The organism is Psychrobacter sp. 1U1 (assembly GCF_051847535.1).
GTDB lineage: Bacteria > Pseudomonadota > Gammaproteobacteria > Pseudomonadales > Moraxellaceae > Psychrobacter > Psychrobacter saeujeotis.
In genome coordinates this window covers 230,687-346,029 of the sequence record NZ_JBPYDD010000003.1, presented here as the reverse complement: position 1 = coordinate 346,029, position 115,343 = coordinate 230,687, and the positions used below count along the sequence as shown (strand labels likewise).

The following is a 115,343-nucleotide window of genomic DNA, read 5'->3' as shown; positions in this document are numbered from 1 at the left end:
ACTAATGTCTCGATAAGAACGGCAGTCTGAATCGTCATGTGGATACAGCCAGCGATTTTGGCGCCTTTAAGCGGTTGCTCATCTTGGTAGCGACGACGCAGACCCATAAGGGCAGGCATTTCGGCTTCGGCTAGCGTGATTTCACGGCGACCATAATCAGCAAGGCTGATGTCAGCAACTTTATAGTCGGTGAAAGAGGGGTTGATCGTATGGGCAGATGGTATGTTAGACACTGCGTCCATAATATGCTCCTATCAGTTAATAGATAAAAAGAATAAAAACGCAGGTGCCGTTATTTGCGCTGTTCATAACCAAAAATGGTAATGAACAGTTAACCGAGCCTAACATAACAAATGATTTGCAAAGCAATTTAGCTCAAATGCAGTAATCGATAATTATGGCGCAACACCTCTCGGAGGTCGTTATTGTAATTGATGAATCCGTGATTGTCACCTATTGGATAACATAAATATTAGACAGTAAAGGTATGAGTAATCTTGTTTTTTTGATCAGCACAAAAAAAGACCATCATTGGATGGCCTCTCTTATTCTTAATAAATGCTTTTTAATTTGCCAGCAGTTTAGTACCAATCATAAGTTAAAGAGCCGAAATAGCTGGTGCCTTCTGTGGCATATTCATTACCGAATTGGCTGGCAAGGGTATAGTCCTCGTCAGTAATATTATCCACACGCAAGTTAGCGCGAAGATTAGGATTGATATAAACAGCGCCGCTCAAATTAAGCAACGTGTAACTATCAAGCTTATTGTTTTCGGCCGTGACTCTATTATCAGTATGTTTGGCTTCAAGGCGAACATCGAACGTAGGTTGCTGATAACCCACATAAACCATACCGCTGTTTTTAGGACGATAGGCAAGCTGTTGATTATAGCTGGCGCTATTTGCCGTTTTGTCCTTTGCGTCTAAGTAGTCATAACCGAGACCAAATATGAAGGCATTCATATTCCAGTCTGAGGTCAAGCTCAATCCTTTGATTTTCGCTTCACTGATATTTGTCGCATTAGAAATCAGGTCTTCTGCATCGGTATAATAGCCTGTCAGTCGTGACGTTTGAGCTTCATTAGCGTATTCAACGAATACCTCTGTGTTCTCCGTTTTTTCGGGCTTTAGATTGGGGTTGCTAAAACCAGGCCAGTATAAGTCATTAAACGTTGGTGCACGAAATCCAGTGGCATAGTTGGCACCAATTCGCATGCCAGCCAACGGGCGTATAGCTGCGCCTAAATTGTAGGTGCTCTCATTACCATACTGTGAGTTGTCATCTAAGCGATAGTTGGCTTGCAGGTCATAATAATACTCTGACAATTGATAACCAACAAAAGCACTTTTGACCGTTCTATCGTCAGGGTTGTAAGTGGTTTGCACGGCAGGATCAGGGAAGCCTGAAAAATCCAAAACATCTGATGCGTCTAGTTTCTGTGACAACCATTCTGCGCCAACAATCACAGTACCAGGTCGCGCGTTAATACTGGTCTCTAAGCGTGCTTGCTCTTGCGTGGTATCGTACTGACTGCCTTCTTGATAATTAATAGAGTTGGCATCATGAGAAGTGGACTTGTCAATACTTTGACCATAGCTAAGCTTACTGACCGTCAAAGGCGTTTTGTATTGAAGATAAGCATTTGCACTGCCGTTTTTTTGATCTGAATAGGCATTTGGAAACGCGTTTCCTGCTGAGTCAATATCAGTGGTAGAGTCGGTATACAAGGCACTTATTCCCGCGCTTAGCGAGTCTGATAGCTTATGCTGCAATGCCAAACTGGCATTGGTAGATTTAAAGCCATCATCGTCTGCGTTGAAATCATAGGAGTCAGAGTTGGCAATAGCGTTAAACCCATCTGTTTCATTGCGACTGACACCCAAGCTTAATGAGGAAGTGTCATTTTTAAGCTGACCTGTTATACCGACTTGGTAATGATTGTTACTACCATAACCAACAGTCGTAGAAACATTGGATTGTTCTACATTATTGCCCTTGGTGAAAATTTGAATAACACCGCCCATGGCGTCAGAACCGTAAATACTAGAACCAGAGGCACCGTATAAAATTTCGATGCGATCAATTTGGTCTGCGGATAACAAGTTCAGAGAAGGGCTGCCTAAGGAGATAGAGCCATATCGTATACCATCGATAATCACCAATACTTGCTTACTATCAAAGCCACGCATATAAAAATTACTGGCTGTACCCATGCCGCCACTTTGGGTAATATTGATACCAGGCTGATTTTTTAGTACATCAGTGACAGTTTGACCTCGATAACGCTGCAACTCTTCGCTATTAATCACCCGAGTCTGAGCAATAACGTTACTGGTTTTAGTAGGCGTACGCGTGGCGGTGACGACGATTTTATCAAGCTCAACTTGTGGCAGCTCATTATTATCAGTGACAGTATCTAGTTCAGGGCTGACAGGTGTGACAGCCATTGCTGTATTTATAGAAAGTAAGCCCAATACGCTTAAAATACTACAACGTAGATAAGTAGATGAAGAAGAGCGTGATAATAACATAATGATTTCCAAGGTTACGAAAGCAAAGATTGAGAAAGAAGTGTTACAAAAAGTAGTGGACAGCTTATACAACGCTTATTATCTATAAAAACGATTACTTTATAAACCATTTAAACCTAATGTTTCCTCATGGTAAGTTGAATGTTTTTCACCATACACTGCGAGAAGTTCATGCAAATACTTCGGCAATATTTTTATAACTCTTTAATAGATGAGGATGACATAGTATAAATAAGAATTAAAAATATAAATTACTATGAAAACGTGCAATCAAAGCCACTAATTTTATGAATAATTGTTATGATAGCGGCAGATATTATCCATTATCACCAGTTGTGCTACTACTAAAGTTAAGAGGTTGGTTTTGTTCATTAAGCGTGATCTGAGTTTTAACACTATATTACCCCTATTGATGTCATCAATTAAAATGCCATTGGCAATGATTGTACTTTTGGCCTTGATGATATTGAGCGCGATAATGCCTCATAGCGTCATGGCTGCTGAACCTGGTGCGCTTGGTGTAAGTACTGGTAGTGAAGAGAGCGTACGCCAGACATTGCCTGACTCGTTTGGACGCGATACTCCGCGCCATACAGTACAAGGGTTTATCAGTGCGCTGGGCGAAAATGATTACCTACTGGCGAGTAATTACCTGAATCTAACCAAATCTGATAATCCGACGACGGCGGTACGCGAGTTTAAGCAAGCGCTTGATGCTGGTGGACGCTTTCAGCCTGACTTGCAAATCAATAATACCCCTGAAGGTAACCTAACCGATCAGCTACCACCAAGCCAAGAAAACGTAGGTAATATCAGTATTGGCGAAAAAAGTGTGCCGTTATTACTTGAAAGAGTCGTGTCCAGGCAAGGCGAGCAGTACTGGCAGTTTTCTACTGAGACGCTAAGCTCTATACCAGAAGTATTAGAAAACACCAAGCCCACTTTGGTGTCTCGTTATACATTTGAGTCACTAGAAGATAAAAAGCTCTTTGGCTATCAATTGGCTGATCTGGTCGCTGCGCTTGCTATGGTTGTTAGTAGCTTTGTACTGACTTATATCATGGTCTGGCTACTGTATCATTTACTAAAAATTGTTTACCCGCGAGTACGCAACACCCCGTTACCTGTACCGGACAAAGTTATCTTGCCACTGGCTGTTGTTATCATGGCATTGATCTTGTCAGAGGTGATGGTCTATGCAGGCGTGTCAGTAACGCTACGGGAACCCGTTAACCGTTTTACTGAAATCGCTTCTTGGCTTGCAATAACATGGTTGCTGCTACGAGTCATCGATGCGATCTTTACTCGTGCGGTTAACCTAAGCTATAAGAAAAACTATACTGAACGCGTCTCTATCTTAGGTCTATTGCGAAAAGTCGTCAAAGCCTTGCTGCTTATCTTTGCTGTCATTGTTATCTTTGGCAATCTAGGGTTTGATTTGACCACCGGTATTGCCGCATTGGGGGTTGGTGGTTTAGCATTAGCACTTGGTGCGCAAAAGACCATCGAAAATCTGGTTGGTAGTGTGGTCGTAGTGGCAGATTCGCCAGTGCGGATAGGTGACTATTGTAAGTTTGGCACGTATGAAGGCACAGTGGTTGATATCGGTATTCGCTCATCACGCGTACGTACACTATCACGAACCATTGTGACCGTGCCTAATGGCGATTTTTCGTCTATGCAAATTGAGAACTTTACCTCTCGTGATATGTTCCGCTTTTACCATCAGTTATATCTTAAGCGTACTGCTGATATCGAAGTGGTCTTTAAAATGGTCAAAGACTTAGACGAGTTTTTAAATGAGCATTATTTGACCAACCAAGAATGGAATCAGGTCAATATTTTAGAGCTGCGTCAAGACTGTTACGTTATTCAATTACAAGCCTATATCAATGCTAACGATGTGATGGAATTTTACGACAAACAAAACGTTGTGTTCGTCGATGTGCTTAACCAAGTCGCAAAATACAAAGTCGAGCATGCACTACCAACGCAGCAGCTGATTGTCAATCAAGCTGAGCTTGAACATCATCGAGAAAACAACCATGACACTGATGGTCAAGAAAATGATAGTGAGCGTCGTGCAAACAACTCTGAAGAAGATACGACAAAGGATAACACCAGTGAAGTTGATACCAGTGCTGATAATGACAAGCAAGAAGAGGGCATTGATTTAGACAAAAGTGTCAACCGTACTAAAAGTGCCGAAGCAGCGGCAAAACAAAAAAGAAAAGCTAAAAAGGCTGAGGCCAAAAAAGCGCATAAAAGCAGGAACTATGCTTTAGCAAAGCGTAAATTTAAGCGTGCTAAAAAGAACTTTAGTCTTTCTATATGGAATCAGCCCTAAAGTAGAGGTTTATGCTACTACTTATAGTGCTATAAACATTTGTTACTATTAATGCTATGAAGACAAGGCGTCAGTTTTATAAAGGGATAGCGGTTTTGTTACGCAGCGAGCCATAGTACGACCAAAGCAGGAGACTGGCAGCGCTACGATGCGGTGACCAGTCTTGCGTCAGATTGTTTAATTGTTTTGGCGTGGGGCGCTCAGGTAAATCCAGTAGTGTCATCGCGGCAACTTTAATCGCCAAATCATCGATAGCAAGCACATCAGCGCGTTTTAAAGAAAACAATAAATACATCTCGGCTGTCCAACGTCCGATGCCAGTAACAACGGTTAAGGTTTTTATTACTGTCTCATTTGACATGGTTTCTAGTACTGCAAAGTCTATATCGTGCTCTACTAAGGATCGGACATAGCGGGTCTTTTGTTTAGATAAACCTTGCTCTCGTAACGCCTCGTCTGTTGCTTTAGTAATCTTTTGCGGAGTTGTCAAATTGGCATCAACCAATCGTTGCCAAATACTGGCTGCGGCAGTGACTGACAACTGTTGCCCAACCATCGCTCTCATTAATTGCTTAAACCCACCTGCATTGTGCCTAAGGTTTGGCACGCCAACTTGCTCATAGGCGGCCGCGAACCTTGGTTCGATAACTATCAAAGCGCTAATGTGGTTTTTTAGCTCCTCAGAATTTTCAATGGTTTGTATATTCATAATTGATTTACTTTATTTATTACTGTACTGAAATTACTGTACTAAAATTCAGCAGATATGCAACACAAGAAATACTCATTTGTATAAAAAAAGACTGCTTATTGGCAGTCTTTTTTTACTTTACCCTAAGGTTTATTCACCATCGACTTTAGGCTTTTTGAGCAATACTAGCACTGCGCCATTGCCGCCATCTTTGGGCGGGGCAGAGCAAAAGGCCAATACTTCTGGTAGCTGTCGTAGCCAGCCATTTACGCAAGTTTTTAGAATGGCCTCAGAACCTTTGCCATGGACGATTTTTACCATGGTTTCATTTTTTTGCTTGGCTTGGCTAAGTAGCTGAGTCATCGCCTCACGTGCTTCTTCTATAGTGCAGCCATGAATATCTACTGCATCATACCAACGTAATTTGCCTTTTTTAAGCTGATCAAATATCTTATTTTGTAGAGTCGGCTGTTTGTAAGATAAATAAGCTTCGCTAGCGACAGGATTGAGTAGTGCTTGCATATCTGATAAGCCTGCACCTAAATCACTGGCTTCGCCACCTTGAGCAGCCGCACGTTTTGACAGAGTGGCTGCATCAGGTTTGCGCGCCTTTGCTGTACTGGCAGGAGAACGGACGTTTTTGTCTTCAAGCTGGCTTACACCGTGCATCGCTTGCATAAACAGAACTTTATCATCATCGACATGTTCACTGTCTAACTGTTTAACTGTTTTTTTGACTTGCTTTTGCGTTGGCAGTGACACAGGTTCTGTCGGTTTTTGGTTTTCACCTTCAGGCGAGTTGGTATCGCGTCCTTTACTCAATTGGCCTTTTAGCTCTTTGAGTTGATCCTGCATTTCTTTTGAAAATAGAGAGTTTGACATAAAAGTTAGTGTACGTTGGTTGATGGAGAAATGATTAGATAATTTATATGAGGGTCATTTTTAGTTACTTTACTCGTCTGTAGCGACGCCTGCAAGTAAGGATTGTAACGCTTGTCCAGGATGATAGGTTTTCATAAACTGCTCACCGATTAAAAAGTGCTGGATATTGTTATCTAACATCAAGCGAATATCAGTGCTGCTATGAATGCCGCTTTCAGTGACGATAAGCGGTTTATACGTGCTATCAATATCAGCTGCTAATGCGTCGATTAAAATATTTTTCAAATTAAGCGTGGTTTGCAAATCGACATCGAAAGTATTCAAATCACGATTATTAATACCATAGATATTGTGCTCGGAGCGTGGCAGTTTTAATGCGCGCTCAAGCTCAGCCTTGGTATGTACTTCAATCAATACATCCATACCAAGCTCAATACTGAGCGCATGCAGCTCATATGCTTGCTCATCATCAAGGCAGGCCATAATGAGTAGTATGCAGTCAGCACCCAACAAGTAGGATTGATAAATTTGGTACACATCGATCATAAAGTCTTTACGTAGTATCGGCAGGCTTGCAGCATTAGCAGCGGCGATAAGGTAGCTATCATGGCCTTGAAAGTAATCACGATCGGTGAGAACAGACAGACAACTGGCACCTGCATGCTCATATTGCTGGGCAAATAAAGCCGGGGCAAAGTTGTGATTGATGATGCCTTTAGAAGGAGAGGCTTTTTTGATTTCAGCGATGATGCCGATACCACTCTCGCTAGTGCTGGCCGCGCGCAATGCCTGAGCAAAGCCGCGACGCGGACGCGTATCAGCCGCTACTTGTGCTTGCAGCTCTGTAAGCGATAGTTCCTCACGAGCCGTTTTTACTTCTTCTACTTTGGTTGCGACAATTCGCTGTAATACTGAAGGTATGTCTGAGTGGGTCATGCTCGTATCCAGTTATCGTTAAAGGTAAATAAGCAGCAGTGGCTGATTGACTATTTTAGATAAAGAGTCTTGCATTGGTTACGCGTTGGCTGCCAGCTGCTGAGTATATTGTGCTAAAGACTCAAGCTTGGTTAAGGCGTCACCATTTTGTATCACCTTTTGCGCGCGGCTGACACCATTTGGGTAGTTGCTGGCAAGTCCCGCCGTATATATCGCTGCCCCTGCGTTTAGTGCAATCATATCACGCGCTTTGAGTACTGCACGGTCGTGGGTATCGGTGCCTGATAGGGCCGCGCGTATCAGCTCAAGACTCTGCGCAGGAGAGTCGACATCGAGACCGATAAGGGTTTGTGACTCGACACCGGCATCTTCTGGCATCATCTCATAAACTGATATTTCACCGTCTTTTAACTCAGCAACCGTGGTCGAGGTCGCAAGGCTGATTTCATCTAGGCCGTCCTTTGCACCGACCACCATGACATGACGCGCGCCTAAGTTTCTCATCACCTTAGCGATAGGCTCACACAGCTCAGCGGTAAAGACGCCAATCACCAGATTGGGTACGCTGGCAGGATTGGTTAATGGGCCTAAAATATTAAATATCGTCCGTGCTTTTAGCTCACGACGTACTGGGTTGGCATTACGCATGGCACTATGGTGATTGGGCGCAAACAAAAAGCCTATCCCTTCATTTTCTATACATTGTTTGGCTTGCTCAGGACTAAGTGCCAAGCTGATACCTGCTTGTTCTAATAAGTCTGAGCTACCAGATTTGGTAGACACACCGCGGTTACCGTGTTTAGCCACTTGCGCGCCAGCTGCCGCAGCCACGAGGGCTGAGGCGGTAGAGACGTTGAATAAGTTGGCACCATCACCGCCAGTACCGACGATATCGACCAAATAGTCGCAGTTTTTTGGGTCTATATTGGCAGCCAAAGCACGCATAGCGCTGGCCGAGGCGGTAATCTCATCAATAGATTCACCCTTCATGCGCAGACCAGTCAATATAGCCCCCATCATGGCATCGCTACATCTGCCTTGCATGATAATCAGCATGACTTTGTACATCTCATTAAACGTTAGATCAATGTGCTGAAAGATTCTACCTAATGCTGTTGTTAATAGTTTATGCGTCTCTTCGTCAGATAATTGAATAATATCATCTGGCATATCGGCGGCTAGTTTATAGTCTTCCTGTAACTGATCAATGGTCATTAAAGTCTCACTTTTTTATATTTATATTCGTTTTAATTGGCTTTTTGGGCGTGTCAATTTATGTTTTTCAAAAGTGCTCCGTACATGAGCTTAGACAACATTTATCCCACTTGTGGCAACTCATCTACAGACAATACGGCCAAATTATGAGCCTGTAAAAAGTTATTAAGCAGCTGATATCCTGCTTCACTTAAGATAGATTCAGGATGAAATTGAACGCCTTCAATGGCAAAGATATTGTGACGTATACCCATGATCTCCTCAATGCTACCATCCGGATTTTGTGTCCATGCAGTTACTTCTAAACAATTCGGTAAGCTTGCTTTATCAATGACAAGAGAGTGATAGCGCGTAACTTGCGAGGGGTTAGGCAAATCAGTAAAAATACCTTTATGGGTATGATGAACAGCGGATAAACGTCCGTGCATCACTTCGCCAGCTTTGACTACTTGGCCGCCGAATGCTTGGCCAATGGCCTGATGTCCTAGGCATATACCCAAAATAGGAATAACACCTTTAAAAGTATCAATAACGTCTAAAGAGATACCAGCACGATCTGGATCACACGGACCAGGGCCGATGACGATAACATCAGGAGCTAGGGTTTTGATTTGTTCAATAGTGGCCTGATCGTTACGCCAGACGGTGATGTCCTGCTGTAGTTCACCGAAGTACTGTACAATGTTATATGTAAAGCTGTCGTAATTATCGATCATTAGAATCATTCTGATTTTAACCTATTGATAAGATGTTTTATAAGAGCTCTATTATTAGACCTTTCATTATTATATATACAGACACAAAGTAAGTTTTATAGAGGCTGAATATCTTACCACTATTTTGCTGGGTATCAAATGACACATGTAACAGTCGGCTGTTTTTACAAGTCTTATGTTCTATGATAAAAGTGTCTTTTACATCATCCATACTTCATATGAAAATAAATTTATTGCGCACTACTTTGCGTCAACAAGAGAGCTTAAGCACTAACTTGGTGCGTAATTTACGCTGTCTCTTCTCATTGTTGTGCAGATGGTAAGGGTGTTCTATCAAAAATGGCTTTTACTGTTTATATGGTATTTGTAGATCTATCCTACATATATCACGGTTTGAGAGCCAAAAATAATTTTAGACTATCATTACAAAATAAGTTTGGCATAGGCTTTGCACCCTTATATTTGTAACTTGGTACTGGTATAAATTTATATCCTATCATTCATTATTGTAAATTTAAGGTTAAAATCTAGCGGATAAGCTACTTAAGATGTTATAACTGTTCAGCATTATTGAATAGATACTGCTAAAATAGCGCTAGCATTGTATGAGCTTATGAGTGATAGAGCAAATGGTTGAATATTACTGCCATTATAAATCTAAGCCAACACTTAAATATAATAGTAAATGTCGTATCTTAGAATTGAACAATAAACGTAACAACATGACCATCATAAGGGAGACTATTCATGTCCAATAAATTACTGGATCTTATCAAATCGTCTAGTGCAAAGTGGGTTGATTTTCGTTTTACCGATACCCGCGGTAAAGAGCAACACATCAGCTTTCCGGCGCATAGCGTTGATGAAGAGGTGATGGAAGATGGTAAAATGTTTGATGGCTCGTCTATCGCTGGCTGGAAAGGCATTGAAGCTTCAGATATGATACTGCGCCCTGATCCAGAGACTGCGTTTGTTGACCCGTTCTTCGACGCCGTTACTGTGGTAGTTACCTGTGACATCATTGAGCCATCAACGCTACAAGGCTACGACCGCGACCCACGCTCTATCGCTCGCCGTGCAGAAGAGTATTTGAAATCTACCGGTATCGGTGACACTGCTTACTTTGGTCCTGAGCCTGAGTTTTTTGTCTTTGACGATGTAAAATGGTCGATTGAGATGTCAGGTGTGAGCCATAAGATTACTGCTGAAGAAGCAGCATGGTCGACGAATAACGACTATGAGTGGGGTAACATGGGGCACCGTCCACGAGTAAAGGGCGCCTATTTTCCTGTACCGCCGATTGATAGCTCTCAAGACATGCGTTCTGTCATGTGTGAGCGCCTAGAAGAAATTATTGGGGAGGGCTGCATTGAAGTCCATCACCATGAAGTAGCGCCTTGTCAGTCTGAGATTGGAGTGGCGTTTAATACGCTAGTGCGTAAAGCTGATGAAGTACAGCAACTAAAATATGTCGTACATAACGTTGCGCATCAGTTTGGTAAAACCGCAACCTTTATGCCAAAGCCTGTAGTCGGTGATAATGGGTCTGGTATGCACGTCCATATGTCTATCTCAAAGGACGGTGTCAACACTTTTTCAGGAGATGAGTACGCTGGTCTGTCTGAAACGGCGCTCTATTTTATCGGTGGTATCATCCATCATGCCCGCGCGTTAAACGCGATTACCAACCCATCGACCAACAGCTACAGACGCTTAGTACCACATTACGAAGCGCCTATCAAACTGGCATATTCTGCTTCTAATCGCTCAGCATCTATCCGTATTCCGCATGTGAGCAGTCCAAAGGCGGTACGTGTCGAAGCACGCTTCCCTGATCCAGCGGCCAACCCGTATCTAACTTTTGCCGCGCTACTAATGGCTGGTCTTGACGGTATTCAAAACAAGATGCACCCAGGCGATGCTGCTGACAAAAACTTGTATGATTTGCCGCCAGAAGAAGAAGCACAAATCCCAACAGTTGCAGAAAACTTAGAAATCGCCCTACAAGCATTGCGTGATGATCACGAGTTCTTATTAAAAGGCGATGTGTTCACTGAAGATATGCTTGAAGCGTTCATCGCGCTCAAAGAAGAAGAAGTGCAACGCGTCAATGTCACTGTGCATCCGGTAGAGTTTGACCTATATTATAGCTGCTAATTTATCCTCAATACTTTATGCTAGTTTTTATAAAAGAGTCGGTCAAGTCAATCTTGACCGGCTTTTTTGGTTTGTTTAAACGGCGTTTCCCATTAAAGAGCAGTAAGAGCAGCAATGCGAACTGTGACGCTACTATTAAATCATTGCTGATTTAATAGTAAAAATCCCGCATAATGATTTTATTGATATACTAATAATAGACACATAGTAGGTTGCCTCATTATGACGTTATTAACAAAACAAGTTTTCTCAAACGTTAGTTTTTCTAAAAGCAGTTTTGGCTTAAGAATGCTGTATGGTGTGGCTGTGCTTGCGGTCAGTTTGCCTGTAGCTATTGCAAATGCTGCACCTATCTATAAAGTAGTCGACGAGCAAACAGGTCATGTGACTTTTACAGACCGCCCTCAAAGCTATGAGCAAAAAAGCAACAAACAAGTTAGTCAAACTGATGTCGTGACCACGGTTACGACTAATAACAATACTAATAACCGCTCAGATACAAACTTCAAAGGCACGTCTGCAACATCTTCTCAGACAGCTGCTTCCTTAGTCTTGCAGCAAGCGGCTTCTAATAATGCAACATCTGCACAAGTTAATTATCAATTAACGATGTTAGAGCCTAATGAGGCGCGTGCCTATAGGCGTCCTGCACAAAGTATCAATGTTAAACTAGAGCTTAGACCTGCACTACAAGATGGCGATAGCGTCAGTATTTATTTGGATGGTAATGAAGTGGCGCAAGGGCTTAGCGCTTCTATTGCAACAGTAGATATTTTACCAGGGACGCATAGTATCCAAGCTATTATCAAAAATAAAACAGGACAGACGCTCAGCCAAGTCGAACGCACAGTATATGTCATTCAGAATACGGTGATTTTGCAAAACAAAAAGAAGATTGCTGCGCAAATGCTGGCCTATAACCGTTTGCCATGGCATCAAAAGGTGTTATTAAGGTTGCGCCAAAAGGACAGTTTTCTGCAAAAAATAGAAAGCAGTCGACCTGTCACTGATGATGCTTTTATTAAGTAAACATAAAGAGCAGCTACCACAGCAGGTAACGGCTCTTCATGTTTTGACTTAGTCATAATATAATGCGGACAGATTGTACCAATTTAGGTAGCCTAGCTACTTAGTCAGCTCAATAGTACCATTGGCTGTCACAGATATAGTGCTATTACCTGACTCAAAGTTTTGGTTAGGTACTGAGGCATCTGCTGCTTCTGCTCTCATACTCATGCTACTATACATTGGGCGCGGATAATTGCTACCAGTATTTAGATTGACGTTCACCACGCGATAACCACTAGCATCCCAAGCACGTGTTAGGTTTTTAGCCTGCTGTTGAAAAGCGCGAGAAGCATCGGTCATCAGCTTTTGCTCTAGCGCGTCTTTTTTATTATCTGACACTCCAAAATTTAAATTTTCCATCACCAGCGTTTCTTGCAAATCTGCAATAAGCTGGCTAGTCGCTGTAAAGTCAGTACTTTTTAGATCTATAGTCGCTTGTCCCGTCCATCCCGTAATTTTGTTGTCTTTGTCGTAGCGAGGGTAGGTGCGCTGCTGACCAGTACTGACTGTCACGCTAGGGTAGCGTTTAGCGATTTTCATAGCGTTATTGATAGTGGTATTGAGCATTGTAGCCAGAGCTTTAGCGTTGGTTGCTTGCGCTTTTTTGTACATACTAGCGCGTACTTCATCATTTTGTATCTCTTCTTTAACTTCTGTTTGAAAAGTAAGCTGATCATAGCCTGTCGGTTCTGCATGTGCGCTGCTCATCATTGCAGTCAACAGGCATGTGGTACCAGTGGCTAATATCGCTTTGTTAAGTAAAGTGCTTTTCATAATAATCTCCTAAATGCAATTAATATTGATATAAATCAGCCTTAAAAAGACAGTCCTTTCTAGGTTTGAAGCGATAGGCTCTCATTTTATTTTATTAGGAAATACCTAGTAAACTGAGCTTCATTCATTAAAATAGCAAAATCTAGACGAGTCCTTGTAAAGGTTTTGTCACCAAATCTCGCTGCTATCGGTGTTATGTCATTGGTAGTTTTGAAAAAGGGGTTGTAATAATGAAAAATTCTTGTATAATTTGCAACTGGTGGCTCCATTGGTAGCCTCGCAACATTGTTCTATGAATCCCGCCAGGACCGGAAGGTAGCAACGGTAATAGTTATAATGTGTGCCGAGGATGTGCTTTTGGAGTCGCTTTTTTTTGCTTAAAATTTGATAACTGCTTCGATAAACCCTTTCAAAAAGTTTATATGATGTATTAAGCCCTTCATTGCAAAGGGCTTTTTTTGTGCCTGCATTTCGTCTGATTGTGTCTTTTCATTGATTAAGATAGGTTAAAATAATATGTATTAAGTTTTATTTACGCTGATGTTAATACTGAAAGATTTGAGGCTTATTTATGAAAACGTGCGTTTGGCTATTTATCATTGTTGTTGTGCTAGTTGTTGTTTTTGGGGTGTCGATATTTAACAAACTAGTAAGGGCACGCAACCAAGCGAAAAATGGCTTTGCACAGATAGATGTGCAGCTAAAGCGCCGTCATGATTTGATTCCAAACTTGGTAGAGACTGCCAAACGTTATTTGACCCATGAAGAAGAAACGCTGACCCGCGTGATTAGTGTGCGTAATCATGCCCAAAGCTTGCAGGACTCTAATAAACATCAGCCAGACTCGCTTGAGCATATGGCGCTATTTGCCAAAGCAGAAAGCATGTTGTCTAAAGCATTGGGGCAATTCTCAGCTGTGGTGGAAGCGTATCCTGAGCTAAAAGCAGACAGTATGATTAAAGAGTTGATGGACGAGCTGACCAATACGGAAAATCGTATAGGCTTTGCGCGTCAGCATTATAACGATAGCGTGATGTTTTATAACAATGACCGCGAAGTGTTCCCAAATAACCTTGTCAGCAGCACTTTTAGTTTTCGTCCGCTCAGTCCGTTAGTGTTTGAAGACAGAAAGGCCATTGCTCAAGCACCTGTCGTCAATATGGGTTAAAACTTGAACAGATTGGGTTAACTTGAGATAAGCTGATGGATTTTTTTGCTGAACAGCGGATACGGACGCGGCGCAGCCTGTTACTTTACGGGTTGTTTTTTTTGATTGTACTTGCACATGTGATGCTGGCGCTTGGGGTTATGGCACTGCTGCTAACGTTATTTACCGATGGTATTTATTATTGGGCATTGATACTGACGGTTATGTGGACGATAGGCAGCTTTGTTGTTGGTAGCTTTTTAGAATACAGACGTTTAAAATCTGGTGGCCGTGCTGTTGCCCAGCGTGTGGGTGCTGTGCGTTTGTTTATTGATAACAGTCAGGACGCTTGGGAACATAGCCGCGGAGTCGCTCATCAATATGAGCCTGACTCGAAAGTTCGTTTTAGCGCTCGTCATATAGCGGTACGTGATGAGCGTGATTTTCCGCCAGTTTATCGCCGTTACTATGAGATCGCTCAGCAGTTAGCTATTGCTTCAGGCTTACGTATGCCAATTCTCTATGTGCTGCCTGATGAGCAAGGCATCAATGGTTTCGTGGCTGGTCGCGATAGCCAAGATATGGTGCTTGTCGTTACCCAAGGCGCGCTAGATAAATTGTCTGATGAAGCACTATACGGACTTATTGGTCATGAATATGGTCATATCCTGCATGGCGATGCGACATTCAATTTGCAGCTAATGGTGGTATTGGCAGGCTTGCAGATAGTCTATGACTGGAGTGATCCAATATCCAGTCATCGTTATTTTAATAGCGATAGTATTTCCCATAAGTCTTTATCACAGAGGCAAGTTGATACGCTGGGACGTAACATAGAAGCACAAACCGCCAATTTCACCACGCATAGTGAGTGGGTCGCTTACTGGCAGCAGCAATCGCAACAACAGCAGTCCTCAGCCAAGCGTCAGTCTAAGTGGGTACAAACGCCACCTATAATCAATCGGCAAGCTCCGCGCAGTGTTTGGACTTTGCTGCTACATGGATTGAGCTTTTCGAGTATGGCCAGTGCGCAGTTGATTAAGCATAGCTTTAACCGTCAGCGTGAATTGCTCGCCGATGCGACCAGCGTGCAGCTGACTCGCTCGCCTGCGATTATCGAAACTTTAAAAGCCATTCATCAAGATTCACTTGGTTCACGCTTATCAAATATCGCTGACATTAACGGGCTGAGTCATTTCTTTTTTGCCAGCAGTGGGGCGGATCTGGGGGATGTCTCGTGGTTTGCGACCCATCCTAGCTTAAGCGAGCGCATGAGGGCCATCAATGCAAATGCCTATCATGACTTTGCCGTTCAGGTCGCAAGAGAGAAGCGCATAAATCAGCAAAAAATAAAAGAGATATATGAGCAGCGTCGCCTTGGTGATTGGGGAGCAATAAAAGAAAATAGCCTAAGCAATAATAAAAACGCGCACCAATCTTATACATCTAAAGCTCAATCAATATCTGTCAATCATGCTGTTGATAATATTTTCATCGAAAATCCTAGTGATATTACTCACAATAAAGCTTCAGCTTTTTCTACTGATGAACCTAGCAGCAAATGTGAAACAGAAGCGGGACTTGAGTTGGTCGTAGAGGAAGATGTGGTCGTTGATGGGCGTTTGCAGGCAGCAGAAGATATTGGTACTTATCAGCTGTTAAAACCATGGATGGCAAAACCTAACAGCGATTTGCCATCAGCAGATTTGATTAGTATTGACGATATAAAGAAAGTCACGCTACCACAGCATGTGCTCAATCACAGTCATCATCCATTAGGGGCGCAAGGATTAATAGAAGCCGTCATGCTGTGCCATCAAGGACAGACACTATCTACGACTCGCATGTGTGATTTAAAAGATATTTGGATTGGGCTTCCAAACGATAGAGCATGTGCTGCTGACACCGATGCTCATACTAATAATAAGATTAAGACTGATACTTTCAATAACCCTCAACTTTTAGCACATACGCTAGACCATACATTATTAAAAATAATTGCAAATCTTGACCGACGTTTAGACAGTGCTTTGATTGCATTCGCTATGAAGCAACTTAGCCAGCATGATTTATCAGAAAGCAGCATTAATCAACTACGTCTAAAAAGCGAAACCAGTCGTAGTAACCAAGCCCATCAGCATTATGTGCAGCAAAAAAAGTGTCGTACGATGCTGTCGCGCTATCAACAAGGCTTAATTAAGTTGTTTGGGAAGCAGCTATCAGCCGATCTGACCAACAGCTTTTCTGATAACCTATCAGATGGAAAAGATTTAATGATTGATGAACAATCAATACCGACTCATTTAAAAAGCGCATCAATTTCAACTCCAGCGCAGCAAGTCTCACCAATTCTATCGTTATGGCAAGCGCTGCATTTACAGCAATTACTGCCAATATTTTCCGAAGTTTTAAACGATAATGATGGAGACATTCAGGCTGAATGGCAACCGCTATTACAGAGGGGTATGAATGAGATATGTGTTCAGCTCGATCCTTCAGGACAAGTGTTTAACAGTCTTGATGTGGCTAAGAGAGCCATATTGATATTGCTTACATATCGGCTATCGAAAGATGTCAAAGGTCAAGTGATATTGACGTTAGATAGCTCAGTACATGTGTCAGGGCTTGGCTATAATAGTGACAGCGTTGCGCACTATATCGTCGATCTACGCCGCCATGCGCGCTTGATTGATATTGATTTAACCATGATCAGTGATGCCAATTTGCAGTGGTTATTATTAACTGCTCAAAGTCTAAATAGCGTTCAGCTATTGGCTGTCATTAGTACTGTGCCTGTCTACCCCGCGTCTATTGCTACGGACTCTATAATAGAGACTCAGGGGAAAGAGAATTATCCAGAGACACAACAAGAAAGCCGTCAAATAGACTATAATGAGTATCGACAATGGCTAAGTACATTGCATACCGTCATGTTACACGATACGATAATCAGTCAGGATGAGTACGACTGCTTGATGGCACTCGCAGAGCACTGGCTAGGCGTTCGTAAGCTTTTTTGATTGCAGCTTAGTTGACACCTCAGAAGTCATTCAACAGCTATGATGGATACTTTGGTTAAGCTGTCAAACTAATCGGCCCATCTACAAATGATTTAAACAAGATAAGTAGGACAATAAAGAGACATGAGTGATATCCAAGATCCGCTAATAGTATTGCAGCGCCGCGTGCAGCAACGCCAAATTCTAGCGATGATGGGTATCGATCAATGGGTACAGTCGAATTCAGCAACGTTAAATATTGCAGATATTTCTGCGGCTCCTGAAAATCAGCAAAGCCTACCTAGTCAAAGCGCTTCGAACCAAAATGCTGCACAACCAAGCGTTGAAGCAGAAGTCGTTGAGCGTTTAAATCATAACTTTTTAGACAATGAATCAGCAGACGCTATATTGGATACAGAAAATACATCTGCTAGCGATTATGAGGTTATTCATGATAGTGAAGAAACTCAAGATATCAGCTCACAAGCCAATGAGCAAAGCCCAGTAAGCTACAGTTTTGACAGTACGACAAGCCATGCAGCGCACTCTCCAAGCGCCAGCGACTCTGAAGATAGTTTACAACAAATATCACAAAACGTTGAGCAAGCGGTTGCCCCTTTAATAGAAACAGTTACGACAACTTCCATTACGTCTATCAATCAAAATAATATTGCCGAAACCAATAATGATAATAGCCTTAAAAAGGTAGCACCATTTGACTTGCAAGGTGGTCGCTATGGCGATTGGGTAATTTTGGTTGATATTCAAGCACTCAACAATGACAGCGAAAAGCTATGGCAAAATATCACGCAAGCATTGTCAATCACTTGTGAAACAACGTCGTTTCCGATATGTGAAGGTATGGAGACTGCCGAGCTTGCCAATGCTAGTTTTGCGGGATATGTGTTTAAGATTGGCCGTAGTGAAGAGATAAAAATTATCTCATTAACCACACTGCCTGAAGGCCTTGAGCATCCTAATCTTACCGCTTTAGCTACCTTGGATGAGATGCTCGCTGATAGTAACCTTAAGCGTCAGCTTTGGGAACAGTTATCAAGTCAGAGTTAAGTGTTTACCGCAATGGCTATTAAAAATAGAGATAAGACTAAAGGGGTTTTAAAGCTGACGTTTAAAAAACTAGCTGTTAAAACTATATAATAACGATGATATAACAACGATGATTTCATCATATCAAGGATATGGATTATGACCAGTAAAGCCGCTTCTAACCGTGTACCTAACTTTTCAGCTGGACCCGCCACTATACCGACCGCAGTGCTAGAGCGTGCGCAAAGTGAGCTGCTTGATTGGCAAGGCCGCGGTATGTCAGTCATGGAGGTGAGCCACCGTAGCAAAGAATATGTCGCGATTACCGAAAAAGCAGAGGCGAAATTGCGCGCATTGATGGATATTCCAGATAACTATAAGGTGCTATTTTTGCAAGGTGGTGCCAGCTTACAGTTTTCAGCGATTCCATTGAACCTATTGAATGGAGGACGCGGTGACTATCTGACTACCGGTGCATGGTCAGGCAAAGCCATCAAAGAGGCGCAGCGTTATGCGAATCTAGGCCTCGGTAAGGTTAATTTGGTCGCAACTGGCAAAGACAGTAACTTTACCGATGTGCCAACCCAAAGCGATTGGAATCTGAGCAAAGATGCGGCTTATTTTCATTACTGTGCTAATGAAACCATTCACGGTCTACAGATATTTGAGCCGCCACAAATTGATGCGCCACTCATTGCTGATATGTCTTCTTGCATTTTGTCACAGCCAATCGATGTAGCTAAGTTTGGGATGATTTATGCGGGTGCACAAAAAAACATCGGTCCAGCAGGACTGATCATTGTGATTATTCGTGACGATTTATTGGGGCAGGCAAGTGAGTGGTGCCCACTGCTCATGAACTATGAGCATCAAGCTGAAAAAGAATCCATGTCAAACACACCAGCGACGTACTCTTGGTACTTGGCAGGATTGGTGTTTGATTGGTTAGAAGAGCAGGGCGGCGTTGCTGCTATCGGTAAAATCAATCAGCAAAAAGCAGATTTACTCTATAAAACCATTGATGACAGCAGTTTTTATAACAATCCAGTTGCGCCTGAATATCGCTCTATCATGAATGTGCCGTTTACGTTAGCAGACGATAGCCTTGATAAAGTGTTCTTAGAAGAATCAGAAGCCGCAGGCTTAATGAACTTAAAAGGTCACCGTGATGTGGGCGGTATGCGTGCCAGCATCTATAATGCAGTGTCGCTAGATTGGGTGCAGCAATTGGTTGACTTTATGATTGCATTTGAAAAAAAGCACGCTTAACCAAGCTAACAAACTATAGGTCTTAAGTTTTTGATACTAGGTTAATACTAAAAGAAGAGCGCAACTGATAACGGTTGCGTTTTTTTGTTATATACCCCACTCTAAACACTTTAAATATGTTGGCATAGGCTGGGTTGAAAACCCAGCCTATGAAAGTTCATGCTAAGTTGAGAGTCAGATGTTATCTATAGGCTTTATGGATTTAATAATAAGCCAGTTGTCATACTTAACACTGCAAACCATTAGGTTAAAAAACTGAAGTTTGTTATGATAAAATTTTGTGGCATGCTTGTTTTGTAGTCAGGGCTTAAATTTTTGTTAGTCAAATTGATTGAGTTTAGAGGGTAGTTACAAAGTCATGATGATAAAAAATGCCATGCTAAAAGCCGTCTTACTTACTATCACTATCAGCTGGATACCAGCCAGTATCGCGGTACCCATCACCACTACCGCGCTTGGTCATAATAGCCCTACAGAGTATATTGACGCACCATACATGCCTTATGCCAATCCAGATGCGCCGACAGGGGGGGTATTGTCGCTTGATGCGCGTGGCACCTTTAATGCCGCCAATAAATGGATGACCACGGGTGTAGCAATGATTGGCACCGACTACTTATATGATACTTTGATGACGGGCTCATTAAATGAAGCCTTTACCATGTATCCGCAGCTGGCAAGCAAGGTGACTTATGACCCTGATGACACCAGTTGGATTATCTATCATATAAATCCTGCCGCGCGCTTTTGGGATGGCTCGCCTGTGACCAGTCAAGATGTCAAAGCCACTTATGATGCGATATTGAATAAAGGGCCGATGTATATCCGCAGCTATTTGGGAGATATCAAAGACATTGAAATTATTGATAAGCGGCGAGTAAAGTTTATATTTGCCTCCGATGATAACAAAGAGATTTTATTAACAGTCGGGCAGTTTCCAATTTTTGCTAAATCCTCTATCGATGCTGACTTTGAAAAAATTAGCCTAACGCCATTGATGGGTAGTGGACCTTACAAGCTTGGCCGCGTCGATGCAGGGCGTTCGGTCAGCTATATACGTGATCCCAATTATTGGGGTCGTGATTTGATGGTCAATCGCGGTCGTTATAACTTTGATATGATTAAGTTTGTCTATTATCAAAGTGATGAGATTGCTTTTGAGGGTTTTAAGTCAGGGCAATATCGTTTCCGTCCGGAAAATAAAGCGTCGAACTGGGCAACCGGTTACAATTTCCCAGCGGTAAAAGCCGGCCTTATTCATAAAGAAAGCATCAGCAGTCAGAATCCCGTACCGATGCAAGCACTGGTTATGAATATGCGCCGGCCACTTTTTCAAGACATTCGCGTGCGTCAAGCATTAACTGCAGCTTATGACTTTGAGTGGATGAATAAGACCTTATTTCATGGACAGTATGAACGATTGCAAAGCTTTTTTCATGGCTCAGAGCTTGCCGCCACTGGTACGCCATCTGCGGCTGAGATGCAGGTACTAACACCTCTATTATCTAAGCTTGAGCCAATTCAACGTCAAGCAGTATTAGCAGAATGGCAACTGCCCACCAGTGATGGTAGTGGCTTTAATCGTAAAGGACTATTAAAAGCGCGTAAGCTGTTGCTAGATGCAGGGTTTTATTATGACGATATGCAGCTATATCAGCCCGGTGGCAAGCAGGCTCAGATTGAGATTTTGATGACAGGCGAAACCATGGGCCGTGTATTACTGCCTTATATTCGTAATTTAAAACGCTTAGGATTTGATGCGACTCTTCGCCAAGTGGATGGGCCGCAGTATTACGAGCGAATGCGCCGCTTTGATTATGATATGGTGGTCGATGTATTTGCTCAAAGCTTATCACCTGGCGCTGAGCAAGCAGCGTTTTGGGGGAGCGCAGCGGCTGATCAACCTGGTAATAGAAATACAGTCGGTATTAAAAACACAGTCATAGATGAGATGACTGTCGCCCTTGCAAACGCTGAAAATCGTGACGAGATTATTTTATATACTCAGGTGCTCGATCGTCTGCTGCGTGCAGGTCATTATTTAGTACCGTTATATGGCAAGTCTGGCACCAATGTGGCCTATTGGGATCAGTATCGCCACACTAAACAACTCCCAACCAATGCTGTCGGTATCGATTATTGGTGGGTTGATAAAGAAGCAGAGACACGTGTGAATCAATATTTAAAACAATAAATGATAGTGATTTTTAAGTTTTATTTCATATCAAAATTTTGATAAAAAACATTAGTAATAAAGATACCTACAGGTAAGGATTCAATATGAGTATTCGTATTCACCCAATTAAAGCGTTTAACGATAATTATATCTGGACATTAATTAATGAAAATAACAAACAAGCAATTGTCATTGATCCAGGTCAAGCTGAGCCTGTCATTGCCTATCTGGATGATAATCAGCTAGAGCTAACGTCAATTTGGACGACGCATCATCACCATGATCATATTGGCGGTGTCGCAGAGCTACAAGAGTCCTATCCGATGACGCACCTGGTCGCACATAGTGAGCATACGGTAGATGAAGATCAGACTATCAAAGATGGCAGTACGGTAAGTGCCTGGGGCTGCTCTGCACAAGTTTGGGATATCTCAGGTCATACCGCCAGCCACATGGCTTATATACTAGATGTCGATGGCAACAAGCATTGCTTTTGCGGTGACACCTTATTTAGTGCAGGCTGCGGACGCGTGTTTACTGGGACGATTGAGCAGTTGCATGACAGCTTTAAGCGTTTAAATGGCTTGTCAGCTGAGACGTTATTATATCCAGCACACGAATATACCGCCAACAACTTGCGCTTTGGTCTCTCTATCGAGCCTGACAATGAAGCGATGCAGCAAGCGTTAGTACAAGCAGAAGAGAAAACCGCACAAGGCATCCCGACGTTGCCAGTCACTTTGGAGCACGAGCGCGCAATTAATGTGTTTTTACGCACGCAAGAGCCGAGTGTGATTACGGGTGTGAAGTCTAAAGTAACTATCGAAGATGACAAGTCTTTGACTGTATTTGCCGCGTTACGTGAGCTTAAAAATAACTTCTAAACGCTAAATTGTCATACCTGTTTATTCTAGGAAGCTGCCATTATGGGTCGTTATATCTTAAAAAGGTTGCTATTGATATTACCGACGCTATTTTTGATATTGCTGGCGAATTTTGTGATTGTACAAGCAGCGCCTGGCGGTCCTGTTGAGCAGCAACTGGCACTGATAGAGCAAGGTGCAAAAGACAGTGCGCTTGGTGGTAATATCGGCGCGAGCAGTGCAGGCGGCAACGGTAGTAGTACCTATCAAGGCACGCGCGGCCTATCTGAGGAAATGGTAGCGGCGATAAATGCGCAGTACGGTTTTGATAAATCGGCACCCGAGCGCTTTTGGCTAATGCTAAAGAATTACGCCCAGTTAGATTTTGGTGAGTCGTTTTTTAAAGGCCAGACAGTGACCGACCTCATTATAGAAAAACTGCCAGTATCGATCTCGCTTGGGCTTTGGAGTACATTGCTCATTTATATGATAGCCATTCCACTTGGCGTCTACAAAGCCATGCATCATGGTTCGGGTATCGATAAATTCACTGCTATGCTGCTTGCCATTGGGCATGCGATTCCTGTGTTTGTGTTTGCCGTCATATTGTTGGTGTTCTTCGCCGGTGGTAGCTACTGGAATATCTTTCCACTGCAAGGATTAACTTCCGAGAACTTTGATCAATTAAGCGCACTTGGTAAAGTAAAAGATTACTTTTGGCATCTGGCGCTGCCGCTGCTGGCAAGTACCGTTGGTGGTTTTGCAGGTTTAACCTATTTGACCAAGTTTAGCTTTTTAGAGGAGCTGGGTAAGCAATATGTGCTAACCGCGCGAGCAAAAGGCTTGGGCGCACGTCAAGTGCTATATGGTCATGTCTTTCGTAATGCGATGCTGATTATCATTGCCGGTATTCCAGCGGCTATCGTTGGAATTTTCTTTGCTGGTAATTTCCTTATTGAGATTATCTTTAAGCTTGATGGTCTAGGGTTGCTTGGTTTTGAAGCCATTCAGCAGCGCGATTATCCAGTGATATTTGGTACTTTATTTATTTTTACTTTGGTGGGGCTGTTATTACAGTTAATAAGTGATTTAAGCTATCACTTAATCGATCCCCGTATTGATTTTGAGGGGCGTTAATGTCAAGTCATCCATTGCCTTCAACATCCTCAACCGCATCTTCTATTCCTATAGAAAAAAAACGCCGCCTAAATCCTATTTGGCAGGCACGCCTAAACCGCTTTCGCCATAATCGTCTTGGGGTCATATCGCTGTTTATTTTTGCGCTGATATTTGTCATTTGTATGGCAGCCAATGTGATTGCCAATGACAAGCCCCTGTTGGTGCAATATCAAGGCGATTACTACTTCCCCGTACTAAAAGCCTATCCTGAGACGACTTTTGGCGGTGTATTTGAGACCGAAACCAATTACAAAGACCCGGCGGTGCAAACGCTGATTAACAGTCAGGGTTATTACGTGATGCCGCCCATTCCCTTTGCCGACCAGACGCCAAACGTTGAACTGGGCATTCCATATCCGGCCGCACCCAATAGCCAGAACTGGCTTGGTACTGATGATATGGGTCGTGATGTGCTAGCGCGGATACTTTATGGCATGCGAGTGTCGCTGTTGTTTGGTCTGGCTCTGACGCTGGCGGGTGCGTTAATTGGCATTATCGTCGGTGCGATACAAGGCTATTATGGTGGCTGGGTAGATCTGGCAGGGCAGCGCTTTATGGAGGTGTGGGGCGGTATGCCTCAGCTGTTTATGATTATTATTTTGGTCAGCTTATTTAGCCCCAGTATCTTGATGCTGTTTGCAATGATGCTGCTGTTTGGTTGGATGGGGCTGGTCGGTTTGGTGCGTGCAGAGTTTTTACGCGCGCGTAATTTTGATTATGTCCGTGCTGCTCGTAATCTTGGCGTGTCAGACCGTCACATTATGATGAGACACATCTTACCCAATGCGTTAGCCTCAAGCTTATCGCAGCTGCCATTTATATTAACGGCTAATATTATTGCTTTAACAGCGCTAGATTTTTTAGGGTACGGTTTACCGCCTGGTTCACCGTCACTTGGTGAGCTGATGGTACAAGGCAAAAACAACCTCAATGCGCCTTGGCTGGCCTTATCTGGGTTTTTTAGTCTGACTTTTATCTTGTCATTGCTCATCTTCGTTGGCGAAGCGCTGCGTGATGCCTTTGATCCGAGGCACTCCTGATATGACAACTGATAAGGTGATAAACGCTAACATGATAACTGCTACTAAGCAAAATAACCTTATAGGTAACAATCATAGCAATACACAAAATAAGCTCATGCTGATAGTAGATGAGCTTAGCATTGTGACGACTTCAGGTAATGCGGCAAGTGTGCCTTTAGTTGATAAACTATCGTATGAGCTTAGGCAAGGACAAACGCTAGCCATCGTTGGTGAGTCAGGCTCTGGTAAGTCGATCGCCAGTCTTGGGCTGTTGGGCTTGTTACCAGATAGCTTGAGCGTCATGGGTGAGGTGCAGTTAGCAGATGCAACAGGAATGGCTACATTGCCGATAAGCAACCATAAAACACGTGATGCAGCGCTGCGCTCCATTCGTGGTCAACGCATCGGCATGGTGTTTCAAGAGCCAATGACGGCGCTCAATCCATTACATACCGTCGCTAAGCAAATCGCAGAGTCTCTGCGTCTCAGCGGTGTAGCCAAAAAGCAATGGCGCGAAAGAAGCATCGCTTTGCTAGACGATGTCAATATTAACGAGCCTGCTGACAAGCTAAATCGTTATCCGCATGAGTTATCGGGTGGTCAACGTCAGCGGGTAATGATTGCTATGGCATTAGCGCAGCAGCCAGATATCTTAATCGCTGATGAGCCAACCACTGCGCTTGATGTCACCTTGCAACATGAGATTCTCGCCCTATTAGATGATCTCAAGCGTCAGCATAATATGGCGATGATATTAATTAGTCATGATCTTAATTTAGTTAGACGCTATAGCAACGACGTCATCGTCATGCGCCAAGGGCAGACTATCGAGCAGGGGCCAACTGCAGCGGTATTTAGTCAGCCTAAAGCCGACTATACTCGCTCGCTTATTAAGCAAGATTTTGGGCAAGCATTGGAGTTATTGGTTGATAACAATGAGCAGCAACCAATAGTATTGCAAGTCAGTAACCTACAAGTACAGTTTCCGATTGAAAAAAGCTTGTTCGGAAGTACTAAACGCTGGTTCGATGCGGTAAAAAATGTCGATATGAACCTGCAAAAAGGGCAGGCACTCGGTATCGTTGGTGAGTCAGGCTCTGGAAAAACCACAATTGCACTCGCGTTAAGTCAATTACTCAGCAATCAAGCGCGAGTCGGTGGCCAGACAATAGTTAATGGACAAAACATCGCAGCATTATCAAAACGCGATCTACGCCGCTTTCGCTCGCAGATTCAAATGGTATTTCAAGACCCCTTTGCCAGTATTAACCCTCGCATGACGGTCATGCAGATAGTGGAGGAAGGACTTTTAGTACAAGGCATTGATAAAATATCCCGTCAGCAGGCAGTGATGGAGAGCTTAGCAACGGTACATCTGCCAACTGAGTTTGCGCAGCGTTATCCACATGAGCTATCTGGTGGGCAGCGTCAGCGGGTGGCACTTGCACGCGCACTCATTATGCAGCCAAGTCTATTGATACTGGATGAGCCTACTTCGGCACTTGATAGCACTACACAAGTCACGGTAGTCAGCTTGCTACGAGAGATTCAAGAAAAACTGCAAATTAGTTATATATTTATCAGCCATGACTTAAAAGTCGTACGTGCATTGTGTCAGTATATTATGGTGCTAAAAGCAGGCATGTGCATTGAGTCTGGATCTACCGAAGATGTTTTTGATAATCCAAAGCATCCGTATGCACAGCAGCTATTGCAGGCGAGCATGCTATAGCTAAGCAGTCAGCACTGCACAAATATACTAATCTTAGAACAATTGGAACATCTTACATGATTGACAGGCTCAAAATAAAACCTATCCAAGCACGAGATACTAATGAGCCAAATAGACCTTCAACCACGCTTGAGCTGCTGTTTGATTTAGTCTATGTCATTGCCGTTGCTGCCGCTGCAAATGGTTTTTATAATCGCTTAGGCGAGCATGACTTTTCAGGATTTTTAACCTTTATCGTGGCATTTTTTATCCTGTGGAATGCATGGACTAGCTTTACGTGGTTTGCCTCAGGATATGATCCTGATGATTGGTTTTATCGCATATCAGTCATGTTTCAAATGTTTGGCTCATTGATGATAGCCGCTAATATCCACCAGTTTTATGAGCAAGGGCTGACATGGATTGGGGTAATGGGCTATGCCATTATGCGACTGGCGAGTTGTAGTCAGTGGTGGCGCGTTTATCGACAAGTACTAGGTCATAAAAAGGTTGCTGCACGCAGTATGGTGGGCTTATTAACCCTCCAAGCACTTTGGATAACTTGGCTGTTTTTACCCACGTCTCTACAGACACCTGCATTATTTCTGTTTATCGCAGCAGAGTTACTTATGCCTGTATGGGCACGCTCAGAGCAGTTCAATAATTGGCATCCTGGACACATTGCCGAGCGTTATGGTCTATTGACTATTATCGTATTGGGCGAGGGTGTGGTGGGAGTTAGTAATACGATTCAATATTTTTTAGCCAACTCTTCTTCTGCTGCCAGCTCTATTATGTTCCTAGGTTCAAGCTTAGTGGCATTGGTTTTCTCTTTATGGTGGTTATATTTTATCGTCCCTTTTGATACGATTTTAAATAAAGAACGACGCCGTCATGACTTGTTTTTATTTGGTTATGGTCATTTTTTTATCTTTGCCTCAATCGCAGGTCTAGGCAGTATGCTCAATTTGGTCACTGAGTCCGTAGCGGGTGACACAAGTGATGGCGCAAATCAAGTCATCTCACAGACGTACGCGATGGGCATGTTGATGGGTATGTTGAGCGTATTTTTATTAACGCTCACTATCTTGCGAGAGTTAATGTGCCGTAAATCGAGCCATAATGTCATTGCAATGGTCATTGCTTTAACCATTATTGGGCTAAGTTATACTGCTGTGGCGCAAGGTTTAAATATTACTTATGGTATTTGGATGAGTATTTTAGCGCCTGTAATGATGATTTGGTATTTTGGTCAAGATAATAAGCATTGGTTGACCAAAAGGAGCGATTAATAGCTAACTTGCTGTAATAGAGCGATTGTTTGTCTTGAAAGATGTGTCAGATAAGTAAGAACATATCAGTTCACAATAATAGCTACATTTAAAGAAATACACTGTCACAATGGGACTAGACAGTAGTTAATTATAATATGATTAAAAAGGATTTTTTCATGTCCACAAAAAAACAAAGCTTTATTGCTAAGTTGTTACATACCAATGGTTTACAGCATGCAGGCTATTTGACGGTTGCTAAGACTCGCGCTAAGGCGTTAAAAGCCTTTTCTTATGTGGTATCTATCAGAAGACCAATGTTATTCGTTGGCGAGACCTCTTGTGAGGAGCTGTGCGACATGCTCATCAATGAAGGGAGTACTAACGTATTTATCGTTACTGATGCAGTGCTCAATGAGCTTAGTATCCCTGCCAAAGTCACTGACTACTTAGAAAGTAAGCATATCAGCTATCATGTCTACGATGGAATTACGCCAGATCCTACTTTTGAAGTCGTTGAAGAAGGATTGCAAAAGTCTATCGATACTAAATGCGATGCAATCATTGCTATCGGTGGGGGCTCAGTCATTGATGCGGCTAAAATGATTGCCATGTCACAAGGCAATAACTGCAAACCGCAGCAGCTTATCGGTCTTTTTAAAGCAAAAAAACCTTCTATGCCGCTGTACTGTGTGCCGACGACAGCTGGTACGGGTTCAGAAGCGACGTTGGGAGCAGTCGTATCCGATGATAAAACCCATCAAAAAGCCTTGTCTATCGACCCAAAGATGGTGCCATTAGCAGCGGCTATTGATCCAACTATTATGCAAGGTATGCCAGCACATATTACTGCCGATACCGGTATCGATGTGTTGACACATGCGCTAGAGTCTTGGATGAGTGCCAATGCCAGCGTCGAGACCGACTATTATGCCGCCTCTGCCGTTAAGTCTGTCATGCACAATCTACCAGTGGTGTATGAAGACGGTAGCAATCTAAAAGCCCGTGAACAGATGGGCGTAGCAGCGCATTATGGCGGTATCGCCTTTAATAAAGCAGGACTTGGCTATGTTCATGCCATCGCTCACCAGTTAGGAGCATATTATGGTATTCCTCATGGTCGTGCCAATGCCATCGTCCTACCTTATGTACTCGACGTCAATCGTAAGGCGTGCCAAAAAAGACTGGCAGAGCTGGCCAAAAAAACAGGCATGGTGAAGGACGAGCAAACTGCCAATAGCGATGCTAAAATTGCAGAACATCTTATTGCGGAAGTACGAAAATTGATTGCTACCTTAAACATCAATCCAATAGTTAAAGGCATGCAAAGTAGTGACTTTGAGAGTATTGCGAAAGCTGCGGCCAAAGAAGTCAGGGACACCTATGCAGTACCTATTTATCTATCAAAGTCTGAGATCAAAGACCTGTTAACAAAGATTAAGCAGGCAAGTGAGGATTGTACAAACAAGGATAAAAGTAATGATAAAGCTGCATAGTTAATTCGTTCTGAGTAGGACAAGGCATTGCCAGTTTTGTATATGGGATATTTTTAATTGGTTGAAAAATCATTAAAAGTTCTCCATATACAACGATAAGGAAATCTTTTGGTATTGCCTATTTTGGGTGTTTTTTAAAGGTTTTACTGTTTTATCACCTTACTACTAGGAATTCTTATGAATCGTAAATTAAAAGCCAGCGCTGCGATGATGGCTATTGCAGCAAGCAGTACTCTTTATGCCGGCTGTGCTTCTACCGAGAATCCTGCCACCGTAAAAAGTACGCCTGTTGATAACCCTTATGCACCTATTGATTCAAATTTGGCAGTGGCTACTGTAGCTGGCGGCTGTTTTTGGTGTGTGGAAGCAGGCTATGAAAAGATACCAGGTGTGGTCGAGGTGGTGTCTGGTTATGCAGGTGGTCAGTCTACTAATCCAACTTACAGTACAGTGTCAGCAGGCGGTACAGGCCATACCGAAGCGGCGCAAGTGTACTATGATCCAACGAAAATTACTTACAACGGTATCGTAAATGCCCTTTGGCGAATCGCTGATCCTACTGATAGTAAAGGTCAATTCGTCGATCGCGGTACTCAGTATCGTCCAGCTATTTTTTATCAAAATGAGCAAGAAAAACAGATAGCCGAGTCGGCTAAGCAGTCGCTACAAGCTTCAGGTGTCTATGACAAACCTGTCGTGATTGAAATCGTTCCTGCCAGCGAATTTTATCCAGCAGAAGAGTATCATCAAGATTACTATAAAAAGAATCCGTTACGTTACAAAGCCTATACTTTTAACTCAGGTCGCTATCAGTTTATCGAAAGTGTATATGGCAAAGACTATGAACTGGACTTTAGTCAGTTTAAGCCCACTTCTACTAGTGCAGAATCAGGAGTAGTAGCTCAAGAGTCGACAGCGAACGCTTTGGCAGAGACAACAAGCTTGGGTTTTAATCCGAATAATTTTGTTAAACCTGCACAAGATGAGCTAAAAAAATCGCTGAGTAACATTCAATATAAAGTCACGCAAAAAGATGATACAGAGCGCGCTTTTGATAATGCTTATTGGGACAATAAAGAGCCTGGATTGTATGTAGATGTGGTGTCTGGCGAGCCATTGTACTCTTCACGTGATAAATACAAATCTGGTACAGGCTGGCCAAGCTTTACTCGACCGCTTGATACAAGCCTTGTCGTAGAAAAAGCAGATCGAGGTATATTTGGCACTCGTACCGAAATTCGTAGTCGCTATGCTGACTCGCATGTGGGTCACGTCTTTGATGATGGCCCAGCACCTACTGGCAAACGCTATTGCATGAACTCAGCGGCGTTGCGTTTTATTCCATTAGCGCAAATGGAAAAAGAAGGCTATAGCCAATGGATTGATGACGTCAAACCTGTTAGTTAACCCTATTTTATTAGAATTTAAAATCGCTCACTACTGTTTAAATAACATAGTGGGCGATTTTTTTGTTTACTATAATTATATTAAGGATAGGAAAATATTAATCACCAAGCATGAAATGTCGCGGTGTTTGATTATATGAGTTATTAGGAAAGAAAAAGTACGCTATGTTAGAGCAGCTACAAATAAAAAAGACGCATAAGCGCCCTTTTTATTTATCTTAACCATAGTGATTAGAAAACTAGAATGCAGGTTGACGTTTAGGCACTGCCCCTAAGAACTCATTACGGGCTTGATTATCGTGTACATATTCACCAAGCATCGCTGTGCTACGGGTGGTGGAATGCTGCTTATTAACACCACGCATCATCATACACATGTGTGATGCATCCATCACTACTGCCACACCGCGACAACCAGTTACATCCATAATGGTTTGTGCCACTTGCTCACTTAAGTTTTCTTGGATTTGCAAGCGACGTGCAAACATATCGACAATACGGGCAAATTTTGACAATCCTAAAACATGTCCATTGGGCAAATATCCAATGTGAGCGATACCATGAAAAGGCAACATATGATGCTCACATAGCGAATAAAATTCAATGTTTTGTACCAATACTAGCTCACGATTGGTCGATGGAAATACGGCATCATTGACGACTTCATCTAAGCTTTGATGATAGCCTTGGGTTAAATGAGCAAAAGCTTTTGCCGCACGTTCAGGAGTATCCTCAAGGCCAGGGCGAGACAAATCCTCGCCTGTTGAGCCAATCAACTGACGATAAGATTCGATACTTTCTTGATATTTTGAAGTTATTGTTGGGGTGTTACTCATAGGTTTGGCAGCCATCCAAAATGTAGGTGTAGCTTAACGCTAAATCCTTGGTCATAAACAACCGTTATAAAGGATTTTTATAAAAATGTGCAAGCTGGGAAGGGCTACGATTATACTTGAAATCGGTGCAACTTCATACCGCTATAGACGATGCTAAACCGCCTGATATATGAGAGTAAATATAAATCGATATTAGTTTACGACTGTTTACTTAATTTGAATCGTGTATAATAAGCTATCTTTTTATGATGACATTTGCTACTTTTCTTATTGTAGCGTCATTGATCAACTGAATCACTTTACCTCAACTTTCATTACTTTAATGTATTCACAAGGAAATATTATGCTACTGCAAGGACAACGTTTCGTCGTAACTGGGATTGCAAGCAAGTTATCTATCGCATGGGCTATTGCAGAAGCGTTACATCGTGAGGGCGCATCATTGATCCTCACTTATCCAAACGATAAGATTAAAAAGCGTGTCGACATGGCAGCTGAGAAGTTTGAAGCTGACTTAGTGTTAGAGTGCGATGTGGCTTCAGATGACTCTATTGCAGCTTGTTTTGAACAAGTCAGTAATCATTGGGGTGATGGTATAAATGGCGTGGTCCATGCGATCGGTTTTGCACCAATGGACCAGCTAGATGGTGATTTTGTTAGCGCCACTACTCGTGAAGGCAGTCATATCGCTCATGATATCTCAAGCTATAGCTTTGTGGCATTGGCTAAAGCTGCTCGCGAATTACTGGCTATGCGTCATGGTTCTATGCTGACGTTGACTTACGAAGGTAGTATTTCAGTACTTCCAAATTACAATGTCATGGGCATGGCTAAGGCCAGCTTAGAGGCCAGTGTGCGTTATTTAGCGACTTCGATGGGCGGTGAGGGTATTCGTGTCAACGCCATCTCAGCAGGACCTATTCGTACTCTTGCAGCCAGTGGTATCAAATCTTTTCGTAAAATGCTTGATATTAGTGAAAAAATAGCACCACTACAGCGCAATATCAATCAGATGGAAGTCGGTAATGCGGCGTTATTTTTACTTTCACCATGGGCATCTGGTATTACTGGTGAAATCATGTTTGTTGATGCAGGATTCAATACGGTCGCTATTAGTGAGCAATTGATGATGCTTGATGAAGAGCCAAAATAATAGTGTTTATGTATAGATTCTATCTTTTTTAATATATCAAAGGCAGCCAATTGGCTGTCTTTTTTGATTATACTATTACCTTTTTTATGACAAGCCTTTAAGCGATAGAGATGATAACCAAACTACCAAAGTGGATATTATGGGGCGGGGCAGTACTAGCGTTTAGCGCTGGTTGTGTCAATACTGCAGCACTTATGGGCTTTGCTAGATTATCTGTGTCACACGTCACAGGCAACGTGAGTTTGTTTGCAGCAGCAATCGCCTATCTAGACGTACGTAGTATCTTATATATCGGGGCTCTATTATTGTCTTTTTTAGCAGGCGCGATAATGAGCGGCTTTGTCATTGGACAAACCTCTTTAAAATTAGGGAGACGTTATGGGCGTGCGCTGTATATTGAAGCAGCTTTACTATTGCTTAGTTACTGGCTTTATCAACAGCACGATTATCTAGGACAGTTGACTGCGGCAATGGCCTGTGGATTACAGAATGCGATGGTAGCGACTTATAGCGGCGCGGTAATTCGTACCACACATTTGACAGGCTTGACATCAGATATGGGGGCAGCGATTGGTAATTGGCTGGCAGGACGACCAATCAGTAAGCCAACGCTTGGCTTTCAGGCCATTATTTGGTATTGCTTTTGTGGCGGCAGCGTTGTAGGAGCATTCTTATACGCTAGCGTCGGCTATGGCGCACTCTTATTGCCAGTAAGTATTGTCTTGATAGCTGCAATTGTCTATAACCGTGCTTCGGATCGTTTGCCAGAAACGAGAGATCCGATACGACAAGGGCGTCTACCGAAACGATAGACGCTCTTATTTATATTGATAAATCAAACAAGACCTGTATGTAAGCTATAGATACAGCTTTTACTTTTCCTTGTCTTCTTCATGATCTTCATGCTCATGCAAACCTTGCATCATATCAAGCACGCAATCATCAGTACGCTGTTGATCTTCTTTATCAAGACCATCTTGATTAATATCTTTCGGTGCCATTTTAGTGGTTGCGTCGGCTTTTTCACGATTAGCCATGGGATACTCCTTTTTATCTTAATGTCTTATAGCACAGCTACAACATTCTATAAAAGTTACTCATATCACTGAATTAATATTATTCATATGAGTCATATTAATCTACTCAGTTAGTATGAGTAATCTTTGAGTGCTTGTATAGCGTTGGACTGAACCAATTTGGTGACGATGTGTAACGCTGAATAAGTAGAGAATACAAGGAGTATTAGTAGTCAAAAAATAATTAATGTATTTTAAAAACAACGCTTTTTGTAATTATAACAAAAATACTGTCAGACCAAACTCTGTTATTATAGCCACGTATTTTTAACAGTGCTACAAAAGTATAACTAGTTATCAAAGTACGTTTTCATTTTTATGACTTTCAATAATGTCTCTGGGCGCAATAAGGATACTTTATGTCAGAGCAAAAACTAGATAGCCATCTTCCTGATGATGGCAATGAGTATTTATTTACCGATACCTTTCCAAAAGGTACGGGTAAAGGGCTGATAGTGGTCGCCGTTGCTGCGATTATTAGTATGGTTATATACAACGTATTATCGTTTGATATAAATGCTAATAAAGGCCTCGCTATGCTGTTTTTTATCGGCGTATTATGGCTAACTGAAGCGGTACACGTAACGATTACTGCTCTTTTAGTAGTGGTGGTAGGCGCACTAATCGGTATACCTGAATTTGATGCAAAAATAGGGTTACAAAGCTTTGCAAGTCCGATTATCTATCTGTTTTTTGGTGGTTTTGCCTTGGCGGCAGCTCTACATGTCCAGCAGTTGGACAAAAAAATTGCCCTCAAGATACTATCGATGTCTGGTGGTAATCTTGGCACAGCGGTCTTTTTAATATTCGGCGTGACCGCATTTTTATCAATGTGGATATCGAATACAGCGACTGCTGCAATGATGTTGCCATTGGCCCTTGGTATTTTAACGCAGGTCGATCGTGAAAAAGATCGTGGTACCTTTGTGTTTGTATTATTAGGTATCGCTTATTCTGCCAGCCTGGGTGGTCTGGGTACTATCGTCGGCTCACCGCCTAACGCTATCGCTGCAAAAGCCTTGGACATTGCTTTTGTCGATTGGATGAAGTTTGGCGTGCCGATGATGTTGGTGCTATTGCCATTATTGTTAGGTGCTATGTACTTTGTGCTCAAACCCAATCTAAACCGTAAAGTTACGGTTGCACAAGAAGCACCTATCAAATGGAACAAACCACGTGTATTGACTATTATTGTCTTTATCATAACAGCACTTAGCTGGATATTTTCCAAAAAAATTGGTGCCGCACTCGATATTGCCGACACTGATGCTATTATTGCCTTGTCCGCAGCGGCAGCGGTGGTTAGCTTGGGCTTGGTATCTTGGAAACAAGTATCAGATAATACTGACTGGGGCGTACTCATGCTATTCGGTGGCGGTATTGCGTTATCGACAGTGTTAAAAGTCTCTGGTGCATCGTTAGTGCTTGGTGAAACAGTCGCTAACGCTTTATCCTCGGCGCCTATTATTTTGGTGATGATTGCAATTTCAGCATTTATTATCTTTTTAACAGAGTTTGCATCTAATACAGCATCCGCAGCGCTATTGGTGCCAGTATTCGCTGCTATCGCTGAACAGATGGGCTTGCCACATGAGGTGCTAGTGTTGGTCATCGGTATTGGTGCATCGTGCGCCTTTATGCTACCGGTAGCGACGCCGCCGAACGCAATTGTCTTCGGTACTGGTCTGATAAAACAGTCAGAGATGATTCGTACAGGTGTGGTATTGAATATTATTGCCACCTTTATAATCGGTCTTTGGGCGTACTTTTTTCTGATTTAACCATATGTTAGATAACAAAAAACCGATATCTGAAGGCTCAGTTATCGGTTTTTTTATGTAATGCTGATTTCGTATCAGTCAGCTGTTTGTACAGCCTCATTAAAGGCTACTCAGAATAATCCAGCCACACCCAGCCATTCTCAAGCCATTCGCTTAACTCGTCTGGATCGACATCTGCAACATCTTGATAACGCAGATGCTCGCCATTTGCCAATCGTATTAGTATGGCCGCTGTTGTCTTATCGATACCATCAAGGCGTTGACCATTGGCATATAGCGTGATGTCATTGTCATTTTGGCTATAGAGTAGGCGATTACTATAATCTGCCTGCAGTGTTGCCCCATCAGATAACGCTTGCATCAGCTCGTCAGTCTCCAATGTCTCCTCTGGAACCAGCGCATCGTATTGACGTTTGCTCACCACTTCAGACACGGTTTGACGAATGATGTCGTCACCGCGCTCAGACTGCAGCATTTGTAATAGCTGTTTTTTAATCGCACCAATGCTATCTGCTTGTAGTTCACCTGATGCTTGTAGCGCTTGCGGCAGTAGCATTGGGACAAATAAATCGCTGTCGTTGGTCGCGATATCGGCCATGCTGTCGATGATTTGCATAAGGTTTGGACGACGACAGCCAAATGAAAACGTCAGGCAGTCGTCTTGTGCTACCCCAAAATGCGAGAGTTTTGGTGGTACATAAAGTACGTCACCCGCTTCTAATATCTCATCAAAGATAATCTCGCCCATATCATCAAAAAGTCGAATCGGCTCATCTGCGACAAACTCAGTGTCTTTGTCACAAAACTTACCGAGCTGCCAACGGCGCGACCCAAACCCTTGTGCCAAAAACACATCATAATCATCATAGTGCTTGCCGACTGAGCCGCCTGCAGGCGCGTACGAGACCATAATATCGTCGCGTTGCCACTGCGGAATAAAGTCAAATGCTTGCCAAAGCTTTCCAAGCTCAGGAGACCACTGTTCCATATTCTGTACTAACACGGTCCACTGTTTTGGCAAATTAGCAAAATCTGTTTCGATTAGCGGACTCTTTTTGAGTTGCCATTGCGCTTCGCCTTCTTGCTTAGTCGTAGCTTGAGTCAATAGGCGCGCTGAAGCATCTTCTTCCAAAGCAAGATCGAGCATATCTTCTGGCTCAAACATATCGATCAGTTGCGGTAAACCTTGCTTAATAAGTAACGGTTTTTTTTGCCAATACTCGTTCAAGAACTGCTCGGGAGTAATAGAGTCGGGTAAACAAAGAGGAATTGTGGTCATTGGTAAATCCATATTTAAAAATGGGTATAAGATTAATAGTAAGGAGTGCTTTATAGGACGGTTTTAATAGTTTATGATTATCGCCTATCTGATACAGAGTATGACAGTCGCTAGTATTACAGTACTAGTGACTACTAACAAAACATCCCATATCAGAACATCCCATTAATCGTAGGACATTTATGAAAAAATTACAATTTATCGTCATTATCGCAAGCGTATTCTTCCTTCAAGCTTGTGTACATAAGATAGTAACGGTACCTGCTAAAGTTGCCTATAAAACCACCAAAGGCGTGGTCAAAGGTACGGTTGCGGTCGGCAAAGCCATCATACCAGGTGACAGTGACGACGATGATAAAAAGGATAAAAAGTAAAACCTTACTTATCGACTATGGAGTTTGAATTAAAATCAATCATAGTTTTCAAAGTAAGGTTATCACTTATTAAGATAAAAACTTAGTAAGACAGTACTATTATCGAAATAGGAGCGTGTAAATCATTTTGCACGCTCCTATTTTTTAGTATTAGCTTAACTGCTACTAAAGCTTGGCAATCCAGTCTTTAATAGCGCGTGCTTGCTCAGCGGCATTACCAGTATAGGTCGCTGGTGTGAGCTCACGTAGACGTGCTTTATCAGCATCGCTAACGGCTGCCAACTCGTCACTGTCAACGAACGTTAGCATCGCTTCGCGAGTCATGGCATTGCCACGAGTTAGGGCTTTGAGTTTCTCATAAGGGTTCTCAACGCGGTAGCGACGCATGACCGTTTGAATCGGCTCTGCCAATACTTCTTGTGCTTGGTCAAGGTCATCATTCAAACGCTGCGCATTTAATTCAAGTTTGCCTACGCCTTTTAGGCAAGCATCAAATGCAATCATGCTTTGCGCCAGACCAACACCGATATTACGTAGTACGGTCGAGTCTGATAGATCGCGCTGCATACGTGAGATCGGCAGTTTTTCGCCCAAATGTGCGAGCATGGCATTGGCAACGCCCAAGTTGCCTTCTGAATTTTCAAAATCAATGGGATTGACTTTATGCGGCATGGTAGATGAGCCAACTTCACCGTCCTTTAGACGCTGCTTAAAATAGCCTAAGCTAATATATTGCCAAATATCACGGTTAAAATCGATCAATACCGTATTAAAACGCTTTACAGCATCAAACAACTCGGCGATATAGTCATGTGGCTCGATTTGCGTCGTATAAGGGTTAAAGGTCAGCTCAAGGCGCTCATTAATAAATTGCTCTGCATGCATAGCCCAGTCTACATCAGGATAGGCTGATAAATGCGCGTTATAGTTACCGACTGCGCCATTGATTTTACCAAGTAGCTCAACCTGACCAATTTGCTTGATTTGGCGGGCGAGGCGATAAGCCACGTTTGCCATCTCTTTACCTAGTGTCGTTGGGCTGGCAGTTTGACCGTGAGTACGTGAGAGCATTGGCTGATCGGCGTGCGCAATGGCTAGGTCGGCGATACTGTCGGTCACTTGCTGCATTTTTGCAACCACAAGCTCGCGGCTATCTTTTAGCATCAATGCGTACGATAAGTTGTTAATGTCCTCACTAGTACAGGCAAAGTGAATGAACTCAAGTGAGTCAATTAAGGCATCCTGACCACGAAATTTGTCTTTGATAAAGTACTCAACCGCTTTTACATCGTGATTGGTCGTTGCTTCGATGTCTTTGATTGCTTGTGCATCCGCTTCACTAAAGTCATCAACAATGCTATTTAAAAAGGCATTGGTATCTGTATCAAATGCTGATAATTCACCGATTGCGCTATTATCCGCCAATGACTGTAACCAGCGAATCTCAACGGTGACGCGTGCTTTGATCAAGCCAAATTCAGACAAATAAGGACGTAAGCTGTCGGCTTTGGATGCGTAACGACCGTCGATTGGGGAGAGTGCGGTAAGTGGAGTCATAGTGATGCCTCGATAGTTATGAGATAAAAAATTGCAAAGGTGTAGCTACTAAAAATTGCTATATAAGCACGGGGTAAAAATAGTTGCGCGTAATATAGCAGAAATGTGAATGTAAAAAACCCGTCTATTCATATAACTTTATATTTAAGGTGTATTGACAGTATCTGATTGCGTTGTCCCATACTGAGTATTAAAGTAAAAACTACGATGAGTTTTGGCACTTAAGTTTAAAGGTACTGTTTTCACTGTTCCGTTTTCTCCGATTGGCACACTATCGTTCGCATAATCGCTTGCCTGATAACTAGGATCAGCGAGTTTCGACGTTACTGCGGCGTTGTTGTCGCCTTTTTTTTGCAGAATGTCGTGCATGATGAAATTGTTAATATCGATATTGGCACGGTTGGTCGCAGTAATCTTATAAGCAATGCAATTCCCAGGCTTAATATCTGCGCCTGCGCCAGTCTCTGAGCTAGAAAGGGGGTCTTTGCTATAAGTGAGACTGGTAATATCAGTCACTTTGCAGTCATTAGCAGCCTGTTCTTTTTCTAGCACTAAAGCTACGTTTTGATCAATAACTCTACCAAAGTTATTGTTTTGATACTCATATTTCGCATTCTCTAACGTAATAGCCTTTTTATTAGTCGTCGTACGAATAGGATAAATAGTGTCGCTTCTTTCTTCTAAAAGGCAAACATTACCTTGGCCATTTAAGTTAGTAATAGGTATTTTAATTTGATATTTGCCAATAGCGTTGCCGGACTTTTCTACAGATTGTGTGGCGTAAGTTATGGTTGGGTTATCACAGTTATTGACTATTTTGACTATGCTACCAGCAATACCAGATTCAGAAGCGCTGTTAAATAGACCATTGAAATAATTAGGTTTGTTGCTGTAGGCACCGCTTGTTATGTTTGCGTTACTAGCATCTGCCTCTGCAGCAGTAATACCGCCATTGTCACCAAATACTATACCAGAAAAAACATAGTAATATGGTTCGCTCTCTACTCCAAAGCTAATCCACTCATTATAACTTTCACCAACTACATCGGCCTCAATAGCACTATTGCCTTTCATGATACCTTCGTACGTTAAAGTTACAGACTCTGCATTCCTAACTGCGACTACATAATTGCTTTTTGAGTTTTCAATCCCATAGCTGACGTAGCTACCGTTATTAGGGATAACGGTGCTGGTATTGAGAGAAGCATACGTGTTTTGGTTATTGGGGTTGGTAGAGGTTTCTTTTAGAATATTGGTAAAGGTAGGCGTAGGGGGCAAGGTACCTCTTTTTTGACCAGATGCAAAAGATACTTGTCCATTAGCATTGGTAGTAAGCGTAAACGAGCTGCTATTGCCGCTACCGTTAAGTGCAGTGATTCCATAATAATACAAACCACTATCCCCACCATTTGAGCTATCAACACGCAATTGTGGTCGACTTATCGTATTATTGGAACTAAAACTATTTCCTGCCAGTTTTTTGCCCATAAAGTAATCACCCATGGCACCAAAAAAGTAGCCAACATCGGGATTTTCTCTAACCGCCGCTTGTACAGGCAGGTTGATCTGAGTGTTTTCAGTAAAACTTAGTGTTTGGCGGGCAATCTCAGAGTTACCACCTGTGGTATAGCTGGTTTGACCAATTTTTATAGTATGTAAAGAGGTGATGTCATCAGGCGTAATAGTTATCGTATAGGTAAATTTATCTCTGTCGCTACCAGCGTTGGACTCATTTTTAATTTCAACACCGTTGTCTCCAACTGTAACACTAGAGCCGTTATAACCGTTTGACGGTCCTGCAGTAACCTTAAACTTACCAGTAGCATTTGCTGCTGTTCTGTAAGTACCTGAAGCAATACTACCTGCGATCGTATTTGTGTCGCGAGTAAATGTGCCAAAACCTGTAGGGTTAGCTTGTGCAATTAAAGGTGTAGTAATAACGACAAAAGCAATGACATGTTTTTTCCAGGTTGGATAAGGGTTTGCGATGTTAAAAACAGGAATGAAACGGCCAGTCATGAAATATCCTACAAACACATCTAAAAAATATTAATTGATAACGAGCACTGATAAATAATGAGTAGTCTTAAAATCCACAAGGTGCATCAATAGAGGCAATCACCCCGCCGCCCAAACAAACCTCATCGATATAAAACACTGCTGACTGACCAGGCGTCACAGCGCGCTGTGGTTCATCAAATACGGCTCGTACTTCACTGCCATCCGAGTTTGTGGCAAATACATGACAAGCCTGATCTGGTTGACGATAGCGCGATTTTGCCATACAGCGCAAACCTTCGGCGCTAAATATATCTAAAGGAGGTAGACCATCAATCCAGTCAAGCTTATAAGCTTGCAGCTCATTACTCATGAGCATCGGATGCGCGTGGCCTTGACCAACGATCAAACGGTTTTTGTCCAAGTCTTTTGCCAGTACAAACCATGGCGCCTCTACACGGTCTTTGACGCCGCCGATACCGATACCGCCGCGCTGACCTAACGTGTAATACATCAACCCATCATGAGTGCCAATCACTTTATTATCGTCAGTGATAATATCGCCTTTTTGGGCAGGCAAGTACTGCTGCAAGAAGTCTTTAAAACGACGCTCACCAATAAAGCAAATGCCCGTCGAGTCTTTCTTTTTAGCGGTAGCTAGATCATGCTCTTCAGCGATCTGACGTACGACGGGTTTTTCAAGCTCACCCACTGGAAACAGGGTCTTGGCAATTTTGTCGCCGCCGACGGCATGTAAGAAGTAACTTTGGTCTTTATTGTTGTCAAGGCCGCGCAGTAGCTGTGCAACGAGTGTACCATCGGCATTGGTATAATTGACACTACGACGTGTATAGTGACCGGTGGCAATATAGTCAGCGCCAAGGGTTAGAGCATAATCTAAGAATGCCTTAAATTTAATCTCTTTATTACATAAAATGTCAGGATTAGGCGTGCGGCCAGCTTTGTATTCCGCTAAAAAATGCTCAAATACGCGATCCCAGTATTCCATGGCAAAGTTGGCTGTATGCAATTTAATACCGATTTTGTCACACACTGCTTGCGCGTCGGCTAAGTCGTCCATAGCCGTACAGTATTCGGTGCCATCATCCTCTTCCCAGTTTTTCATAAACAGCCCTTCCACCTTAAAGCCTGCTTGCTGGAGTAGGACGGCTGATACAGAAGAATCGACACCACCTGACATGCCAACGATCACATGCTTGGTGCTTGGATTGTCGATATCAGCGAGCGTCAGAGGGCGCTGAACGTTAAAAGAATCAGAATCTGATAGGGTTGATGTATTTGACATAACAGACATAGAACGGCTCAACTATTTATACTTTATTCAACGTCTAAGATAACGCAACGTCATCTTATCTTTTGGATTCAGTTTATCTTTAAAGTAGATATGATGATAAAATAAGGGCTATATTATACCAGCTAATTGAAACTGATGGCGACCTATGGCATCTTACTGCTTGTAAAATTCAGATAGTAGTTTTAAATTATTTTAATCACGCTTATTTTGGGATAACAATGATAAAAATTGGTCAGGGTATTGATGTCCATGCGTTTCATAATAATGGTCAGCAGCAGCAATATGTCATACTAGCGGGCGTGCCTATTGAGCACAGTCATAGCTTACTGGCACATTCAGATGGTGATGTGGTGCTACATGCACTTGCAGACGCGCTATTAGGTGCATTGGCGCTTGGCGATATAGGTCAGCACTTTCCAGATACGGATGCAGCCCATGCAGGTCTGGATTCAAGGGTGTTACTACGCTATGTCTATAGCAAAGTTCAAGAAGCAGGTTACACGTTAGGTAATGCTGATATTACGGTGATGTGTGAGCGCCCAAAACTTGCTCCTCATAGCTTGGCTATGCGCGAAAATATCGCCAGTGATTTGCAAACGGTCATTAGCAATGTCAGCATTAAAGCCACGACCACAGAAAAACTCGGCTTTACCGGTCGACAAGAAGGGATTATGGCCAGTGCCGTGGTATTATTGGTTCCCACTGTTGTCGAACCCAGTTAATTTTATTCGTACAAAAATTGGCCAAACTGAAAAGTACGCGACTTGCAATACTGTAATGGTTGCCCCATGTATGAAGCAACTCTTCATCCAATTATTTTGTATTGATGTCTATTTTAATGAACCGCTTTAATCAATAGGAGCTTTTATGAGTGAACAAACCCCGAATACCGCTGCAAACGATGTTGAACAATTGATTCGTGATCAAATTAAAGACAATAAAGTTATCTTATATATGAAAGGCACACCGCAATTTCCGCAGTGTGGTTTTTCAGCACGTTCTATTGAAGTGTTGACCCAAATTGGTCGTCCATTCGCGTTTGTTAACATTTTGGAAAATCCAGAAATCCGTGCGACGTTACCGAAAGTTGGTAACTGGCCAACGTTTCCACAGTTATGGATTGATGGTGAGTTGATGGGCGGATCAGATATCATTCTTGAGATGTATCAATCAGGTGAGCTTAAGCCGTTGGTTGAAGCAAACAGCCCTGCTGCTTAATGATCTACATTTTTTTGGACCACTTTGTTGTCCAAAACTACTTTATTGTTTAAATAAGTGATTTGTATTTTTTGGCATTGCAAACCCGAGTAACTGATATAGTTGCTCGGGTTTTTGTTGTCTATGTACTTTGTTGTTTTTATCGGTTTTAGCCCCATATAGTGGTTAAGATACATACAATTTAGATAATAAGAGATACTTATGAATGACCAATCAAAACAAGATGCCTCAGCTAAGCAGCAAGAAGCGACAGAACAAACTGCCATTGAGAAGCGCCGTGAACATCTAAAAGCTGAGTCTCTACGCCTTATTGAGATGGCAGGCAATGAGCCAAACTCTGCACTTAGATGTATTCATCAACTGAGTGTGGCAGGCGGTGCTACAGAAGCGACTTATGTTGCCATTGAGCAGCGAGTGGTAGCTGATCAAGACACAGCGGGCGCTTATCATTTGGCATTGCTGGCGCAAAATACGCCAGATTTACCCATTGATGCGCGCCAGCTTATTGAGCTGGTCGTCAATAAAGGCGACAACGATCAGCGTTTGGCCCTACTCAAAAACTTACCATTACCACCTGTTGATATGATAAAAGAGTATATTTTAGCCAGTAACGATGGTGATGCTATTGGCCAGATGAATGCTTATTTGCAGATCAATCCAGAAGGCTATGGCAGCCATCATATGCTAGCTAGCAATCAAGCAGATCGTATTGTACCGTTAAGTCCTGGCAACAATGCAAACTAAAATGATGAGGGTCACTAATCGTTAACTGGTTGGTAAGTTACTGGCTCTTATAGCCTAAATTTTACAACGATAAGTTAATTTTAATCGTTTTTGACGTAACGTTTTTTAAGTGCGCAAAAATTGTTATAATTAGCAGCTGTTTTTTAGTATCTTTATTTAGATAACTGTTTTTAAAGATACCAGTTTTTAACAATACTCCCATCTGTTCTTAAAATACGATTGACGACCATTCATTGTGCGATAAATGATTGTTGAAATCAGTTATTTATCACCAAAAACTTTGTCATTCAAGCGAGGCTTACATGCAATACCCAAAACATTACGACGTGATAGTGATCGGTGGCGGTCATGCTGGTACAGAAGCTGCTTTAGCATCTGCACGTATGGGCGCGCAGACCCTGCTGTTGACGCATAATATTGAGACGTTGGGTCAAATGAGCTGTAATCCAGCGATTGGCGGTATCGGGAAGTCGCATTTGGTGCGTGAGATTGATGCGCTCGGCGGTGCTATGGCACTAGCGACAGACAAGGCAGGTATCCAGTTTCGCGTATTGAATAGCCGCAAAGGCGCAGCAGTACGAGCCACCCGTGCCCAAGCGGATCGTATTTTATATAAAGCTGCCGTACGCGCGACGCTTGAAAATCAGCCCAATCTTGATTTATTTCAACAGGGTGCTGATGATATTTTGGTAGAAAACGGCCGTGCGACGGCGGTTGTCACCTCCACTGGTATTATCTTTAAGACTGAAACCGTTGTTTTGACCTCGGGAACGTTTTTAGGCGGGGTCATTCATATTGGTCTTGAGAACTCTAAAGGCGGACGTGCAGGGGATCAGCCTTCTATTAAGTTGGCAGATCGTTTGCGTGAGCTAAAACTGCCAGTTGGGCGCTTAAAGACAGGTACACCTGCACGTATCGATGCGCGTAGCGTAGACTTTAGTGTAATGACGGTGCAGCCGGGTGATACGCCATTGCCAGTGATGAGCTATATGGGTGATGTGTCTATGCACCCTGAGCAAGTCAATTGTTATATTACGCATACCAATGCACGCACCCATGACATCATCCGTGAAAACCTCGAGCGCTCACCGATGTTCTCTGGCAAAATTGAAGGTGTGGGCCCGCGCTATTGTCCATCCATTGAAGATAAGATTCACCGCTTTGCTGACAAAGATAGTCATCAAATTTTTATTGAGCCCGAAGGTTTGACCACGCATGAGTTGTATCCAAACGGTATCTCAACCAGCTTGCCATTTGATGTGCAGCTTGAATTTATTCATAGTATGAAAGGGCTTGAGAATGCCCATATCACTCGCCCAGGTTATGCGATTGAATACGATTATTTTGATCCACAAAATCTAAAACCAACCCTTGAGACCAAATCTATTGATCGCTTATATTTTGCGGGTCAAATCAATGGTACGACGGGTTATGAAGAAGCTGGCGTGCAAGGTTTGCTTGCAGGCACCAATGCGGCATTAGTTACTACTAATAATAGCGAGTTTGAGACATGGACACCGCGCCGTGATGAGGCCTACCTTGGCGTGCTGGTCGATGACTTGATTACGCACGGTACTACCGAGCCGTATCGCATGTTTACTAGCCGTGCTGAGTATCGTTTGCTACTGCGTGAAGACAATGCGGATCAGCGTCTGACGGAGACTGGTCGTAAACTTGGCTTAGTTGATGATGAGCGCTGGCAAGCGTATCAAGAAAAGATGGAAGCCATTGCGACAGAATCCTCACGTCTAAAGGATATGTGGGCAACCCCTGCTAATGCTTTGGGACAAAAAGTTACTGAGCAAACAGGCGAGGTACTTAGCAAAGAGGCGACCGCTTTTGACTTGATGAAACGTCCACAAATCCACTTTGCTGATATCGCTGCTATTACTGATTCACAAGTCGATGCGCAAGTAGGTGAGCAGATTGAGATTTCTGTCAAATACGCAGGCTACATTGATCGTCAGTCTGATGAGATTGAACAAATGAAGCGCTTAGAGAATACTAAATTGCCTGAGGATTTTGACTATAGTATTGTGTCAGGGTTATCAAATGAGATCGTGCAAAAGCTTACACAAGTGCGTCCTTCGACCTTAGCTCAAGCTGGGCGCGTAAGCGGTGTGACTCCTGCTGCCGTTCAACTGTTGGCGATGACTGTCAAAAAGCAGAAAAAAGCAAAAGCGGCATTAGGTTCTTAATAATAGTACATGACTGATAATAGTGCGTTAACACTTAGATAGCGCATCAACATTTGCAGTCTGTAGAAAAACCCACAATAATCTTTTATTGTGGGTTTTTTCTGTTTATATGTTTAACAATTTAAAAACAGCTTGGTACTGTTATACTTTGGTTTAGTAAGAAATAATACTAGTCAAATATAAATAAGGAGTAACGTTATGCCTTATGATAATTTATCAGACTTACCAGATGCGGTAAAAGACAATTTACCCAAACATGCACAAGAAATTTTTCGTGCAGCCTTCAATAGTGCAAGTGAGCAGTACGATGATGAGTCTCGCTGGTTTGCGACGGCATGGGCAGCCGTCGAAAATGTCTACGAAAAAAATGCTGATGGTAAGTGGGTAAAAAAACCAGATCATAAATAAAGATGTAGTACACTCTATAATATTTTACTCCACTATTATTTAATCTGACCTATAATAAGTATGTGCTCATGCCTTCAATGACATCGCTTTGAGCACATGACTAATCTGAGCTTATCTATGATCGAAGCTATTGTTTTTGCGATTACTATTGTACTGCCCAACCTTGCCTTGATGTGGTTGGGTTTTTTTATGCAAAGACGCGGCGAGGCGAGTCAGGCTTTTATTGATCAATCCTCAAACTTTGTCTTTAATTACTGTTTGCCCTGTTTGCTATTTTTTAGCGTGGTCGATAGTGAGGTTGATTATGGCAAACAAATCACGCTGATAGTGGCGGGTATTTTGGTGACCTTTATCTTGTTTATTGGTGCAGAGGTTTATGCCAAGCGTTTTGTGAGTCGTCCAGCGGATCAAGGGGTGTTTGTACAAGGTATATTTCGTAGTAATATGGCGATTATCGGGCTGGCAACAGTTGCTAATGCTTACGGAGAGCGAGGATTAAGTATTGGTGCGGTCTATATGGGCGTGGTGACGATATTGTTTAACATCTTAGCTGTCATCACTCTTAGCCGTGTGTCCAAAAGCGTCGATGATACATGGATCAGCCGCAGCACCATGATTGTCAAAAAACTATTTACCAATCCATTAATCATCGCTTTATTGGCCGCTTTTGCTTATAAGGCTCTTATGCTGCCGCCACTTACTGGCGTTATCCATACGACTGGCGATTTATTAGCAGCGGTGGCATTGCCATTGGCCTTAATTTGCGCTGGGGCCAGTATTGATTTAAAGTCGATGCTGCATCCTTCAGGATTATCCATGCAAGCCAGTATCGGTCGTATTGTTATTGCACCAATAGTCGCTATCGCGGTAGGATTAGGTTTTGGACTGACGGGTGTACATATGGGTGTGTTGTTTCTGATGGCTGCATCACCGACCGCCGCTGCCAGTTATGTAATGGCAAAGGCAATGGGAGGCAATGATGTGCTCGCCGCCAATATTCTTGCTTTTACCACGGTAGTAGGAATGCTTGGGATGGCAATTGGCGCGGCGATGTTACGGGCGTTAGGATTGATATAGCAGTCATGTTTTATGACAAGATAGAGAAAATACGTTCACTCAAGCAAGTAACTAAGTATTCAAGCAAGTAATTAAGTAACTAAGTATCCAATAAATGAAAGTAGCAACAACGCCATAATAAATACGATTATAAATTCAACCAGCAAGGAGTGCTCATAGTGCAATTATTAAATCAAGCGGTAGTGACCGAACATCTCAATATGCAAGCAGCTATTGATGCTATCGAAGAGCTATTACATCAGCAAGCGGCTCATCCTAATTGGGTAAAGGCGCCTGAACGTTTAGTCATTGAGACTTTTGGCGAGGATAAGAAGCATAGCTCAGGCTCGCACTTATCAATGCCAGCAACTATCTATGATGGTGAAAAAGAGTATACTGCCGTAAAGCTTGTCACCATTTGTCCTGATAATCCTAGCCGTGATATGCCAACGACCACTGCCATTATTACTGTATCAAATAATGACACTGGTGAGATATTGGCCATTATGGATGGCATTTATATCACTCAAGTGCGCACCGCTGCATTATCAGGTATCGCTACTAAGTATATGACAAAGCCTGATTGTCAAAGTGTCGCTGTCGTCGGTTGTGGCGGTATGGCTTATGAACAACTAAATGCTGTGTTGACAGTACGCCCTGACATTAAAACAGTATATCTATGGAACAGAAACCATGAGGGTGCAGCGCAATTTAAAACCCGTTTTGCCCGTGATTATGCTCAATGGGATATTGAAATCAGCGTCTGCGAAGAGGTAGGTGATGCGATCCGTGATGCTGATATTATTAATGTTGCCACCCGTGCGACGGAAGGTTTATTTAGTATTGATCAAATTAAAACAGATGCACATATCAATGCAGTAGGGGCTTATCAAGCGACAATGAAAGAGATCGGTAACGATGTCGTTGCAAATAGTAGCATGGTCGTCGTTGATGATTTGGCCGGTAGCCGTCACGAAGCAGGTGATTTGATTCAAGCACATGATAATTCTGATTGTACCTGGACATGGGATGATCTCAGTGGTGATCTACAAGCGTTGGTAACTGGAGCGCTAAAAAAAGAGGTGACTAAGTCTGCTGGGGTAACACTATTTAAGTCTGTGGGTGCAGCCAGTTTTGATGCAGCAGTTGCTTTATATGTTGCAAAGCAAGCAGAACAAAATAGTCTCGGATCGTCAATTGATTGGTAATACTGTGTTTGTTTTATAGTGGAACGACTATATGACAGCCATTAAAAAAGCCGTTTTCTCGTATAAGAGAAAACGGCTTTTTTGGTATAAAATTGGGCTACATCAATTTAAGTTGTCTCTATCTCGCTTGTCTTTACGATGCTGCTTTCTTTTTGCACTTGTATGATACGTCAGATAACCTCCAACGGCCATTACTGCAAGAAATGCAACGATATATAGAAATATTGATGAACCAATAAAAGCAGATGATTCCATGACCGTTATCTCATTAAAGTTCATCTTTGATTATGCAAGCGTCTCCTCTTGTTGTAAAGTAAACAAGTTTAGCTCAGGTGTAAGTTCAAGTGAACGCAGGCGTGTGGCCTGATCATAAACGTTCGCTGTCACGATTAATTCATCTGGCTGATACGTGGCTAAAAACGCAGTAAGTTTTGGCTTGACCGTCTCAACAGAGCCAATAAAGGATACCGATAAAGCGTTGTCTACCATCATTTTCTCGCTTGAGCTCCAGATGCTGTCCATATCGTGAGTGGGTTTTGGCATTTGGCCTGTTTCCCCGCGGCGCAAGCGTACAAAGCTTTGCTGTGCTGAGGTGAAGTGATAATGCGCGGTGGCGTCATCATCAGCGAGTAACAGGTTCGCCGCTATCATGACGTAAGGTTTGTCAAGATAGGCGGACGGCTTGAATTGCTCGCGATAGGTCGTGATGGCCTGCTCAAGCATCGCGGGGGCAAAGTGAGAGGCAAACACATAAGGCAAGCCCAGATGCGCCGCTAGGGTAGCCCCAAATAGTGATGAACCTAAGATCCAAATAGGCACGTTTGATTGAGCACCAGGAAACGCCTGTACAGGGCTGTTATCTGTACCATTACCCAAAAAATACATCAGCTCTTGCACATCTTGCGGAAAGCGCTCAGCATCTTTCATTTGCCGACGTAAGGCCTGAAAGGTCGCACCATCTGTACCAGGGGCACGTCCCAAGCCCAAATCGATACGATCACCATACAGTGCCTGCAAGGTGCCAAATTGCTCAGCGATGACCAATGGAGCGTGGTTTGGCAGCATGACACCGCCAGCACCGATACGAATACGCTTGGTTTGACTGCCGATATGTGACAGCAGCACAGAGGTGGCTGCACTAGCGATACCTGGCATATTGTGGTGTTCTGCCATCCAGTAACGGTTTAAGCCAACCTCTTCTGCGCGTTGAGCGGTCTCAACCGTCTGTGCAATGCCTTCAGCGATGGTGCTACCTTCAGGGACGGGCGCTAGGTCTAAAAAAGATAAAGGGATTTGTGTGCTCATAAATTATCCAGTCGTTTGTCAGTTATTTTCTATTGATATGCTTATAGTCGGGGTTAGTTTCAAGTGCCCCCAGTCACTGTTAATAAATCCTAACAAAGGAGGCCAACCCTATTTTTAAACTCGCTTAACCGTTATCCAGACACGGTGATAATGGTCGTTAGGTCTTATAATTAAGTCAGAAGTAGGGTGATAATGGCTTATTTTGGCATTATGTGAGGGCACTAAAAAAAGCAGGCAACCTAAGTCACCTGCTTCTCAATTGGCTCATAATAAAAAGACAATAAATCAAATTATTAGTGCTCTAATGCGCCAATATTACTTATTTTGTATTATTTATCTTGGACACCAAGCTTATAGGCTAAGACATAGTCTCCAATGGTTGTACCCACTGAACCATGACCACCAGCGACCAAGAGTACCATCTGCTCGCCTTTGGAGTTTAAGTAAGTCATGGGTGTCGCTTGACCTCCTGCTGGAATACGAACATTCCACAGCACGTCGCCATTTTTTAGATCATACGCTCGAAAGTTATTTTCTGTCGCAGCTGACAAAAACGCTACGCCGCCCTTAGTGATGATAGGTCCACCAATACCAGGCACGCCCAATTCCAACTTTATAGGAATAGGAGATAGGTCTTGTACCGTACCGTTTTTACGTTGATACGCGATATCACCTGTGGCCAAATCCGCACCAGCGACCGTGCCCCAAGGTGGCTGCTGGCAGGGTACACCTAGCGGTGATAAAAAGGGCCCCATTTCTACTGCATAATCTGCCCCTTTGTTTTCATTGACCCCTTGCTCGCCTTTATTGGTCTCTGCATCACCCAATGTGTCTCTAGGGATGAGCTTGGATGTAAATGCCAAGTATGTGGGCATACCGAACATCACGCCGTTTTCAGGATCGACTGCAATACCGCCCCAATTGAAGGTACCAAAGTTACCAGGATAGATCAGACTACCCTTGGTTGATGGTGGGGTATAGCGGCCATCGTAATTGAGCTTGTTAAACTCAATACGGCACATCATTTGATCCACAAGGCTTGCACCCCACATATCTTTTTCAGTGAGTGGTTCAGGCTCAAAGCTCAAGCCAGAATAAGGCTGAGTCGGTGCAGCGTGCTCGCCTGCCACAAGGTAACCTTGCGGTGCAGGGCGCTCTTTGATCGGTACAATAGGCTCGCCCGTCGCTCGGTTTAGCACATACACATCACCTTGTTTGGTTGGCACCACTAACGCAGGCTGTACGCCATCAGCGGTATCTAGATCAAGTAAGGTTGGCTGCGCTGGGGTATCCATATCCCAAAGATCATGATGGACAAATTGCTGGACCCAGCGTGCTTTACCCGTCTCGATATCTAGTGCGACCACAGATGTTGCGTATTTTTCTTCAGCAGCGTTGCGATAGCTACCAAGCTGGTCGGGCGTACGATTGCCCATTGGGAAATACGCCAATCCAAGCTCTTCATCAGCGCTAGCAATCGCCCATGAATTGGGCGAGCTGGTTTTGTAAGTTTGGGCCGGATCGTTGACATCAAAAGGCGCAGTGTTTTCAGGGTCACCTGAATCCCAGTTCCAAAGAAGCTCACCGGTATTGACGTCATAAGCACGTATCACACCAGAAGGCGAGTTTACATCGTAGTTATCGTTGACCGCGCCAGCTACGATGATGGTATCACCCGCGACTACTGGTGGCGACGTCGAATAATAATACCCTGCTTGATTGAACGGCATGTTGTGCATCAAATCTAGCGCGCCATCATCACCGAAGTCTTGGCAGCGCTGCCCAGTATTTGGGTCAAGTGCGTATAACTTTGCATCAGAGGTGGGGATAAATATCTTGGCATCGCACTGCTTAGATGCGTTTTTAAAGGTATTACCAGCAATTTTTTGCACTTGCACAGTGCTGGTTGTCACAGCTTTATCAGTAATGGCGCTGTCGTTGGTTGTCTCGTCATTGGCAAGGGCAGGCGCCGGATCAGAGACTGCTTGACCCGCGTAATAGGACACGCCGCGACATGTTTGGTGCTGACGTTGTAGGTTTTTTCCTACTTTTGGATCAAATGTCCACAGCGTTTCACCAGAGTCAGCATCTAATGCCATGACCCAGTTGTGAGGCGTACATAGGTATAGTGCATTGCCAATTTTTAAGGGCGTTGCTTGATAAGTGGTCTCACCAATATCGTCAGGACCTTTAACGTCACCCGTTTGGATTTGCCATGCCAGCTCAAGGTCTTTGACGTTGCTGGTATTGATTTTATCTAAAGGTGAATAGCGTTGGCCGTAGTCGGTACGGCCATAGGCGCTCCACTCGCCATCTGGCGTGTGTTCACCGTTTGATAATGGGTCACCAAGATTGGCTGACGTCTCATCTGAGCTGTCATTTTGCTCGCTTTTATCTGTAGCAGATAAATCAAGCTCGCCTAGTTTATCAGTGGCGTTATTTGCCAGACTACCAAAAGAGAGCAGGGCACCTACGCCCACGCTTGCAAGCAGACCCCAATAGTACACAGGGCTTTTTTTAGTGGTGTCTGTGGTTAGTGTGCTGTTTGTGGCGTTTGGCGTGACTTCAGGTTTGGGTCCTCGCATTTTGCTCGAGACCCATGGTAGGAGCATCAGCAAACCAAATATGAGTGGAAAGCCAACGCGAGGGGCTAGCGCCCACCAATCAAAGCCAGACTCCCAAAGTGCCCATACCATGGTTGCTACTATAAAGATGGCGTAGAGCCCGTAAGCACTCCAATGTTTTTTGAGCAATAAAAAAGCGGTCGTTAGTATGATAACGCCAGCGAAGAGATAGTAAGGACTACCGCCTAAAAATAGCAGATAAGCGCCGCCAATCAGTAAAGGGGCGGCAAAAATTGCCATAATGATCGCTACGAATTTTTCCATGAGCGGTATCACCTGATTATAGAAGAACAAATGGACATACATTGCTGGATACCTAGACATTATTAAATGTCTAGGTATCCAGCAATACATGCATAAATAAAAAATGAATCAAACGTTGAATAACGTTTTAGATTCTATTTTATCATCCATAAGCAAATCTAGTAAGTTTGAGATACTTTATTTAACAACTGCTCATTAATTGGCAAACTGCTGTTGGCACAGCTCCATAAAGGCGCGACCATATTGGCGAATCTCAGCGTCATCTCGTACCGCCATCCAGCTGGTAAAGCGGCCAAAATGATCGACTGGAATAGCCGTCAGGTTTTGATAGTGACTGGGCTCAAACGCCATCTCAGCAATGATACCGATGCCAAGCCCCAGACCGACATAGGTGCTTATCACATCAGCATCAAGTGCTGCCAGTACAATGTCCGGCTCAAGGCCTGCCTCGCTAAAGGTTTTATCGATGGCGCCGCGTCCGGTAAAACCACCGTGATAGGTGACAACCGGATAGCTGGCGAGAGTAGGTAGGTCAATGGATTCTTGTCCAGCCAATTCATGGTCGCTTGGTACGATGACGCGATGTGTCCAGTCATAATAGCGATAGCAGCGTAGATAGTCGTTATGGAGTAACGATTCGGTGGCAATGCCGATATCAGCTTGCCCGCGAATTACCATCTGTGCAATGGTCTCAGGGTCAGCCTGTTGCAAAATTAGATTAACTTTGGGGAAGCGCTCTTTGAACTCTTTAACCACGTGCGGCAAAACATATCGCGCTTGTGTGTGAGTGGTAGCGATCGTCAACGTACCAATATTGGGATTATTAAAATCGAGACTGAGGTTCTCAATCGTACGAATTTCAGCAAAGATAGACTCAATATGAGGCATAAGCGCTGTTCCCATAGTCGTAAGACCCGTTAGGCGTTTGCCTTGTCGGACGAACACTTCGGTTTTGAGTTGGTTTTCAAGCGCTGCTATATGCTTTGATAAGCTTGATTGACTGGTATGTAATACTGTCGCTGCTTGACTTAGGTTGTAACCATTGATTACCGTATGCCATACCGTCTCTAGCTGTTTGAGCTGGATTTGTAGATGCCGCTGATTGACCACTACGTCGATTGCCATTAGTTAATCCTATTGTATAAATACACAAACGCTGTCTGTATATAAAAATAAAAGTGTACAGATATGCAGTAGGTAACCAGTTTAAATCAAATCTATTATTCTTGTATATAAGAAATAGCTATCAGTTTATGATAATTAGGAATATACAAAAGCTGCTAAGTCTGAAAAGTACGGCAAATATAATCACTCTTAGTTTTTAGTAGCCTTCGTCTTATTTTTATTACAACACTTGAATGTGATAAAGATGATTGTAGGCAGTAAATACGTGAGCAATGATTGTGTAAACGATATTATGTAGACAACACATGTGTGTTAATAATTCTGTGAGCTGATAATACATAAGTTTACTGCAATAAGGTATTCAGGGTCATTAAGCTAAGTTATCAAACTTTAATGCAGAAATTTCGATAGAATGTCTAGTCAATATAAACGTTCTGAAGTACCATAATTCAATTTTGCTATAAGTATGGCTTTCTTTGTACAAATTTAATCAGCTTTTATCAATTTTTGATGCAAATAATTGATACTAACGACTGATAAGAATTGTACGTGGTTGTGTTTTTTGTTTTAATTTTTGGTGAATAGTTATGTCTGCTGTCCAACCTGTGCCTCCAAACCCCCCAGTTGCCAAAAAGTCATGGGGAGAGGCGGCAAAAGCCTATCTCGATCGACGCGCCATTATCATGTTGTTCTTAGGGTTTGTCGCTGGTATTCCCATCTTGCTTATTTTTTCAAGCCTGTCACTGTGGCTGCGTGAGGCTGGTATTGATCGCAGTGTAGTAACGATGTTTAGTTGGGCGGCGCTTGGGTATTCGTTCAAGTTTATTTGGGCGCCATTGGTCGATGCCGTGCCACTTCCTATATTGACTAAACTATTGGGCCGTCGTCGTAGCTGGATATTGATTGCTCAATTGATGATTATTGTGGCGATTTGTCTGATGGCAAGTATCAATCCAACCAATGAAGGTAGCCTTATTTATATGGCAGTTGGGGCGGTTTTACTTGGTTTTTCTTCCGCTACTCAAGATATTGTCATCGATGCTTATCGCATTGAGCTTGCTCCCCCAAGTCTACAGTCGGTATTGTCTGCCATGTATACTGCAGGCTACCGTTTGGGTATGATTGTCGCTGGGGCAGGCGCGCTATATTTGGCGGATTATTTTGGTTCAACTGAAGCGTTTTATAGTTATGAAGCGTGGCGCAATACTTACTGGGTTATGGCAGGGGTCATGGGAATTGGGGTCGCGACCACTTTGATTATTCATGAGCCAGTCAGCAATCAGGTACGCGTTGAACGTAAAACATCAGACTATTCACGTCTAGTCTTGGTATTTGCGTTATCAGTCATAGGTTTTGTGTTCATATTCGCAAATTTAGGATCATTATTACCTGCGACAGAAAGTGCGCTTTTAGGGTTTTTGTATGAATTGGTGCGTATGGCATTGAGTCTGACAGTAGCTTTGGCTATCGGTTATGGGTTGGTAAAAGCGAACCTTGTAGAAGCAGAAGTTGCCAAGACAACATGGGTTGAGCCTATCGCTGATTTCTTTCGTCGTTATGGCAAAAAAGCCTTGTTGCTTCTAGCGCTTATTGGTTTATATCGTATTTCAGATATTGTGGCTGGGGTAATATCCAATGTTTTTTATCAAGATATGGGTTTTACCAAGACTGATATTGCCAATGCAGTAAAATTAGTCGGCGTCATTATGGTGATCGCTGGAGGATTTTTGGGCGGGTTGTTGGCGCAAAAGCTACGTATGATGCAAGCCATGATGGTTGGGGCAATATTGGCTTGTGCGACTAACCTGTTGTTTGTATTGTTGACATATCATCCTGGTAGTTTGCCGTATATGTACTTAGCAGTAATATTTGACAACCTTGCTGCAGGTCTTGCAAGTGCCGTATTTATTGCCTTTTTGTCTGCTTTGACTTCTATTCGCTTTACTGCAGTACAATATGCGATATTCTCGTCGCTTATGACGTTGTTACCCAAAGTGCTGGGTGGTTATTCGGGTACTATCGTCGATAACACCAGCTATCCGTTCTTTTTTATTTTTACCTTTGCGATCGGTATACCCATTTTGGCACTGATTTATCTTGTCGATAAACATATTATTATCGGTGACAATGATGATATTTATAGTGACAACGATGATAATGGTAGCGGCGGTAATACTGTGACTGGTTTAACTAAAACCAATCCAAACCTAACCGATACTAAAGAGCCGCCACGCGCTACAGACTAGCGACAACGATTAGCTGTGTTTTGTCCCAAATTGTTAGACAGTATTTTTATGAGTAATCTATGACAGCGTTCACCATTTATCAAATAAAGCAGCAAATCTGGCAACTAACAAATGGTGATACAGGAGGGACGCTGCCATCATTCTGGCTAACGGATTGGTTGCTATATATCATCGATAAGCCAAGCTCATTTTTAATCACTGATGAGAACTACGAGCTATCTGATAGTGAGCTTGAGAGATATAATAATGGCATTGCCAAAATGCAGGCTGGCACACCGCTCGCGTATTTAACGGGACAGCAAGAGTTCTGGTCGCTTAGTTTTACTGTCAATAAGCACACTTTAATCCCTCGACCTGACACTGAAGTGTTGGTTGAACAAGTATTAAAGTGGATACAGTCTCAGCCAAAGAGCTTAGATAATATTAATAAGCCAAAGCGGCTGTTAGACTTAGGAACAGGTTCAGGCTGTATCGCTATCAGCTTAACGCATGAGTTAAAATATCAATTGAAACAGGATAGTTGGCAAACGGTCGCAGTTGATTTATCAGCAGAGGCATTGAAAGTTGCTAGACACAATGCCGCTGTTAATGATGTTGCCGATATTGAGTTTGTACAGAGCAGCTGGTATGGCAAGTTGTCTACTCAGGACGAAAGTTTATTTGATGTGATTGCCTCCAATCCGCCTTATATTGACGAGTCTGACGAGCATTTAGCACGTTTAGTAGCTGAACCGATTAGTGCGTTAAGTGCACCTAATCATGGATTAGCCGATATAGAGCATATTGTGCAGTATGCACCGAAATATTTACGTACAGGTGGACTGTTAGCGCTTGAGCATGGTTTTGATCAGGGCGCAACTGTCCGGCAAATATTGGCAGATAATGGCTTTATAGTCGTACAAACGGTGCAGGACTTTGGTGGTAATGATCGGGTGACGCTTGGACAAATTTGAAGATTGGCTTCAGTGTACAGTTTCTTAAGTAATAACTTTGGTAGTAAATATGACTCATACAGTAGAAACAGTGGTGCTATCAGATGATGAGCTAATGCGTTACGCACGGCAGGTGTTGCTTGACGGTTGGGATGTCGATGCGCAGCTACGCTTGAAATCGTCTCGTGTGGTAATGATAGGCGCGGGCGGTTTAGGTTGTCCAGCTTCTGAGACTTTGGTACGTGCAGGACTTGGGCAAATTCATCTGATTGATGATGATGAGATTGAGGCAAGTAACTTACAGCGGCAAACGCTATTTTTACCTGAAGATATCGGTCGGCCTAAAGCGTTGACCGCTGCCGAAATGCTTGAAAAGATTAATCCCTTGATATCTGCTCGCGGTACGGTTGCACGCTTGAATGAAGACAATGCTTATGATTTGCTTGATATGACAGCAGGTAAGCCCAGTCTTTTACTAGATTGTACCGACAACTTTGCCACACGTGACATCATTAATCGCATTAGTGTGCGCTTTCAGATACCATTATTGACTGCATCAGCAATTGGCATGCAAGGTCAATTGGCATTGTTTGAGCCGCAGTTAAATACTGGTTGTTACTACTGCGTCTTTGGCTCAGTCACGCATAATGCAGAAATTGATGAACGTACCTGTGCCAATTCTGGAGTGCTTGCCAGTACCACGGCTATTATGGGTAACCTGCAAGCCAATGCTGCTTTACAGTATCTAGGATTAACCAAAAATCCACTGATTAATAAGCTGCTTTTGTGGGATGGTAGCCGGATGCAGCAGCGACTGATGGGCTATCGGCAAGACAAACATTGTCCTGTGTGCGCTGCTTAGTTATTTTACTATTTATTTAGTGTCACATATTAAATGACACAATATATTTTATTATCCAATTTTGTTTCTTAATTATAGTTGTCTTCTATGAAAATTCATCGTCCTCATTTACTCAAGCATTCGTTCAATGTGGTCAATCGTATGCGTCAGACGGTCAGTGTCGCGGGCTTATCTGCCTTTAGAGTTGCAAAAGGCGAGAAGCCTGATGCAAGACTATTAAAAGATACTTTTGAGCAGCTTGGCACGACTTATATCAAAATTGGTCAGTTTATAGCCAGTACACCTTCGTTGTTTCCGCGTGAATATGTAGAAGCCTTTCAAGACTGTTTGGATCAAACAACGCCATTATCTTATACCTACATCGAGCAGGTACTGACAGCTGAGCTGGCAGTCGATGGGCAAACACTGGCGGATAAGTTTGCGTTCATTAACGAAAAACCATTAGCATCCGCCTCTATCGCTCAAGTACATGCCGCGCGTTTGCATAATGGCGACGAAGTGGTATTAAAGGTACAAAAGCCTGAAGTCGAAACCATTATGCAAACGGATTTGGGCGTGTTGCACGGCGTGACTAAAATTGTTGAGCTGCTTATGCCATCAATGAGGTTTGCCAGTATTGCACCGATTATCGATGAGATTCGTCTGCGCATGTTGGCTGAAACTGACTTTATTAGCGAGGCACAAAATATTCGCGATTTTCAGCAGTTTTTGAGCGTATCGGGGAACACAAAAGTAGTAGCGCCAGAGGTCTATGATGATTTGACGACCAAACGCGTCCTGACTATGAGCCAATTACACGGCGTTTCTATGATTGATGAGACGGCTATGCGTCAGTATTGTGACGATCCAGCGCAAGTGATGGCAGATACGTTAAATACGTGGTTTGCAAGCCTTATGTTTTGTAATAGTTTCCACGCTGACTTGCATGCTGGCAACTTGATGCTGTTAACCGATGGTCGAATTGGGTTTTTGGATTTTGGCATTGTGGGTAAGTTAAAGGCTGAAAGCTGGCGTGCTTGTATGGGGATGATGCAGGCATTGCAAGATAATAACTATCAAGCGATGGCGCAGCATATGATCGATATGGAGATGACCCATGGCCGCAGTAATGTCGATGCCCAGAGCTTAGCAAATGATCTAGAGCGCATGATGAAAACCATCATGGCAGAAGACATTACGTTTACAAGTGGGGTGCCTTTTAATAGTAAAGAGCAGGCCGATGAGCTTAACCAGATGATGCTCGAAATTGTCGAAGTCGGCAAACGTCATGGTATTCATTTCCCCCGTGATTTTGCTTTATTGACTAAGCAGTTGTTGTATTTTGATCGGTTCATGCGTACGCTTGCCCCTGATATGGATATGTTTAGCGACCAACGAGTACAGATACTGGGGCAGACTGATACTAGCCAGCATTCAGCGCCTGCACTTAATATGTCATAGTTTTAAGCTTCATCGCTGCTTTTAAGCGCTATCTATAGGTTTTTAACACAAAGGATTGTGTGCTGATAACCACAAATTGGCTGCGTCATGATGACTACCTCCAAAAGCCGTATTGTCCCTATTATTACTCATGAAACCACTATCGCTTGGATTGGACTTTACTGTCTGGCGGTAGTGATGGGTTATGGGCGCTTTTTATTTACAGCGACCTTACCTGATATTATGGTTCAAATGTCGCTGTCGACCGCTACTGCTGGATGGCTCGCCTCAATTAACTATATTGGCTATTTTATTGGCGCGCTCATTGCCATATTTGTGACACAGCGACACACGTGGCAAATGCTGATGCTATGGACGATGGTTAGTGTTATTACGACGATGATGCTTGTCGTACCAAAAATGTCATTAAGTCTATGGTACTTTATCCGTTTACTAGCAGGTGTCGCAAGCGGAGTGGCGATGATTTTAAGCTCGTCATTAGTGATTCAAAGCTTCAGCGATGAGCGTCGCTCTATACTTTCTACGCTGCACTATGCTGGGATAGGAGTGGGTATTAGCCTGTCAGCCGTATTGACTTGGTGGTTGTTATTGCTCGGCTATCATTTTGATATTATTTGGCTGGTAGCGGGCGTGAGTAGTTTGCCGTTACTCTGGCTACTTTACGGTCTACGTCCGACAAATAGCGATGCTGCCGTATCTAGCGAGTCAACGATAGCAGATGCGCCGACCAGTCTTACTCATCGATCTATACGCCAAACCTATATTAATTTTAAACGCTCATTATATAACGCTGTTATCGGTCATACCAAAGCCATAGGGTTGTTATCAGCAAGCTATGTATTAGCAGGATTTGGTTATATTACTTCAGCGACTTTTTTACCAGTTATGGCAGCACAGCGGCTTACTATCCAGAGCTATGCTGGGCTACTTATCTGGTTGCTGGTTGGTATTTTTGCGATGCTGTCGAATCCTCTGTGGGGTGCGCTTGCGAAGCGTATTGGTGAGACCAAAACCTTAATGGGTTTAACTCTATTACAAGCGCTAGGGATGCTTTTACCTTTGTGGTTTAAAGGGGCGTTTGGCTTATATGCGAATGCCGTTATTTTAGGACTAACCTTTGTCGGTATGGTGTCAATGACCTTAAATATCATCAAAAATATCAATCCCGCTTACTCTAATTTGCTTATAGGATTGGCAACTTTAGCCTATGCGCTTGGGCAGTTTATCGGACCATTGGTAACGGTTGCTTTGGCTGGACAAAGCGATAATTTTAATGCAGGTCTATTGGTTGCAGCTATCGGTTTACTCGTTGGACTGGCTTTAATAGTGCTATTTTATCGGCTGCATAACAACCCACTCAAGCGAGTATTGTAAAGATGCCATAATGCCTTAAACGATGCTGCGGCTAAAGACCTCTCGTAACTCAAAGCTAGTATGGACTTGTGCAACGCCCTCGATACGATTTAGCCGATGTAATAAAAACTCTTCATAATGTGCCATATCGCGTACCCGTACTTTGATCAAGTAGTCCTCAGAGCGGCCTGTCACGATGCTACAACTGATCACTTCGTCGAAGCTTTGCACCTTTTTTTCAAACTGCTCAAAACGCTCAGCTGTGTGGCGATCCATACTAATGGCGATAAATATAGCAAGTGGGTAGCCAAGCTTTTCTGCATCTGTTTGAGTATGATAACCTGTGATAATACCTGTATCTTCTAGGCGCTTAACCCGGCGTGCGCAAGGAGTCGCTGACAAATTGACGTTTTCAGCCAACTCGGTAATACTCATACGGGCATCTGTCTGTAATAGACGTAAAATACGCTTATCAGTATCATCAAGAGAGTGTGTGGTTTGAGAGGCTGGTTGGCTATCAGTCATATCTTTTGTTCATCGTTAGTGATTTGTGCCGATAATATATATGATATTAGTGATAAACACTACTTACATGTGACAATTTATTTAATAAAGCTGTTTTTCACTTTAAAAACTTTGCTATTATAATGTTGTAACCACCATCTCTTGTGATAAAGCGATTTAGTTAGATACGTATTTAGCTCATTATATCGTCTAAAAGGATTCATTATGTCTAACCAAGACCCACGCAATGCGACCACACATACGGCAAAGATTACCCCTAAAAATGCCGCTTTTGATTTTCGTAAATATCGTCCATTTGCGTTTGCACCTTCACTACCGGATCGCACATGGCCAAGTAAAACTATTGAGGCATCGCCAATATGGGCGAGTGTCGATCTACGTGACGGTAATCAAGCTCTCATTGATCCAATGACTATCGAACAAAAAATGCGCTTTTTTAAAACTTTGGTGGATGTGGGTTTTAAAGACATTGAGATTGGGTTTCCATCGGCGGCGCAAGTTGAGTTTGATTTTGCTCGCAAACTTATCGAAGAAAACCATGTACCAGATGATGTGACCTTGCAAGTATTGGTGCAAGCACGTGAGCATCTGATTGCTCGAACCTTTGAATCTTTAAAGGGGGCCAAACGAGCCATTGTTCATGTTTACAACTCAACTTGCCGCGTACAGCGTGAAAAGGTTTATGGCAAAGATAAGTCTGAAATTAAAGAAATTGCAATCACTGGTGCCAAGCTATTGCAGCAGTATGCTGCCAAATATCCAGAGACAGAATGGGTATTCCAGTACTCACCTGAGAGCTTTAGCCAAACTGAAACTGAATACGCTGTGGAAGTCTGCAACGCCGTCTGCGACGTATGGCAACCGCAACAAGGACAAGAGGTTATTCTTAACTTACCAGCAACCGTTGAAGCCTCAATGCCTAATATTTTTGCCGATCAGGTTGAATATTTCTGCCGCAATCTTGCCCAGCGTGAGCATGTGATTATTAGTCTTCATACTCATAATGATAGAGGTTGTGCAGTTGCCGCGGCTGAGCTTGGTGTGCTTGCTGGTGCCGATCGTATCGAGGGTACGTTGCTTGGGAACGGAGAGCGTACTGGTAATATGGATATCATGGTGATGGCGATGAACTTATTCAGCCAAGGTATCGATCCTGAGCTTGATTTTAGTAATATGAGTGAAATCGTGCAAGTGGTGAGCGAGTGTAACAATCTACCGCTGCATCCACGTCATCCATATGTGGGCGAGCTCGTCTTTACTGCCTTTAGCGGCTCACACCAAGACGCCATCAAAAAGTCTCTTGATTATAATGAAAAGCATCAGGATGAGACTGACACTGTGTGGGACGTGGCTTATTTGCCGATCGATCCGGCGCATATCGGTCGTAGCTACCAAGACGTGGTTCGTATCAATAGTCAATCTGGAAAAGGCGGCGTTGCTTACATCTTGCAGCGCAACTATGGGTTTAATTTGCCACGCTGGATGCAAATTGACTTTAGCGGTGTGGTGCAAAAGCAGGCTGAGACAGCGGCACGCGAGCTACAAAATGATGAGATATTACAGACCTTTGAAGACACATATTTGCAAAAAGGCAATTTAGAGCTATTAGATTATAGTGTTAATAATAAGGGCGGAGCCGTTTATTTTAATGGTCAAGTACAAATGAATGACGATACTATTACGATTGACGGTACGGGTAATGGCCCATTATCATCATTTATTGATGGACTTGCACAGCACACTGGTAAATCCATCCATGTTATTAATTACGCTGAGCATGCTATCAATCCGCAGCACAATAGTGGTGATGGTATCGACGACGGCAACAACAGCGATAATAAGACCAATGCCAATGCGGCCGCTTATATTCAGCTTAACGTCGATGGCGAGGTTTATTCTGGTATTGGTACTTGTAGCAGTACGGTATCGGCGATGCTAAAAGGGGCACTCTCTGCATTTGCTCAAGCGCCAAGTACGGTAGCCGCTTAGTTTTAGTCACAGTTAAGCAGCATAAAACTAAAAACCGCCATATCTTTTATAGAGTATGGCGGTTTTTTTTATAGAATATAAGCTCTGCTAAATGCACATCTGTTCATCTATAGCATAAAGTTACTTGTGTGTTCGACAGCGAGGACTTACACTAAGACAGACAATCTATATTATAAGTATAAGGTTAATTATGGAACCAATCTCGTTTGCGTCATTTACGTTAGCTGCTGTTCTAGCTTCACTACCTGGTAATAGCGAACCTGTTAGTCAGTCAGTGATTACAACGCATATTAGTCCTGCTATTGCTGGGCAATGGGAAATAGATTTGGATAGTGGCATCACTATGACCAAAGAGGCTATAGCGAAGCAAATGGTAACAGGTAGTGCTCATGATATAGAGACCAATGAACCTGAGATAACTGTTAAAGCAGATGGTGTGTTGAATCAAAGCGAACGCCGTGTTTTTAAAGTCATACCCAATATAGCGCCTAGTACAATAACTGATGATAATATAAAGACGAAAAGTGCTACGCAGTGCCGAGAGTTATACAATTTTGGTGCAGATAACGAGATGTGGGCAGTAAGCGGCAAAGAATGGACTTATGGACGTTATTTGGTCACGCACCGTGAAGAAGGTTTGCCTATTATCGCCATCAAAACTATTTATGATAACAATGAAGTAGACTGTTCAGGCAATCAGATTGACCAGACTGACGAGGCGCTGATTGCTTATTTAAATCATGATGGCAATGAGATGCAGTGGTGTGCTGATCCTGAAGGCAAACAGTGCTTTATGAATTTTCATAGAGTCCTACCATAAGCAATAGGCTTTAGTGTCTTAATCATAACAATCAAAAAACCGCTCCTTTATAAGAGAGCGGTTTTTATTTAAAGCATCAATATTCTCATTATTTTGCAGTTTTAGTCTTTTGTGATTTAAGCATTTCTTCTTCAAGATAATGGATATTCTGAGCTTCATTAACGAAGTTTTCATCTGCCAAAATGACATCACGATGCATAGGAATGTTGGTTTTTATACCTTCGATAATAAGCTCATCAAGCGCATGTACTGTTTTTGCAATAGCTTGCTGGCGAGTCTGGCCATGGCAAATGAGCTTACCAATCAATGAGTCATAATAGCTAGGGATCTCATAGCCGGGATATAAATGCGAATCAAAGCGTACGCCAGCTCCACTAGGTGCGTATAGCTGTGTAATTTTGCCAGGCGAGGGCATAAAAGTTACTGGGTCTTCAGCATTAATACGACATTCAATTGCATGACCTTGAATTTCAATCTCATCTTGACGATAAGATAAGCCGTAACCTGCAGCGATTTTGAGTTGTTCAACCACCACGTCGATACCAGTGATCATTTCAGTCACAGGGTGCTCAACCTGTACCCGCGTATTCATCTCAATAAAGAAAAATTCGTTATTTTCAAACAAAAACTCAAACGTACCAGCGCCGCGATATTCAACCAGCTCACATGCTTTAACACAAGCTTGTAGTATTGGTTCACGGACATCATCCGGAATATCAGGAGCAGGTGCTTCTTCTAACACCTTTTGGTGACGACGTTGTAGTGAGCAGTCACGATCATAAAGATGAATGGCATTACCATTACCATCGCCCAGTACTTGGATCTCAACGTGGCGCGGGTTTTGTAAGTAACGCTCCATATAGACAGTATCATCGCCAAACCACAGCTCAGCTTCTTGTCTTGCCGCTTGTACTTGACCGACCAACTCATCAAAACGTTCAACGACACGCATACCACGACCACCACCACCAGAAGCGGCTTTAATGATCAACGGGAAGCCAATATTACGAGCTTGTTCTTCCGCATTGTGCATCGTTACAGCACCGACTGAGCCGGGAACAGTTGGTACGCCAGCTTTTTTCATGGCATTAATGGCAGATACCTTATTACCCATAAGTCGAATATGATCAGCATTGGGGCCTACAAAAGTTAAACCAGCTTCTTCGATACGTTCAGCGAATTCAGCATTTTCGGCCAAAAAACCATAACCAGGATGAATGGCATCAGCACCAGAGATCTCAGCAGCTGTTAAAATAGTACTGATATTCAAATAACTTTCACTGGCATTTGGTTTACCGATACAAATAGCTTCATCAACGAAGCGTAGATGCATGAGGTTTTCATCAGCAGTGGAGTAAATACCGACAGTCTCTATACCAAGTGCTTTACACGCACGTACGATACGTAGAGCAATCTCACCTCGGTTGGCGATGAGCAGTTTTTTTATCATAGGGTCATCCTCGTCAAAGCGGCGTTGATCAATCCAATCGTTACACATCACTCATATAATATGAGTATGAACGAGGTATTGAACGTAACAAAGTAAGGTGTAGCGAGTACAATTAGGCTTTATAACGTATAACAGGCTGGCCAAACTGTACAACCTCAGAGTTGTCCACTAAGATTTCGTCAATGACACCACTTTGAGTTGCTTCAAGTGGATTCATGATTTTCATCGCTTCAATAATACCAAGTGTGTCGCCAGCCTGTACGGTTTGACCAACTTTTACAAACGGTGGGTCATTAGGACTAGGAGCAGCATAGAACACACCAACCATCGGTGAGGTTTCAACGCTTCCAGCTTTGACAGATGCTTTGGCTTCAGTAGCAGCTATAGGTGCTGCACCCATAGCAGGCGCTGCCATCATGGTTGGAGCTGGTGCATCATAGTGACGAGTTAAACTGATATGCTCATCATCTGAACTCACTTCTAAATTGACCAGTTCATTTTCTTCCATGAGAGCGATTAGTGTGCGTATTTTTTCAATATCCATAGTTTTAATGACGCCTTTTTTTTAAATTGAAGAAAGAAATAGTGTAACAAAATATTGTTTGATTGACTGCTAATGATACCTATATTCAACGCAATGAGCAATCAATGTACAGTTGTTAACTGGAATTTTTTACATATTTTTGACGCTAAGGCGAATAATAGTAACATGCGTCCCATATTTGTTGAGTTTTTCTTAACATTGATTAAGTCCATATGGCCGTCAGGCGCCTTTGTTGGTAACGTAATCGTAAAGTCAAAAGGATTGAGGATAAAAACAAACCAGTAATGAGCGCCATCCAAAACCCCTGTGCACCAATGCCTGTAAAACGTACTAGATAGACACCAAGCGGCAAGGCGACCATCCAATAACAAAAAAGCGTCACCCACATCGGTATGGTGGTATCCTGCATCCCGCGTAATATCCCAGCAACATTGACCTGCCAGCCATCAAAGAGCTGATAAGCCAGCGCGAAGATTAACAGATGCATAGCCTGTGCTCGTAACTCAGGATTGTCGGTAAATGCTGCGGCAAGCTGTGGTCTAAACATCCAAATACCCAGCATGCAGACAAGCGCAATGAGCACTGTCCAAATAAGTCCAGTTGCTTGTACGTGTCGTAAGGCGAGCAGATTCTTTTCGCCAAAACGATTAGATACCATGATAGTCAGCGCCATCGCGACTGATATCGGAATCATAAACAACTGAGAAGTAACTGCTAGGGCGACTTGATGTGACGCCGTTGCGATCTCACCTAATGGGCTAATGACCAATGCGCCTAAGCTAAATAAGCTGGCTTCAAAAAAAATAGACAAACCAATGGGAATGCCAAGTTTAAGGAGCTTGGTTATTTGCTCTCGGTTGGGAGCAGTAAAGCTGTAGAAAAAACGAGTACTGGCAAATTGTTGACGCTTAGAGAAGGTAGTATAAGCGCCCAAAATCAATACGTTAATCCATAGCACTAGTGCTGTTGCCACACCGCAGCCAGCACCGCCCATCTCGGGCATGCCAAATAATCCGTGGATAAAAATATAGTTGAGCGGTATATCTGCTAATAGACCAATAATACTAACGACTGTGACTGGCTCAGGTCGACTCAGTGCTTCACAATAACTACGTAATACTGCATAAATGGCGAGCGCTGGGAAACCAAAAGAAACACCATGTAGGTACTGTGCAGCGATAGGCTGAATGTTCTCTGGCACACCCATTAAGCCAAGCACATTTGGCATCAAATTGACAATAATAAAACCGCAAATACCGATCACGCTGGCGGTCCATATAGACTGCTGAGTGATGTGTGGAACTTGGCTGTGTTTGTTTTGCCCTATTGCTTCCCCAATTAGGGGCGTGGTAGCGATTAAAATACCTGTTGCCAATAAAAACAGCGGTAGCCAAATACCAGAGCCAACAGCCACGGCAGCCAAGTCAAGTGCTGAGACACGTCCCGCCATAATGGAGTCAACAACTCCTAACGCTGCTTGGCAAAATTGGGTAATTAAAATAGGTAGCGCAAGCACGCCTAAACGTAAGCTGTAGCTTTTAAAGTCTGTAAAGGATAATGGCAAAACCATAGTTAGCAACTTTTCATTATTCACGTTGGTTATTGATGTTTAAACACTGCCATCAGCAAATCGTTGGTAAGGCAGTAACATAGAAACTGTGCTGACGATAATACTCCGATAAATAATATGAGCAAGTCCATATAGCCAAAGTTTGAAAATAAAAATGACGTCAATAAAACAAAAGCAACCCGCCAATTCAAATGATGAACTGACAGGTATCCTTGTATTAAATGGCTAAGAAGCCAGACTGTAATTTTAATGCTTAAAAAACGTTTAAAACTTTTTCAGAGTCGTCTGGAGTTAATCATCATATGTATACTTATAAAAGCTCATATATTCAAAGATCATAATGATTCAGGCAAATCTTGTACGATTGCTTGATAGCCAATCAGTTTATTATTCGCATCAAATGCCTGCACGACAATAGCGTAGTTCGTCGAGACATTTGGAATAACAGGCGTGAATTGTGTTTCGCTATTAGCCAATACAGCATTCTGTACATAACCGTTGGCGCCAGACTCAGCTTTATTGACATCGATTTGGCTGACTAATACTTGTTTTGTGTTAGTTGGATTCTTCCAAGTGACGGTTTTTTGGTTACCATTACCAGTGATGTCGAGCATCATGGCACCTAGTGTATAATCGAGTGCATAAGTGGTAAAGTTAGAACGATCACTCAGAGTATAGGTAACCTTACAATTGTCTTTGGCAGCTGAAAGGGTGGTGCCACCTAGACTGTCTTGATATTCAAAACTGCCTCTCCATGGTGAGCCTACTTGGTTTTCCTTAAAGCTACCTGCAAAGGTAGTCATTAAGTTTGGCGTTTCAAGATCTAGATCATTGATATATTTGATGTCTAAAAATTCTGCTGTATCAAGGCTACCTGTTACCTTGCCCGTAATATAATTGTCTACTTTAAAGCCCGTATTGACATCGAGTGTGCGGTTTTCTTGACAAATCTGCTGTTGGTAACTGATACGCCCATCAACGCTACCAGCGCCGTCATCACTGATATCAAAATATATCGCTCCGATATCAATGTCGCTATTATCGCCATCATCAAGCTCGGTGAAGTGACCAACATAGAGACCGCCGCGCCCACCCTCTGGCGTCAATTTGTCTAAGAAATTATCTAATGACTCTTCTGGTAAAAATACAGACTCCAAAATCTCAGCCATGCTTTTTTCGTCATCAGTCAGCTTATCTTCGACTTCTTTATACTTATCTTTGACTTTATCTTCTACACGATCATACTCGTCTTTCACTTGGTCTTCGATGCGATCGTATTCTTTTTTAACTTTATCACCATCGCTGCCGCAAGCGCTTAGTGTCAGTCCTAATACACTGACTGTTAATACAGATAGTACAAGTTTGGGTGCGCTCATAAATGAGTCCTAGAATATGGAAATAGTGTAATAGTGTAGATAAAAATCAAGGCGTCAATATAGCAAACTTTGGTAAGGTAGTGCTACAAAAACCTTTGACCCATTACTTATGAGCTCATACTAGCTCCAGCATCTCTGCCATATCCATGATAGCCTGCCAATGCTTAGGCTCAAGTGGTATTACGGTCAGTTGCTGGCAGCCCTTTCTAAGTAGTAATGAATCCTCAAGTGCAGGGATAAATTTTAGCTCAGATAGGGGTAGGGTTTCTTTAAAAGCTCGCTCAAATGTTACATCGACCATATACCATCGCGGTTCCTCAATAGTTGCAATGGGGTCGTAATGCCGATGTTCAGGATGAAACTGGGTTGGATCAGGGTAACCGGCTTGGCTTATTGTCATAATGCCAGCGACGCCAGAGGGTTTTGCACTCGAATGATAAAAAAACACTTTGTCATCTACTTGCATATCATCGCGCATAAAGTTACGCGCACGGTAGTTACGTACGCCGTCCCAACATTCTGTACCCAACCGTTGTAGGTCTTCAATACCAAAAAATTTTGGATTAGATTTCATTAGCCAATATGCCATATTCGTTATCCTCATATTTGTCGTATGATATTTGATATACGTTTTATCTAGCTTGCCTGTTAGATGGCATTGATGATAGTCGTGTTTGTTTAAGTATGGTTTTACAGCTGTTCGTTAAACGTCTCTTTAATAAATGCAATTGATGAATACAATGCTTTTCTTTCAGTGACGTAGCCGTTATCCTAGCCGTATTTTTTGCGGTTTATCGCCGCTTTTTATTGAATAAGTTTATGTTATGTCGATATCTAAAAGTGAGAATATTACCATGCGAGCTGATATTAACGGTGCTTCTTGTATAGACGCGACCATTATACCGTTGGCGCTGTATATTCATGTTCCATGGTGCGTAAAAAAATGCCCTTATTGCGATTTTAACTCGCACGAGCTAGGCGCTGATGTACAGCTATCAATGTATGATGAGTACGTAGATGCACTCTTGCTAGATGCGCAGATGCAAGAGCCTCTGACTCAAGGACGCCAGATTGGCTCAATATTTATAGGCGGTGGTACGCCGTCATTATTACCGATTATTCAATACCAGCGTTTATTTAAAGGTTTACAAGACTGCTTTGAATTTGCCAATGATATTGAAATTACCATGGAAGCAAATCCTGGAACGTTAGAACATGCACCATTTGCTGAGTATTTAAAAGTGGGTATTAATCGCTTATCTATCGGGGTACAGAGCTTCGCTGCTGATAAGTTGCAAACACTTGGGCGTATTCATAATCCTGATCAGGCAACAGCCGCCATTCAGGCGGCTCGCGCTGCTGGCTTTGAGCGGGTCAATGTAGACTTAATGCATGGGTTACCGCAGCAGTCGCTTAGCGAAGCGTTATACGATATTCAAACGGCACATGACGCTGGCGCAACGCACATCTCTTGGTATCAGCTGACGATTGAGCCCAACACCGTATTCTATCGCAGTCAGCCTATCTTACCTGATGAGGACAGCTTGGCTGATATTGAGGAAGCAGGGCAGGCTCTGCTACAGCGTCTAGGCTATGATAATTATGAAGTATCGGCATGGGCAGGCGCGTCAGATAAACCGTGTCGACATAATGTCAATTACTGGCAGTTTGGCGATTATTTGGCCATTGGGGCTGGCGCACACGGTAAAGTGACCTTGAACAGTAATGACTTAATAAGTAAAGATTTGCAAAACGATGAACTACTATCAAAGACAGGTATCTACCGTTTTAGTAAGTCACGCTCTCCAAAAGACTATATGACTTATCAAGATGCACCAAAAATGGTCAATTGGCAGCCAATCGCTGATGATGAGTTGGTCAGTGAATTTATGCTCAATGCGCTGCGTTTGCACGAAGGGGTAGCATGGACATTGTTTGAGTCGCGAACAGGGCTAAAATATGAGCGTGTAGCGCCACAAGTGAATGAGCTAGTTGAGCAAGGTCTCTTGATAGATGATCCTAATCTGTTGCGACCAACTTTATTAGGTCATCGGTATTTAAACCAGATATTGCGTGCTTTTTTATGATGTTTGTAGGCTCAAGCTGTTATGCATTTGCATAGATGACCATTATCTATAAATTACCACTTTTAAAAACCAAAAAAAGGACTTACCAAAAGGTAAGCCCTTTAAATACAGAATCTAAAAATTTAGCAATTAGATTTTGTTTTGTACGTCTTGTGCACCACCACTTACTGCTTCGCCAGCACTTGATACGTCTTGGCCTAGGCCTTTAAAAGTGTTGCAACCAGTCAATACAAACATAGCAGTCAAAGATGCGATAATTACTTTTTTCATAATAATGTTCCCAAAATGGATAGGTTTATTCGAGTAATAATAAGCATGTTGCTTAGGTATTACCAACGATGTGCAGGATAAATGGCAATATCATGATATCAGTTAGGCATAAATAAATAGGCTGTTCTGATATCATCAAACTGTCTTGATATCCATTGAAGCCATGATAATCAAAGTTAAAATCTGTGCCCAGTATCAAAATGTAATTATTGACAATAAACTGTAACTTTTAATTACGGTTAGTAGTTAGCTGGTTTACATAGCTGTCAGTTGACGATAGTGCATAAGAACAACATTGGACCAGTATGTCGCAAATAACATCAATCTTTTTAATCCTATTATGGAAATTTTATGACCATTCATATCGTGCTAGTGGCACCCAAAATGCCTAGCAATACTGGCAATATTATTCGTTTATGTGCCAATAGTGGCGCGCAGCTACATTTGGTGCAGCCACTAGGCTTTGAGCTGGATGATAAAAAGTTACGCCGTGCTGGATTGGATTATCATGAATACGCACACTTGCAAGTGCATGCTGACTGGTCAGCAGCGAAGAAAGCATTATTTGAGGCAGATTGCCAGACAATCACAGCGCTGACGACCAAGCTTAGTAAACCGTTTTATGATTATGATTTTATGGTGCAATTAGATACTAGTACCGACAACATACCAGCGGTAGCGCCTAGCGTAGCACTGGTTTTTGGTTCTGAAACCGCAGGTCTAGCGGATGATATACGTGAAGATATTGGCGCTAATAATTGGTTAAGACTGCCAATGTTACCTGATTCTCGCAGTCTTAACTTATCTAATAGCGTGGCAATATGTCTCTATGAAGTATGGCGCCAGCAGGGATTTTACGGTGATACAGGTCGCAGCACCGGTTATGAGACTCTCACTGTTTATGACCCAAAATAGCAGCCTATAAAAAAGCGGTTTTTATAAGCAGTTAGGCGGCTTTGGGAGGCCTGACAAACGATTGACATGACGGGCAACTAAGCCAGTATTAAACAGTTGCTGCAACTTTTGGTTGCTGATATCGTATTCAGGCAAAGTCTGCTGTAGCCATTTAATCAATGGGCGAGTAGCTGGCGCGTGATTAAACCTAGCAAAAAAAGCCCGGACTTGATGCAGGATGGCTAGGTGCTCGTCATTTAGCTTGACATCTAATGTATCTGCCAGTTGTTGGGCGATAGCAGGTGTCCATATATTATGGTCACAAAGATGACCGTCTTGGTCTAAAGCAATGTTAGACATAGTGATATTAGATACAGTCATAAGGATATGGTCACTACTTTGTCAAACTGTGGGTCTTGGGTCATAGTAACCCATTCATCATCAGTTAAAACACCAGCCAGCTTGGCGTTTAGGTTTAATTTGGCAGTCGTATTATTACTGAGATTTGCGACATCATCCGCTAGAGCATAGATTGCTGTGATACCTTCTATATCACTATCACTCAAATAAGCATTTAGCCATTCAACAAAAGCGACAGTTGCGCCTAACAAAATAATACTGTCACCAGCCCGCCACGTTAGCGCCATCTCTTCTGTGCTTCGTCTGAGCTTATCCACTGTACTGTGTAATTGATATAAAGTTGCCATATTAAGTTTCCGAATGTTTACAAATAGCAAGGTAATATCTAAAAATATATACCATCAAAAAGCTAAGATCTGCTCAAAATCTTGTGAGTTAACGACTTCTGGTATTAGCGTAAGCTGCGCGGCTAAATCGCTTGGTACCATGCCTGTAAGCCATCCGCTAAATACATCCTCAGGTAGCCAAGCGGGCGGCATATCATATAGTTCAAGAGATTGAATCATACCGTGCAAACGCGACTTCGGCTGCATTAATAGTCCAAAAACAGGAGCGTCTAAATAAAGCTGCACCTCATGACCGAAAGTTGCAAGCGTCAAGGCGAGGGCACAACCTTCATAACTTGCCATCTCCGTTGGAGTGCGCAGCTGAATGAGTAATTTCATAGGTTATTTCTTATTATCCATGATGAATATTCGTACTTAATTGGCACTTAAAACTGTAGCAGACGGCAGTTGCCTTGCATCATTATAGCAAGCTCACTAAGTCCAACTAAATGAAAGCCATCGGCAATATTTTCACCATTTAGCTGATGGCGTGTGCTGTTATCACTATCACTGATACCGCGGCTAAGCGCAGTGCTGACGCATACAGGTAGCGAGAGCTGGTATTGCTTAGCAAGCGCTTGCCATTCTTGAGTTAAGTCAGTCTGATCCGCTGACTGCCAGCGTAGGCGATTGGCTGTATGCGCAGCGTCAGCGTAAAAAAAGACATTTAAAGGTTGCGTATCGTTTTCAATGATTCCTCGCTCATGCCTCTCATCAGCAAGTTGCGTCTGTTGCAACTTCATTTGTTTTAAAAAGGTACGAGCATAACGCAGCGCCAAATGCGCAAGCGGCTGGGTTGGGTCGGTCGTAATCAGGAGTAGCGGGGTAGCGTTCATAGTTATAAGCCATCATAAAAGTTCAGAATTCAAAGTATTATATTTTAGTTAGGTTTTAGTTTTGATCGTTATTGTACCACTCTGTAATCTGTTTTTTGAGATTATCAAACTCATTGGTCACGTCGACTGCGACGGACTTCTCTTTTTTTATCATTGCTTGCATATTGTCGATGTGCTTACAGTTAATACCTTTATATCTTCTAAGAGTTGAACGTTTTTTCCACGCAAAACATTTATGGATATTATCAGCGGCTCGTCATAACCTATATCCACAAAACCGTGCATTAAATGTTTGATAAAGGCATAGGTACTAGTTATTGAAAAATCACCTTACCTTTATAGTAAACCGCTTCGCGTCTTGGTAGGCGGGCTACTGCCTCCGCAGAACAAGAGGCATTGACCAGTATAAAGTCAGCGTCAGCGCCTATGAACGGCCAGACTTGCTTGCCTTGGTCGTCCAAAGGTAACGTATGATTGGCAATCATTTTTAACGCCCGATTCAAACGATATTCGTCAGTCCAATTATAGAGTTGCGCGCATAAATTTGCTTTTTGTAGCATATCGCCCGTTCCGAATGGCGAAAAGTTATCCATAAGATTGTCAGTACCAGTTAGGACATTGACGTTGTGTTTTTTTAAGGTGGGAACAGGCATTACTTGGCTGACAATTGGGACGCTGGAAACGATGCCGATACCATATTCTGCAAATTGCTCAGCGATAAATTCCAGCTCTTTTTGCGGCATCATAGCCAATGCGTAAGCATGGGTAATAAAGGTTTTACCTTGCAGTACCTTGTTTTCTTTAACCTTTTTTATCATATAATCCATCGCCGCTTTGCCAGAAGGCAGGTCTTCATGGAGATGAATATCGACACCTTTGTCATAATCTAACGCGATATCAAACATAATATCTAAAGATTTTTTCATATCGCCATCGACAACTGTGGGATCAAGTCCGCCAATGAAATCAATATCCATTTGAGCCGCTTCTCTCAACAAGCCCTCGGACTGCGAATAAAGAATACCGTGTTGAGGAAAGGCGGCTATTTCCCAATCAAAGCTGTCTTTGTAATTATCCAACGCTAACAGCAGATGTTCTAAGCTTTTTAACCCGCTAACGGGATCAATATTGCAGTGGCAACGAGCAAAAGTAGAGCCATAGCTTTGCATGAGCTGTATGCATTCTTCAGCTTTTCGCTGAGAGTCAGGAAGGAGTTTTGGAATTAATTTTTCCTCTAGACGAATCATATCTTTGATACTGCCCGTCCAAGGTGCTGCTTGCCAACCTGAACCGTAGTAAGTTTTATCGATATGAATATGCATATCTTGAAAAGTTGGCAGCATTAAGAATTCATTAGCATCAACTGTTTTTACATTAAGGTTCGTTTGACTCTCATTTGTCAGTTCTTTTTTAGTGATTGATTCGATTTTGCCATTAGAGATAAAAATATCAAAAAGCGACGTCTCTGTCGCAACAACTTCATTGTACTTATTGCGCACAAAACCGGTTTCTAATCGAATATTGCTAAGTAAAAATCCTTCATCGTCGGTCTTATTCTTAGGGCTGTCACTCTCTATATTTTGCTCAGTCAGCTTCATAGAGCTTCTCCACTATTTTTGGATAGATAATCTGTAACTTTACGGACGATACTATCTAGCAGAATGTATGCATCATCATTAGCTGCTGTAAGTTTGTGATTATTGATACTTCAGCTAACCATGCTACCATAAAGTTAACTTGGTCAAATACTGTATATATTGTAAGCAGTAGACTGGTAATACATAGACCACATTATTCAATATGACTCTCTCGTTAGAAAAAACTATGAACAAAACAGCTAGGTTCAGGTAGTCTTATTAATCCATGCTGTACGGAGCACTTATTATGTCATCGGCGATGTCATTTACTACAATCAATAACCAAAGCCATCAGCCCACAGCTGAACAGATCCAAGTTTTAAGTATTGCTAGTGCTTTTGCATATCAGATTTGGGAGAGCCGAACGACTTCTTGTCAGACGTTTTTGCGTAGCTATCCACTCGATCAAACATTAACTCGCCAGCGAATAGATGACCTTATTCAAGATTATACGTTAGATGATAACTACCAGTTGGGCGATGAGACGACAGTCATGAGAGGGCTGCGAAATTTGCGCAATCTATTGATGATGCGCTGGATTTGGCAAGATGCTTTAAGAATGATAGAGCTTGAACAATTGACGGATGAGCTCTCTGAATTTGCTGATGGCTGTATAGACTTTGCCAAAGACTATACTTATCGGCAACTGGTTACTCAATATGGCAAGCCAACTTTTATAGATGATAAAGGGGTGAAGCGTATTGACGACATGGCAATTATGGCCATGGGTAAACTTGGCGCTCATGAGCTGAATTTGTCGAGTGATATCGATCTGATATTTGTCCATCAAGCGCGCGGTGAGACTGATGGGGATAAGGCACAAGGCACGCGATGCATTGATAACAAGCGTTTTATGACGCGCCTTGGTCAAGGTATTATTAAATTATTGGATAATTGTACTGCGGACGGGTTTGTATTTCGGGTAGATATGCGCTTGCGACCATGGGGAGATGGTAGCGATTTGGCCATTCATCTGTCAGCATTACAAAAGTATTTTGCCAATCATGGACGAGCATGGGAACGTTTTGCTTGGTTAAAAGCACGCGTAGTCGGTCAGATTACACCGCCATTTTATGACGAGCTACAAGCGCTGATTAAGCCATTCGTTTTTCGGTATTACGTTGATTACAGTGCCTTTTCAGCATTGCGTGAGATGAAGTCACTCATTCAAAATCAAGTCGCACAGCGAGAGGACTTAGACAATATCAAGCTAGGTGCTGGCGGTATTCGTGATATTGAGTTTATTGTACAAGCTTTTCAGCTCATCTACGGTGGCCGTCATCCGCAGTTACAAGTCAAGTCGTGTCTACAAGCAATGATGGCTTTATGTGAACTTGAATATCTTGAATACTCAACCTATGAGCAATTACAAGCCGCTTACCGGTTTTTGCGTCGACTTGAGCACGGCATCCAAGCGATTAACGATCAGCAGACTCAGCGGTTGCCTAATGACGAACATTGGCAGTACAATTTGGCTCGCACTTTAGGCTTTGAGACTTGGGATGCGCTACTAACAATGCTCAATTTGCATCGCGAAAATGTCAATGTTCCATTTGAGCGTATGGTGACTGAACGACAAGTACCCGATCAAGAAGATACTGAGCTTGACCATGCCAACCTTGATGAGCAAATTGCGCAGCTTGACACCGTATTAACAGAACAAAACCGCGCCCAATTACAGACATTTTGGCAATCAAAAATGGTCTCCAACTTAAGCGAGGAAGCCAGAACCCGTTTAGATGATGCTTACCCAGTAATCGTGCATGCGTTGCTTGCGCATCAAGAACAGCAGCAGCTGGCCAATAGCGCATTGCCGCGTCTAATCAATTTACTTGAGGCAATTTGTCGGCGCTCAATCTACTTAGTCATGATCGCAGAAAACCCAAATGCAACGGTTGAGCTGATTCCGATGTTGTCTGCCAGTCCTTGGATTGCCAATGAGCTGGCACGGTATCCCGTGCTACTCGATACCTTTTTACAGCAGCGTTATCGTCATCTGCCAGATAAACTAGAGCTACACGACATTTTGCGTCAGCGTCTATTGCGTGTAGAGCCTGATGACGAAGAAGAGCTACTGAGTGTGCTGCGATTGTTTAAAAAGAACCAAGTACTGGCCGTTGCTGCTAGCGACGTCTTGGCTGAACGGCCCATTATGAAGGTATCAGATTCCTTGACCTATATTGCAGCTGTGGTGTTAGAGGCTGCACTGGAACGGGCTTTTGCAGAATTGGTCAAGCGCTATGGCTATCCTATCGCCCAAAATGGTGATCCAGTGACTGAAGCGGATTGTGGTTTTGCTATTATCGGTTATGGTAAGCTTGGTGGCCTTGAGCTGTCTTATTCCTCCGATTTAGATTTGGTGTTTTTACACAAAATAAAAGAGCAGGGCATGACGACTGGTGAGAAGTCAGTCAGTGGCATGAAGTTTGCGGCTCGTTTAGCTCAAAAGCTTATGACTTATCTCAATACGCAAACGCGTGATGGGCGAGCGTATGAAATCGATATGCGTCTGCGCCCATCGGGAAATGCAGGTATGATGGTGGTTTCTTGTCATGCTTTTGAGACTTATCAGCGCGAAAAAGCGTGGGCTTGGGAGCATCAGGCACTGGTTCGGGCACGGGCAGTATGCGGCGACAAACGTGTAACAGCGCTATTTTGCGATATTCGCCGTACGATATTGGCCTTGCCACGTACGCTTGATGAAGTACGTACGGAAGTGACAAGTATGCGCATCAAGATGCAAAAGCATCTGGGCACCAGTCAATGGCAACAACAAGCGGGCAAGTTTCATCTTAAGCAAGACGCTGGCGGTATCATTGATATTGAGTTTCTGGCACAATTTGTCGTGTTGGCCTATTCGCATAAGTACCCAAGCCTCACTAAGTGGAGCGACAACGTACGCATCTTTGAAGAGGTGGCGTTGCTTGGCATTTGGGAGGAGCAAGTCTGTCAAGATTTAACTGATGCTTACTTACGTATTCGCGCCGCCACCCATCAGTTAGCATTGTCTGAGCAATCACTACTGGTAGATGAGCTGCTATGGACAGAGACACGCGCACTGGTACAAGCTCAGTGGCAACATCTTATGGGTGTGTCCTCGAGAGAAGAAGAATAAGCGTTTATACGGCAAAGGCTATAAATAAAAGCCATGTTAGGATAAACTAAAATGTTTCATTTGTTTGGCTTGCCGATGATATAATCATTTACGCACTAATACGGACTCGGTATAAGCATACAATTTTAATTAAAACACTTACTTAAAACTCAATAAAAAGTTAGTCGATAGTACTAACATAAGGATTCTTACATGAATATGGCAACACAGGAAGGCAAGCTTTGGATGAACGGCACAATGGTTGAACAACCTGATGCCAAAGTTCATGTACTTACCCATAGTTTGCATTATGGTATGGCTGTGTTTGAGGGCGTACGTGCCTACCAAACCGCTGATAAGCGCACGGCGATTTTTCGTCTAAAAGACCATACCGACCGTCTGTTAGGGTCTGCAAAGATATTTCAAATGGATGTGCCTTTTGATGCAGCTACGCTTGAACAAGCGCATAAAGATGTGGTTAAACAAAATGAGTTAGCAGAAGCTTATATTCGTCCACTTATTTGGGTTGGCGCAGAAAAGCTAGGCCTATCCTCACATGGTAACAGTATCAACGCGATGGTTGCGGCTTGGCATTGGGGCGCATATCTTGGTGACGAGGGCATCCAAAACGGTATCCGCGTCAAAACATCTTCTTATACACACCACATGCCAAACGTCACGATGTGTAAAGCCAAGGCTTCAAGTAACTATCCAGTATCTATTATGGCTAACCAAGAAGTTACCCGTAACGGGTATGACGAAGCCATCCTAATGGACCCACAAGGCTTTGTGTGTCAAGGTGCAGGTGAGAATTTATTCTTAGTTAAGAACGGTGAACTACATACCCCAGATTTATCTGGCGGCGCACTAGATGGTATTACTCGTCGCACTATTTTACAGTTTGCCGCTGACTTGGGCATTAACGTCATTGAGCGCCGTATCACTCGAGATGAGTTCTATCTGGCCGATGAAATCTTCATGACAGGTACTGCTGCTGAAGTGACGCCTATTCGTGAGTATGACGATCGCACTATCGGCAATGGTGGTCGTGGTCCATTGACTGAGAAGCTACAAACCTTGTACTTCGATGTGGTACATGGTCGCAACGAGAAGTACATGGATTGGTTAAGCTTTATTGATTAATTATAAGCTTAGATTAACTGAATATTTCTATGTAAAAAAGCTAAGACTTATACAGGTCTTAGCTTTTTTTATGACTACTTGTATAAAGTATAGCTACTTAAACTTTTCTCGCCATTTTATTTTTTTATTTGTTTTATAAGGATTAGGGTAGTCACTATTAAGCCCGATACTATTTTCATAATAATGGTACATTTCTTTGATATTATCTAATTTATATTCAATCAAAGTCTCATAAAACAAATGCCAAAGAAACTCATCTTTTTCAAATGGACGTGAAAGGGTAACTGCAAAGTAAGCAAGCTTATGATAAAGAGATTCTAAAGCTTGATTGTCTATAAAAGTTATTTTTTTATACAGCTCAATGTATTTATCCCAATTATCGATAGAAAGCTCATGTTTTAATTTTTGATAGAGGCGTTGACTATTCTCAGGAGTGTGACGTTCGAGCTGTTTGGATAGCTCTTGATTGTCAATTGCTACAAGTCCTTTGCCAGTGAAATTGTAATTTTTAAGACGTGTAAAGTTATATGTAGTCACTAAGCCGATTAAACTGCCTTCAGGAGAAATAATACACACTGGCTTTTGACAAGCTAAGCCTTCTATAGCGACACGGCCCATTCCAGCAACACCTAAATACCCTGGTATCAGTTCCGCTATATCTCTAACTTCACCTAAAAACCTTACTTGAGTTTTGATATCAAGAGCATTGATACGTTTGCGTAGTTCTAATGGATCACCGCCGCCTGCGATGTCAATATTAGCTATATTACAACTATTTGCTGCCTGCAAAAACCGTAAAATCGATTCGTACTTTTCAGCACTTATACGACTTATTAATAGCCAAGCTGGTGTGATTTCACTTGTTTGATGTCGATATTCATTTAAATTAATTAAGTTGGGAATTATAGCCTTATTGGCGTTTCTAGCTGGCATAATGCTTTCTAGTAACTTAGAAACATAGATAGACAAACTAAAACTTTCACCTGTTAGCATTTGAATAAATAAACGATTAAATGGTTTGCGATATATATCTAAAGGTCCATGAACAGTAGAGATGACAGGGATACGACAAAGTTGAGCGGCCATTACAGCTGCACAGGCAAACAAATCAAGCATATGTATGCTTAGTAATTTAATATCATGACTCTCGATAGTGTTAACAACATGATCGACCAGTTTTATGAAGTCAGTCGCTAAAGACACGCTCTCTATATCAACTGTAGTAAAATGACAGGTATTGAATAGCTTAGCAATATTCGGATCAAAAGCTCTCTTGTTAGTTAGCAAGTAGACCTGGTAATTGTGTTTATTTAAATATTTAAATTCATCTATCCAGCGGGTCTCAATACCACCGATGCCGTCAAGGCGATGATAAATGAAAAGAATGTTGGTGGTTTTATTAGAATCATTAATAGACAATTCAGATGACATAAATTATTTCCTATCTATAAATTTTATCACAGAGATTATAAGCGCTTGGTAAGTACATGAGCTTAAAATATAAAACAGTAAACGCAACAACTGATTATCTTATTGCCTACTACTTAACCAACCTCACATTCTTGCACTCCACTGACTCTGAAAATGAATGATTCAATAGTCAGTTGTATTCAGTAACCATGTCTCCTATAGCGTGCTAGCTCTTGGTAATAAAGTCAAGAATGTGGTTACCGATAAACTTATCTTTGGTAGCAATAGGATGACAGCTGCACAATTTGCGCCAACTATAACCGCCTGATCTATAAATAATCTAGGATTTAAGAGCATTAATCAGCAATTTAGTAACACTCGAACTTATGTTGGTTTGAAAGTTATTAACACCATAAAATCTCATGATAAAGGTTAGTGAGAAAGGAGTGGTATTTGTCCAAGTGAGGGTAATAGTCGTAATTCTTAAGATGCTAATTGATGTTAAAAAAATACCAAAGGGGCACAATCATCAACAATTAAAAACTAAAATGTTTGCTGGGAGACTGTTGTTTTACACGGGCAATTAAGAGTATTAGCTTATGCAACAGAATGTCGGTTAATAATAATGGAGTATTTACTGATGGTCACCTCATCAACCAGTGCAGATGCGGCGCGAATATTGCAAGTATAATAAATGCTACCATCCATAGCTGTAAATTTTTAGTAGTGCCCATTGCTTTGATAAACATAGATACATTGCAATTGGTAAGTATGGCAATCTCACTAAGCACCCTACACATTGACCAAACTCTTAAATGGTTTTAGGCCAGCGCCTATGATTAGGTCAGACGTAATGCTTTTAAGATAGGTTGATAAAAGCTGTATAATACCCATGATGATAAAGGGGAAGTCATGCTTTTAATAGCTCAATTGCTACTCGCTACCCTAACTAAGACTTTCATTAACGTCGAGCGGTACGGCTTCTAGGAATGAAGGTTGGTATTATAGAATCAATTAAGAAGCAAATGTATTCAAGCTTGTTTCATACTAACGCCAGTGTACAATTTTTAATTGCTGGCTCAAAAACTGACTCTAAAGATTTGCTATAAGAGCTCGCTATATAAAACCAAACTGCGATACAATTCAACTATTTATTGTTTTTACACTATTGATTTATGAGGACGTTATATGGATAGCAATACTATTAAGGTGTTTGTTGGATGTGATCCTAATAATTGTGATCTAGAACAGATGATGGTACTAGATTATAGTATTCATAAATATACAAGCTTGCCTGTTGAGATTGTATGGATGCAATTATCACGTGATCCACAAAGTTTCTGGTATTCGAATCCTGAGACAGGTGAAGGGTGGAACACCACTAAATGGCCAACTCCTTTTTCAGGGTTTCGCTGGGCGATACCTGAATATTGTAATTATTCAGGACGAGCAATCTATATGGATGCAGATATGATTGTACTGTCTGATCTAGCCGAATTATGGGCACATCCTATAAATGGTAAATCCATTGTAGCAGCTAAGACAAAAGCTGATATGACGCGTCTTTGTACTTGTGTTTGGGATTGTGATCTTGCAAAAAATACTATTCCATCAGTAACCAAACTGAGAAAAGATCCTAAAGGTCATCGTAAAATGATGAAGCTAATCAAAAAAGATCCTGCGCTTGTCGAACCTTATCAAGATAGCTTCAACTGTGTGGATGGAGAAGGTTTAGCGATTGAAGATATTAGGATATTACATTACTCAGATATGGGTACTCAGTTTAGCCATAAACATTCATTAAATAGGTTGAGTGAAGAAGGTCGCGAGCATTGGTTTGATGGAGAGATAATGTCACATCCAAGACAGGATTTGGCTGATCTATTCGATAAGTACTATGATGAAGCGATAACTAATGGTTATCAATTAGATAGTTATCGCATTAAGCCTTTCGGAGATTTTCCAAAAAAGACCCAGCAACGTTATACCGGGAATAAGGTTACACGCCCAGAAGCTTCTAAATCTTTTTTTTCGAGAGTTTTTAAACGTTAAATAGAAGTCTCTAGTTAAGACTTTATAGCACTTTACAAATGCTTGCGTATATTTATTAGTGATACATTAGAAATGTGAAATTAAGGTTACTCCTTGATCATTGATAAAGTAGATGCCACTTTACGAATAGGTCATTATTTATGAATAAACGTACCAAAATAGCGGTACTTGTTATTAACTGCCTACAAGGCGGTGGTGCAGAGCGTTCTGTACTCACACTAGGGCAAGGCTTTTATGATTTAGGCTATGATGTACATGTTTTGAGGTTTAAGCCGCTTGTAGAGTATGATCTAAACTCGAACTTAAACTATCACTTACTCAGGTTTAAGCCTTATAAGTTGATTCCAGGCGTAGCGCGACGTCATAAGATTTTTGCGCGTGCTGTTGATAATTATATTTTAAATAAAATTGGCCAACCTGATATTGTACTATCGAACCTAGAACGCCCAGATAATATTTTTCGCTATAGTCAGCTACCAAACGTAGCTTATGTAATTCATAGTACATTGTCGTTATATTATAAATTTAGCCAAGTAAATGACATTGATAAGCTTAAATCTAAACTGAAAGACATCTACTCTCAACATCCATGCGTATGCGTTAGTGATGGAGTCAGAGATGACTTTATTCATCATCTTGGTGACATCATGCCTATAAAGACTATTAACAACCCTATCGATAGAGATGGTATTCAAGAATTAGCCAAAGCATTTGTTCCTGAATATCAAAATTATATTATCCATGTTGGTAGTTTTAAAGAGGCTAAACGCCATGATATTTTATTGAAGGCTTATGCTAAAACTGACCAATCCTTACCATTGTTACTTCTAGGGCAGGGTAAGCTCAAAAGTGATATAGAGCAGTTGATTATCGATCTTGACTTAACAGATAAAGTAGAACTTTTAGGATTCCATAAAAACTCATACCCTTACGTCAAACATGCCCAGTTTGAAGTAATGACTTCTAATAGAGAAGGGTTTCCGATGGTTCTTGCAGAAGCACTAGCACTAGAAACACCAATTATAAGTACTGATTGTCAGTCTGGCCCTAAAGAGATGCTTCCTGAACAAAACCTTATGCCAGTAGATGATATCGATGCTATTGCTGATAAGTTAAGCCAAGCTATGAAAAATCCAAACAAATTTTACGCAACTTTTGACGAATCACTTCTCCCTAAAGAAATTGCTAAGCAATACCTTTCTTTTTTGAGAGAAGTTTCTAGTTAATAGTATATTTCTTAATCATATACCTTGGCTCATTTTCAATAAATAGTAATATTATATTGATGAAAACATAAATAAATTTACTGATAGTACCAGCAAAAAAAGAGAAAACTTAGGATGAAAAAAGCAGTTGTAGTTAGCCTTATCAATGAACATGAACGTCGTAAGCATATTGATGACTTGTTCAATGAGCATAGTATTAATTTTAGCTATTTTGATGCTATCAATAAAGATCAAGTTGAAAATACCCTGAAGAAGTATGGTCTTGCTGTTACGTCAGAAAGAATATCGAAAGGAGAGGTTGCTTGCTATTTAAGTCACTATTGTTTGTGGGAGCAAGTCGTAAAACATGAAATGCCATATTTAATGGTGTTTGAGGATGACGTTTATTTTTCAAAAGAAGCCAATGATTTATTAAACAGCTCCGAATGGCTTCCAAGTGAATTTGATGTTATTAAACTTGAAACTATGCATGGAAGAGTATTGGTTAATAAAGGTACTAATCTAACATCAGATCATAAGTTATGTCGAATGAAAAGCAGTCATATGGGCATGGCGGGATATATTGTTAGCCGAAAAGGTGCTCAAAAACTAGTTAAAATGACACGAGAGCTAGGGGTGGATAGACCTGTTGATCACATAATGTTCGATAAACTGATTGAGCAGAAAACAAGCAATGTATATCAAGTATCCCCAGCATTATGTATTCAAGATAAAATATATAATGAACAATCTACGCGCTTTGAAAGCTGTCTTGAAGAAGAAAGGCAGTCACGACCCGTTGTCAAAGTCAAACTCTCTGCACAGCAAAAAATTAATAGAGAGTTAACTAGACTATGGACACAGATGAATTTAGCTAATCTATCACGCTCATTACTATTGACTATTAACGGCTATAAAAGGCAAGAAATAGAATATAAAGAGTAGTGCTGATATATTAGCCAACAAATAGGATTATTTCAGTCAATAAGCTCTAAGTATTTGGCAGCAGCATAATCAGGATAAAACTTCTCATCTAAAGCCACTGCAAAAATTTCAGGCCTACCTATAACCTCTATCATTTTTTGTGCTAAAGCCTCAGTATCACCTACAGGGACCAAGTTTTTGGAAGGTAATACTTCAGGAGGACCTGATGGACAAGCAGTACTAATGACCGGAGTTCCTAAAAAAATGGCTTCAAGCATGGCAATATTCAAGCCTTCATAGTCTGACGATATCACCATCGCAGTAGCATTTTTAATGTAAGGATAGGGGTTGGAGGTCAATCCTATAAAATGAACACGATCAGCGACACCCAACTGCTTAGCCAGCGCTTCCGATGCTGGACGTTCTACTCCATCACCAACCAATACTAAATCAACGTCTAAGTTGCTTTTTGCATAAGCTTCGATTAATACGTCATGTCTTTTTGCCATTTTAAAAGTACTGACGTTTATTAAGTAGTCTTGATACGGAGGTGTAAATAGCGCTGATAGCTCATCGGCCTTTTGTACATCAACAGGATCATAAATGGTCGTTATATTAATAGTTTGCTCTAATAGAGTAGGTAAGTCTGCGGTTACACCTTCGCTTACACCTATGCATGGCTTTGATAAGTAAATATCTTTCAATTGCTTCAACGATCTGGGTGACATACTGTGAAGCTTAGACAATGTATTGTGAACTACCAGATAGACGTTGTCTAACTGACTGTATGCCAAAAACTGATCGATAGATTTCAAGTTAGATAGTAATAAGTCTGGAGCGCCTATATTCTTTATAACAAACGCATCCATTGCTTTTGCTATGATTTTCTTTCGCATGAATCTTGGTATCTTGCGATAATTAGCATATGGAAATATATGTATAGGTATATTGCTAGGAACAGGTAATGCAACTTCTTCTCGTAGTAGTAAAATATGTACGTTATGTTGTGATTTTTCCAAAGATTTGGCTAAGGTAATTACAAATTGCTCGGCACCTCCAATACTTAGAGAAGGTATGGCTAAAATAATAGTCTTTGGATTGTTGTTTAGATTGGCGGGTATTGTCATAATTTTTGTCTATAATTAAATATGAAAAATAGTCAGAATCAGTATCATAAATGTCAAAGATGATGTACTTAATCAAAATCAAATAGCTTTTTAGATACCGAAGAATGATTGATCAAGGGGACACCCAGTTTGCTATACACTCTACCCATTAAATTGAAAGAAGGCACAATGCGATCAGCGACTGCTTTATCGAGTTTAGATGGAGCATTGTTGCTATTATCTTCATAAAAACGTGGTTTACTACTGTTTAATAGATCAATACCATACAAATGGATAGCCCCAGCTTGCCGTGAAAATGCTAATTGAGCTGCGATATAAGCAACCGTTCCTGCTTCAATAAATCCATCAGTGATATCTAATGATACTCCAATAGTCTCTGGCTCGTGAGAAGAGTTGATAACAAAGCTAGAATGATTAGCAAATTTACTAAGCTCTATCTTTTTACTCACGATTTTTTTAATGATAGGTAAGGAAGTTAGCCAGCGCGTATTAGTTTTATCACTTAGCGGTCTATCAGCAGGAAATATTACCCTCATGTTTTCGTGATACTGAGAGATTAAATTAGGTAAATCGGCTCTGATTGCTTCATAAACAGCGACGGTAGCATATAAAGGTTGTCCTTTGTAATATTGACTCAGAACCTCAGGGTTATTTTTAATGAATCTAGCATCACTGATTACATAACCTACAATATTAGAAAAAGAATGCTCTCTAGTTAAGCTCAAGCTACCATTGACGAATATACTTGGTTCAGAAATTAAGGACTCATGGAAAACTAAATCTGCAATAGAAGGGCCAGATGCAAAAATATTTACCATTTGTTTATTTAAGTTTTGATTAGCCTCATTTGCGTTAAATGCTTTGATGACAATAGTTTTTTCATCAACACTTAGATCTATGGTGTTGGGGAGGTTCACGGCTTTTTTTATATTATCATCCAATATAATACTTCCTATATGAGGTTGGGAATTAGCCATCGCCTAGTACTTATAATTAGATACTTGGTTACAGCCAATGCTCTTTTAACCAAGGGCTTGGTTTGACATGACGATACCATTTGCCGCCGCCACCTTTGATAGCATCGGGCGGATTGATTTCACCGTGGAAGATAACAATCTTTGCGCCATCAGGTAGCGTTGGGGTACGTACTAGATTGAATGGAATAGGGGCAATGCATTGATATTTGAAGCTGACACACCAGTCTTTATCCCAATACTCTAAATAGTGATGTTCACGTAAATAGTTTGATAGATAAGCCTGTTCGTGGCGTACCTCCGAGCTGATTGTCTCAAAGTTTTTCTCAAAGTTATTTAGCAAATTAGGATAGGTATTTTGACCGATTTTAAATCGATACACTGAGCTGTTACCCACCATACGCCATGGCTTTTTCCAATCACGGATAATGACGACACTATCATCATGCTCGGCTTCATAAGTGAAAAAAGCATCTATATTATCGACGATAACAATATCAATATCTAAAAAAAGTGCCACCCCTTTTAGACCATACAATTCAGGTTTAAAGGTAGTAAGCTTTTTCCAGCCGCGTTCAGGTAGCCCAGCTGGTAGATTAAGCTCAGGAATAGGGTAGCAGTTTACTGCAGCGTCGATACCCGTACTATCATCAGTTAAGCAAACCATTTGAAAGTCTAAAGTCAAATGTCTGCTGACCATATTATACAACCGATTGACGTATTCAGGACCGTACTTGTCACCCCACTTCATACAGATGATATAACGCTGTTCAGGCTTACTATCGTTCATATGAATTTGAGCGGTAGATAGAGATTCAGTTGTGTCAGTTGCCATAATAGACTCGTATGGATATCAAGGAAGGGCTAAGAATGCTGCTAATCTTAGCACAAATATGATTATCTGTACCTTAGCAAGCTTAAGTACAAGTATTAGGTGTCTGTATTATCGCTAAGATACCTATCTTGATGAGTATGAATAAAATTGGCTAGATCAGTCTCACTAGCGCGATAAGGGTTGCCTAAGACAGGTAAATTTTTAAAACGTCGATAACCCCACATATAGTGGTTGAAGTTATCAGTAATCATGTTTTCCATAGCTTGATTGAGCGCATGAGCTGCTGTTTTTGCATCGCGATCATACAGCGCTGGGTCATCAAGCTTATAGCAATAAATATCAAATCCGCGCCCATCATCACGGCGAATACAAGATAAGCCGACCAGTGCGCATTTGGTTTTACTGGCAAGTTTGGAAGCTAGAGTACTGGTCAACGTCTCAACACCAAAAAAAGGCACAACCACGCCGCCTGACGGATCAGGGACATGATCGGGCAGTACAATGCTAAATCCGCCTTGTTTTAGGGTTTTAAAGATGGCTTTGACCCCGCTACCATCGGTAGGTACTAGCGTTGCATTTAACCGCGAACGACCTTGCAGGACAAAGTCGTTAGTGATGTCGCCTTTGACAGGCTTATACATGATCGTTGGGGCGCCAAACTGATTGAGCCACGCGTTCATCATCTCCCATGTACCAAGGTGTGGGACGATGGCTAGCATACCGTTATGGCTTGCCAATCCTTCTAGTAAAATATCTTTATCATGCACATCACGTATCTGATTGATGCTCCACTCAGGCGGCATCGCCCAGCTTTTGATCGACTCAATACTAGTCAAACATTGATGATTGATAATGTCTTTGGTTAGGGCTTTTTTTTGCTGATTTGATAAATCATTAGCAATCAGCGCTATATTGATATTGATAGTGCTCATGATGCTCAGACTGGGTATCTTGACGATTATCCAAGCAACAAAACGTGCCATTATCTGCAATACAGATAATGGCACGTACTTAAAAATATGATATGGATTCATGACCACTCACAAGGTGATAAATCATGTAATCTATCAGCTAAAAAATAGCTAAACATAATCCGATGTCCTACTGCGCAGGTCTATTACTGTCAGCCTGTGCTCTTTCTCGCACACGAATACCAAGGTCACGTAGCTGCTTGCTATCGACTTCAGCAGGTGCTTGCGTTAGTGGACATTCAGCAGTTTTAGTTTTTGGGAAAGCGATGACATCACGAATAGAGTCTGCACCTACCATCAGCATAATCAGACGATCTAAACCGAAAGCCAAACCACCATGCGGCGGTGCACCAAATTTTAGGGCATCAAGTAAGAAACCAAACTTGTCTTCAGCCTCTTGCTCACCGATACCAAGCGCTTCGAGTACGGCTTGCTGCATATCATAGGTATTGATACGTAAGCTACCACCACCAACTTCTGTACCGTTTAGTACCATATCATAAGCGATAGATAACGCAGTTTCTGGACTATCTTTTAGCTCCTGTACTGATCCTTTAGGTTTAGTAAACGGATGGTGCATTGACGTCCATTTGCCATCGTCAGTCTCTTCAAACATTGGGAAGTCAGTCACCCAAAGCGGTGCCCACTCACACGTCGTCATCTCTAAGTCTAGACCGATTTTTTGACGTAATGCGCCCATCGCATCGTTTACCACACTGGCTTTATCTGCACCAAAGAAGATAATGTCGCCATCTTCTGCATCAGTACGTTCAATGAGGCTTACCAATACATCATCAGTCATATTTTTAATAATGGGTGACTGTAAGCCAGATTCTTGGTCTACGCCATTGTTGATTGTGCTAGCATCATTGACTTTAATGTATGCCAAACCGCGCGCACCATAAATGCCAACGAACTTAGTATAAGCATCGATTTGTTTACGGCTTAATGAAGCGCCGCCAGGGATACGTAGGGCAGCGACGCGACCTTTAGGGTCATTCGCAGGCCCGGCAAATACTTTAAAATCAACGTCTTTCATTAGGTCTGCAACGTCAACCAGCTTTAATGGAATACGTAAGTCAGGCTTGTCTGACGCGTAGTCACGCATCGCCTCGGCATAAGTCATACGTGGGAACTGGTCAAACTCAACGTCCATCATGGTCTTAAATAAATGCTTAATTAGACCTTCGTTGATGTTCATGATCTCTTCTTCATTTAAGAAAGAAGTCTCGATATCTACTTGGGTAAATTCAGGCTGACGGTCAGCACGTAAGTCTTCATCACGAAAGCATTTGGCGATTTGATAATAGCGGTCAAAGCCTGACACCATGAGCAACTGCTTAAATAACTGTGGCGACTGCGGTAGGGCAAAGAAATTACCAGGACGGGTACGTGAAGGCACTAGATAGTCACGTGCACCTTCAGGGGTTGCACGAGTCAAGATAGGCGTTTCAACGTCCAAGAAACCATGATCGTCAAGGTAGCGGCGAATCGCTGAGGTGGCTTTAGCGCGGAATACCATACGCTCTTGCATTTGCGGGCGACGCATATCAAGATAACGATACTTAAGACGTAAATCTTCTGATACGGTGGTGTTTTCGTCATTCAATGGGAATGGCGGGGTCTCAGATTTTGCTAATACTTCAATCTCTTTGCCCAATAGCTCAATCTGACCACTGGTCATATTGTTGTTTTCTGTGCCTTCATAACGGCGGCGTACGCGGCCAGTAATTTTTAGCACGTATTCAGGACGTACTGCATCGGCAGTAGCGAACGCTTCTGGAGTGTCAGGATCGACTACCACCTGTAAGATACCCGCGCGGTCACGCATGTCTAAAAAAATCACGCCACCATGATCGCGACGACGATGTACCCAGCCTACGATGCTGATAGTTTGTTCTAACAGGCTCTCAGTGACAGCGCCACAATATTCGTCTCGGTATTTGCTATGCACCGCCATTTCGCTCTCTGTTGTAATGCTCTGCGTCATAATATTAGTTATCCAGTTATCAGCCCAATTCAAAGTACAATAATGCAGCCATCGCTATATGATTTCAACCATTGGTTATTCTTACTTAGCCCAGCACAAACTATGATGACTGTTATAGCCACATAGTAAGACTGTCATGGTTTATCGATTAAAATTATTGGTTCAGGCGCTGCTATCTCAATACATGTTGGATTCATGTCATCAAAAAATAGCAAATAAAACGCGATCAAGACAAATCCTCATCGCGTTGGCTGCATAAAATAGATATAAGCGCATATTATGCCTAAAGTGCTTTTGTTATACAACTGTCCTTGCGCAATCCTAGTGCAATCAGTCTTTACTAATAACATAGCGTACCAATGTATAAAGCACTGTTATACTCGCAGCTTATAAAGTAACCATTAAAATCGTCGCCCTGCTTGAAAACCGTCTATAAAGTGCGCATATCAAGCTAACGCTAACCCTATTATCTTCATACTCTAGCCTCTTATTTAAGGAAAACGCTTCATGTTATTTCATCCTTCCAAAAACCCAGTAGAACTCAGAGTTATTCATCTAAATAAAAACCAAGAACAACGTCGCCAAGATTTGATGGAAGCGACACAAGGCAAAGCTGCATTAAAACAGCTTAAAAAGCGTATGGCCAAAAAAGCCAAGCAAGCTCTAAAGGATAAAGCCAAAGGTAAAAATAAAGGCCAACAGGTATTTGTGATCGACTTTGATGGCGATATCAAAGCGTCTGCTGTCAAGCATTTGCGTGAGGAGATTAGTACGCTGATAAGTACGGCTAACGAAGGCGATGAGGTCGTTGTACGTCTTGAATCTCCTGGCGGCTTGGTGCATGGGTATGGGCTTGCCGCAGCGCAGCTAGCACGGCTAAAAGATGCGGGTCTTAAGTTGACTGTATGTGTGGATAAAGTTGCCGCCAGTGGTGGTTATATGATGGCCTGTGTCGCTGACAATATAGTAGCAGCACCGTTCGCTGTGATCGGCTCAATCGGTGTGGTGTCACAACTGCCAAACTTTCATAAATGGCTCAAAAACCACGATGTTGATTATGAGATGTTTACCGCTGGTGATTACAAACGTACCGTAACAGTCTTTGGTGAAAACGATGCTAAAGACCGTGCCAAATACCAAGCAGAGCTTGAGCAAACGCATGAGCTGTTTAAGCATTTTGTCAATCGTTACCGTTCAGTACTAGATTTAGATAAAGTGGCGACTGGTGAGCATTGGTATGGCGAAGACGCGCTACATCTCAATCTGGTTGACAAGCTGCAAACCTCAGATAGCTATCTTTTAGAGCTGATGGCTAATAATGAAGTCTATGCACTACATTCACGCCAAAAGCCAACTTTGGCAGAAAAGTTAGGACTGTCGCAGGCGGCAGAAGCGACTTTGAGCATGGCTGCTGACAAGCTTCCTGATGCCTTGATGCGCTTTGATTTCAATAGTCGTTTAAATATTTTAAAATAAAATATTAGCGGTTTTATGAAAGTATAAAGCATAAAATTACTGCTAAAATCATCTATTGATCTAGCAAATTCATTTAGTAAATATAAAGGTGTGGCCTAGTCGGTCGCGCCTTTTTTACTGTTTATTGATAATGGCTATGTTATAAATGTAGCAGACGAAAAATAGTAAACGTACGTACACTGTACGAGTGAAATCGAGTTTTATTAAGAAACCCAACAAGGAAGAGGATAATAATCATGTCTACAGACACCGCTACCGTTATGTTCACTGCTACATCACAGGGTCAAGCTATGTATGAGCAGGTTAAAGAGTTTATTACCACTCAAATTGAGCCGATAGAAGCGCAGTTTTGGCAAGATTGCCACGAGCAAAACCCCGATGGTAATTGGAAAAACTGGCAATGGCCGGAAAAATACGAAAGTCTACGTAAGCAGGCACGTGAAGCTGGATTATGGAATCTGTTTCTACCTGATGATACCTTAGGCGCTGGATTATCTGTCACTGACTATGCTCCAATTGCAGAGTTGACAGGACGCAGCTTATTGGCTCCTTATGTTTTCAACTGCAATGCGCCAGATAGTGGCAATATGGAGCTGCTATGGCGTTATGGTTCTGAGGAGCAGCAAGACGAGTGGCTCACACCATTGTTAGAAGGTAAAACCCGCTCGGTATTTTGTATGACCGAGCCTGACGTGGCGTCAAGTGATGCGACCAATATGCAAGCGACGGCAGTGGTAGAAGGTGACGAAATTGTCATTAATGGTAGCAAATGGTGGTCGTCAGGTCTGGGTGATCCTGCAGTTGATGTATTAATCGTAATGGCTTATACCCCTGATGAGACTAAAGACCGTCATCATCAACACTCTATGGTACTAGTACCAGCGAAAACCGCTGGCGTCAATATTGAGCGTATGCTAAAAGTGTTCGGTGATTATGATGCGCCTCATGGTCACGGAGAAGTTAGCTTCGATAATGTGCGCGTGCCGGTCAGTCACTTTATTGGTGGCCCAGGTATGGGTTTTGAGATTGCTCAAGGTCGCTTAGGACCAGGTCGCATTCATCACTGTATGCGCTGTATTGGTGCAGCGGAGAAGTCTTTAGAATTGGCAGTGAAACGCGGCATGGAACGTACTGCCTTTGGTCAGCCACTATTGCAACTAGGTGGTAACCTCGAACGTGTTAGCGAGGCGCGTATCAAAATCGATCAAGCACGTCTGCTTACCTTATATGCTGCCCAAAAGATGGACGCGCAGGGGACTAAAGCTGCATTGACAGAGATATCAGCCATCAAAGTTGTGGCGCCAACGGTATTGCAAGAAGTAGTCGATATGGCGATTCAGATTCATGGTGGTATGGGCGTTTGCCAAGATACGATGTTGCCCAGCTTTTTTGCGCAAGCTCGCGCGCTGCGCTTAGCTGATGGTCCTGATGAAGTGCATAAAACCATGATTGCCAAATTAGAATTAAAGCGTCATGGGTTTCGACTCAAACACTAAATAGTAGTTTGTGAGTCATCAAAATAGCCTAAGCAGAAATAATTTCAATTTAAGAACAATGAATGACTGATTCTGAGACATTTTCTTGGAAAGATTTAAGCTTGAAATAAGCTTAAATGTCGGTCTTTTTAAAAATATGAAAATATTAGTATTAATAAGTGGCTACTAAGCGACCACATGATAAGGAATATCACATGGCAACAGATAACAATAATACGACGGTTAATAATAAGGTGTTAGACAAAGGCGGGCCAGTACGAGAAGGTGAAGCGCTTGATGCACAAGCAGTCAGTGACTGGTTGCGTGCTCAGGGTGTTGATGTCAAAGGCGAGCCTACCGTTACGCAGTTCTCAGGCGGTGCTTCAAACTGGACTTATCGTCTACAATATAGTGGTGATGGCGAAGGCCAAGACCTTATCTTACGCCGTCCGCCAAAAGGTACCAAAGCCAAGTCTGCCCATGATATGGTACGTGAATACACCGTACAGAATGCGCTGATGGACGCTTATCCTTATGTACCAAAGATGGTAGCTTTGTGCACAGATGAGGATGTAATCGGAGCAGATTTCTACGTTATGGAACGTATGGAAGGTATTATTCCGCGTGCCAATTTACCAAAAGAGATTGAACTCAATCCTACGCAGACGCGTAAGTTATGTACCAATGTGATTGATGCTTTGATTGAGTTGCATCAAGTTGATTATCAACAACATCCTGACTTAGTAGCGCTGGGTCGTGGTGACGGCTATTGCGAGCGACAAGTCAGTGGCTGGGATAAGCGTTATGTGAAAGCAAAAACTCCTAACGTGCCAAGTTTTGCGCTAGTACGACAATGGCTCGGAAAACATACGCCTGCCGACAGCACTACTTGTGTCATTCATAATGATTGGCGTTTTGACAATGTTATCTTAGATGCCGCTGATCCTACCAAAGTTATTGGCGTGTTAGATTGGGAGATGGCTACTTTAGGTGATCCATTGATGGATTTAGGCAGCGCATTGGCTTATTGGATTGAGGCAGATGACAATATTATTATGCAGCAGTCACGCCGTCAGCCGACTCATTTAGAAGGCATGATGACACGTGATGAAGTGGTTGAATATTATCTTGAGCGTACTGGTCTAGAGATAGAAAACTGGACGTTTTATGAGGTATTTGGGTTATTTCGCTTAGCGGGTATCGTGCAGCAAATCTATTATCGTTATTATCATAAGCAGACACAAAACTCTGCTTTCAAAAACTTTTGGATTATCGTTCATGTCCTGCATGCTAAGTGTTTGAAGCTGATTGCAAAGCATGAAGGCGATGCATTATTTATGACTCATGTACAACCACACTTGCAAGATATGGGAGTGGATGCTGCTACTATTGAGCAGTTGCCAAGCCCTGTACAAAACGTCATTAAAGGTATATTACCAAAAGGCTATTTTGATCAAAAAGCTAACTCATCTGAAAAATAGAACTGTAGAATATAATAGAAGGTAATAGGGCTATGACAACTATTCTCTTGGCGCGCCATGGTCAAGCATCGTTCGGACAAGAAAACTACGATCGGCTCTCAGAGTTGGGTAGTACGCAGGCGCGCTTGCTTGGCCAGCATTATGCGACCACACAGCGCCATATTGATGCGATATTTACAGGCAGCTTATCACGGCAACAGGATTCTGCACGCTACTTTTGGGAGACCTATCAACCTTCTATAACTGCTAGCAATGTGGCACCTGCACTAGATCTGTCCGCGCCTGATAGCTATGTGATCGATGCGTTTAATGAGTTTAACCATAAGGACGTCTTTATTAAGTCCGACCCAGCTTTTACGACTCAAGAAGCGATTGCCGAAGAGCTTGCCAAGTCCGACACACCAAAGGCTCGTCTAGCTGAATTGTTCAATCTTGCTATGCAGCGCTGGCATGCTGGTGATAATGATTCAGACTATTTGGAAAGTTGGCCGCAATTTAATTTACGTGCGCAGCAAGCGCTTGAGCATGTACACACACAAGCTGCGCAATTGAGTCATTTGGGGCGTAATAGTACTATATTAGTGTTTACCTCAGGCGGCGTCATCGCTGCTATTACCGCGCATTTATTGCAGCAAGGTAGCCAGACGGCCTATCAATTAAACAGAAGTCTTGTCAATACAGGCGTCACCTCTATTACTGTAAAAGAGCAAGTGCCGCGTTTATTGTCTTTGAACGAATACAGTCATTTATTTGCTGATGGTAAGCGCTACGTCACTTGGCGCTAGTAGTCTTTGTTATTGCTTTTGATACACAACCGACACCCATCTGCTCAGACATATCTACTATAATAGGTGGGTTTTGAAAACATGCTTTTAGATTTATATTAATGCACTGATAGATAAAGGACTGCTTATGCAAAATAAATTAATGAGCCTAGTAACGCAAACGGCTAAGCAAGGCAAGAATCAGGCATTAAGTGCCATTCAACCGGCACGCTACCTAAAAGGTTTGACCAAGTCTCAAGTTGGAAAAGGCAAAACTGTCTTGATTACAGGGGCTAGCTCAGGTCTTGGCGAAGGCATGGCGCGGTTGTTTGCAAAATTAGGCTACAATTTAGCCATTTGTGCGCGCCGCACTGATCGTCTAGACCAGCTAAAGACTGAACTGACGAAACTATATCCTGAGATAAGTATTGCGTATCGTGTTTTAGACGTCACCGATTATGATGCGATATTTGAAGTATTTGATGCTTTCGCTGAAGACTTTGGTCATATCGATCGGGTAGTCGTCAACGCTGGGGTAGGTGAAAGTCGCCGTATTGGTAAAGGTCGTTTTGAGACCAATCGCCGTACTGCTGAGATAAACTTTGTTTCTGCATTGGCACAGTGTGAAGCGGCAATGAAAATATTTCGTGCGCAAAATAGTGGTCATCTAGTAGTAATATCAAGTATGTCGGCGATGCGCGGTTTGCCAAAGCATATGACTACTTATGGGGCGAGTAAGGCGGGTTTAGCTTATTTAGCAGAAGGTATTCGAGCCGATATGTTATTAGAGAAATTACCAATCAAAGTATCTACTATTTATCCAGGTTATATCCGTACTGAGATTAATACTAATGCTAAGCCATTGCCTTTTGAGGTTGATACAGACACAGGTACTAAAGCTATGGTTGCTGCTATTGAGTCAGAGACTTCTGAGGCTTGCGTACCAAGCCTGCCATGGTCGATTGTGGGACAAGCGATGAAACATTTGCCACTGAATGTAGTCAATAAAATCAGCTAGTCAATGAACCAATCATTATCTATAGTCGATTCTAAATAAAACAGATACACTATATGTTAACGCAAAACTGGTATAAATTTTTCTGGCATGCTGGGCCTGGGCCGCTCGATGCTGCGTAAAATTCATCTCAGTCCCACTGTATCGTTTTTATACTGAACTCACTGTATATAGCAAAAAACCCTCTATATCAACGTATAGGGGGTTTTTTAGTAATTTTCGAAATCTTTAATCTTTAATCTTTATAAAACAGTATAACTCTTTTATCCTAAATCTAAAAAAACATGTAGCATTTACGCATAGCTAGAGCTAGCTAGCATTATCTAATAAATGCTTTTCACGTAATTTTTGACGCAGTACTTTGCCAACGTTACTTTTTGGTAGTTCACTGACAAATTCGATATGACGCGGGCATTTATAACCCGTTAAATTTTCGAGCGCAAAATCTTTAATGATATCTGCGGTAACGTTACTGTCTGCTGGTACGATATAAATTTTGACAGCTTCGCCTTGGTGTTCATCATCGATACCAATTACCGCACAGTCGATGACACCATCACAATCAAGCATTACTGACTCAATCTCATTGGGGAATACATTAAAGCCTGAGACTAAGATCATATCTTTTTTGCGGTCGAGCAAAGTAAAATAGCCTTTTTCGTCCATACTGACGATATCGCCAGTACGAAAGTAGCCGTCCTTAGTAAAAGTTTCATGATTATCATGATTGAAATAACCAGAAGTTACATTAGGGCCTTTGATACACATCTCACCTGCCTGATGCACGCCAACACGTTGATCTTTGTCATCGATCACAATGATGTCAACACCAGGGCCTGGAACGCCAATCGTCCCATTAAATTTACGATCAGTGACGACGTTGGCTGTACCTACAGCGACGCCTTCTGTCATGCCCCAACCTTCGATCATCGCACAGCCTGTGGTTTCCAGCCAGCGCGCTGCCGTTTGCTCAGTCGCTGCCATCCCGCCTGCTTGCGTGATACGTAGTGAGCTAAAATCTAGCTGTTTAAAGTTTGGCTGATCGAGCAGTCCTTTAAATAGAGTATTGACCGCAGGGAAAATATGGAAAGGCTGCTTTGATAAGGTTTTGATAAACCCTGGCATATCGCGCGGATTGGGTATCAATATAAAGGTATAACCCGAACGCATACCTAATAGGCTAAGCATGAAGGCAAAAATATGATACAGCGGTAGAGCCATAACCATATTAATGTATGCCTCATTCATATTTGAGGTGACAGGTCGGTACCAAGCTTCTGACTGCAGGGCAGCGGCTATGATGTTGCGCTGGGTCAACACAGCTCCTTTTGATAGCCCTGTCGTACCACCCGTGTATTGTAAAATGGCTTTTTGCTCTGATGCCATTGTTGGCGCTTGAAATGGTAACGCTTTGCCTTTTTTAAGGACATCAGGGAATTTGGTTACTTCATGCTTAGGATCATTAAGCTTATATTTAGGGACTAAGCGTTTGACTTGTCGAATCATGGTATTGACCAACATGCCTTTTAGACCCATCATGTCGCCCATTTTTGATAGGACAATACGATTGATAGAAGTCTCATCAACCACTTGTTCAAGCGCTTGAGCAAAGTTATCAACGATAAATATGATTTTAGCGCCTGAATCATTTAGTTGATGACGTAACTCGCGTCCAGTATATAAGGGATTGATAGGGGTACAAACATAGCCTGCGCGCAAAATACCAATCATGATTGGCAAATACTGCGGTACGTTTGGCATCATCAGCGCTACAAGGCTACCTTTTGGTAACCCTTGAGCTTGCAACCATGCAGCGACCGCCAATGATGCTTTATCGACATCATCGTAAGTATGGGTGACACCCATGCAGATACTCATAGGGTGCATACGATAACGATTAAAGCACTCCTCATATAGCTCTACCAAGTTGTCGTATTTATCAGGGTCAATGGTTTTGGGTACAGTACCAGGATAGTGATCCAGCCAAGGTTTGTTCTCTGTCATGGTTAGCGTCCTTAAAGTATATTGATTGCTATAGGGAAAGGGCTTAGAAGAGAGCAGTTCTATTACTGTCAACAATACAAATTAACGCCATCGCGACCAATGTGGCGCTGAATGCGATAATATCCTTATTAATTGACAGGCTGCTAAGATACTTTAGTCGTTATATAACCTAGGCTTAATTTGGAAAATTTGTCCTGTAAAGATTCGCTAAGTAGATTCGACTATAAAATAAACTTGGTCTCTAAAGAAAAATACAACCAAGACTTATTCCATTACCAATTTGAGCAATGAAATAATATAGTTGTATAATTTAACCTTAGAGTAACATAGCTGTAATTGATATTTATATTGGGGTATTAATACTGAAGGGTATATAAAAATAGTAGACAAATGTACTAATATATGGTGCAGGATAGAGTAAAACGGCAGCTAGTAAGGTAGAAAAAATTGTTTTCTGCTATTAAAAAAACGTCTATAAATAAGGAGTGCGCTTATCGTGCAGCCAAGCGTGCTGCTCACACAGATTAAAAACATAGTTACAATTTGATAGCGTACGGCTTGAGTGGGATCTGCACCAGCAAGTATCTGTCCGGTCATCATACCTGGCAGGCTGACGATACCGACGACCAGCATAGAGTTCAGGGTAGGCGTCATGCCGTTGACGACTGCCGCCCGTATTTGCTCGTGTACCGCTTCAAATGGACGCGCAGATAAGCTTAACATCATCTCAATACGCGGCTGCTGCTCATAAAAAGACTCAACAAGCTGATTGCTGGTCAAGGAGATAGCGGTCAAAGAATTACCTAGTATCAGACCCAATATAGGAATAATAAATTGCGGTGTATACCATGGCTGAACGTTTAAAATAAAGCCAATGGCGATGATAGTAACCAATATAGCTGATGTGCTCACCGCAATAAGAGTGTCAGTAAACAATCCTTTATAAGTGCGTTTAACACGACTCTTGGCAGCAGTCCCTGCAATCAAAGTCATAATGGTTAAAATCAATAATACTTCATACCATTGCTCACGCGCAAAAATCCAAGCCAAAATCAGACCAATAAAGCTGAGCTGGACTACGGTACGAATAGCAGCTGTTAATAGAGTCTTAGTCAGTTTTAGACGCAGTCGCCATGACACGATAAGTACAATGACAATCAAACTACTGGCAAGTGCAATGTCACCGTAAGTCAGTAAGATTTGCATATCGTCTGTACTGGTCATATGTGCTTATCCTAGCAGGACTATATCTGTTTAAAAGTGATTTAACTATACTAAAATACTTCGGTTAATACGCCTGCTCGCATATGCCAATGCTTATCTGCTAATGGCATAATATCTTGCGTATCATGAGTTATCCATAATAGAGCGCGTTGAGGTTTTGAGTGTAACCAGCTGATTAGTAAATGTACAAGCTTCGCTGACGTATCAGCATCTAAAGCCGCCGTAGGCTCATCTAAGAGCAGTACTTGAGGATTTAACTGTAATAAACGTAGCGTATTAACCAATTGTCGCTCACCACCTGATAAATGACTGGCCTCTTGCTGTAAAAAGTCTGTTGTACGCTCTAGATATGCAAGCTGCGCTATATGCCAGTCGATATCAAACTGGCTATGCTGATGCGCTTGTAGCCGGTAAGGTATTTGCAGGTTTTCAAGGACACTACCTTCTAGCAGCTGTGGATGCTGAGCAAGTAAAGCAACTTGCGCGCGCCACTGCGTAGGTGAGGCGTCATGAATGCTAAGATAGTCATTGCTATTTTGTCCGCTACCATCTTTATATCCGCTATCGTTTTGACGTAGCCAAACATCGCCTGTAGTTAGAGGTGATAGCCCTGCTAGAACCCTTGATAAGACTGATTTACCACTGCCAGAATGCCCAGTTAATACTGTTACTTGTCCTTCTAATAAAGCGCCACTAACGCCAGTTATCAATTCGCGTTTATGAGTAGATAGAGCATGATCCGACTCTATTTTGAATTTGTTTCTTATATTCGTAAGCCATGTTTGAGACATGGCAGGCTCAATAGCTCTAGTGGGTGTCTCTTTACTGCTCGGATTGACTACGGTAGAGCGCTGACTGTATACCCAAATATTCTGAAAGGTAAGCAAGGGTTTTTTATCAATATTCATGTACGAATGTTATTGCTCAGTAGTATGGTGCGCAATAGCTTGTTGAATACTATCGTGAAGGTTTTTTGGCACTCGTATCGGCCGTATTGGTGCAGCATTAGCCGCTATGTCTGATGTATCAGCATTATCAGCTGGTTCTGGTTTTGTCTGATTTTGCACGCAAGCAATGACAATTTTAGCGCTACTTAACAGAGTCTTTGTAGAAGGGTAGTGATTTTCATTGGCGTCCTGTGACGCATGGCGATGAATACTTTGATAGAATACAATGCTGGCAGGTTTTAGCTCAACTCGATCGATATGTACTTTAATCACTTCATCTAAAAATATTGCCTTTTTGTATTGTAGCTGTGCTTGACTCACTACAAAATGCTGAATTTGACCATCATCAGCATGCATAAAATAGCCGTTTAGACCAAGCTTACTAAACCAGTCGCGGCGACAATTTTCAAAAAACACCAGATGATTGGCATGATAGACTATACCGCCAGCATCCGTATGGTTGATATACACGCGGTAATCGGTAGAGTATAAAGGTAAAGAAGTAGGGTTTGATGGCGCTGTCGTCATAATTTGGCTCACATCGTTTGGCTAAAAAAGTAGCTCAGTAAAGTTATGTCAATGTTTATAAATATATATAAGATAAACATGATTAGAAGAAAAATATGCCGCTACTTGTTGTGTCATAACGGTCAGTAAAGTAAGTTTTCTACTGTATCTTAAGATTTGAAGACACGCAATAAAAAGGTCGACTTAGCGCTTTTTATTGCTATTTATCGTCCTTTTACATTCCAAAATTTAGCAGAATAATTTATAAATCATGAACAAACTTGAACCAGTCAATATAGGATAAAACATGACCCGTTTTGTGAGTTTTAATATCAATGGTATTCGCGCCCGCCAGCATCAGCTTGAAGCTATGCGAGAAGTAATAGACCCTGATGTCATAGGGCTACAAGAAACCAAAGTCCATGATGATCAGTTTCCATTAAAAAATGTAGAAAGTCTTGGCTATCATGTTGAGTATTTTGGACAAAAGGGACATTATGGGGTGGCATTATTGTCTAAAGTTGCGCCTATATTTGTGCAAAAAGGCTTTCCGGGTGACGATGAGGAAGCGCAAAAACGCTTTATTCACGCACGTTATGAGCTGCAAGGCCATGAAATTGATGTGCTTAATGGCTATTTCCCACAAGGGGAGAGTGAAGATCATCCGACTAAGTTTCCAATGAAGCGCGCTTACTATGCAGATTTAATGGCTTATATTGATACGTTAAAAGCAGAAGGTCGTTCGCTTATTATAATGGGTGATATGAATATTGCGCCAGAAGATATCGATATCGGAATTGGTGAAGCCAATGCTAAACGCTGGCTTAAAAATAGAAAAACTTCGTTTTTGCCAGAAGAGCGCGAGTGGTATGCAGACTTAATGTCACGAGAGTTGATTGATACCTATCGTCTTCATTATCCAGAAAGCACTGAATTATATAGCTGGTTTGACTATCGCAGTCGCGGCTTCAATGATGATCCAAAGCGTGGCCTACGTATCGATCATATTTTATGTACCACTGATTTGACTGATCGTTGTGTGGGTGCTGGTATTAGCTATGAGCTACGTGCCATGGAAAAACCCTCTGATCACGCGCCTATTTGGTCAGCGTTTGACTTGAGTCAAGATTAGAGGGTGCGTAAAAGTAATATTGATGAATGAATCTCAACTAAATGTATATTTAGTAAACAACTCTAAAAATTAATTGGTAAGGATTGAGCTATGGCTGTCGGAAACGTTGCAGTACCCAATACTACTTATCCTATTGACGGTATCAGGTTGAGTGCTACCGCAGCAGGCGTGCGTTATAAAGATCGCGACGATTTAGTGGTTATCGAAATAGCTGAGACTGCAACCAGTGCAGTTGTGACGACCAAAAATACGTTTTGCGCTGCACCTGTACGCGTACTGCGAGAGCACTTTGCAAAAATGGCTCCGCGCTACTTGGTGACTAACACAGGTAATGCCAATGCGGGTACAGGTGCCGATGGTAAACGCCGCGCAGAAGAGATTTGCGCAGCTTTGGCGATTAAGGCTGGCGTAGACACCAGTGCGGTGCTGCCGTTCTCTACTGGTGTGATAGGTGAGCCGCTAAATAGTGAAGCGGTCATAGCGGGGTTAGATAAGGCTTTAGACAGCTTAAAAGCAGATAACTGGTTGGCAGCGGCTAACGGGATTCGGACGACTGATACTATTCCTAAGCTTGCAAGCCAAAAAGTGGATATTGCAGATACGAGCTATCATATCACTGGTATATCTAAAGGCTCAGGCATGATCCGCCCTAATATGGCGACCATGCTGGGTTATGTGGCGACTGATGCCAATATTGCAGCTGACCTATTGCAAGAGATGTTGGTTGCTATTAATGAGCAGTCTTTTAACCGTATTACCGTCGATGGCGATACCTCAACCAATGACTGCTGCGTATTGATAGCGACAGGGGCTGCCAGTACCGATGTAATCGATAGTCCTGAGCATCCACATTATCAGTCGCTACTTACTGCCCTAACTGATGTGTTCGTGCGTCTGGCCCAATTAATTGTGCGCGACGGTGAGGGTGCAACAAAGTTTATGACCGTAAAAGTCACCGGTGGTAAAACCACTCAAGAATGCTGCGATGTAGCTTATGCAGTTGCGCATTCACCATTGGTAAAGACAGCGTTCTTTGCAAGCGATGCTAATTGGGGCCGCATCTTAGCAGCCGTTGGTTATGCAGGTATTGAGGATTTAGATACCGAGCAAGTCGATGTATATCTAGATGACGTTATGATCTGTCAAAACGGCGGTGTGGCACCAAATTATACCGAAGAGGCGGGCAAGACAGTCATGAGTCGCCCTGAGATTACTATTCATATTGACTTAGCGCGAGGTGATGCCAGCGACACTGTTTATACCTGTGATCTGTCTTATGATTATGTCAAAATTAATGCAGATTATCGTAGCTAAATAGGCGTTGTATTGATTTTTATTCAATCTCTATTATTAATAGTTTTAGGCTTATAATATAAAAATTCGATAAGGTGTGAGTACGTTTGAATAACACCAGTTGCAAATACTGACGTTACGTTACAAACCAGTTATAGAGGCAAAGCTTATTCAAGACCTATACTAATTGCAGTACAACAATAAGTAGTACTGCTTTTGTTTGGGCATTATATCTAGTCCTTATAGAAGTGTACTTATTATTAATGTTTATATCTTGAAGTGATGTGTTATTTATAAGGCTCTACAAGAGCCATAAATAGACTAACAATATTTAATGAATAAGATATGAGCTATTTAACGATAATTGATTGAGGGTATAAAAATGAAAAAATTAGCAATTGCAGCATTTGCAGCCACTTTTGCATTGGCAGGTTGTTCTACGATGGGCTTAGACGATGAGCGTACCATGGTAGTAGAGGGTCAAGCAGTAAACGTTAAAGTTGTGAACATTCCAAGCTTTGAAGTAGAAGTTGCCCCGCGCAAAGCACTTTGTGAGCGTATGGATACTACTGGAAATACAGTTGAAACACAGTGTTTACAATACCGCCAAAGCTATCAAAAAAATTACAACACGTTGAACGGTAGCATCCAAGGCTTTACCTATGAGCCAAACTATCGCTACATGTTAGATGTGCGTCAAGAAGCAATTGCTGATACTGAAACTGGTGTGGTTAAGCCTGTTTGGATCTTAAACGACGTTATCTCAAAAACTGCTGAATAATATTTTTTATTACAATTACTAAGTAGTTAGTAAGAACGCCAAAAAAAGCCTCTAAGTTATTAGAGGCTTTTTTATGGTAGTTATTAACTTTATATTCTTAAATCATAGTTTTAGCACTGGCTATAGTTGACGCTAACACCATGGGTAGCGGTAGGTATGCGATTATCTGCATAGACAGCAAGACCGCCTCGTGCCGTTTCTTTATATTTGTCCGACATATCGGCACCAGTTTGTTTCATGGTCTCAATTGCCTTATCTAATGAAACAAAATGCTGACCGTTGCCTCGGCAGGCAAGACGAGCGGCGTTGATTGCTTTTACAGCGCCCATGGCATTACGTTCAATACAAGGTACTTGTACGAGACCGCCAACAGGATCACAGGTAAGACCTAGATTATGCTCAATGCCGATCTCAGCTGCGTTGAGACATTTGGCAGGATCGCCGCCCATAATCTCTGCTAATGCAGATGCAGCCATCGCACAAGCAGAGCCGACTTCACCTTGGCAGCCAACTTCAGCACCAGAGATTGACGCATTTTGTTTGATTAAGCTACCGATTGCCGTGGCATTTAACAAGAATTTGTGAGCACCTGCTTGACTGTAGTTCGATAAAAAGTCGCGATAATAGCACATAACTGCAGGGATAATACCAGCAGCACCATTGGTTGGAGCAGTGACGACATTACCCCCATTTGCATTTTCTTCATTGACGGCAAGGGCATATAGATCAACCCAATCCATTGCAGCAAGCTTATCGGTTTTTGCAATAGGTTTGTCTTTTTCAGCACATAGCTGCAGATACAACGCTTGAGCACGGCGTTTGACGTCCAGACCACCTGGTAAAATGCCACTGTTCTGACAACCTTGTTCGACACAGTTTTGCATTACCCCCCAAATAGAATCTAGATAGGCAAAAATCTCTTCTTTATCACGATAATGGCATTCGTTTGCCAATACCAACTCGCTCACACTTAACTTGTGCTGACGACACTGCTCAAGTAGCTCAGCTGCAGTATTGAAAGGATAAGGGACTATATCTATCGTTGGCGTACCATGATCTTCATCTGGATTATGTGCATCATCGTCATTAATAACGAAGCCACCACCGACTGAGTAATAAGTTTGCTGATAATGAGTGTCGTCTGCCAATAGGGCACGAATGGTCAGCGCATTAGGATGATAAGGGAGGACAGTATCATCATACCAGTAGATATCATGCTCTGTATCAAAGTCGATAACATGATGTCCTGATACATTCATTTTTTTATCTGAAAAGATAGGTGTGAGGTATTGGCTGGTCAGTCGTGTATCGATGGTACTTGGCGTATGACCAAGTAAACCTAAGAGAATAGCTGTATCAGTTGCATGCCCTTTACCTGTTGCAGCAAGTGAGCCATATAGTTCAATCTCTAATTTTGTGATGTCTGTCAGCTCGAATTGTTTACTCAAAGAAGTCAAAAATAAGTTAGCGGCTACCATAGGCCCTACGGTATGTGAGCTTGAAGGACCAATACCAATTTTAAATAGATCAAATACACTAATCATAATAAATTACCAAAAAATAAAAGAGAGTAAATAGGGTTGTTATCGTAGCCAACTTATTAATAAAAACGACTCTATCGCTTAATCAATATCACAAGCGTGCATAATTACAATAAAGAGTAGTCATTGCTAAACAATGAATTCGAAGCAGCATTTATATAAGCGCTTAAACTCGGTAGTACGAATGACGGAAGAATAATAGCTTTTGTTTATTATAGATTTCCGTTATGATGCTTGGCGTTAATGCCTATGTAACATCCTGTAAGCTGTTGCTGCTATGAGGCATACTGGGTCAAAATCCGCCAAAGCGACGGATTTAGTAGAACATATCTTGCATCAGACATCTAGTAAAATGTACCAAATTTGTATAAACAACCACCATTTGTTAAGTATACCAGTGTTGCAGGTTAAGCTAAATAAATATTGTTAGATGAAGTCAGCAATATGGTGAGATATACTAAATAGGATGGTGCTTGCGTCATTAACTCTTTATTTATCCTTTTTAGCTATTATTTTCGGCCACATAGGACACGCGCATGGTAACTCCTCCAGAAGACCCCGCCAAGACACAGCATTCATCTCACTCAGAAAATAGCGCCAAAACTCAAACCCCTCCAACGGCATTAGAAGCAGCAGGTATCAGTCTAGCTACAATGCAACTTGCCAATAACCCAGACTTTGAAAATGGACGCTGGTTCCCCACATGGCGACCTTATCGTGGGGATCTTGACCACAATCCTGTCGGTATCAATGAATATCTACCCGCTTCTAAAAGTATTTTACTTGGTGTTCAGCATACCTTTGCTATGTTTGGTGCCACCGTCCTTGCACCGCTATTAATGGGTTTTGATCCTAACTTGGCTATTTTGATGTCAGGTATCTGTACGGTGATGTTTTTTATGATTACCGGCGGTCGTATGCCCAGCTATCTTGGCTCAAGCTTTGCCTTTATTGGCCCTGTCATTGCTGTGACAGCTTATGCTGGCGTAGGCTTTAATACCAATTTAGATGTCGCTTTAGGCGGCATTATGGCCTGCGGGATTATTTATGCGCTAATAGGCTTGTTAGTAATGAAAACTGGCACAGGCTGGATTGAGCGTTTAATGCCGCCTATTGTGACTGGTGCTATTGTCATGATTATCGGTCTTAATCTAGCACCAGTTACTATTCAAGGGGTGTCGGCCAATCAGTTTGACGCATGGATGGCAGCATTAACTGTGCTACTAATCAGTAGTGTGGCAGTGTTTACTCGCGGTATGCTAAGACGTTTGCTGTTATTAGTGGGTTTGATATTATCCTACATCGCCTACTATGTTATGACTAACTTATTGGGTTTTGGCACAGCGATTGATTTTACAAGTGTGGCTGCTGCCTCATGGTTTGGGCTACCAGGTATACATGCGCCGCGTTTTGAGATGAGTGCTATTATCTTGATAGCGCCTGTGGCTTTTATTCTCGTTGCCGAAAATCTTGGACACTTTAAAGCAGTAGAAGGAATGACCAAATCACGCGTTACGCCTTATATGGGCCGTGCATTTTTAGCTGACGGTGTGGCGACGACGTTTTCAGCGGGGTTTGGTGGTACTGGGGTGACGACTTATGCTGAAAACATCGGTGTGATGGCGGTAACCAAGGTCTATAGTACAACTATCTTTGTCATAGCAGGTTTGGTTGCTATTTTACTAGGATTGTCGCCAAAGTTTGGCGCTATTATTCAGACGATTCCTCCAGCATTATTGGGCGGTGCCTCTATTGTCGTTTTTGGCTTGATTGCTATTGCTGGGGTGAAGATATGGATAGACAGTCACATTGATTTTAGCAGAAACAGCAATCTTATCATTGCTGCCGTTACGGTGATTATGGGTACGGGGAACTTTAGCTTACATCTAGGAGGTTTTGACTTAGGTGGTATCGGTACAGCAACTCTGACCGCTATCATACTAAACGCTTTGTTTAATAGTCAAAAAGAGTAGAGTATTATATTTAGGTATTCTTATACCTAACAATAGTTATTGTAATGATGAACAGCCTTTACTAGTATTTACGTCTATAAAACCTTGAAAAAAATCGATAACGACGCAGCGCGCCTGGCTTGGGTTTGATTGAGCCTAAATATATGGCAAACATAGTCAGTAGCGCGCCGCTCCATTGTAAAGTATTGATAGGTTTGTCCAGCCAGCTATAATCGATAATTAGCGCTGCAACTGGCTCAGTTAATAAAAGCAGTCCTGTTAGTGCCAATGATAATTTAGGTATAGAATAGGCAATTAACCCCCATGCCACACATTGCATCACCGCGCCATAGACCAGCACCCAACCAACCTCAGACAACGTATTAGGCATTATATTGCCCGTATCTAAAACGAGCATTGGCACGATCATAGCGAGCACCCCGCCAATACTAATCAGTTGCATCAATACAAAGATCGGGGTCGGTTCTGTATCATGAGTCTTACGAATAAAAGTCATAGACGCAGCCAACATCCCTCCTGACACAATGCCAGCAATAAAACCCCAAGTCGCGTTAGTGTTATGCGCAAACTCAGGGCTACCAATCATTGCCACGCCCAACATCGCTAGGCACAGACTGAGTAGCTGTAAGGCAGACTGACGCTCATTAAAGTATAAAAACCCGATAGCCGCCAAAAAGAAAATCTGTAAACTGTTGAGTAAGGTTGAGATGCCAGGGCCAACGGCATAGATACTCTCATGCCAAAGCGCTAAATCCAATCCTAAAAATACGCCCGATAATAAACCGTAGATGATGGCACGCCTTGAGTGCGGCATCCTTTGTCCAGTCAACTTTGCCAATATTGCAAATATAACGCCTGAAATAGCAAGGCGCCAAAAGGCCATTGCCCAACCGCCAATATCGACATGGGCGACAATTAGGCTTCCTAAGCCAAAAATAATACAACCAATCGTTAAACCAATCGGTGCAGAATATGAAGAGGCAACCGCCATAAATTATCCTTATACCACAATCATGTGATCAGATAGGCAAATAAAAATAACGCTCAGACTATAGTGACTGTCGCAAAGAATTTTGAATCTACAAGGCAAAAAACAAGGTTAAAACATTGAGCTTATAGTGATGTTATAAGCGGCTTATACGTTTCTGGCGGCTTAAAAGTAGCTAAAAATGTACAATGATAAACGCTTCACTTTATTATACAAGGGGTATTAATATCTCTTGAGAACAACGGCGATATTTTTTTATAAATGCATCGCTTGTCTTAATACATGACAAATTTTTGACACATTATGCATATCAGAGTCACATTCTTACAAGACTAGTGTTGGTTAAATTGCTACTATTTGCTACTGTGATTACTTATAATCGTAAGTCTCAATCGCTTACTATTCTAGTCAGTTCTGCACGTCTTTTTTGCACTTCTTTTTGTACTTTTTATTGTTATTAATGCCTTTAACAACGATTACGGTAGGCATTGATACTTTTAAATTAGGTTTGACTATGTCTCAACACTCCATACTAAAATGGTCAACAGTTGCGCAAATGTTATCAAAGCGACAATCTGTACCATTATCAGCGCCCACTTTATCACTATTACAAGGCTCGCGACTATCTTTGATGGCTGGTATATTGTTAACTACCGTATTTTCAATGCCGACAGCCAACGCTGCTAGCTGCAAAATACCCAAAAGCTACTATAAAAACGTCTCTTGTACGTCCGCTAGTGGCCATTACTTAGCGATAACAGACTTTGGCGCACCAGTTGCATTGATTAATAGCAAAGGTAAAAGGGTCGTTGATCTGTCACGCTACCAAAAGGTGGATGCCAATAATATGGCAGGCGGATTATTGCCTGTATTGCGTCATGGCCGCGTCGGTTATATCAATATGCAAGGTCGTGAAGTGGTTCCTACCATATACGAGATGTTCAAGGGCAATGGAGGCTGGGCGCGTCCAGTGTCTGAGGGCCGTATCGTTGTCAAAAGAAACGGTGATTATGGCGTTATCGGCACTGGCAACCAGACAATCGTACCTTTCTCATCAACAATCACTGATATTGACGATTACCGAGGTGGGGTTGCTCGCATACGTAGAAACCAGTCTACAAGCTGGCTGGACAAAAATGGCAAAACCACTAGCGACCCCAATGCTAAAGAGGGTAACAGTGGGGCAATGTCTGCTACTGCTCAAACGCAGCAACCAAGACCCACACCTTTCACGACTTTGCAGCCTCATCAGCAAGATGGTCGTTGGGGTTTCGTTGATGATAAAAACGTCACTATGATTACTTATTCATTTGACGAAGTACGCTCATTTTCTGAAGGATTGGCTGCCGTGCGTCTGAATGATAAATGGGGGTTTGTAAATCTAGGGGGTGAGCTGGTTATACCATTTCGATTCGAGGATAGTGGCTTGATTGCTGATAATGAGAATAACAGTAATAAAGATACAAGCAATGTCGAAGATGAAAGCAGCGCTGAAGATACAAGTGCTAAAAAACCGACTGCGTTTATATTTAAAGATAACAAAGCGTGGGTAGGCAATCTAAAAGATGGTAGTAAGATTTGTATTGATAAAAAAGGTGATAACGTCAGCTGCGAATAGTCGCAAATGAGTAAAAAATTGTCAAAAAAAAGGCTAGGATGCATGTGTCGTTTATGCTTCTAGCCTCTTTTTTTTGGAGTTAATAGAATAGAGCTTTAAAAAAACAATATAAACTGTTTAATTTAATAGATGATTGCGTATTAAATCAACAAGATAAGGTTGATAGTACGCTGGAATATCATGTGCCATGCCCTCAATTAAATGGAATTTCGCATTTGGAATGGTCTTAGCCACTACGCGACCTTGCGAAGCTGGCAGTAAACCATCTGCACTACCATGAATAACAATGGTTGGCGCTTTGACTTGCTTACTAAAGCGACTAATAGAGCCTGATGCTAAAATAGCATTTAACTGCTGCACCGTACCTAGCGGGTGGAAGTTACGTTGATAGCGAAGTTTGGCAATTTCGCGTACCGTTCGTACGTTAACATGACCGGGCGTCCCTACTGTTTTCATAAACCAGACACTATGGCGTACGATATCACGCTCAGAATGACTCTCAGGACGATTGATCAAGGTATATAACTGCTTGGGTTTGGGTGGCTTTAAAAAAGCACGATTGGTCGTGGTAAACATCAGCGCTAGACGCTCTACTAAACTTGGATAGCGCGCAGCAACGATCTGTGCAATCATACCGCCCATAGAAGCGCCGAGCAGATGTGTACTACCAAGATTCAAGGCCTTGATTAGGCGTACAGTATCTTCTGCCATATCGGTTAGGTTGTAAGCAACCTGTTGGCTCTTGTTGGACAGCCCCGTTTGCAAACGCAGCATCATCTTAAGCTGGCTTACACGTGGCAAACCCTCAATCTGAACTTTAGAAGACAGACCAATATCACGATTGTCAAAACGAATCACAAAAAAACCAGCATCAATCAGACGTTTTATAAAGTCATCTGGCCAAAACACCATTTGCGAGCCAAGACCCATTACCATAAGTAGGGGCGGATGAGTAGGATTCCCACCAGCTTCGACACATAGGTTAATACCATCACCGATATCAATCATGGCTTGATAAAGATGATCGCTCAGATCTGACGCTCGCCAGTTATGCTCACCAAGCGTTTCCCAAGCTGGTGTAGGGTAGCTGTATGCTGAATCAACAGGCATTGGAAAACTATCAGAAACATCAGGTAAGCCTGTTACCTCAGATTTGTCCCTAATTTGTGTGTCTATAGGCTTGTTTGAGCCAAAATAAGGGGTGGTGTCATCAGAATAATTCGAATTCGTCATGGGATATCCTAGTTAGCGTTCTGTAAATCTAGACTTCCATCATCTCAAAATCTAACTTACCAACACCGCATTCAGGACATGTCCAGTCATCAGGGATATCATCCCATTTAGTACCAGGAGCGATACCTTCTTCAGGGCAGCCGAGCTCCTCATCATAAATCCAACCACACACAATACATTCATAACGTTTCATACATAATCCTATCAATTGTTACTGGTTCTATCTTTATTAGCAGCCTGCAAAAGCGCCCGTAGTTTATCATATAACGACACTTTACGTGGTTAAGTTTACACTTGTATATTGAGATAAGTAAGCATTTATCAAGTTATAGATTACATTTTACTTGATGTAATTGACCTTATCTATCTGTGTTGGCTCATCAAAATAACAGTCATTGTGTTATGATGAGCGCCGCCAATTTAGGCATTACATGCATTTTTACTACTGTACATGATTTTAAATGAAGGGTGATTATGAGCGTTACTACCGCCGCTATACCAGTTGATAACAAATCCAAGCCATCTCATGTGCTGAATACTGACCATCCATTTTGGCAAATTATACGTACTGTACCTGACTTTCCAAAAGTCGGCATTGATTTTTATGATATTACGCCGTTACTGCGTAGTCATATTGATGAGGTTATCGATGCGCTTTTGGCAGCATTACCTGATGGACTGATCGATGAAGTGGATTGTTTGGGGGCGGTTGAAGCACGCGGTTTTGTATTTGCAAGCTTACTGGCAGGTCGATTGGGTAAAGGGATGATACTGCTACGCAAACCAGGCAAATTGCCACCACCAGTTGCTAATAAGGCTTATGCGCTAGAGTACGGCAAAGATACTCTAGAGATGCAAAATAACTTGCCACCTGAGCGCGTACTATTGGTTGATGATATTTTGGCGACCGGTGGCACGCTTACGACTGCTTATGAGCTATGTAGATCAGCTGAACATACGGTAGTAGGGGCTTTAGTATTGCTTGATCTAGTCGACTTACATGGTGAGTTTGCAGTGCCTGTTTACACAGTTTTGAAGGCTTAAATATCGCTGTTAAAATACGAAAAAAGCGCACCAACTTAATTGTTAGGGCGCTTTTTTATTAAATAAGGGCAGCTATATCATTTTGTATGAATTATTAGCGTAATGCTGCCAACGTCTGAGCCAGCTCGTCGCGTGCACCAATAAAACCATCAATGCCTTTAGGCAACAAATCTTGTGTGATTTTATCCTGTTGATACTCATGAATAAAAGCCTCATGAGTCAAGCTGACCTTTTTCATAGCATCCGCATCTGTAGCCATAGCAGATGAGAGTTGAGGCGTAACGCTTGTATCCATTGCAGCCAATTCATCAATAAGGTTTGGCGCAATGGTTAGCAAGTCACAACCTGCCAATGCAAGTATTTGCTCAACTGAGCGAAAACTTGCTCCCATCACTTGTGTGTCATAGCCATGCTGCTTATAGTATTGATAAATAAGCTTTACTGATTGTACGCCCATATCGTCAGAGACGGGGACGTTTTGACGGTTTTGTTGGCGTTTTTGCCAATCTAAAATACGACCGACAAAAGGTGAAATCAGGGTGACCCCTGCATCAGCGCAAGCGACGGCTTGATGTTGTCCAAATAATAACGTTAAGTTGCAATGGATACCTTGAGTCTCAAGGTAGCGCGCCGCTTCAATCCCTTGCCAAGTAGCGGCCATTTTGATCAAGATACGCTCAGAGTTGATGCCTGCTTTTTGGTAAGCGTCCATAAACTCTAAAGCTTTATCAATAGTCGCTTGTGTGTCATAAGATAAGCGAGCATCAACCTCTGTAGATACGCGACCTTCGATCAACTCTAAAATATCGCAGCCAATTTGAATGGTAAGCGCGTCGATGACTGCGTCCACATTGCCTTGATGTTGGCTCATGGTTTCTAGCAGCAGCGTTTGATTGTCAGAGTTCATAAGTGCTTTGGTGATTAAGCTTGGATTGGTGGTCGCATCGATAGGTTTTAGTCGCGCAATAGCGGCAAGGTCGCCTGTATCTGCAACAATAGTGGTCATGGTGCTAAGTTGTTGTAATGCGCTCATCATATATCCTTATAAAAACAGTTAACGGTAGCCATTCGCCTAATAGCGGTATGACTCATATGAAACTGTAGCACAATTTGCTATGTAAAT

The 115,343-nt window shown here is 42.2% G+C and carries 95 protein-coding genes and 1 other RNA gene (1 of these 96 cut by a window edge); 52 read left to right on the top strand and 44 right to left on the bottom strand.

From position 1 onward, the window contains the following. Both ahcY and ACS8FB_RS05950 read right to left on the bottom strand, forming a co-directional pair. Positions 1-242, bottom strand: partial view of an adenosylhomocysteinase gene (gene ahcY, locus ACS8FB_RS05955; protein WP_439261510.1) — the start only. The gene continues 1,183 nt to the left of window position 1, outside the view; only the first 242 of its 1,425 coding nucleotides appear in the window; it begins with the start codon at positions 240-242; its stop codon lies off the left edge, out of view. Between the two features lie 339 nt (positions 243-581). Beyond that, positions 582-2,531: a TonB-dependent receptor gene (locus tag ACS8FB_RS05950; RefSeq protein WP_439261509.1), complete on the bottom strand. Its 1,950-nt coding sequence runs from the start codon at positions 2,529-2,531 to the stop codon at positions 582-584. A 478-nt stretch (positions 2,532-3,009) separates the two neighbouring features. Here ACS8FB_RS05950 and ACS8FB_RS05945 point away from each other — a divergent pair, with 478 nt between their 5' ends. Continuing rightward, positions 3,010-4,878 carry a mechanosensitive ion channel family protein gene (locus ACS8FB_RS05945; protein ID WP_439261508.1) on the top strand — a complete coding sequence of 623 codons (1,869 nt, stop codon included), beginning with the start codon at positions 3,010-3,012 and terminating at the stop codon, positions 4,876-4,878. 76 nt (positions 4,879-4,954) lie between these two features. Here the strand turns inward: ACS8FB_RS05945 and ACS8FB_RS05940 are convergent, their stop codons facing one another. From ACS8FB_RS05940 to ACS8FB_RS05920, 5 genes are all read right to left on the bottom strand, one after another. Next, entirely contained in the window at positions 4,955-5,587 is a 633-nt protein-coding gene (locus ACS8FB_RS05940) for a DNA-3-methyladenine glycosylase family protein (protein WP_439261507.1), read from the bottom strand. Between the two features lie 132 nt (positions 5,588-5,719). After that, complete coding sequence (locus ACS8FB_RS05935; protein WP_439261506.1) at positions 5,720-6,451, bottom strand: Smr/MutS family protein; 732 nt, start codon at positions 6,449-6,451, stop codon at positions 5,720-5,722. Positions 6,452-6,520: 69 nt separating this feature from the next. Continuing rightward, positions 6,521-7,387 (bottom strand): indole-3-glycerol phosphate synthase TrpC, encoded by an 867-nt coding sequence (trpC, locus tag ACS8FB_RS05930; RefSeq protein WP_439261505.1) that lies wholly within the window; start codon positions 7,385-7,387, stop codon positions 6,521-6,523. Positions 7,388-7,465: 78 nt separating this feature from the next. After that, positions 7,466-8,557, bottom strand: coding sequence for an anthranilate phosphoribosyltransferase (trpD, locus tag ACS8FB_RS05925; RefSeq protein ID WP_439261640.1), 1,092 nt, complete (start codon positions 8,555-8,557; stop codon positions 7,466-7,468). A 146-nt stretch (positions 8,558-8,703) separates the two neighbouring features. Further along, positions 8,704-9,327 carry an anthranilate synthase component II gene (locus ACS8FB_RS05920; RefSeq protein WP_439261504.1) on the bottom strand — a complete coding sequence of 208 codons (624 nt, stop codon included), beginning with the start codon at positions 9,325-9,327 and terminating at the stop codon, positions 8,704-8,706. A 738-nt stretch (positions 9,328-10,065) separates the two neighbouring features. Here ACS8FB_RS05920 and glnA point away from each other — a divergent pair. Beyond that, positions 10,066-11,475 (top strand): type I glutamate--ammonia ligase, encoded by a 1,410-nt coding sequence (gene glnA / locus ACS8FB_RS05915; RefSeq protein ID WP_439261503.1) that lies wholly within the window; start codon positions 10,066-10,068, stop codon positions 11,473-11,475. A gap of 222 nt (positions 11,476-11,697) precedes the next feature. After that, positions 11,698-12,504 (top strand): DUF4124 domain-containing protein, encoded by an 807-nt coding sequence (locus ACS8FB_RS05910; RefSeq protein ID WP_439261502.1) that lies wholly within the window; start codon positions 11,698-11,700, stop codon positions 12,502-12,504. A 96-nt stretch (positions 12,505-12,600) separates the two neighbouring features. Here ACS8FB_RS05910 and ACS8FB_RS05905 read toward each other — a convergent pair whose 3' ends face one another. Then, complete coding sequence (locus ACS8FB_RS05905; protein WP_439261501.1) at positions 12,601-13,317, bottom strand: SIMPL domain-containing protein; 717 nt, start codon at positions 13,315-13,317, stop codon at positions 12,601-12,603. A 266-nt stretch (positions 13,318-13,583) separates the two neighbouring features. Between ACS8FB_RS05905 and ffs the strand changes: the two genes are divergently transcribed. From ffs to msrB, 13 genes are all read left to right on the top strand, one after another. Next, positions 13,584-13,680, top strand: an RNA gene (ffs, locus tag ACS8FB_RS05900) — signal recognition particle sRNA small type. A 208-nt stretch (positions 13,681-13,888) separates the two neighbouring features. Beyond that, positions 13,889-14,485, top strand: coding sequence for a LemA family protein (locus tag ACS8FB_RS05895; protein WP_439261500.1), 597 nt, complete (start codon positions 13,889-13,891; stop codon positions 14,483-14,485). Between the two features lie 35 nt (positions 14,486-14,520). Beyond that, positions 14,521-17,484 carry a M48 family metalloprotease gene (locus ACS8FB_RS05890; RefSeq protein WP_439261499.1) on the top strand — a complete coding sequence of 988 codons (2,964 nt, stop codon included), beginning with the start codon at positions 14,521-14,523 and terminating at the stop codon, positions 17,482-17,484. Positions 17,485-17,607: 123 nt separating this feature from the next. After that, entirely contained in the window at positions 17,608-18,531 is a 924-nt protein-coding gene (locus tag ACS8FB_RS05885) for a hypothetical protein (RefSeq protein ID WP_439261498.1), read from the top strand. Between the two features lie 138 nt (positions 18,532-18,669). Further along, the gene (gene serC, locus ACS8FB_RS05880; RefSeq protein ID WP_439261497.1) at positions 18,670-19,779 is read left to right on the top strand and encodes a 3-phosphoserine/phosphohydroxythreonine transaminase; all 1,110 of its coding nucleotides are present in this window, start codon (positions 18,670-18,672) and stop codon (positions 19,777-19,779) included. Between the two features lie 361 nt (positions 19,780-20,140). Then, complete coding sequence (locus ACS8FB_RS05875; protein ID WP_439261639.1) at positions 20,141-21,973, top strand: extracellular solute-binding protein; 1,833 nt, start codon at positions 20,141-20,143, stop codon at positions 21,971-21,973. A gap of 86 nt (positions 21,974-22,059) precedes the next feature. After that, positions 22,060-22,839, top strand: a complete 780-nt coding sequence (gene gloB / locus ACS8FB_RS05870) for a hydroxyacylglutathione hydrolase (RefSeq protein WP_439261496.1) — start codon at positions 22,060-22,062, stop codon at positions 22,837-22,839. A 42-nt stretch (positions 22,840-22,881) separates the two neighbouring features. Continuing rightward, positions 22,882-23,955 carry a microcin C ABC transporter permease YejB gene (gene yejB, locus ACS8FB_RS05865; protein WP_439261495.1) on the top strand — a complete coding sequence of 358 codons (1,074 nt, stop codon included), beginning with the start codon at positions 22,882-22,884 and terminating at the stop codon, positions 23,953-23,955. Continuing rightward, the gene (locus tag ACS8FB_RS05860) at positions 23,955-25,037 is read left to right on the top strand and encodes an ABC transporter permease (RefSeq protein ID WP_439261494.1); all 1,083 of its coding nucleotides are present in this window, start codon (positions 23,955-23,957) and stop codon (positions 25,035-25,037) included. The genes yejB and ACS8FB_RS05860 overlap by 1 nt, the downstream gene beginning before the upstream one ends. 31 nt (positions 25,038-25,068) lie before the next feature. Continuing rightward, positions 25,069-26,751, top strand: a complete 1,683-nt coding sequence (locus tag ACS8FB_RS05855; RefSeq protein WP_439261493.1) for an ABC transporter ATP-binding protein — start codon at positions 25,069-25,071, stop codon at positions 26,749-26,751. A 56-nt stretch (positions 26,752-26,807) separates the two neighbouring features. Beyond that, on the top strand, positions 26,808-28,022 hold the full coding sequence (locus ACS8FB_RS05850) for a low temperature requirement protein A (RefSeq protein WP_439261492.1): 1,215 nt from the start codon (positions 26,808-26,810) through the stop codon (positions 28,020-28,022). 158 nt (positions 28,023-28,180) lie between these two features. Continuing rightward, a complete protein-coding gene (locus tag ACS8FB_RS05845; protein ID WP_439261491.1) occupies positions 28,181-29,497 on the top strand; it encodes an iron-containing alcohol dehydrogenase in 1,317 nt (438 codons plus the stop codon). Positions 29,498-29,674: 177 nt separating this feature from the next. Continuing rightward, positions 29,675-30,904 (top strand): peptide-methionine (R)-S-oxide reductase MsrB, encoded by a 1,230-nt coding sequence (gene msrB, locus ACS8FB_RS05840; RefSeq protein ID WP_439261490.1) that lies wholly within the window; start codon positions 29,675-29,677, stop codon positions 30,902-30,904. Positions 30,905-31,142: 238 nt separating this feature from the next. Here the strand turns inward: msrB and folE are convergent, their stop codons facing one another. Further along, a complete protein-coding gene (folE, locus tag ACS8FB_RS05835; protein WP_299220321.1) occupies positions 31,143-31,739 on the bottom strand; it encodes a GTP cyclohydrolase I FolE in 597 nt (198 codons plus the stop codon). A 343-nt stretch (positions 31,740-32,082) separates the two neighbouring features. Here folE and ACS8FB_RS05830 point away from each other — a divergent pair, with 343 nt between their 5' ends. Then, a complete protein-coding gene (locus ACS8FB_RS05830) occupies positions 32,083-32,892 on the top strand; it encodes an enoyl-ACP reductase FabI (RefSeq protein ID WP_299220323.1) in 810 nt (269 codons plus the stop codon). Between the two features lie 110 nt (positions 32,893-33,002). Next, positions 33,003-33,704, top strand: coding sequence for a YoaK family protein (locus tag ACS8FB_RS05825; protein WP_439261489.1), 702 nt, complete (start codon positions 33,003-33,005; stop codon positions 33,702-33,704). A gap of 60 nt (positions 33,705-33,764) precedes the next feature. On the opposite strand, the gene ACS8FB_RS05820 is transcribed toward ACS8FB_RS05825, so the two are convergent. Next, on the bottom strand, positions 33,765-33,929 hold the full coding sequence (locus tag ACS8FB_RS05820) for a hypothetical protein (protein ID WP_299220329.1): 165 nt from the start codon (positions 33,927-33,929) through the stop codon (positions 33,765-33,767). 398 nt (positions 33,930-34,327) lie between these two features. On the opposite strand from ACS8FB_RS05820, the gene ACS8FB_RS05815 reads away from it, so the two are divergent. Beyond that, the gene (locus tag ACS8FB_RS05815) at positions 34,328-35,749 is read left to right on the top strand and encodes an SLC13 family permease (RefSeq protein WP_439261488.1); all 1,422 of its coding nucleotides are present in this window, start codon (positions 34,328-34,330) and stop codon (positions 35,747-35,749) included. A 106-nt stretch (positions 35,750-35,855) separates the two neighbouring features. Here ACS8FB_RS05815 and ACS8FB_RS05810 read toward each other — a convergent pair whose 3' ends face one another. Next, complete coding sequence (locus ACS8FB_RS05810; RefSeq protein WP_439261487.1) at positions 35,856-37,028, bottom strand: JmjC domain-containing protein; 1,173 nt, start codon at positions 37,026-37,028, stop codon at positions 35,856-35,858. A 182-nt stretch (positions 37,029-37,210) separates the two neighbouring features. Between ACS8FB_RS05810 and ACS8FB_RS05805 the strand changes: the two genes are divergently transcribed. Then, the gene (locus tag ACS8FB_RS05805) at positions 37,211-37,402 is read left to right on the top strand and encodes an NF038104 family lipoprotein (protein WP_439261486.1); all 192 of its coding nucleotides are present in this window, start codon (positions 37,211-37,213) and stop codon (positions 37,400-37,402) included. Positions 37,403-37,567: 165 nt separating this feature from the next. Here ACS8FB_RS05805 and purB read toward each other — a convergent pair whose 3' ends face one another. The 3 genes from purB to mnmA all read right to left on the bottom strand — a co-directional run bounded on the left by purB (position 37,568) and on the right by mnmA (position 42,158). Next, positions 37,568-38,959: an adenylosuccinate lyase gene (gene purB / locus ACS8FB_RS05800; RefSeq protein ID WP_439261485.1), complete on the bottom strand. Its 1,392-nt coding sequence runs from the start codon at positions 38,957-38,959 to the stop codon at positions 37,568-37,570. Between the two features lie 144 nt (positions 38,960-39,103). Further along, a complete protein-coding gene (locus tag ACS8FB_RS05795) occupies positions 39,104-40,978 on the bottom strand; it encodes a hypothetical protein (protein ID WP_439261484.1) in 1,875 nt (624 codons plus the stop codon). Positions 40,979-41,045: 67 nt separating this feature from the next. After that, positions 41,046-42,158 (bottom strand): tRNA 2-thiouridine(34) synthase MnmA, encoded by a 1,113-nt coding sequence (gene mnmA / locus ACS8FB_RS05790; protein ID WP_439261638.1) that lies wholly within the window; start codon positions 42,156-42,158, stop codon positions 41,046-41,048. Between the two features lie 332 nt (positions 42,159-42,490). Between mnmA and ispF the strand changes: the two genes are divergently transcribed. The 7 genes from ispF to ACS8FB_RS05755 all read left to right on the top strand — a co-directional run bounded on the left by ispF (position 42,491) and on the right by ACS8FB_RS05755 (position 49,104). Next, a complete protein-coding gene (gene ispF, locus ACS8FB_RS05785) occupies positions 42,491-42,994 on the top strand; it encodes a 2-C-methyl-D-erythritol 2,4-cyclodiphosphate synthase (RefSeq protein ID WP_439261483.1) in 504 nt (167 codons plus the stop codon). Positions 42,995-43,139: 145 nt separating this feature from the next. Then, positions 43,140-43,490, top strand: a complete 351-nt coding sequence (grxD, locus tag ACS8FB_RS05780; protein ID WP_299220350.1) for a Grx4 family monothiol glutaredoxin — start codon at positions 43,140-43,142, stop codon at positions 43,488-43,490. Positions 43,491-43,691: 201 nt separating this feature from the next. Continuing rightward, positions 43,692-44,234 carry a hypothetical protein gene (locus tag ACS8FB_RS05775; protein WP_439261482.1) on the top strand — a complete coding sequence of 181 codons (543 nt, stop codon included), beginning with the start codon at positions 43,692-43,694 and terminating at the stop codon, positions 44,232-44,234. Between the two features lie 302 nt (positions 44,235-44,536). Next, the gene (mnmG, locus tag ACS8FB_RS05770; protein WP_439261481.1) at positions 44,537-46,432 is read left to right on the top strand and encodes a tRNA uridine-5-carboxymethylaminomethyl(34) synthesis enzyme MnmG; all 1,896 of its coding nucleotides are present in this window, start codon (positions 44,537-44,539) and stop codon (positions 46,430-46,432) included. Positions 46,433-46,630: 198 nt separating this feature from the next. Further along, entirely contained in the window at positions 46,631-46,840 is a 210-nt protein-coding gene (locus ACS8FB_RS05765; RefSeq protein ID WP_345832169.1) for a ChaB family protein, read from the top strand. A gap of 117 nt (positions 46,841-46,957) precedes the next feature. Then, entirely contained in the window at positions 46,958-47,917 is a 960-nt protein-coding gene (locus ACS8FB_RS05760) for an AEC family transporter (RefSeq protein WP_299220361.1), read from the top strand. Positions 47,918-48,075: 158 nt separating this feature from the next. Next, the gene (locus ACS8FB_RS05755; RefSeq protein WP_439261480.1) at positions 48,076-49,104 is read left to right on the top strand and encodes an ornithine cyclodeaminase family protein; all 1,029 of its coding nucleotides are present in this window, start codon (positions 48,076-48,078) and stop codon (positions 49,102-49,104) included. A 285-nt stretch (positions 49,105-49,389) separates the two neighbouring features. Here ACS8FB_RS05755 and ACS8FB_RS05750 read toward each other — a convergent pair whose 3' ends face one another. The 3 genes from ACS8FB_RS05750 to ACS8FB_RS05740 form a co-directional block, all read right to left on the bottom strand. Further along, the gene (locus ACS8FB_RS05750) at positions 49,390-50,409 is read right to left on the bottom strand and encodes an LLM class flavin-dependent oxidoreductase (RefSeq protein ID WP_439261479.1); all 1,020 of its coding nucleotides are present in this window, start codon (positions 50,407-50,409) and stop codon (positions 49,390-49,392) included. 329 nt (positions 50,410-50,738) lie between these two features. Next, positions 50,739-53,297 carry a membrane-bound PQQ-dependent dehydrogenase, glucose/quinate/shikimate family gene (locus ACS8FB_RS05745; RefSeq protein WP_439261478.1) on the bottom strand — a complete coding sequence of 853 codons (2,559 nt, stop codon included), beginning with the start codon at positions 53,295-53,297 and terminating at the stop codon, positions 50,739-50,741. A 195-nt stretch (positions 53,298-53,492) separates the two neighbouring features. After that, positions 53,493-54,422 carry a LysR substrate-binding domain-containing protein gene (locus tag ACS8FB_RS05740; protein ID WP_439261477.1) on the bottom strand — a complete coding sequence of 310 codons (930 nt, stop codon included), beginning with the start codon at positions 54,420-54,422 and terminating at the stop codon, positions 53,493-53,495. Positions 54,423-55,009: 587 nt separating this feature from the next. Here ACS8FB_RS05740 and ACS8FB_RS05735 point away from each other — a divergent pair. The 5 genes from ACS8FB_RS05735 (at position 55,010) to ACS8FB_RS05715 (ending at position 61,276) form a co-directional block, all read left to right on the top strand. Beyond that, complete coding sequence (locus ACS8FB_RS05735; protein WP_439261476.1) at positions 55,010-56,668, top strand: AmpG family muropeptide MFS transporter; 1,659 nt, start codon at positions 55,010-55,012, stop codon at positions 56,666-56,668. Between the two features lie 59 nt (positions 56,669-56,727). Then, on the top strand, positions 56,728-57,621 hold the full coding sequence (prmC, locus tag ACS8FB_RS05730) for a peptide chain release factor N(5)-glutamine methyltransferase (RefSeq protein WP_439261475.1): 894 nt from the start codon (positions 56,728-56,730) through the stop codon (positions 57,619-57,621). A gap of 49 nt (positions 57,622-57,670) precedes the next feature. Continuing rightward, complete coding sequence (locus ACS8FB_RS05725; protein WP_439261474.1) at positions 57,671-58,462, top strand: HesA/MoeB/ThiF family protein; 792 nt, start codon at positions 57,671-57,673, stop codon at positions 58,460-58,462. An 87-nt stretch (positions 58,463-58,549) separates the two neighbouring features. Continuing rightward, positions 58,550-59,902 (top strand): ABC1 kinase family protein, encoded by a 1,353-nt coding sequence (locus ACS8FB_RS05720; RefSeq protein ID WP_439261473.1) that lies wholly within the window; start codon positions 58,550-58,552, stop codon positions 59,900-59,902. An 87-nt stretch (positions 59,903-59,989) separates the two neighbouring features. Next, positions 59,990-61,276 carry a YbfB/YjiJ family MFS transporter gene (locus ACS8FB_RS05715; RefSeq protein WP_439261472.1) on the top strand — a complete coding sequence of 429 codons (1,287 nt, stop codon included), beginning with the start codon at positions 59,990-59,992 and terminating at the stop codon, positions 61,274-61,276. Positions 61,277-61,291: 15 nt separating this feature from the next. Here ACS8FB_RS05715 and ACS8FB_RS05710 read toward each other — a convergent pair whose 3' ends face one another. Further along, entirely contained in the window at positions 61,292-61,780 is a 489-nt protein-coding gene (locus ACS8FB_RS05710; RefSeq protein WP_439261471.1) for an Lrp/AsnC family transcriptional regulator, read from the bottom strand. A gap of 204 nt (positions 61,781-61,984) precedes the next feature. Here ACS8FB_RS05710 and leuA point away from each other — a divergent pair, with 204 nt between their 5' ends. Continuing rightward, positions 61,985-63,769: a 2-isopropylmalate synthase gene (gene leuA, locus ACS8FB_RS05705; protein WP_439261470.1), complete on the top strand. Its 1,785-nt coding sequence runs from the start codon at positions 61,985-61,987 to the stop codon at positions 63,767-63,769. 190 nt (positions 63,770-63,959) lie between these two features. Beyond that, positions 63,960-64,589, top strand: a complete 630-nt coding sequence (locus tag ACS8FB_RS05700) for a hypothetical protein (RefSeq protein ID WP_439261469.1) — start codon at positions 63,960-63,962, stop codon at positions 64,587-64,589. A gap of 88 nt (positions 64,590-64,677) precedes the next feature. On the opposite strand, the gene accC is transcribed toward ACS8FB_RS05700, so the two are convergent. The 5 genes from accC to ACS8FB_RS05675 all read right to left on the bottom strand — a co-directional run bounded on the left by accC (position 64,678) and on the right by ACS8FB_RS05675 (position 70,118). After that, a complete protein-coding gene (accC, locus tag ACS8FB_RS05695) occupies positions 64,678-66,039 on the bottom strand; it encodes an acetyl-CoA carboxylase biotin carboxylase subunit (protein WP_299220398.1) in 1,362 nt (453 codons plus the stop codon). Positions 66,040-66,151: 112 nt separating this feature from the next. Continuing rightward, positions 66,152-66,583 carry an acetyl-CoA carboxylase biotin carboxyl carrier protein gene (gene accB / locus ACS8FB_RS05690; protein ID WP_299220400.1) on the bottom strand — a complete coding sequence of 144 codons (432 nt, stop codon included), beginning with the start codon at positions 66,581-66,583 and terminating at the stop codon, positions 66,152-66,154. 202 nt (positions 66,584-66,785) lie between these two features. Continuing rightward, positions 66,786-68,153 carry an MATE family efflux transporter gene (locus tag ACS8FB_RS05685; RefSeq protein ID WP_439261468.1) on the bottom strand — a complete coding sequence of 456 codons (1,368 nt, stop codon included), beginning with the start codon at positions 68,151-68,153 and terminating at the stop codon, positions 66,786-66,788. Between the two features lie 335 nt (positions 68,154-68,488). After that, the gene (locus tag ACS8FB_RS05680) at positions 68,489-69,529 is read right to left on the bottom strand and encodes a hypothetical protein (protein ID WP_439261467.1); all 1,041 of its coding nucleotides are present in this window, start codon (positions 69,527-69,529) and stop codon (positions 68,489-68,491) included. 115 nt (positions 69,530-69,644) lie between these two features. Then, positions 69,645-70,118: an EVE domain-containing protein gene (locus ACS8FB_RS05675; RefSeq protein WP_439261466.1), complete on the bottom strand. Its 474-nt coding sequence runs from the start codon at positions 70,116-70,118 to the stop codon at positions 69,645-69,647. A gap of 265 nt (positions 70,119-70,383) precedes the next feature. Between ACS8FB_RS05675 and hemW the strand changes: the two genes are divergently transcribed. Continuing rightward, a complete protein-coding gene (gene hemW / locus ACS8FB_RS05670) occupies positions 70,384-71,616 on the top strand; it encodes a radical SAM family heme chaperone HemW (protein ID WP_439261637.1) in 1,233 nt (410 codons plus the stop codon). Between the two features lie 129 nt (positions 71,617-71,745). Here the strand turns inward: hemW and ACS8FB_RS05665 are convergent, their stop codons facing one another. Further along, positions 71,746-71,886 (bottom strand): entericidin A/B family lipoprotein, encoded by a 141-nt coding sequence (locus ACS8FB_RS05665; RefSeq protein WP_290162464.1) that lies wholly within the window; start codon positions 71,884-71,886, stop codon positions 71,746-71,748. Between the two features lie 351 nt (positions 71,887-72,237). On the opposite strand from ACS8FB_RS05665, the gene ACS8FB_RS05660 reads away from it, so the two are divergent. Then, complete coding sequence (locus ACS8FB_RS05660) at positions 72,238-72,801, top strand: tRNA (cytidine(34)-2'-O)-methyltransferase (RefSeq protein WP_439261465.1); 564 nt, start codon at positions 72,238-72,240, stop codon at positions 72,799-72,801. A gap of 21 nt (positions 72,802-72,822) precedes the next feature. Here ACS8FB_RS05660 and ACS8FB_RS05655 read toward each other — a convergent pair whose 3' ends face one another. The 5 genes from ACS8FB_RS05655 to ACS8FB_RS05635 form a co-directional block, all read right to left on the bottom strand. Then, complete coding sequence (locus ACS8FB_RS05655; RefSeq protein WP_439261464.1) at positions 72,823-73,161, bottom strand: TusE/DsrC/DsvC family sulfur relay protein; 339 nt, start codon at positions 73,159-73,161, stop codon at positions 72,823-72,825. Beyond that, on the bottom strand, positions 73,158-73,487 hold the full coding sequence (locus ACS8FB_RS05650) for a hypothetical protein (RefSeq protein WP_439261463.1): 330 nt from the start codon (positions 73,485-73,487) through the stop codon (positions 73,158-73,160). The genes ACS8FB_RS05655 and ACS8FB_RS05650 overlap by 4 nt, the downstream gene beginning before the upstream one ends. Positions 73,488-73,541: 54 nt before the next feature. After that, positions 73,542-73,865, bottom strand: coding sequence for a hypothetical protein (locus tag ACS8FB_RS05645; RefSeq protein WP_299220417.1), 324 nt, complete (start codon positions 73,863-73,865; stop codon positions 73,542-73,544). 47 nt (positions 73,866-73,912) lie between these two features. Continuing rightward, positions 73,913-74,362: a sulfurtransferase complex subunit TusD gene (tusD, locus tag ACS8FB_RS05640; RefSeq protein WP_439261462.1), complete on the bottom strand. Its 450-nt coding sequence runs from the start codon at positions 74,360-74,362 to the stop codon at positions 73,913-73,915. Between the two features lie 314 nt (positions 74,363-74,676). Continuing rightward, on the bottom strand, positions 74,677-75,960 hold the full coding sequence (locus tag ACS8FB_RS05635; protein WP_439261461.1) for an amidohydrolase: 1,284 nt from the start codon (positions 75,958-75,960) through the stop codon (positions 74,677-74,679). Between the two features lie 298 nt (positions 75,961-76,258). On the opposite strand from ACS8FB_RS05635, the gene glnE reads away from it, so the two are divergent. Both glnE and ACS8FB_RS05625 read left to right on the top strand, forming a co-directional pair. Continuing rightward, complete coding sequence (gene glnE, locus ACS8FB_RS05630; protein WP_439261636.1) at positions 76,259-79,114, top strand: bifunctional [glutamate--ammonia ligase]-adenylyl-L-tyrosine phosphorylase/[glutamate--ammonia-ligase] adenylyltransferase; 2,856 nt, start codon at positions 76,259-76,261, stop codon at positions 79,112-79,114. Between the two features lie 192 nt (positions 79,115-79,306). Further along, entirely contained in the window at positions 79,307-80,236 is a 930-nt protein-coding gene (locus tag ACS8FB_RS05625) for a branched-chain amino acid transaminase (protein WP_439261460.1), read from the top strand. A 93-nt stretch (positions 80,237-80,329) separates the two neighbouring features. On the opposite strand, the gene ACS8FB_RS05620 is transcribed toward ACS8FB_RS05625, so the two are convergent. Next, a complete protein-coding gene (locus tag ACS8FB_RS05620) occupies positions 80,330-81,667 on the bottom strand; it encodes a glycosyltransferase (RefSeq protein WP_439261459.1) in 1,338 nt (445 codons plus the stop codon). Positions 81,668-82,834: 1,167 nt separating this feature from the next. On the opposite strand from ACS8FB_RS05620, the gene ACS8FB_RS05615 reads away from it, so the two are divergent. The 3 genes from ACS8FB_RS05615 to ACS8FB_RS05605 all read left to right on the top strand — a co-directional run bounded on the left by ACS8FB_RS05615 (position 82,835) and on the right by ACS8FB_RS05605 (position 85,848). Next, positions 82,835-83,698, top strand: a complete 864-nt coding sequence (locus ACS8FB_RS05615; RefSeq protein ID WP_299184602.1) for a glycosyltransferase — start codon at positions 82,835-82,837, stop codon at positions 83,696-83,698. A gap of 140 nt (positions 83,699-83,838) precedes the next feature. Further along, positions 83,839-84,924, top strand: a complete 1,086-nt coding sequence (locus ACS8FB_RS05610) for a glycosyltransferase (RefSeq protein ID WP_439261458.1) — start codon at positions 83,839-83,841, stop codon at positions 84,922-84,924. A gap of 114 nt (positions 84,925-85,038) precedes the next feature. Beyond that, positions 85,039-85,848 carry a glycosyltransferase family 25 protein gene (locus tag ACS8FB_RS05605; RefSeq protein WP_439261457.1) on the top strand — a complete coding sequence of 270 codons (810 nt, stop codon included), beginning with the start codon at positions 85,039-85,041 and terminating at the stop codon, positions 85,846-85,848. A gap of 32 nt (positions 85,849-85,880) precedes the next feature. Here the strand turns inward: ACS8FB_RS05605 and ACS8FB_RS05600 are convergent, their stop codons facing one another. The 5 genes from ACS8FB_RS05600 to aspS all read right to left on the bottom strand — a co-directional run bounded on the left by ACS8FB_RS05600 (position 85,881) and on the right by aspS (position 91,724). Further along, positions 85,881-86,954, bottom strand: coding sequence for a glycosyltransferase (locus ACS8FB_RS05600; RefSeq protein ID WP_439261456.1), 1,074 nt, complete (start codon positions 86,952-86,954; stop codon positions 85,881-85,883). Between the two features lie 68 nt (positions 86,955-87,022). Beyond that, positions 87,023-87,931: a hypothetical protein gene (locus tag ACS8FB_RS05595; RefSeq protein ID WP_439261455.1), complete on the bottom strand. Its 909-nt coding sequence runs from the start codon at positions 87,929-87,931 to the stop codon at positions 87,023-87,025. A gap of 28 nt (positions 87,932-87,959) precedes the next feature. After that, positions 87,960-88,718, bottom strand: coding sequence for a glycosyltransferase (locus ACS8FB_RS05590; protein WP_439261635.1), 759 nt, complete (start codon positions 88,716-88,718; stop codon positions 87,960-87,962). Positions 88,719-88,858: 140 nt separating this feature from the next. Continuing rightward, a complete protein-coding gene (locus tag ACS8FB_RS05585; protein WP_439261454.1) occupies positions 88,859-89,797 on the bottom strand; it encodes a lysophospholipid acyltransferase family protein in 939 nt (312 codons plus the stop codon). 67 nt (positions 89,798-89,864) lie between these two features. Further along, the gene (aspS, locus tag ACS8FB_RS05580; protein WP_439261453.1) at positions 89,865-91,724 is read right to left on the bottom strand and encodes an aspartate--tRNA ligase; all 1,860 of its coding nucleotides are present in this window, start codon (positions 91,722-91,724) and stop codon (positions 89,865-89,867) included. Between the two features lie 507 nt (positions 91,725-92,231). On the opposite strand from aspS, the gene sohB reads away from it, so the two are divergent. The 5 genes from sohB (at position 92,232) to ACS8FB_RS05555 (ending at position 97,938) form a co-directional block, all read left to right on the top strand. Further along, a complete protein-coding gene (sohB, locus tag ACS8FB_RS05575) occupies positions 92,232-93,200 on the top strand; it encodes a protease SohB (RefSeq protein WP_439261452.1) in 969 nt (322 codons plus the stop codon). A 260-nt stretch (positions 93,201-93,460) separates the two neighbouring features. Next, entirely contained in the window at positions 93,461-94,696 is a 1,236-nt protein-coding gene (locus ACS8FB_RS05570) for an acyl-CoA dehydrogenase family protein (protein ID WP_439261634.1), read from the top strand. Positions 94,697-94,890: 194 nt separating this feature from the next. Then, the gene (locus ACS8FB_RS05565) at positions 94,891-96,156 is read left to right on the top strand and encodes a phosphotransferase family protein (protein WP_439261451.1); all 1,266 of its coding nucleotides are present in this window, start codon (positions 94,891-94,893) and stop codon (positions 96,154-96,156) included. A 32-nt stretch (positions 96,157-96,188) separates the two neighbouring features. Continuing rightward, the gene (locus ACS8FB_RS05560) at positions 96,189-96,941 is read left to right on the top strand and encodes a histidine phosphatase family protein (protein WP_439261450.1); all 753 of its coding nucleotides are present in this window, start codon (positions 96,189-96,191) and stop codon (positions 96,939-96,941) included. 127 nt (positions 96,942-97,068) lie between these two features. Beyond that, positions 97,069-97,938 carry an SDR family oxidoreductase gene (locus tag ACS8FB_RS05555; RefSeq protein WP_439261449.1) on the top strand — a complete coding sequence of 290 codons (870 nt, stop codon included), beginning with the start codon at positions 97,069-97,071 and terminating at the stop codon, positions 97,936-97,938. A gap of 306 nt (positions 97,939-98,244) precedes the next feature. On the opposite strand, the gene ACS8FB_RS05550 is transcribed toward ACS8FB_RS05555, so the two are convergent. The 4 genes from ACS8FB_RS05550 to ACS8FB_RS05535 all read right to left on the bottom strand — a co-directional run bounded on the left by ACS8FB_RS05550 (position 98,245) and on the right by ACS8FB_RS05535 (position 102,638). Next, complete coding sequence (locus ACS8FB_RS05550) at positions 98,245-99,939, bottom strand: AMP-binding protein (protein WP_439261448.1); 1,695 nt, start codon at positions 99,937-99,939, stop codon at positions 98,245-98,247. 429 nt (positions 99,940-100,368) lie between these two features. Continuing rightward, on the bottom strand, positions 100,369-101,163 hold the full coding sequence (locus tag ACS8FB_RS05545) for an ABC transporter permease (RefSeq protein WP_439261447.1): 795 nt from the start codon (positions 101,161-101,163) through the stop codon (positions 100,369-100,371). 50 nt (positions 101,164-101,213) lie between these two features. After that, the gene (locus ACS8FB_RS05540) at positions 101,214-102,071 is read right to left on the bottom strand and encodes an ABC transporter ATP-binding protein (RefSeq protein ID WP_439261446.1); all 858 of its coding nucleotides are present in this window, start codon (positions 102,069-102,071) and stop codon (positions 101,214-101,216) included. Between the two features lie 9 nt (positions 102,072-102,080). Next, positions 102,081-102,638 carry a thioesterase family protein gene (locus ACS8FB_RS05535; RefSeq protein WP_439261445.1) on the bottom strand — a complete coding sequence of 186 codons (558 nt, stop codon included), beginning with the start codon at positions 102,636-102,638 and terminating at the stop codon, positions 102,081-102,083. A gap of 286 nt (positions 102,639-102,924) precedes the next feature. On the opposite strand from ACS8FB_RS05535, the gene xthA reads away from it, so the two are divergent. From xthA to ACS8FB_RS05520, 3 genes are all read left to right on the top strand, one after another. Beyond that, positions 102,925-103,749 (top strand): exodeoxyribonuclease III, encoded by an 825-nt coding sequence (gene xthA / locus ACS8FB_RS05530; protein ID WP_439261444.1) that lies wholly within the window; start codon positions 102,925-102,927, stop codon positions 103,747-103,749. A gap of 90 nt (positions 103,750-103,839) precedes the next feature. Then, positions 103,840-105,063 (top strand): bifunctional glutamate N-acetyltransferase/amino-acid acetyltransferase ArgJ, encoded by a 1,224-nt coding sequence (gene argJ, locus ACS8FB_RS05525; protein ID WP_439261443.1) that lies wholly within the window; start codon positions 103,840-103,842, stop codon positions 105,061-105,063. A gap of 361 nt (positions 105,064-105,424) precedes the next feature. Continuing rightward, positions 105,425-105,823: a DUF4377 domain-containing protein gene (locus ACS8FB_RS05520; protein ID WP_439261442.1), complete on the top strand. Its 399-nt coding sequence runs from the start codon at positions 105,425-105,427 to the stop codon at positions 105,821-105,823. Between the two features lie 110 nt (positions 105,824-105,933). Here the strand turns inward: ACS8FB_RS05520 and ACS8FB_RS05515 are convergent, their stop codons facing one another. Further along, positions 105,934-107,370: an L-serine ammonia-lyase gene (locus ACS8FB_RS05515; RefSeq protein WP_439261633.1), complete on the bottom strand. Its 1,437-nt coding sequence runs from the start codon at positions 107,368-107,370 to the stop codon at positions 105,934-105,936. A gap of 530 nt (positions 107,371-107,900) precedes the next feature. Here ACS8FB_RS05515 and ACS8FB_RS05510 point away from each other — a divergent pair. Further along, the gene (locus ACS8FB_RS05510) at positions 107,901-109,337 is read left to right on the top strand and encodes a solute carrier family 23 protein (RefSeq protein ID WP_439261441.1); all 1,437 of its coding nucleotides are present in this window, start codon (positions 107,901-107,903) and stop codon (positions 109,335-109,337) included. Between the two features lie 61 nt (positions 109,338-109,398). Here ACS8FB_RS05510 and ACS8FB_RS05505 read toward each other — a convergent pair whose 3' ends face one another. Further along, on the bottom strand, positions 109,399-110,328 hold the full coding sequence (locus ACS8FB_RS05505; RefSeq protein WP_439261440.1) for a DMT family transporter: 930 nt from the start codon (positions 110,326-110,328) through the stop codon (positions 109,399-109,401). A gap of 511 nt (positions 110,329-110,839) precedes the next feature. Here ACS8FB_RS05505 and ACS8FB_RS05500 point away from each other — a divergent pair. After that, the gene (locus tag ACS8FB_RS05500; RefSeq protein WP_439261439.1) at positions 110,840-111,943 is read left to right on the top strand and encodes a WG repeat-containing protein; all 1,104 of its coding nucleotides are present in this window, start codon (positions 110,840-110,842) and stop codon (positions 111,941-111,943) included. 117 nt (positions 111,944-112,060) lie between these two features. Here ACS8FB_RS05500 and ACS8FB_RS05495 read toward each other — a convergent pair whose 3' ends face one another. Continuing rightward, the gene (locus tag ACS8FB_RS05495; protein ID WP_420884186.1) at positions 112,061-112,951 is read right to left on the bottom strand and encodes an alpha/beta fold hydrolase; all 891 of its coding nucleotides are present in this window, start codon (positions 112,949-112,951) and stop codon (positions 112,061-112,063) included. A gap of 253 nt (positions 112,952-113,204) precedes the next feature. After that, a complete protein-coding gene (locus ACS8FB_RS05490; protein WP_058368698.1) occupies positions 113,205-113,369 on the bottom strand; it encodes a rubredoxin in 165 nt (54 codons plus the stop codon). A 281-nt stretch (positions 113,370-113,650) separates the two neighbouring features. On the opposite strand from ACS8FB_RS05490, the gene ACS8FB_RS05485 reads away from it, so the two are divergent. Beyond that, the gene (locus ACS8FB_RS05485; protein WP_299220490.1) at positions 113,651-114,220 is read left to right on the top strand and encodes an adenine phosphoribosyltransferase; all 570 of its coding nucleotides are present in this window, start codon (positions 113,651-113,653) and stop codon (positions 114,218-114,220) included. Positions 114,221-114,314: 94 nt separating this feature from the next. On the opposite strand, the gene ACS8FB_RS05480 is transcribed toward ACS8FB_RS05485, so the two are convergent. After that, the gene (locus ACS8FB_RS05480) at positions 114,315-115,253 is read right to left on the bottom strand and encodes a transaldolase (protein WP_439261438.1); all 939 of its coding nucleotides are present in this window, start codon (positions 115,251-115,253) and stop codon (positions 114,315-114,317) included. Between the last annotated feature and the right edge of the window lie 90 nt (positions 115,254-115,343).

Coding starts and splice junctions, on each gene's coding strand:
- ACS8FB_RS05950 (WP_439261509.1), bottom strand. CDS start 2,531: ATGTTATTATCACGCTCTTCTTCATCTACTTATCTACGTTGTAGTATT.
- ACS8FB_RS05945 (WP_439261508.1), top strand. CDS start 3,010: ATGCCTCATAGCGTCATGGCTGCTGAACCTGGTGCGCTTGGTGTAAGT.
- ACS8FB_RS05940 (WP_439261507.1), bottom strand. CDS start 5,587: ATGAATATACAAACCATTGAAAATTCTGAGGAGCTAAAAAACCACATT.
- ACS8FB_RS05935 (WP_439261506.1), bottom strand. CDS start 6,451: ATGTCAAACTCTCTATTTTCAAAAGAAATGCAGGATCAACTCAAAGAG.
- trpC (WP_439261505.1), bottom strand. CDS start 7,387: ATGACCCACTCAGACATACCTTCAGTATTACAGCGAATTGTCGCAACC.
- trpD (WP_439261640.1), bottom strand. CDS start 8,557: ATGCCAGATGATATTATTCAATTATCTGACGAAGAGACGCATAAACTA.
- ACS8FB_RS05920 (WP_439261504.1), bottom strand. CDS start 9,327: ATGATTCTAATGATCGATAATTACGACAGCTTTACATATAACATTGTA.
- glnA (WP_439261503.1), top strand. CDS start 10,066: ATGTCCAATAAATTACTGGATCTTATCAAATCGTCTAGTGCAAAGTGG.
- ACS8FB_RS05910 (WP_439261502.1), top strand. CDS start 11,698: ATGACGTTATTAACAAAACAAGTTTTCTCAAACGTTAGTTTTTCTAAA.
- ACS8FB_RS05905 (WP_439261501.1), bottom strand. CDS start 13,317: ATGAAAAGCACTTTACTTAACAAAGCGATATTAGCCACTGGTACCACA.
- ACS8FB_RS05895 (WP_439261500.1), top strand. CDS start 13,889: ATGAAAACGTGCGTTTGGCTATTTATCATTGTTGTTGTGCTAGTTGTT.
- ACS8FB_RS05890 (WP_439261499.1), top strand. CDS start 14,521: ATGGATTTTTTTGCTGAACAGCGGATACGGACGCGGCGCAGCCTGTTA.
- ACS8FB_RS05885 (WP_439261498.1), top strand. CDS start 17,608: ATGAGTGATATCCAAGATCCGCTAATAGTATTGCAGCGCCGCGTGCAG.
- serC (WP_439261497.1), top strand. CDS start 18,670: ATGACCAGTAAAGCCGCTTCTAACCGTGTACCTAACTTTTCAGCTGGA.
- ACS8FB_RS05875 (WP_439261639.1), top strand. CDS start 20,141: ATGATAAAAAATGCCATGCTAAAAGCCGTCTTACTTACTATCACTATC.
- gloB (WP_439261496.1), top strand. CDS start 22,060: ATGAGTATTCGTATTCACCCAATTAAAGCGTTTAACGATAATTATATC.
- yejB (WP_439261495.1), top strand. CDS start 22,882: ATGGGTCGTTATATCTTAAAAAGGTTGCTATTGATATTACCGACGCTA.
- ACS8FB_RS05860 (WP_439261494.1), top strand. CDS start 23,955: ATGTCAAGTCATCCATTGCCTTCAACATCCTCAACCGCATCTTCTATT.
- ACS8FB_RS05855 (WP_439261493.1), top strand. CDS start 25,069: ATGATAACTGCTACTAAGCAAAATAACCTTATAGGTAACAATCATAGC.
- ACS8FB_RS05850 (WP_439261492.1), top strand. CDS start 26,808: ATGATTGACAGGCTCAAAATAAAACCTATCCAAGCACGAGATACTAAT.
- ACS8FB_RS05845 (WP_439261491.1), top strand. CDS start 28,181: ATGTCCACAAAAAAACAAAGCTTTATTGCTAAGTTGTTACATACCAAT.
- msrB (WP_439261490.1), top strand. CDS start 29,675: ATGAATCGTAAATTAAAAGCCAGCGCTGCGATGATGGCTATTGCAGCA.
- folE (WP_299220321.1), bottom strand. CDS start 31,739: ATGAGTAACACCCCAACAATAACTTCAAAATATCAAGAAAGTATCGAA.
- ACS8FB_RS05830 (WP_299220323.1), top strand. CDS start 32,083: ATGCTACTGCAAGGACAACGTTTCGTCGTAACTGGGATTGCAAGCAAG.
- ACS8FB_RS05825 (WP_439261489.1), top strand. CDS start 33,003: ATGATAACCAAACTACCAAAGTGGATATTATGGGGCGGGGCAGTACTA.
- ACS8FB_RS05820 (WP_299220329.1), bottom strand. CDS start 33,929: ATGGCTAATCGTGAAAAAGCCGACGCAACCACTAAAATGGCACCGAAA.
- ACS8FB_RS05815 (WP_439261488.1), top strand. CDS start 34,328: ATGTCAGAGCAAAAACTAGATAGCCATCTTCCTGATGATGGCAATGAG.
- ACS8FB_RS05810 (WP_439261487.1), bottom strand. CDS start 37,028: ATGACCACAATTCCTCTTTGTTTACCCGACTCTATTACTCCCGAGCAG.
- ACS8FB_RS05805 (WP_439261486.1), top strand. CDS start 37,211: ATGAAAAAATTACAATTTATCGTCATTATCGCAAGCGTATTCTTCCTT.
- purB (WP_439261485.1), bottom strand. CDS start 38,959: ATGACTCCACTTACCGCACTCTCCCCAATCGACGGTCGTTACGCATCC.
- ACS8FB_RS05795 (WP_439261484.1), bottom strand. CDS start 40,978: ATGACTGGCCGTTTCATTCCTGTTTTTAACATCGCAAACCCTTATCCA.
- mnmA (WP_439261638.1), bottom strand. CDS start 42,158: ATGTCAGGTGGTGTCGATTCTTCTGTATCAGCCGTCCTACTCCAGCAA.
- ispF (WP_439261483.1), top strand. CDS start 42,491: ATGATAAAAATTGGTCAGGGTATTGATGTCCATGCGTTTCATAATAAT.
- grxD (WP_299220350.1), top strand. CDS start 43,140: ATGAGTGAACAAACCCCGAATACCGCTGCAAACGATGTTGAACAATTG.
- ACS8FB_RS05775 (WP_439261482.1), top strand. CDS start 43,692: ATGAATGACCAATCAAAACAAGATGCCTCAGCTAAGCAGCAAGAAGCG.
- mnmG (WP_439261481.1), top strand. CDS start 44,537: ATGCAATACCCAAAACATTACGACGTGATAGTGATCGGTGGCGGTCAT.
- ACS8FB_RS05765 (WP_345832169.1), top strand. CDS start 46,631: ATGCCTTATGATAATTTATCAGACTTACCAGATGCGGTAAAAGACAAT.
- ACS8FB_RS05760 (WP_299220361.1), top strand. CDS start 46,958: ATGATCGAAGCTATTGTTTTTGCGATTACTATTGTACTGCCCAACCTT.
- ACS8FB_RS05750 (WP_439261479.1), bottom strand. CDS start 50,409: ATGAGCACACAAATCCCTTTATCTTTTTTAGACCTAGCGCCCGTCCCT.
- ACS8FB_RS05745 (WP_439261478.1), bottom strand. CDS start 53,297: ATGGAAAAATTCGTAGCGATCATTATGGCAATTTTTGCCGCCCCTTTA.
- ACS8FB_RS05740 (WP_439261477.1), bottom strand. CDS start 54,422: ATGGCAATCGACGTAGTGGTCAATCAGCGGCATCTACAAATCCAGCTC.
- ACS8FB_RS05735 (WP_439261476.1), top strand. CDS start 55,010: ATGTCTGCTGTCCAACCTGTGCCTCCAAACCCCCCAGTTGCCAAAAAG.
- prmC (WP_439261475.1), top strand. CDS start 56,728: ATGACAGCGTTCACCATTTATCAAATAAAGCAGCAAATCTGGCAACTA.
- ACS8FB_RS05725 (WP_439261474.1), top strand. CDS start 57,671: ATGACTCATACAGTAGAAACAGTGGTGCTATCAGATGATGAGCTAATG.
- ACS8FB_RS05720 (WP_439261473.1), top strand. CDS start 58,550: ATGAAAATTCATCGTCCTCATTTACTCAAGCATTCGTTCAATGTGGTC.
- ACS8FB_RS05715 (WP_439261472.1), top strand. CDS start 59,990: ATGATGACTACCTCCAAAAGCCGTATTGTCCCTATTATTACTCATGAA.
- ACS8FB_RS05710 (WP_439261471.1), bottom strand. CDS start 61,780: ATGACTGATAGCCAACCAGCCTCTCAAACCACACACTCTCTTGATGAT.
- leuA (WP_439261470.1), top strand. CDS start 61,985: ATGTCTAACCAAGACCCACGCAATGCGACCACACATACGGCAAAGATT.
- ACS8FB_RS05700 (WP_439261469.1), top strand. CDS start 63,960: ATGGAACCAATCTCGTTTGCGTCATTTACGTTAGCTGCTGTTCTAGCT.
- accC (WP_299220398.1), bottom strand. CDS start 66,039: ATGATAAAAAAACTGCTCATCGCCAACCGAGGTGAGATTGCTCTACGT.
- accB (WP_299220400.1), bottom strand. CDS start 66,583: ATGGATATTGAAAAAATACGCACACTAATCGCTCTCATGGAAGAAAAT.
- ACS8FB_RS05685 (WP_439261468.1), bottom strand. CDS start 68,153: ATGGTTTTGCCATTATCCTTTACAGACTTTAAAAGCTACAGCTTACGT.
- ACS8FB_RS05680 (WP_439261467.1), bottom strand. CDS start 69,529: ATGAGCGCACCCAAACTTGTACTATCTGTATTAACAGTCAGTGTATTA.
- ACS8FB_RS05675 (WP_439261466.1), bottom strand. CDS start 70,118: ATGGCATATTGGCTAATGAAATCTAATCCAAAATTTTTTGGTATTGAA.
- hemW (WP_439261637.1), top strand. CDS start 70,384: ATGCGAGCTGATATTAACGGTGCTTCTTGTATAGACGCGACCATTATA.
- ACS8FB_RS05665 (WP_290162464.1), bottom strand. CDS start 71,886: ATGAAAAAAGTAATTATCGCATCTTTGACTGCTATGTTTGTATTGACT.
- ACS8FB_RS05660 (WP_439261465.1), top strand. CDS start 72,238: ATGACCATTCATATCGTGCTAGTGGCACCCAAAATGCCTAGCAATACT.
- ACS8FB_RS05655 (WP_439261464.1), bottom strand. CDS start 73,161: ATGACTGTATCTAATATCACTATGTCTAACATTGCTTTAGACCAAGAC.
- ACS8FB_RS05650 (WP_439261463.1), bottom strand. CDS start 73,487: ATGGCAACTTTATATCAATTACACAGTACAGTGGATAAGCTCAGACGA.
- ACS8FB_RS05645 (WP_299220417.1), bottom strand. CDS start 73,865: ATGAAATTACTCATTCAGCTGCGCACTCCAACGGAGATGGCAAGTTAT.
- tusD (WP_439261462.1), bottom strand. CDS start 74,362: ATGAACGCTACCCCGCTACTCCTGATTACGACCGACCCAACCCAGCCG.
- ACS8FB_RS05635 (WP_439261461.1), bottom strand. CDS start 75,960: ATGAAGCTGACTGAGCAAAATATAGAGAGTGACAGCCCTAAGAATAAG.
- glnE (WP_439261636.1), top strand. CDS start 76,259: ATGTCATTTACTACAATCAATAACCAAAGCCATCAGCCCACAGCTGAA.
- ACS8FB_RS05625 (WP_439261460.1), top strand. CDS start 79,307: ATGAATATGGCAACACAGGAAGGCAAGCTTTGGATGAACGGCACAATG.
- ACS8FB_RS05620 (WP_439261459.1), bottom strand. CDS start 81,667: ATGTCATCTGAATTGTCTATTAATGATTCTAATAAAACCACCAACATT.
- ACS8FB_RS05615 (WP_299184602.1), top strand. CDS start 82,835: ATGGATAGCAATACTATTAAGGTGTTTGTTGGATGTGATCCTAATAAT.
- ACS8FB_RS05610 (WP_439261458.1), top strand. CDS start 83,839: ATGAATAAACGTACCAAAATAGCGGTACTTGTTATTAACTGCCTACAA.
- ACS8FB_RS05605 (WP_439261457.1), top strand. CDS start 85,039: ATGAAAAAAGCAGTTGTAGTTAGCCTTATCAATGAACATGAACGTCGT.
- ACS8FB_RS05600 (WP_439261456.1), bottom strand. CDS start 86,954: ATGACAATACCCGCCAATCTAAACAACAATCCAAAGACTATTATTTTA.
- ACS8FB_RS05595 (WP_439261455.1), bottom strand. CDS start 87,931: ATGGCTAATTCCCAACCTCATATAGGAAGTATTATATTGGATGATAAT.
- ACS8FB_RS05590 (WP_439261635.1), bottom strand. CDS start 88,718: ATGAACGATAGTAAGCCTGAACAGCGTTATATCATCTGTATGAAGTGG.
- ACS8FB_RS05585 (WP_439261454.1), bottom strand. CDS start 89,797: ATGAATCCATATCATATTTTTAAGTACGTGCCATTATCTGTATTGCAG.
- aspS (WP_439261453.1), bottom strand. CDS start 91,724: ATGACGCAGAGCATTACAACAGAGAGCGAAATGGCGGTGCATAGCAAA.
- sohB (WP_439261452.1), top strand. CDS start 92,232: ATGTTATTTCATCCTTCCAAAAACCCAGTAGAACTCAGAGTTATTCAT.
- ACS8FB_RS05570 (WP_439261634.1), top strand. CDS start 93,461: ATGTTCACTGCTACATCACAGGGTCAAGCTATGTATGAGCAGGTTAAA.
- ACS8FB_RS05565 (WP_439261451.1), top strand. CDS start 94,891: ATGGCAACAGATAACAATAATACGACGGTTAATAATAAGGTGTTAGAC.
- ACS8FB_RS05560 (WP_439261450.1), top strand. CDS start 96,189: ATGACAACTATTCTCTTGGCGCGCCATGGTCAAGCATCGTTCGGACAA.
- ACS8FB_RS05555 (WP_439261449.1), top strand. CDS start 97,069: ATGCAAAATAAATTAATGAGCCTAGTAACGCAAACGGCTAAGCAAGGC.
- ACS8FB_RS05550 (WP_439261448.1), bottom strand. CDS start 99,939: ATGACAGAGAACAAACCTTGGCTGGATCACTATCCTGGTACTGTACCC.
- ACS8FB_RS05545 (WP_439261447.1), bottom strand. CDS start 101,163: ATGACCAGTACAGACGATATGCAAATCTTACTGACTTACGGTGACATT.
- ACS8FB_RS05540 (WP_439261446.1), bottom strand. CDS start 102,071: ATGAATATTGATAAAAAACCCTTGCTTACCTTTCAGAATATTTGGGTA.
- ACS8FB_RS05535 (WP_439261445.1), bottom strand. CDS start 102,638: ATGACGACAGCGCCATCAAACCCTACTTCTTTACCTTTATACTCTACC.
- xthA (WP_439261444.1), top strand. CDS start 102,925: ATGACCCGTTTTGTGAGTTTTAATATCAATGGTATTCGCGCCCGCCAG.
- argJ (WP_439261443.1), top strand. CDS start 103,840: ATGGCTGTCGGAAACGTTGCAGTACCCAATACTACTTATCCTATTGAC.
- ACS8FB_RS05520 (WP_439261442.1), top strand. CDS start 105,425: ATGAAAAAATTAGCAATTGCAGCATTTGCAGCCACTTTTGCATTGGCA.
- ACS8FB_RS05510 (WP_439261441.1), top strand. CDS start 107,901: ATGGTAACTCCTCCAGAAGACCCCGCCAAGACACAGCATTCATCTCAC.
- ACS8FB_RS05505 (WP_439261440.1), bottom strand. CDS start 110,328: ATGGCGGTTGCCTCTTCATATTCTGCACCGATTGGTTTAACGATTGGT.
- ACS8FB_RS05500 (WP_439261439.1), top strand. CDS start 110,840: ATGTCTCAACACTCCATACTAAAATGGTCAACAGTTGCGCAAATGTTA.
- ACS8FB_RS05495 (WP_420884186.1), bottom strand. CDS start 112,951: ATGATTGATATCGGTGATGGTATTAACCTATGTGTCGAAGCTGGTGGG.
- ACS8FB_RS05490 (WP_058368698.1), bottom strand. CDS start 113,369: ATGAAACGTTATGAATGTATTGTGTGTGGTTGGATTTATGATGAGGAG.
- ACS8FB_RS05485 (WP_299220490.1), top strand. CDS start 113,651: ATGAGCGTTACTACCGCCGCTATACCAGTTGATAACAAATCCAAGCCA.
- ACS8FB_RS05480 (WP_439261438.1), bottom strand. CDS start 115,253: ATGAGCGCATTACAACAACTTAGCACCATGACCACTATTGTTGCAGAT.